We start from the raw sequence: 115,343 nt of genomic DNA, 5'->3' as shown, positions 1-115,343 counted from the left end.
CGGACGTTCCCATGCCACATTAAATGCACAGATTGCACCGGAACTTGAACCCGCGATGCAGCGATCATCAGGGTTATCGCTGAACGTCCACTTTTGGCGAACCTCGGGAAGCAGCTCTTCAATCAGGAAACGGGCGTATCGGTCGCCGAGACCATCGTACTCAAAACTACGATTAAATCGGGGTTGAGCGTTCTTGTTTGGTGCCGGCACCTGTCCGTGCCCCACAAAAACTCCCAGCTGTACGGGAACTTCCCCTTTGCTGATCAGGTTGTCCAGAATGGTTGGAATCTTCCAGTTCTTCGCGGGTCCTATTCCATCCTGAATGACGAACAACGCCGGTGGTTTCGATGCATCGTATTGAGCGGGCACATAGACCCAATAGTCTCGCACTGTCCCGGGAAAGATCTTGCTGTAGAACTTGAACGGTCCTTCAATCCTGCCCTGTGGTACGCCGTCCTGGACCATTGCGTCCGGTGGGACGGGGTATGTGTCATCCTGAGCGACACTCGAAGCCGAAGACACTCCAGCCACAAGAATTGATGTCAGAAGCAGAGCCTGATAGAGCCTCATCTGTGAAAACATAACACTCCCCAGTCAGCGCAATGGCGCTTTGCTTGTTGTGGTATCTGTATTCGTTGCCGCACTTTGTTGGTTGCGATCTACTGCCAGAATTTCCGGAAGATCGCGGATGATATCAGGCATCGAACCGGATTTGCAGAGCCACCGAAGCAATCACCATCGACAGCGCTCCTGGCCCGGCATATTTGTGATTCGGACGAATTCTGTGGCCGGAATACTGCTGCCCGGACAGCAACGAGCGTCGTTGCGGAGGGTGTCTGAACCGCCGGGGATTTTCGTGGAGTTCCGACGGATGGCTCGCACTCCAACGTTCAGGAAGGGTATGCTGCGGCTCAGGGTGGATCTCTTTGAGTCTGGTTGGAGGCAGCGTCGATGTCCAGAGAATTCTCACGGCGGCAGTTTCTCTCCAGCGTCAGCACCGGCACATTGATCGCCACGCTGGGGCCGCATATTGCCTCTGAGCTTGGTTTCTTCCCAAAAGCCCTCGGGGATGGTTTCGAAGAGAAACCACTTCACTTCGGGAACATGGAATCACTTGTCTGCCAGATGCAGGAGACGCCCGTTGAGCAGCTTCAGTCGCAGCTCGCCCGGATGATCGCAACAGGAACGAGCCTTCGAACGTTTATCGGCGCCGCCGCCCTGGCGAACGCTCGGACATTTGGAGGCGAAGATTACGTTGGTTTTCATACATTCATGGCCATGGCCCCGGCCCTGGAAATGTCGAAGCGACTACCGACTCACCTGGCCCCGCTTCCGGTTTTTAAAGTTCTCTACCGCAACACTGACAGAATTCAGCAGTTCGGTGGGCGAGATGCAGAAGTCCTGCATCAACTTGATCCACCTGTCGTAACCGTAAACGGCGGAAACCTGCAAGAGGCCATTGTCAACGGAGAAACTTCCCAATCGGAGCACATCCTGAGGCAGCTCATTTCTGATTCTCCCGTAGACGCACTGAATGCTCTTGTTCCCCTTGTCCTGCATAACCCGGAAGTGCACCGTACCGTTTTACCCTTCCGAGCCTGGGACATGCAGCGGATCGTGGGGACCGAGCATGCAATGACACTGCTTCGGCAGTCTCTTCACTACTGTCTCGCTCAACCGCAGATTTATCAGCGTGAGGCCTGGAAGAAAAATGGGGATCTGCTGACTTCGCTGCTGGATGAGTTTCGCCTGCTGCAGAATCCTCCGGGTTCCAGGATGGCCGATGACGCAAAGCTCGAAGAACTGACCGAATACTTTTCGACATGTCAACCGGATGATGCAGCGCGAGCTGCAGCAATGACGCTGTCAGAGGGATTTCACCCTTCCGTCATTGCTGAAGCCGTTTCTCTCGCGGCCACTCGACTGGTGCTTCGCGACGCCGGACGACTTCCTCAATGGGAATCTGTCGGAAAACCGGCCGGTTGCGTCCATGGTGATTCACCCGGAGTACACGCCAGTGACACCGCAAATGCATGGCGACATATGGCCAAAGTGACGACGGGGGCGTCAGCGATGGCCTGCGTAATCTTCAGTGCATGGGAAATTGCACGAGATCGGACCGCATCGCCAAATTTGCTCAACTCGCCTTTACCTACCGAGCGGCATCTTGCTGAGCTAACCAGCGCAGACCCGGATCGATTGCTGATTCAGCTGGAGGAGTCCATTCGCCAGAACCAACAAGCTCATGCCACAGCGATTGCATACCAGTACGGTCAGAAAGGATTGCCCGTCGACCGTATCTTTTCAACACTGTTGAAATTTGCCGTCAGCGAAGATGGCGCTTTGCATGCAGAGAAGTACTTCCAGACAGTTCAGGACGAATTTGCATCGACGCGAGCGGCGTATCGATGGCAACACGTGGCCGCTCTGGCAAGAGTGACTGCCAGCGAATACGGACATCCTGCTCCTGGTCAGGATGAGGCCAGACAACTGCTTGGCGTTCAGGACTGACGGCGGTTCGAACTGAATGCTTGTCATTGTCGGGAGGATGGACAGCAAAACAGCCGGCAGTAAGGGCCTGCCGGCTGTTCAGAACCAGTCCATTGATTGTCAGTCACGGGCGATCTGACAATGCAAACAAACGCTACTTGTTATTGATGGTAACACCCGGCCAGTCGTCCGTTCGGAATGGTGTTAGAGGAAGTCCCGCATTGTCATACATATTGCAGACCGGGTTGTCGGCCCAAGCGTAACGGACGGCTACTGGATCCGCGACCTCTTTACTGCTGACCTCGATACGCCCATCCTGCAGAATGGTTGCATCCGCCCAGACGAATTTCTTGTCGTCACCAGCGATTGCGAATCCCACAGGATTTCGAACATCAAATGGGCGCCATCCGTTGCCATCGACGAATTCGAATGACATTGTGATCTTGCCTCCGTCTTTCTTCATCGACTTGTATTGCGGGCTGCGGTAGGGCACTGAAATCCCGTAATCCCTGGCCAGAGCCCATCGAGCCAGACGATGCCCGACGTCGACCTTGTTCTTTGGATGAATATCCTTGCCTTCGCCGATATCAATAATCACCGCTTCGCCAGTGTTCGGCAGTTTTGCCATCGTCATCGTCTGAGCTTCGCGAAGTTCTGCCCAGTCGCTTTCCACCGGTTCGGCTTTTTCATCACGAAAATCTGCCAACTGTACCCAGTAGAAAGGAAAGTCACCTTGTCCCCATTCATCGCGCCAGTTTGAAATCATGGCTGGAAACAATTCACGATATTGATACGCGCGGGAAGCATTGCTTTCGCCCTGATACCAGATCGCTCCCTTGATACCGTAACCAAGGTGCGATTTCAGCACGCCATTGTAGATATTCCCCGGTCGGGCATTTCCAGCCATCAATCGTTTCAGATTTGCGAGCTGTTTGGTTTCGTTTTCGTTCAGGTCCGTTCGTTCAGACAGTTTTGCGAAGGCATCTTCGTTCTGTGCCCATCGATCGAGCAGCGGCTGGAATTGTGGATCAGCGCTCAGCACATCCCGATTGACCCAGGCTTCACAGGCTGAACCGCCCCACGCGTTATTAATCATTCCAACCGGCACGTCCAGAGTGTCCAGGAGTTGACGACCGAAGAAATACCCAACGGCTGAAAATCCACCAACTGTTTCGGGTGTGCAGACCTGCCATTGTCGGTCGTGCGACCAGATGGGTTCCTGTGTACCAACCTGAGGGAAGTTGATCATGCGCAGATTTGGGTGTTTGGCCGCAAGTCGCTCCAGGTCTGCATCGTTCGCCGCATTCACACTCCACTGCATATTCGACTGGCCGGAACAAATCCAGACTTCGCCGACCAGCACATCCGTAAAAGTTTTCGTTTCGTCAGCCGTCACTGTCAGTGTGAGCGGGCCTCCGCCTGCTTCCAGAGCCGGCAGACTCATGCGGAAGTTGCCTTCGTTGTCAGCTTCGGTCTTGCCGGTGCTGCTACCCACCTCTGCCGTCACAGACTGACCCGGCCTGGTCTTTCCCCAGATCACGATGGGAAGTTTCTGCTGGACAACCATGTGATCGCCAAAGATGTTCGGCAACTTTAATTCAGCATTTGCAATCGACGGTAACAATATCGCTGCGACAAGTAGACACAGTTTCTTCACCAGGAACCTCCAGTACTCTTTTCAGGTGGGAACAATACGGGGAAGGCAAATCTCTCACTTCTATCGCATCGCGTGATGACTTCAGCGATTGGGTTTGCCCAGAGTGGTATTAGAGCAAGCTGATTGACGACTTGCATCTGAATCAGACGCAACGCTGTCCCAAACGGTCGCCCGCAATTGTGCAATACCGGCGTTTGCCTGACAGCGGCCATCACGAAGTCGAAAGCTGACCCGGTGGGTTGGACATAACAATCTGCAGATTATGGCAAAGGATGCTTTTCTGTGTCGCAGGTGGAACCACCACCAGCACAGGCGCCTGCCTGCTAACGAACATCCTTCTGGAGTCAGTCCGTCAAAACGGATCGCTTGTGCATCGCAGCACCATTATTGAGTATTGCGGAGCCGCGGATGAAGCGAACTGATCCGGAGAGCTGACATCAAAGCAAATCCAGGATTGTGCTGATGTCGCTGAAGACGACAAAAGCATCTTCCAGAGGAGCGACATCCCGTTTCGCCGGAATTTCAGATACAGTGACCGTGGACGTGTACGTCAGGGTTAATGATGTGTCTGATTCGATGGACTTGACGAAGTAAAGAAGACCGAAAGCCTGAATCGAATCTCCAACCTGGAGTTCCGTCGTGAACTGCGTGCCGGTTCCGACGAGAATATCACTGTTGGTTGTCAACGCGACGGTGCCTGACAGCGACTGATTTGTCGGATTAAAGCTGGTCAACGGCACCTCCGTCAGGGCAATATCATCGTAAATATCACCAAGGTTGAAGGTTCCAAGTGCATTGATCGCGTCTACGACTGCCATGCCGTCACCGATGACGCGACCAAAGACCGTATGCAGGTCTCCATCCAGTGCTGCGTTGTCTTTGACGTTGATGAACCATTGATTAGTGCCGCTGTCAGCATTCCCGGGAATGAGGGCCATCGACAACGTGCCTCGCAGGTTTGAATTCGCTGCATTGAATTGATTCGTGATCGACGGATTATTGTTCACCAAAGATAGGTCACCACCTCCAGTGGACGTGTATTCGCCTCCCTGAATGATGAAGTTGCTTACGCTTCGATGAACAATCAGATTGTCCCAGGCATTGGCATTGGCGTACGCAAGGAAGTTGTCGACCGTTTCGCCGGCGTCATCATCGAGCAGTTCGATATCAAAGGTGCCCTGCGACGATGTAAACCGGACAACGGTTCCAACAGCCATGTGAGCATTCACCGCGGCTGTCTGGCTCTTGTTACCCAGAGTCGTACGGACGATGATCGAGTTTTCACCGTGGTTGGTTGCATCGTGAGTCAGACTGACATCGATTGAGAAAGTACCGTCAGCGCCGACAGCAGCCGTTCCGTCGTCAAAATTTCCATCACCATTGGTGTCAATATCCACAACCGAGCCAGGAACAGTGATCCCACTGATACCGATCATGTCCTGCCGCGTGATCACTGTTGAATTTGACGCCACAAGGTCTGACGTTGACGAAGAGGAGCTGGCCTGAGCAGCAGCAGTAATCGTCAGATTGTCATCGTCCAGTAATGTTACAATTGTCTGCCGGTTGACCGCATTCGGTGTCGAGCCGGTAATCGTAACCTCGATGTTCCCGTTTGGCGTTGCATTATCAACAGGAGATAAATCGAACTGTGCTGTCGTCTGGCCTGCTGGCACAACGACGGAGCCCGGCCCAGTAAGATCGGAAGTCGAGTAGTTGAGGGAAACCGTCCGATCAATAGCCGATACCTGATTAAACTCCACGGTACCTTTGAGTGACCCTTCCCCAGCGCTCTCGGCGACTTCGCTCAGATCCGTTGTCAGTGTAAAGGCGTTGTTGAGAGTTTCGTCGTCCGCAACACTAATGGCTGTGGATGCCGAAAGGAAATCCGTTGCCGAGACCATTATTCCCACGCTGACATTGCCATCCTGGACATCGTTGTCAATCGGCGTCAGACTCACCTGAACGGACGTGTCACCTGCAGCAATCGTCGCCAATGATGGCGCAGATAGTCTCGTGGTTTCGTTCAGGGTAATCGAAACTTCCAGTGCCTCCGTGGTATCGGTGTTTCGACTAATCGTCAATGTTGCTGGCGCCGGAGACGCTTCGCTGATGGACGCCAGATCAACCACAGCAGATAACCTTGCCACATCGTCATCCGTAACACTGATCGCAGCAGTTGCCGTGGCGAATCCTGAGGCCGACGCTGTCACTGTGACAGACGCATTGCCGTCTACGAACTGATTGTCCAGCGGATTGACAAAGAACACGGCGCTCGTTTCGCCGGCGGCAATTGTCACGCTCGCAGGCGCAATCAATCGGTTGCTGTTATCAGAGTTCAGGTCGACCGTCAGCGGCTGGGATAGATCTGCCATGCTTCGAGTGACTGTCAGTTGAAGCGAATCGGTCGACGCATTCTCGGGAAGTGTGTTGGATGCCGGGGCCAGAGATAATGTCGCGGTGTCGTCATTGGTAACTGTGAGAGCAGCAGTGGAACTCACGAAACCGGAAGAAGACGCAGTCAGTGTGACTTCAGCATCCGGGTCATCGATGTCGTTGTTCACCGCCGAAACGCCGATTGTGGCCGACACCGAACCAGCCGGAATTGTGACTGTCGCCGGCAAGGTCGCTTTATCCGTGTTCGAGGAGGCCAGCTCCACAACCAGATCCTGTGCCGTACTTCCCGAACGGGTGACCGTCAGTGTGGAGGCATCCAAACCTGCACCCTCAGCAACGGATGACTGTGACAATTCAATGGTCAGCGTTTTCAGAAACGAATTGCGAACGGCTCCGGCAACTGCGTAAACGCCGGTTGTCGAATCGTCCACTCGCACAGTTGCGACTATATCCGGCACAAGCGTTTGATAGGTACTGTGAGTCTTCAGCCTCGCGACCCCCACCGTTGGTTCAATCTCGATAATATCGGCAGATGTTCCGCCGAATACCGTCATTCGATCCCAGAGGATAGATTCACCGCGAACCAGGACATAATCCTCACCGCCTTCCAGAAACAGCCACGATCGACCTGTCAGATCTGATGAATCAATTGTGACGGTATCGGCTCCCGGCCCGCTGATGACGGTTGTATGGTGACCGATGCCGGAACTTCGCAACGCCAGATCGTCGTGTCCTAAGCCGGTCACAGCAACCAGGTCTCGCCCAATATTCGACTCGTCAACCACGATGTTATCCTCACCTGATCCAGTGACCAGGAACAGGTTGTGACTGACCGTCGACTGAAAGAGATCAATCGTCCCCGTGCTGCCTGCAAGCGTGATAGCGGCGTCAAAGCCTATAGATGAGTTTTGAATGCTCAAGGCATCGTTTCCATTTACGTCCGTCACGATGAGACTGCGTCCAATGGTCGATCCCACAATGCCAACCTGATCGCTGCCAGATCCCGGAAGGATCACGGCATCCTTCGCGATCGATACACCTTCGATTCGAACAGTGTCATTCCCGCTGCTCAACGAGGCCACCAGACTGTGCGGCAGTTGAAGACTGCCACTGATCAGCGTCATCGCGTTATCGCTGCCGTTAATGGTCGTCCCGGCCATGCCGCGAACGATGACGTTGCCTTCTTCTGCAACGATCGCAATGGAATTGTCCTGACTGTCGCCATAAACCAGAACATCACTGCCTGCCATCATGACATTGACATTGCCCGTCAGCAGTGCACGGCATTCGAGCGATTCTGAGACTGGCAGTTCCGACCGGCGCGGCGTGCGGCGTTTTCTGGCCGCTCGAGAGAGTGACTGTGCCGCGAAGAATCGATTGAGAGTTCTGCGAATCATGATTTCGAATCACCCTGAGATTGGAACAATTGTTTCTTCAGTAACTAATCAGCAACTTCCATCCGGAAGCAAGCGCATGGACAGACGATTCCGGACCCGATTTCTGACAATCCGGCGAGCCGAAGTATAGGGGGCGAATAACCTGGATATCCACTCTTCGTTGCGGCGATCCCCAATTCTGACCGGTAGAAATTCTTCTCCGACCAGGGACGGAGTTCCCGGTGTGATGTTTGATCAGGTTTCGCCGACGTGTTGCGATTCCGCAATAGTGTTTGGGAGGCCAGTTGCGTGCCTGCAGCCGGTTAGTTTTCTTATCTCTACCATGAACGATACGCTGCGTGGCTATAGTATTTCGGGGACGAATCCAGTCGAACATGAAGCCATGCCACCCCACCACCAGCAGTGCTCAACCAGACCGGGCATGGGCAAACGTCATGCAGTCTGTCTTCCATTTCTCTGCCGACACACCGCCACAGTTCACGAATCTGGTCTTTCGCCGCTTTGCGAAGGAACGAAGCCAGATGACCGTACGCATCGACGTGGACCAGCGGCGCCGGGACAACCAGCCTGGCGTCGCCTCGAAGATTTCGGAATGCGATGGCCTCCGCACCAGATCCAGCGGAATTGAAGTGGTCAGCAAAACTGACGCTATCAATCTTCCTTTGAACAAACTCCGGTGCGTTGATCAGCACAAACTCAAAATTGCAGCTCCTTGATTCAAGGGAAATGGGCGGCGTCTCCCAGCGAAATGCTTCAAATGGCGACTCTTGCAGGGAGCGAACAAACACTTCCACGAACGCGTCGCTGTGCTGCCAGAGTTGTAATACACGAGAATATGGCAAGGGTTGTCCTTCCTTGGTCCATCTGTACCGCGAACTCCGCCCGGTGATAAGCTCCTCCGTTTCGAACTCAAACATGCCCGTTCTCCGGTTCAGCACGAAAAAACCGCCTGCCAGGTGTAGCAGACGGCTTCAGGATTCTGTGAACACGTACCCGCAACAGATTTTATTTCAGTTCTTTAATACGGACGTTGCGCCAGGCCACATCGAACGGTCCAGTCCCTGCACGTATTCCATGGACCTGCAGACCGATGTGCCCCCTGGGGTGGGTCTTGTAGATTCCTTCGTGGACAAGACTGGCGACTTCGTGTCCGTTGATCCACGTTTGAATGTGATTCCCCTTTGCGACAACTCGAAACTTGTTCCACTCACCGTTCTTCATGAAAGAATGAGAGTGATTTGGATCTTTCGGCTCTTCTGAGAGCCAGCCTGTTGCCTTGCCGTCAACCACAGCGGCTTCACCGTAGATATAGCCCGCCTGCCCCGGACTCGCTTCAATTTCAACCTGAGGCCCATGAAAGCGATGCAGGCCGTTGCCACCTTTGGAATGATCCACTGCAACATCGGCTTCCGTCTTTTCACGCGACCGAATCTGCACGCCGGAGTTCAGCTCATCATGCACCTTGACTTCGAATTCCAGTTCGAAGTCACCAAATTCCTTCTCGCTCATCAGGAATGAATTGGGGCTGCCTTCAACAGTCTTACCGTAGATAGTCCCGTCAACAACACTGTACTCGGCTTTTCCCAGAACAGCTGGTTTCCAGCCATCCAGCGTCTTGCCATCAAACAGATTTACCCAGCCGTCGTTTGCGAAGGCACCACAGCTGGTGATCACTGTTGCCACGGCGAACAATCCGGTTTTTACACACTGTCGAAACATCCACGCCTCCCTTGAAGTTCAAAACTGTCAAAAAATCAATTACCACTCCACGACGCCGAGCATACTGCGCGTTTCCGATTCGATGCTGTCCAAATACGCGAACAGACCGGCAAACAGCCGACTCGAATAGTCGTCGGCCTCCATTGCCGACTTCATGCGGTCATGCATTTCCTGATCCGTTACGACTTCGACATCAGACTCCTTTGCAGCATGCCGCAAAGCCGAAAGTCGCGGCAGAAACGTCTGCCTCACGTGCTCACTAAGTTCGCGAGCAAGCATTTGTGAGACCAGAAATCGTTCGGCCAACGGCAGGGTGTCTGGATCTTTGGCGAATTCCACGGGTATCTCCCGGTTCTGGGTGGGCACCTGGTGGCCACAACATTCGACAGCCAGGAACTGCGTTGAGGCCGATGGGGCCGCCCATTGTACGGGCATTGCTACCCTGCGTCAAAACCGCTTTTCCAACGTGCCTGCTGTCTACTCGCCATCACGGCACGACCAAATGCAAACTCCGGCAGCCTGTTGTCAGCAGCCTATTGTCAGCATCTTGTCGAAACAAAGCTCGAATAGTAATCCGATGTGTCAGCGATGTGATCGATGGCGTGTGATCGATCGCCTGAAGAAAAAGTGTCTCACACACCTGTCGGATTCTCTTTTGCAAAGCTTACGACGGGAAGGGTTGGCCGCGGGGTGATTGAGCGGATTGAACCACACTGCGATGATGCAACCAGCGCTGAAGGATCCAACTGAGTTCCTGGTTGTGGCGAGTGGCTTGAGAAATGGAGGGGGCGACGCTGCGGAATGTTTGCGGCCTGTTGTCCGCACTAAGCGCCCCCCTCTTCTGCCTGTAGTTCTGACAGGATGTATTCCACGTAACGGTCAATGGAATGATCGGAGAATTGGTCAATCCTGAATTGTAGGAGTCCTCCCAGGAAACCTCGGATCCTGTCACGGACACGAAGAATACCGTTGATCTTCTGGAGGCGACCGAATCGATTCAGGTAATATTCAACACCGGCGTGTCGATAACCCATCCAGGCGGGGGGCACACGTGTCACAATATCGTTGTTGTTCACCCAGCGGCTGTGATCCAGTTTGACGAAGTTGACAAACTGTTTGTCACCGACGCGCGGGCTGCCGTAAGTGAACAATGCTCGCGGAGTTGACTTGATCTCGGACAAATAGCAGCGTCCCGCGCAGATGGTCGCCATCGCACCTCCCAGTGAATGACCGCAGAACCAGAGTGTTTTCTGGTTGGCAACCAGTGCATCTTCGAGCATCGGCCACAGATCGTTGACCTCGTCGTTGAACCCTTTGTGGACCTTTCCCAGAGTTTCCGTAACGACGGCGACAGCGTTGGCATCAGCCTTGATGTCATTCCATTCGTGTGGTTCTGTGCCGCGGCACGCCACAACGCAATCTGTGTCATTCCACAACAGGTAGGCCTGCGCACCATCGCGGTCAAAAAATCGAACGCTGGTTAGCCCGATCGATTCGGCCACCGGACCGACAATGACTTCATCGTAGTAGGACAGCGAGGCTAATTCGGCGAACAATAACGACCTCCGCAGATGGCTCTTCTGCTCAATTGGCGAAGTCACTCGAGAATGGACGGTTATTTCCGTTTGTTTCGATTTGTTCATCGATCTTCAGGTCGTTGAATGATGACAATTGAAGAAGCAGGAAAACCGATTGACTTTCCGTATGATTCAGGGTTTTCGGGACGCAATGTACTCGTTTTGGGAATGGTTACCATACATTTCGCAACTGGAGGTGAACACCACACATCATTTGCGGTTGACCCGTGGAATTGCTCCAGTCCGACAGCCAGTACCGATCACGGTGGAATCAGAAGATGGGATACCGAAATCTACAGGAATGCGTGACCGACCTGGAACGCACGGGCCATTTGGTCAGAATTCGGCATCCCATTGACGCCAATCTGGAGGCAGCGGAAATTCATCGCCGAGTCTACGCGTCCGGTGGGCCGGCCATTCTTTTTGAGAATGTGCGTGACTGCCGATTTCCGATGGTGAGCAACCTTTTTGGAACGATGGATCGGGCTCGCTTTATCTTTCGAGATGCCCTGAAGGGAGTGGAAACGCTGGTCCGCCTGAAAAAGGATCCCGGCGAATTGTTGCGTCACCCGCTGCGAATTCCATCCGTGCTGCGGACCCTGCTTTCCATGCGCTGCGCGACCCGAAGAAATGGTCCGGTGATGGAGTGCAGAACGACATTAGATCAGTTGCCTCGCATGAAATCGTGGCCAGACGATGGTGGCGCGTTTATCACGCTGCCCGAAGTTTACACCGAACATCCTGATCGACCCGGATACATCCATTCAAATCTTGGGATGTATCGGGTGCAGATCAGCGGCAACCAGTATGCATCAAATCAGGTTGGGCTTCATTATCAGATTCATCGCAGCATCGGCTTCCATCATGCCGCTGCCATTGCAAAGAATGAACCACTGCGCGTGAACATCTTTGTCGGGGGGCCACCCTCAATGGCGGTGGCCGCTGTTATGCCTTTACCCGATGGAATTCCTGAAGTGGCCTTTGCCGGCGCGTTGTCGCGACGCGCAGTTCGAATGATCCCTCAGACCAATGGCCCAATGATCTGCGCAGAAGCCGACTTCTGTCTTTCAGGGACAATCGACGCAGAACATCTGATGCCCGAAGGACCTTTTGGTGACCATCTGGGGTACTACAGCCTTGTACATGACTTCCCTGTTGTGAATGTCGACACTGTGTATCACCGCAAAGACGCTATCTGGCCTTTCACGGTCGTCGGCCGACCACCTCAGGAAGATACGGTGTTTGGCGAGTTGATTCATGAAATCACCGGACCGGCGATTCCGACGGTATTGCCGGGCGTTCATGCTGTCCATGCCGTGGATGCTTCGGGCGTACACCCGTTGCTGCTTGCAATCGGTAGCGAACGGTATGTTCCCTACGCAGCCGATCGGCAGCCTCAGGAATTACTCACCAACGCGAACGCTATCCTTGGACAGGGACAATTGTCGCTGGCCAAATATCTGATGATTATCGCAAAGGAAGACGACCCATCGCTGGATATCAGCGACGTTCGGGCATTTCTGATACACCTGCTGCAAAGAATCGACTGGACTCGCGACCTGCATTTCCAAACATGCACAACAATCGACACGCTCGACTATTCCGGTGCAGGTCTTAACAGTGGTTCAAAACTTGTGATGGCAGCGGCAGGAACGTGCCGTCGACAGTTACCGGAGAAAATTCCCGATGACTTGTCACTTCCCGAAGGATTCCGGAATCCTCGCCTTTGTCTTCCCGGCGTCATTGCCGTTCAGGCTCCCGTATGGAATGCAGCCCCCCATGCTGAAGACGTTTCGCCATCCATTTTTTGCCAGGCCTTTCACGACCGGTCGCCCATCAATCAGTTTCCGCTGATCCTGCTGGTTGACGACAGCGAATTCACCGCCGCCAGTCTCAGTAATATGCTTTGGGTAACATTCACTCGGTCGAACCCAGCTGCAGATATCTACGGAATTGACTCGTTTGTGTTGCGGAAGCACTGGGGTTGCCGGGGTTCACTGGTCATCGATGCGAGATTGAAATCGCACATGGCTCCTGCACTTGAGCCAGACCCGGAAGTCAGCCGTCGTGTGGATGAACTTGGAGCACCAGGCGGGCCGCTTCATGGCCTTGTGTAGCATCCTTGCGAAACACCGTCAGGAGATCGTGTTGGGAGGCGGCGATGAAGCTAACGGCACGCCACGATCAGGTGGCTTCGGCATTTGCCGAAGGATCATCTCTCTGACGTCGCGATCGCCTCACAAAAGCCAACGCAATAAGACTCATCAGGGCGGTAGAGGATGGTTCGGGAACTGCCGAGATGCTCATTCGGTCCCAGCCGATCACGTCCAACGCGATGAAATCCAGTTCTGATGGCACGCCCAGTTCTCCCGGGGCCAGCGTGGGATCCATGATTCCGAATCCCATGTCGTCCTTCCAGTGACTCGCCTGATGACCATCGCCGAAGTAAAAACCGGTTGAAAAGGCATTGTTCTGGAATATGGTCGCCCCTCCATCGATGGAGAAGTACTTGGCACGAGCGTCAGCCGTCCAGTCGATGTCGGCCCCGGCAGTTTCGCTGTCAATTGAGAATCGGGTAAAATCGAGTGGCGAAACAAAGGTGAATTGATTGTCAAGGAATGGCCCATTCACGGGTGGGGAATTGATATCCAGAATGTCCACTCCACTCACAAACCCCAGAGCGTGGCCAATTTCGTGGATGGCAACACCAACAAAGTCGAACGCACCCGCTGTGATGCCATCGGACGGATCGAAATCGAAAGTGAATGCGTCGCTGAACGTAATCGAAGCATCCGATGCAGCAGCATTTGCGGACAACAATCCCAACGCTTTCGCTGTGGCCGTGTTGATTCGAACCTGAGTATTGTTGGCGCCTCCGTCCGCGTCAACATATGGGGTTGCACTTCCGAACCCGTTTGGGTTGTCGGAAGTCCGATTAATGTATGGATCAAAACTGGCACCTCCGGGAAGGCTGCCGGAGAACGTTGCGTCATGGAATGACGTCATATCTGCAGCGATTGCATTGCGGAAATCAGTGTAACTATTCAACTGCTGAGTGGAGCTGGCCGACCCCAGAATATTCGGCCCCAGCGTCGTGAAACCTATATTCAGATTGACGAAAACGTTGTCACTGAATTTGGACGACCAAAAGGCAGCAGCCGCTTCGAATCCGGCACGAGCCTGCGTACCGATTCCTGCCCCACCCGTATCAGTCAAATTGAAGATGACCCCGGCCTGCACCGCCTGAGAACCGACAAAAAGACAAAGCAATGCAATGGTGACGCGCTGCAACCGGGAAGGATTTGCATTCATTCGTTGGGCCCCGAAGTCTCTGGAGTCGGAATCAGTGACAGCATCAAACGTCCGCTCAATTCGAGGAAGATAACGGTCCTGGAATTCAACTTTGCTCATGCGTGTGTGACGCGATGGCACACACTGTCACAAGGCAATGAAGAATCAAATGGAAAACACGGAGTTCAGTGAATGGCGGTGAGTTCTTGACCACCAGTGCACCATTCGGCATCGGTAGTTCAACAAATCTTGAGTTGAGCAACTCTCCCACGTTCATGGGAGGCAAAAAAAGATGCTGTAGTAATTCATCAAGTTTGAGTCGTTTACTGCAAGCTCTGAGTGAGAACTCGCGCAAACGGCCATCGCCCCAAAATTGCAGGCCACATGACCACACGATGACGCTCAACTGCGAGAGGAACCGGGCTCTCTGCAAACACTGTTACAGACATCGGGCTGACGGACTGAAGTCAGCGCGTTGGTCGATCGATTCAGCAAAACACCGAATTGTAGGGAGGCTGCCGAACGGCGGTCTCAAAAAGCAATTGCGGCTCCGTCATCGGGACCAGCCAGTGCATTGAGCACTTGCGGGGAAGTGGATGAAGGGAGAACCGTAACGCTGCCATCACCCATCAGGAACAGGGCAACGGGCAAGCTCGGGTAAGAGAATTGATTTGTGGCCGCTCCGATACCATGGCCGGGATCACGCAGACTGCCGGAGCCTGCCCAGGGTGCAAGGCCTGTAGTGACTGTCCCGAGCAGAATTGTATTCGATAATCCGTCGGAAATGTGATGAAATCGAACCGACCCATTCAGCTTCAGGAGCTGAGCATTCGCTGCGTAGTGTGAGGCACCAAACTTTCCGGACATTATGCTTTCCGGCCGACTCGCCACGAGCCCCGTCAGATGAAACTCCTTCACAGCAGTCATTGACGCTGGCAGGTTGCGTGCGCTATCCCAGGGTTGATCCGGATCAATTTGATTCCAGACATCCAAACGTCCAACGTAGGGCAGCAAGGCAGTCATCCAGCTGCTGTGGTGCTGGTGACTCTCTGTAACGTCCAGCGGAGCTACAGTCTCTGCACCCAAAGAGTTCTCCGTAAACGGCTCAAATGGCTGAACAGCCAGTGAAGGATCGCTGGCGATCGCCGCTTCGGCAAACTCCATAAATGAACCTGCGTCTGAAGGAGCCACGCCGGTGACACGAGGGGGCTGCTGGAACGCTACCGTTTTGACAGGCACCTTTGGTTCCTGGATTGCAGAACCGGAGTTTGATGATAGCAAATCGAACCTGTAGGCGGGCGTAGCAATCGACGCTGGTGGAAGCATCCCGTAGGTATCGTGATAGTTGTGTATCGCCAGACCAAGTGCCTTCATTGTGTTCTTCGATTCGGTCCGTCTCGCGGATTCCCTGGCTTGCTGAATGGCAGGAAGAATCAGAGCGATCGCGACAGGCAACACAATAACGAAGAACGCGGCTGCCAGAATCAGCGATACAACGGTCCGAGCTGAGATACCACCACGACGATGATGCGGGACGACAGCTGACTTCTGTAGAGGGTTTGTCATCGCGAACTCCCTTCTGCGACTTAATCCGATGAGGAAGCGTCTACGATGGGCGTGGACGCAGGTTTCAGGAATGATCCCGCTGAATCTAATGCACCCTTAATAAAACTACAATCCTTTCCCCTGGAGACTGGTCTGGCAGGAAACCAGTGACAACGAAACGACACTGCTTCGCGCGGTGATCAGACCAGGGATCGCAGGAAACTTGCGTTTTTGGACCGCAGTAGACCGTCTGTGCTGAATCGAAAGGGCGGTGGAACAACGTCTCTTAAAACAACACTGTCAGCCAAAGGCGGGCCGACTCTCTGAAAGTACATCGGGGGACTCGCGGAAACCGCAGGGCAGAGTCATCAACGTCGGTCCGAATCCCGCAGAAATGAATCTGTCGGTCGACGCCTGGAATCAGGGGGACTGTCCGACGTCACCGGCCTGATCCATCTTTTTTCGCGGTCCCGGAAAGAAGGTGTTGGTCACAGCGGCGTAGTGTTGATATTCCGGGCGCCGTTGGGAGATGTCCTTTTCCATCAGAGTGACGCCGGAGATACGCAGCAGAAACAGGCTCATCAGAATCGGAGAGGTGATCGCGAGGATGGAAACACCGCAGGCCTGTGTCAGCAGAAAGAATCCCCACCAAACCGTGAATTCGCCAAAGTAGTTTGGATGACGACTGAATCGCCAGAGTCCAGTGTCAAGGACCCTGCCGACGTTCGCGGGATTCCGCCGGAAATGAAACAGCTGCCAGTCTGCCAGACCTTCAAATATCACGCCACCTGCGCTCAACAGCAATCCCGACACCAGCAGTAGATGCCCGGCCAAAGACAGCGGCGCGGATGCTGCAGCTTCATCCGCTGGGTGCTGGCCTGCAAGCATTGCCGCCTGAATCGGTAGACTGACTACCCACATGATGCTGGTCTGAAGCCAGAAGACCGTTATTAAACACGTGTATTTCCACCGTGGAGGATTGCGATTCCGCATCGCTGTGTAGCGGTGATCTTCACGCGATTCGAGCGTCCATCGCCAGAACAATTGGATGCTGAGACGCAGCGCCCAAACGATCAGCATCACAAACAGCAAATCGGCTGCTGTCCTCACACCGGCAGGAAAATTGAAAACAGATGAATCGAGCCAGACTGGATTTCGAACGACTGCGACTGCAGCGATAAATCCGAGGCCCCAGAAAGAGTCAATAATATCGACTCGATGCCTAACCAGCGAAATGACCCACGCGATGGTGAAGACCACAGTTCCGGCTAAGAGAGATGTCGCCAGCAGACCAGATGTCATCGTGCAGCCTTTGCGTCGAGATCGTCAATTCGTCAATCATCTGCCTGCCCGAAGGATGCAGCCCGTCGAGTTTGACCACGGGATTCAACACATGGTTGTGCAGCAAGATATCTGCAAAGGACAAGCACGCTCGCGGGGGCGGCTAACAACCTGTTGAGAAACGGGACCGGCTCGACCAGAAGACCTTAAAACACGATCGTTTCCAGTCGTCCTGCTTGCCTGTCCCGGCTTTTCAACGGATAGCTAAGCTAAGCTAAACCGCGTGCAGCTTTGCGTCCGGCTTCGCCCAGAGAATCTGTGCCACTCCTGTTGCTCGTTCCGTGAACGCAGCCTCGCAATAGGTCAGGTAATACCGCCACATTCGTATAAAACGTTCATCAAACCCAAGCTGCTTTACTTCATGCAGACGCTGGTGAAATCGGTTGTTCCAAACGCGAAGCGTTTCCGCGTAGTGAAAACCCATATCGAAAAGGTCCAGCATTCGGAACTGTGTCTGCTGGCTCACATGTTTTTGCATTTCGGTCACCGAGGGCAGGAAGCCGCCCGGGAAAATATACTTCTGGATGAAGTCCACCGACGAGGCGTAAGCGTCAAAACGCTGCTCCGGCATTACAATCGCCTGCAGCATCATTGCTCCGCCCGGCTTTACGAGTCGCTCGCATGTTTGAAAATAGGACGGCAGGTATTCGCGACCGACGGCCTCAATCATTTCGATGGACACCAGCTTATCGTACTGGCCCTTCAGATCACGATAATCGCTGAGCAGCAGTTCGATACGGTTTTGCAGTCCGAGTTCATGGATTTTCTGACCAGCGTAGCGATGCTGCTCTTTCGAGATGGTGGTCGTGGTGACGCGGCAGCCATATTCTGTGGCGGCATGAATGGCGAATGCTCCCCATCCAGTTCCAATCTCAACAATGTGTTCGTTTGATTTCAGATCCAGCTTGCGGCAAATGCGGTCAATTTTTTCAACGGAAGCTTCTTCAAGCGACATCTCCGGCGACGTGAACAACGCACTGGAATATAACATCGTTGGATCGAGGAACAGCTGAAAAAATTCGTTGCTCAAATCGTAGTGCGCGCTGATGTTTTTCTGACTTCCCTGACGTGAATTTCGATTCAGGAAATGTCCGATTTTTCGAGCTAAGCCGAGCGGCGACCAGCGAGAGACTCGCAGTTGATGCAGCACTGCTTCGTTGCGAAGAAGAATGCGAAACAGACTGGTGAGGTCGTCGCAGTCCCAGTGCCCCTGAAGATAGGATTCAGAAGCACCAACGGCGCCACCCAGTAAAGAGCGAGCAAACAGACGCTCATCGTGAATATGAACAACAGCCTGCAGAGAAGAAGTCGGATCTCCGAATGAGTATCGCGTGTCGGCATGGACAATGGCCAAATGGCCCGTCTTGATACCGGCAAGACGGCTGAGCAGGGTGCGAATCAGTATCGATCGGGAACGACTGGAACGATGCCCGAAGATCCGTTCCGCGCTGCCTGACGGCGAATCTGCAGAGGAGGAAATTGACAAAGTCGATGTTTGCTCCAGAGACATTAGACAATTCCGTTTGAGGAGGGATTAAGTGAAACTCGCGGATGAGGAACGAATGGAACACCTTTCAGCCAAAGACGCAGCGCCTGCCAGTAGATACCTGCAGTGACCGTGGCTGTCATACACGGAAATCGAATCATCTGTCGTGCCAGATTCCATCGAGTCCATGGCACGCGATTCAAAGTGAGCGTCGCATCAAAAATTGCGGACTTCTGATCAGTGTCCAAATGATCGGCGCTGGATGCACCGGAGATCGACTCCGTCGATTTTGTGGCGTCCACGAAGACATGGTCAGGATGGTCTGCGCTGTGGCTGGAAGATGAGATTGCGGGCGAATCCGTGGTGTCGCTTCCCGGGATTGCATGGTTTTCGATGTGAATAGAGAGCCCCTGACCGGGACGGGTTAACTTCCAGACGTACTTCATGTCCATTCCCATGAAAGGAGACACGTGAAGCACTTTCTTTGAGGAAGCGTTGTCTGTCGAAAACGGATTTTGAACGACGTAGCAGTATTTTTCGCCCCAGGGAGTGTTGTTAACCTCAGCAACCAGAGTCTCGACGTTCACTCCGGTTTCGTCGTAGCAGAAGTAAAAACAGACCGGGTTCATCGAGACACCCCAGTACCGAAGGTTTGTCAGCAAGCGAATTGGTCCTTTGGGTCGCAATCCGCATCGTTCTTCGAGCAACTGACGAACCGCTTCGTCGAGCGACAGGGCTGGGTCGCCCAGAAAGTCCTTTCGCCGAAACCAAACTGCTGCAAATGATGTTGAGCAAAACGGGGCACACGACATCAGCCCGTCCAGTTCCCCGAGATCGATGAAGGGCATGAACAGCTTGTAACTGAATTCGTGGGGTCTGGGGCCGAAACGGCGATGACGAACGCGTCCCGAATAGAGGCAACTCTCCATCAGAGTTGTCCCCGGAATTCGTTCTCGGCTGACTCGAAAGCCGGCAAATGCCCTGATCCTTCGGTCGTCGAGTTACGAACGTGGTCGGAAAGCAACGTCGGCTGATCCCAGTCGCGGCCAATTCCAAAACCCTGACAAACCGACAACGCGCTGTTCACGCCGTCTTCGTGGAAACCGTTACCCCAGTAGGCACCGCAAAAAGAGAGCCGATTTGCCCGAATCAATTCATTATGCCGCTGCTGCAGACGATGACGGCTCGTCGTGAAGATTGGATGCGAATAGTTGAATTCGGCCAGCACACATTCGTCTCGAATCGCTTCTGTGTGGTTCAGCGTCACGCAGTAGGTTTTTTCCGTGGCCAGGTGCTGCAGGATATTCATGTCGTACGTCACCGTCGCCAGATCCTGCTGATCCTTTAGGATCCGATAGTTCCAGCTGGACCATGCGGCCTGTCGACGAGGAAGCAGACGGGTATCGGTGTGAAGCACAGCCGTACTCTTTGAGTACGGGAAACCGGTCAGGATCTCCTGCTGTGCGTGGGTTGGAGCATCCAGCATTCTCAGGGCCTGATCGCTGTGGCAGGCAACAATGACCTCGTCGAACTGGAACTCGACGTTTCCTCTTGTGAATACGGAAACCATGCTCTCTCGCGGAATGATTTTCACAACCTTTTCGCCCAGTCGTACGGGACGATCAAGCTGACCAAGAATTCGATCAACATACTGGCGGGATCCACCAGGGATTGTCCGCCAGGTCGGACGATTCCTTACAGCGAGTAGGCCATGGTTTAAGTAGAATTCCAGAATGAATCGAATTGGGAACTGCTCAAAGGCCCCCACTGGACACGACCAGATCGCCGCACCCATGGGAAGAAGGTACTTTTCGGCAAACCAACGCCCCAAATTCCGGAAACGCAGGTATTCGCCGACTGTCATAACATCAGGAACCTGATCGGCGACGGCATCTTCAGAGCCAAGCTTGTTGAACCGAAGTATGTCCCCCAACATCCGGAGGAACGAAGGATTCAGCAGGTTCCGTTTCTGGCAAAACAGCCCGGAGAGGCCGGAGCCGCAATACTCCAGGCCGGACTCTTCACAACTGACACTGAAACTCATCGCGGTAGGCTGCCCCTGAAGACCAAGAGCAGAAAGCAGTCGAATGAAGTTCGGGTAGGTTCGATCGTTGTAAACGATGAATCCCGTGTCCACGTTCAGTGATTTCCCTTCGTCGTCTACTGTGACGGTATTTGTGTGACCGCCAACCCGATCACTCGCCTCAAGCACGGTGACGTCGTGGTGACGGTTCAGGATCCAGGCGGCCGTCAGTCCCGATATTCCTGATCCTATGATTCCGATTTTCACAACCTGTATCCGTTAGAGTTCGCGATCTCAGTCATCCGTCGTACCGTTCCGCAGGCAAGTCGCCTTGTTAACCGCCGCCGTAAATAAATCGAAGAGTTTCTTTGCAAACACACGAATCTTCCATCCGGTGTTCTGAGCGAAATCGCGGCCTCTGCTACCCAGAACAAAGATTTTCGGAATTCACCGAATCCTGAATCGCCAGCCGAGGTTAATTGCGCGGGTGACGGCGATGGCATCACGAAAGTCACCTTCTTTCAGCGTGAGACGCCGAATTTGGAAGCTCATCCCTGAATGCGATTCGACTTCATTTTGATGCCGCACTTAGTAAAGAAGATTGCCATGACAGACTTTACCATGCTCGCTTATCTTGATCCAGGTGCCGGTAGTCTTCTGCTGCAAGCCATTGTTGGCGGCAGTGCTGGCTTGATGGTCTTCTTCCGACATCTCTGGAAGTCGTGGAAATTTCGGGCGGCTTCACCATCAGCACCATCTTCGCCGGAGTGACCATTGCTTCAAACCAATGAGCAATCAACGGCGCGATTTGATGCCGGTTCTTTTCGAGATCGCAGCGCTCGTGTGTTCTTCCATGAAGGGCAAGTGTATCGGTCGCTAAGTGCCGAAGGTCTGAGCGACTGGAACGCAATCTCGGCTCGGCCGTTCTTCCTGTCGGCGATGAATGAAGGCTTAATTGTCAGGACACATCTGCTGGACGGTCAGCAAACGCTCGATCTGCTGCCTGTACTGTCACGCAGCGATCATGCTGATGATTCTCTCCCTCTGCTCTCGGCAGGACGAATGCGAACCCGTCGGATCGACGGGCAGTCTGTTTCGATTGATTCGCCAGCATCGTGGCAGGGTGTGCTTCGGCATGAGCGTATCCCTGTCATCACGTATCCGTTTGAGTGGTCCTTTGAAATGCTCAAATCGGCTGCGCTGTTGACGCTCGATCTGCTTCAGCGGGCTCTGGCGGACGATGTAATTCTGAAGGACGCGACTCCTTACAACGTTCAATTTGCTGGAACGCGGCCCACATTTATCGACACGTCGTCTTTCACTCCGCTGCGTCCCGGGCAGGCGTGGGAGGGTTACCGGCAATTCTGCCAGCTGTTTCTTTACCCGCTGATGCTGCAGGCTTACCGAGGCGTGGATTTTCAGCCGATGCTGCGAGGCCGCGTTGAAGGCATCACTCCTCGGCAAATGTCCGGCCTGCTGTCCTTTCGCGACACCTTTCGCGCCGGCGTCTTCAGCCACGTCAGACTGCATGCGAAACTCGATCATGCCGATACCGCCAGGTCAGCTTCGGCTATGCAAACCGGAGTCGCCGGTTCTCTGGCGGAAGCGGGATTCGGGAAAGATGTCATACTGAATAACCTGAGAGGTCTTCAGCGAATCATCGAGAACCTGAACTGGCAGGAAACACAGTCACGCTGGATTCAGTACGACGCTGCCTCTGCTCCCGTTCAGAACGACGGTGCGGCAAAGGAAATTCACGTCTCCGAAATCGTATCCACCAGGCACTGGAATCAGGTGTGGGACATTGGGTGCAATCGAGGTCGATATTCCAGAATCGCAGCAGCACAATCTCGTTGTGTCCTGGCGATGGACATCGATCACCTGACTGTGAATCAACTGTACAAACATCTGGGATCTGATCGCGTCGGGAATATCATTCCCATGGTGTTCAACCTCGCGGACGCGTCGCCGTCACTGGGATGGAACGGCGCCGAACGCAAACGGCTCGAAGAACGCAGTCACCCCGACCTGATCCTGATGCTTGCGGTGATTCACCATCTGGTCATTGGCGAAAACCTTTTGCTGGATCAGGTCATCGACTGGCTCGTCGCGCGTCAGGCATCCGTCGTTATTGAGTTCGTTGATCGGGATGACCCACAGGTGCAGTCTCTGCTTGCCAATCGAACGGATCAATTTCCGGACTACAGTCGAGAGCGTTTTGAACGACTGCTGACGCATCATTTTGACATTCAGCAACGCTGGGATCTGCCGTCAAAGACACGATCACTGTACTACATCCAGCCGCGATGATCGTTGCCACCGTCGACCACGAGAATAGCCAGAATGAGCTTGCAGGAAACATCAATGGCAGCACCAGCTGCAGATTCGTCGTCGTCGTCGATTGAAGGTGTCAGCGCTGTGAGGCGGTGTTTGCACCTGCTGGCGCTCAGTGGTTTTGCGATTGCACAGCCGGTCATGTTTCGCCTGCAACAGAATCCTGCCTACCTTCGACTCGAGCGAATGGAATTCACCGCGGTCTGCCTTGCGGTAGCGGTTGTGGTGTTTGTTCCGACGGCGGTTTTGTCGCTGCTGGCGATTGTTATGGGCCGGACGTGCGGAACCCGGGCTGGAATCAAAGCACATACAGCGAGTGTCTTCCTGCTGATTCTGCTCTTCCTTCTGACGATGAACTTCTGGCTTGTGCAATCATTTCAGCTCATGCGATTCGGGATTTCGGATCTGCTGATGTCCCTGATTGCCGTGCCACTTGCCGGTGCCATGACGTCCGTGTATCAGCGTCGCGCGGCTGTTCGTCAGTTTCTGGAATACAGCCTCCTGGGAGTGTTCCTGTTTCCGGTCAACCTCTTCACGAATGCAGGCATTCAATCCGTTCTCTGGCCACCTGCTCCCGCCTCGACGGCTCGCGCCCTGTCGGCACAGAAACCACGACCTGTCATTCTTATTGTTTTCGATGGTTTCTGCGGCATGTCGTTGCTCGACCGTGAACACAACATTGATGCCGTTCGTTTTCCGGGCTTCGCTTCGCTCGCAGCCACGAGTTCCTGGTATCGTAATGCAACGACCGTGCATTACCGAACGGGCAGTGCTGTCCCGGCCATTCTGTCCGGCAACGTACCCTACGCCGATGGCGCGCCGGTGGAAGCGACATGGCCGAACAACCTGTTCCGCTTCATCTATGATACAGACCAGTTCGATATGCTGGTACTCGAGCCTGTTACCCGTCTCTGTCCCAAAGAGTTACTCGAACATCTCGAGAAGCGAAGCACCGTGGTACAGACGAAGCTTCTGCTTTCAACACTCTCCCGAGTCTACCTCAAAACCACATTTCCGGATGGAACGCCCGGCGTCGATTCGCCCATACCACACACCTGGTTTGGGATTGCTGAGGTTACGAACCCCCAGTACGCGGCAAAGGCTGAGCGAGGGTGCATCATTTATCCGTGGGACACCTATCGCCCAGACCAGTTTGATCACTTTATTCGTAGTCTGACCCCAGGAGAAAAAACGTTGTTTGCGGCATTGCACATTGTCGCGCCGCATGATCCGTGGAGTCTGTTCCCTGACGGAACTCGCTATCTCGACAATCCCGGATTTAATCTTTTCCCCCAGGGTGCGATGGGGGAAATTGGAGAAATCTGGAGCAATGACGAACGCGACGCGATGCTCGGCTGGCAACGTTATCTGATGCAGTTGCAGTGGGTTGATGCGCAGATTGCACGAACAATCGACCAGCTGAAAGACTCGGGGCTTTGGGAAGACTGCCTTCTGGTGGTAACTGCTGATCACGGGATGTCCTTCGTACCCGGCATGAATCGACGCGAACCATCAGATGAAACGCTGGCGGACATTATGAGTGTGCCATTGTTCGTAAAGCTTCCAGGGCAGAGTCAGGGGGAAACAAGCGATGCGAACGTCGAAACAATAGACGTCCTTCCTACAATTCTGGACGTGCTTCAACTGAATATCGACGTGCCGTTCGACGGTCAGTCAATCGCCGGGGAGTTTCAACCGCGACTCCGAAAGACCATGATCGGCCCGGAGGCAGATATTGTGACGGAGCCGGATTTTCAGAGTCGTTTTGCGTCTGCGGCCAGAATGCATGCACTCTTTGGCGCGGGGGACGAAGTAAAGTTGTCAACGGCAATGCAAGTCAGGCCGGAACTTCTTGGCACTCGCGTTGATCAATTTCCTCAGGTCTCTCCGGATTTGAAGACGGTTCTGCTTTCCGGAGGTGACGGAATTCTGCCCGGCTTGGATTGTGTTCCATGTTTTTTTGAAGCAAAGATGATTGCCTCCACCAGTCGGACGGAGGTTGGCTGGACGCAGCCGATCGACATTGCAATTGCTGTCAACGGCATCATTGAGAGTACGACGCGAACGTCCAGCGACGAACGCATCCACGATGCCTGGTCTGCATTTGTGCCCCCAACCTGCTATTCGTCGACCCCGTTTGTGCTGGAAATTTTCCGGGTCCTCGATACCGCCGGAAGCGTACAGCTGCAGCCGATCCTTATTCATCACGATTAGTGAAATTCAGATCGAACGGCGATCCCGCGCTGCCGGCCTGTGCATTTGCTCTGATGCGACAGTAAGATCAGGGACTTTTATGCGGACAGCAGCCCTTTGGTTGCGTGCATCGATCCCGGACGAGATCATGGGTATCCCGACGGCTCAGCTCTTTCGCCTCTTTGTCTGGCTGAACCGTGCGATCTGACCCGTGCAAATCTGGACAGCGGAATTACTCAACATGCGGACACACACACTTTTCCCTATGCTAACTGCATCACTCCTGCCAGGAATCGGGCGGTTAAGGAAAGTTGCCTGCAGCTCTCACGGGTGGAAAAGTCAGTTGCTACTGGCATTCATTCTTGCACTTGTGTCAGGAGGAATCGGAAAGGCAGACATGCATCGTCTTTACATTGGTACCTATACAGTTGGGGGCAGCAGCAGCGAAGGTATCTACACCTGCTCATTCGACGACGAAACCGGAGCAATTTCGACACCTGTTCTCGCGGCCGAGGCAATCAATCCGTCATTCCTTGCAATTCACGCGTCCGGAAAATTCCTCTACGCAGTCAATGAAGTCAGCGAAGGCGAAGGTCGGGCGAATGGTGGAGTTTCTGCCTATCGAATTCAGGAGGACGGGATGCTGACACTGATTAACCAGCAGCCGTCACTTGGCGGAGCTCCCTGCCACTGCAATATTGACGGCACAGGCAAATTCCTGTTGATCGCAAACTATGTGGGAGGCAACATTGTCGTCTATCCAATCGGAGATGACGGAGCGTTGGGGCCGGCTTCGTGTAATGTGCAGCACGAAGGCAGCAGCGTTGATAAGTCGAGGCAGGAAGCGGCCCATGCCCATTCGATTAATCTGAGCGCCGATAATCGATTCGCCTACGCCGCTGATCTGGGCACGGATCGCATTCAAATCTATCGATTTGACGAAAGCTCCGGCATCCTGGAAGCCGCGTCACCGTCGTCAGTTTCCGTTGAGCCCGGCGGAGGTCCCAGACACTTTTCCATTCACCCGAACGGAAAATTCGCATACTCAAACAACGAACTCACCTGCATGGTTTCTGTATTTCATCGAGACCGGGAACATGGAGGGCTCACTCGCATTCAGGATCTCTCCACGCTGCCGAAAGATACGGAAGCCAGCGTTCGCCGCAGTACCGCAGAGTGCCTGGTGCACCCGACTGGTAAATTTGCCTACGTCAGCAATCGTGGTCATGACAGTATCGCTGTTTACACGGTAAATTCGGACGACGGTACGCTCACCCTTGTGGATGTCGTGAGTACTGGTGGCCAGGAACCTCGTAATTTTGTCATTGCTCCGAACGGGCTGTTTCTGCTGGCCGAAAACCAGAATTCTGACACCGTGATCACCTTCGAAATCAACCAGACGACGGGAAATCTCAAGTCTACAGATCATATGGTTGAAGTGGGCCGCCCCGTTTGCATTCGATTCCTGCCCTGACCATCAGAATCGACGAATCGTTTCCTGTTCACCGGCGCAAGCCAGGTCCGATGGCGTCATTTTGGGTGCCCCCCCGGGCTCGAAATTCGCCTCATGGTCGCCGGTGTGTTAGCCTCTCAATCCATTTTCAGTCTACGAACCCGTGTGCTTCGCCGCGAGACTGATGTGTACTTCCATTCGATAATCCCCTTTTGAAACACTGCAATTCGACCATGTCTCACGACGTCACGGCCAGCATCTATGACTTTCCCAAATACTACGACCTGCTGTTTGGATCAGACTGCAAGGCAGAGTTTGATTTCATGAATGCGTGTTTCAGGAAACATGCCGGCTGTCAGGTCCGGAGACTGTTTGAACCCGCGTGCGGAACAGGCCGCCTGCTCATCCGCATGGCCAAAGCCGGTTACGATGTGGCCGGGAATGATCTGAACGAAAAAGCAGTCAAGTTCTGCAACGACAGACTCAAACGCCATGGCTTCGCCGAAAGTGTCACGGTCGATGATATGTCTGACTTCAAAGTTAAGAAAAAGTTTGATGCCGCGTTTAACACCATCAACACGTTTCGCCATTTGAGCACCGAGGCGGCAGCCGTCAGCCACCTCAAATGCATGGCGGCCGCGATGAAGAAAGGCGGTCTCTATATTCTTGGTATCCATCTGGAACCCACAATTGGTGAGCCAATGGAAGAGGAAAGCTGGTCAGCACGTCGGGGCAATCTGGTCGTAAACTCTTACATGTGGTCGAAGGGAATTGACCGAAAGACCCGTCTTGAACACCTTGGAATGCACATCGATGTCTACACTCCCACGAAACGTTTGCGAATCGTGGATCACATGGAATACCGAACCTACAAGAATGCTCAGTTTCAGTCTTTGATGAAGAAAGTGCCGGAATTCGAAATCGCAGAAACCTACGACTTCGCGTACAACATCGACAAGCCGATAAAGATCAACGGACGCACCGAAGATGTTGTTTTCGTGCTGAAAAAGAAATAAGACCTACCGAAAAAGTGAACATGCTTCCGGATGCCGCGGCGATTCAATTCGACAAGCTTTCACCAGCCAGCCTCAGGGTACCCTTGTTCGAAGCAGGTATTCGCTGATGACAGAATTCTCTCCACAACAACCGATGATGAGTCGCCGAAATCTTCTTGATCGCGCGGCTCTTTACGGACTGGGGGCAAGCCTTGGTTCAGTGGCCCTAACGGGAATGATGGCGGATGAGACTGCTCCTCGTATGCCAGCCGCCGGCGAATCGCCGCTCGCATCCAGATCGCAGCATGTTCCGGCAAAAGCGACTCAATGCATCTTCCTGATGATGGAGGGTGGGCCGAGCCACATCGACACCTTCGATCCCAAGCCCGAACTGGAATCCGTTCATCTCAAACAATTTACTCGACAGGGCAAGAACAAATCCGCAATGGAAAGCGGAACCAGGTATTACGTTCAAAGTCCGTTTCAGTTCCGCAAGGCTGGTCAATGCGGGGCGGATATGGCAACCAACTGGGAATACCTGCAGCACGTTGCGGATGATATTTGCTTTTATCGCGGACTTCAGGCCGAATCAGTCAACCATCCTACTGCTCTGTACCACATGAACACGGGCAATCAGTTTGTCGGTGATCCGGCTGTGGGAGCCTGGGTGACTTATGGTCTGGGCACCGAAAACCAGAATCTGCCGGGGTTTATTGTCCTGCCGGAATTAGCCCACCCACAGGGAGGGCCTTCCAACTGGAGCAGCGGCTATTTGCCCGCACATTTTCAGGGAACGCCACTTCGCCCTCAGGGAACTCCAATCCTGGATCTTCTGCCGCGCAAAGAGATTACCCGCGAACACCAGCGCGAGAACCTGAATCTGCTCCAAAAGCTGAACGCCCGGCATCGTGATCGGCACCAGCAAACGGACGATCTGTCGGCGCGAATGGAGTCCTATGAACTTGCATTCCGGATGCAGATGGAAGTACCCGGAATCCTGGAACTGAATGGAGAAACCGCCGCCACTCATCAGATGTATGGGCTGGATGATCCATCCTGCGAAGCATTTGGCCGAAAATGTCTGCTCGCACGTCGATTGGTTGAACGCGGTGTTCGTTTCGTGCAGCTGTATGCAGGCACCTGGGATTCGCACGACTACATCGCACGCGCACATTCATCGCTGATGAAAGCAGTAGATCGACCGATTGCCGGGTTGATTAGAGACCTGCGAGAACGTGGGTTGCTGGAAAACACGCTCGTCGTCTGGTGTGGCGAATTCGGCCGCAGCCCTGATAACGGCGTGCGCGGAGGTCTGGCTTATGGAAGAGACCACAACGCCAGAGCAATGACGGTTTGGTTTGCCGGCGGTGGCGTGCGTGGTGGCCACACAATCGGTGCCACAGATGAAATTGGAGACAGCGCCGTTGATTGTGTCCACCCGATTCGCGACCTCCACGTGACGCTGCTTCGACTCCTTGGCCTCGATGACAATCGGCTTACATGGTTTCACGGAGGTCGTTTTAAACAGCTTTCGCAGTTCGGTGGACAGGTCATCGAGGAAATCATCGCATAACGAACTCATCGCATGACAAAGTCCTGGCGAAGTAACCAGATTCAAAGCGTGTGCTTTGCATTATGAAACACACCGGGCCCGCTGGCGAACTCAGCAAGGTGTTGTTGATGGTTCCGCAGCGTTTGAGTTGATGATGGGAGTACCCACAAATCTCAGTCTCGTCGCCGTCAATCGTGACTCTCAGGGACTGGCATTGCCCCAATGATGTAATGGTTGCACTTCGCCCTGAGTGTTGCCCCGGGATGATGACGACGCGATCACCGACAGTGAATGGTGCTCCATTTTTTCGAATTTGCCAATCCACGAGGTCGGAGAACAAAAAGTATGCAGCAAACGGTTCAGTAATGATCGCGAGCAGTCCGGCTGCAGGTATCGTGACCAGGAGCAGCAGAATAATCTTTGGGGAACTGAGTACAGCAAGCGAGAATTCCATCGTCGCGAACAGACACCAAAGTGCGAACGCAAGTGATCCAGGCAGCCGAAGACGCATCCAGATCTGGCTCGCAATCAACCGTTCGCGGAGTGAGAATCTGACGTCTTTCAATTCGGCCTCTCGATCCCACCAATGCCTACCGTCACCGGATTGGACCGACTGCGTTTGCACGCAGGTTGAGGCAGGCTCAGCAATTCCAGTGCACAAACTCATTCTCACAAAGTCAGGTCTTAGTCACAATTGAACACAATTATCTTTGGATTGACGCCCTGAAAGCTCCAGGATTCATCAGTCCGGGGACCGGTTGTCGTCATGCCGTACGCCACCCTGCTGCCTGGCTCACTCTGGCTGCAGGCTGATACGCAACCTGTCTGAACCGTTGGATTTGCAATGAGCGTCTATGGCTATGGGATCGGTGCCGGCCAGCGTTCTCGGTGATTCGCGGGCAATTTCTGAACCGCATGGAAACTGGTCCGTTTCCCCCGTTCTGACACTTTCGCTGGAGGACTTCGAACCAAAATCTTTTGCTCGGTGTCCAGGAAGTGGTCGATTTCGAATGAGTTGTGATTGTTCCCTTGGCTATCGAATCCGGGGAGTTCAATCCAGGGCTTTACACAAGCTGAGCAGCACGTTAGATTTCTGCCCGCACGGTTGAATTCGCGGAATTCGGTCGGACATTACCCTGTGGTGTAATCGGTAGCACGACAGATTCTGGCTCTGTTGGTTGGGGTTCGAGTCCCTACAGGGTAAATTTATCAGGCAGTCAGATTCAAACCCGGAAATGCCGTGTGCATTTCTCGGGTTTGTTTCGTTTTTGGCCCGTGGCCTGCGGGGCCAGGTGGCTCTCAAAACATGGAATGCCGGCCGCAGCGGGCGTACGGCTGGTGTCATGGAAAACGATGCCCGTTTGAACTCCGAACGGATCGCCCAAAACGGATCGCTCAAAAATGTCGAAGCCTTCAGACGCGACAGATGTCCAGGAGTCGAATGCCGGTCTGCGTCCGGAGATTGAACAGATTATTGCTTCAGGCCAGCGCCGTGTCTCGAAAGAACGGAGCGGATCAGCTCTTACCGTCCTGATACTGTGTTCCGCTTCTGCCGTTCTGTTGTGGAGTTGCTTCACACCGCTGGATTTCTCACCGATTGCCTGGATCGCGCTGGTGCCATTGATCCAGGTGGTTCGATTGAATTCCATTCCGCGCTGGTCCTGGATGATTCTGTTTATCACGGGTTTCATCTGGTCGGCGGTGACATTGCAATGGATGAGGCTCGGTGACCCGGCCATGATCATTGCATTGCTCGCCTTAAGTTTTTATCTGGCATTCTACTTTCCTGCTTTTGTCTGGATCAGTCGAAGAATCCATAGCCGTGGTTTTCCGTTGTTGATCGCAGTACCGGTCGTCTGGACATCACTGGAATATGTTCGCGCGTATCTGCTGACAGGCTTTTCCTGGTACTATCTTGGGCACTCTCAGTACCAGTGGTCCGCTTTCATCCAGATTGCTGATATTACAGGTGCGTATGGCGTAAGTTTTGTTGTTGCCCTGGCAAACACAGCGGTGGCGATTCAGATCCCTTACAACCTGCTGAAGTCGTGGAATCTGGATTCTGGTGCATCTGCCATTGAAGAACCTCAGGTCCCGCGTCAGTTCGTCGATCGCCCCCGAACGGCCGGTTTGATTGCCGTTTCCGTGGTGACATTATGCTGCGGTTACGGAAGTGTCCGATCAGTCGATCCCGCGTCATTTCGCGCAGGTCCGGTTGTTGCTTTGATTCAGGGTAATTTTTCGCCGGAGGTGAAGCACGATCCCGAGGAATGGGTGACTCGGTATCAGATCCACGATCAATTGACCCGGCGTTGCGTCGACTTGAGGCCTGACCTGATCGTATGGCCGGAGACGATGTGGCCGTGGCCGGATCGTACTGTGGAAGGCGATGTTACGGACGAGCAACTGCTCGAACAGTTACCGCCGCCGATGCGAGAGTCCGGCGACTTTACGCCGGAAATGATCTCACGCATCTGGCGATCCGATGATGTGCGAAAAAGTCTCCACGATCATGCTGCAGCAGTCGGGGCAGCGCTGATGATGGGAATTGAATCACACGTTGTTTCTGCCTCTGACCTGAAAGCCTTCAACTCTGCCGCCTTTGTGCGTCCTGATCTGGGATACATGGGCCGATATGACAAAATTCACCGCGTCATTTTTGGCGAATACATTCCCCTGAAAAGCATTTTTCCATGGCTGACCAACCTGACACCTTTTGGTCCTTACTTCGGTATCGCTGCGGGCGAATCCCCCATGATCTTTGAAACCGCTGGCTTCCGGCTGGCACCGCTGATTTGTTTTGAAGACACGGTTCCGCATCTGGTTCGACGAATTGCGGGAAAACAGGACGAAAGCGGTCAGGCGTGTGATGTCCTTGTAAATCTGACGAACGATGCCTGGTTTCGTGGTTCCAGCGAACTGGATCAGCACCTGATCACAGCTGTGTTTCGATGTGTTGAAACGCGAAAACCACTCGTCCGCGCTGTGAACGGCGGTATTTCGGCATTCATCGACGGAAACGGAACGATTCGGGAACCGGATCAGATTCTGGTCGCAGAAGAATCTACCATGTCGCTGACACCAGCGTTTCGCACAGTTTCCGGAATGCGTGATCCGGAAACGGGCCGGTGGCGACGGCAGATGTCGGCGATTGTTTTTGGACAGGTGCCACTTGATGATCGTCGTTCACTGTATTTGCAAATCGGAGATGTCTTTGCCGCTTCATGCCTTGTGGCTATGCTGGTCGGCTGCTTTAAACGAGTCCATGTGTCAGCAGCGTAATCGTCGAGGATAATTCTCGAAGACGCGACTCAGCTGCGAAATACTCGAAATGGAAAGGGCAGTTCAATGTCCACTGAATTCACGAGTCCGCAAACGCGGGAACAGGTCATCAACACGTACTTCCTCGAACATCGTGCTCGGCTACTTGATGTAGCAGCATTCTTCGACCGGATTGATCGTTCGAAGCCAGAGAGCGACCAGGCCGACTTTCGAGATGCAGCCCTGCGTCAGGCCGTTGAGATTCTGATCGATGGTCAGCCCCATCGTGCAAAGCGAATTCTGGAACTGCTCAGCGATCACACAACGGAACTGCCCCAGTCAGCTGAAGGGATGAAAGGGGCCGCGGGCGCCGTTCGTCTACCGGTTCCAAACTCCAGTGTACTCGAAAAGGGAGACGCATGATGCGATACATCGACCCCCACATTCATATGGTGTCACGGACAACTGACGACTACCAGCGCATGGCTCAGGCAGGCTGCATTGCCGTGACGGAGCCCGCCTTCTGGGCTGGTTTCGATCGATCGTCCGCTCAGGGATTTGCAGACTATTTTCGGCAGCTGACAGAATACGAACCTCGTCGTGCCGGGCTGTTTGGGATCAAGCATTACACCTGGCTTTGCATCAATCCCAAGGAAGCTGACGATCCCGGATTTGCCCGCGAAGTGGTCTCGCTGATCCCGGACTTCCTGAAGTGCGAAAAGGTACTTGGTTTCGGTGAAATTGGACTGAACAAGAACACAAAGAATGAACGTATCATTCTGGAAGAACAAATCGCACTCGCAGAAACACATAACCAGTTGGTGCTTGTTCACACACCTCATCTGGAAGATAAACTCAAAGGCACTCGGTTAATTATGGATGCATTAACGGCGAGCAGCATTGATCCAGGCCGTATCCTTATCGATCACGTCGAAGAGCACACGGTTGCTGAAGTTCTGGATCGTGGCTTCTGGGCCGGAATGACGCTTTACCCGGACACAAAGATGACGCCACAGCGAGCCGCCGACGTCATCGAAATGTACGGATCAGAACGAATCTGGATGAATTCCGCAGGAGACTGGGGGTGCAGCGATCCTCTCGCCGTTCCCAAAGCACGGCTTGAGATGCGTCGACGTGGACATGCGATGTCGCTCATTGACAAGGTGACGTTCGATAACCCTGTCCAATTCCTCAGCCAGTCTCCCAACTTTATTACTCGGGGATAAGAGCCGGAGCGCTGGCCTCCGATTGACCCAGTCCGGTTCTCACGGGTGGTTCAGAGAGGCGATCATTCGCTGAGCGATTGCCATGCGACCAAAGCATCCCGGACGGCGCGGACGTCGTGGACGCGAAGCAGGTCTGCACCAAGTTGTGCCAGCGCGATGGAAACACCAATGGTGCCCGCTGTGCGTTCTTCCACATCGCGTCCAAGAACTTTCGAAAGAAAACGTTTTCTTGAGTGACCAATTAACAGCGGTCGTTCAAGCTCCGTTCGCAGTCGCGGGATCGCCCGCATCAGTGTCATGTTGTGATCTGCCGTTTTGCCAAAGCCGATCCCCGGGTCCAGGCAAAGCCGCTCACGATCGATGCCTGCAGCCTCACATCGTCGCATGCCATCGCAAAGAAACTCCACGACTTCCCGACAGACATCCTCGTATTCAGGATTCTCCTGCATTGTCTTTGGAGTTCCTCTGATGTGCATCAGGCAGATCCCGACATCCGAATGCGAGCAGACTTCGATCATTTCTGCATCGAAGGTCAGCCCGGAAATGTCGTTCACAATGGTGGCGCCGGCTCGAATGGCTTCTTCAGCAACGACCGCTTTGGTCGTATCGATAGAAACAGGAACATCCGTTTCGGAGACAAGTCGCTCAATCACAGGAATCGTGCGATTCAACTCTTCGTCGGCAGATACGAATTCTGAACCCGGCCTCGTAGATTCGCCGCCAACATCCAGAATATCCGCGCCGTCGTTGACCAGTCGCAACCCGAACGCGACGGCATCCTCTATCTGGTTGTGCTGACCGCCGTCTGAAAAACTATCGGGCGTGACATTCAGAATGCCCATTAGCAGCGGCAGATGATCGCGTTCGAGCGTTCTTCCTGCAAAGCGCCATCGAAACGGTGCCAATGAATCGACTTCCTGCATTTCAAAGGCGTTCCGTTATTCGGCGTCTTTTCGACGAAGGACCAGGACGCTGCATTCGGCATATCGGATGACGCGTTCTGCAACGGAACCCAGAACAAGCCGTTTGAACCCCTGGTAACCATGCGATGGTATGACGATCAAATCAGCCTTGATTTTCTTCGCAAACTCAGAAATCTCCTCTCCTGGGTCTCCAGACAGAACACTCATGTTGGCACCAGCCGCCCCTTTTTCGGCGGCCAGCTTTTGCAGGTTCTTTTCGACGGCCGCTTTGCGGGTTTCGTCCGTGATGTCGCCAAGAAGCACTCCCGGCGAAACAGAATCCAGCGGGACCAGAACATGTACCAGATGCAGGCGTTTGGGGTCGCCAGCAATCGACAAAGCAGAATGCACTGCGAAGTCCGACTGGTCGCTAAAGTCGACCGGTACGACAACGGTGACATCGGAAAATGGCATCTCTTATGTTCCTTGATGACTTCCTGGTGCGAGTAAATTCGATCGTTACAGGATGAATCGTTGTTGACTCCTGTTGGGAGCAGGACGGCTTCAAACAGATTCATCATGTCTGTGGACATTACTTCAGCCGATACGCTTCTGCTTCCTGATCCAGTTCCCCGCTGGTGAGTTTGGCCCAGTACTCGTCCAGTTTAACTTTTACCTTGCCGGACAGCAAAAACAGTCCGAGGATATTGGGGATGGCCATCCCGAAGATCATCAGGTCTCCGAATGCCAGAACGTTGCCAGCAGAAATCACGGACCCAAGGAACGAAAAAATCAGGAACGTGATTTTATATGACATCGAGGCGTTGTCACCGAACAGAAATGCCCAGCATCGCTCACCGTAGTAAGACCATGAAATCATGGTGCTGAAAGCAAACAGGGCCGTCGCGGCGACCAGGACATACTTGAAGCCATTGATTTGCCCGTTCATAGCCTCTGACGTCAGGGCGGCACCTTCGATGGATGCCACTGTTCCATCTTCTGCAAACTTAAACTGCTGTTTCATGCTGGCGGGCATGTCAGGGTTTTCATGATTCCAGGCGCCGGTAATCACGATGACCAGAGCGGTCATCGAACAGACAACAACAGTATCGATGAATGGTTCAAGCAGTGAAACAATGCCTTCGCGGACCGCGTAGTCTGTCTTTGCGGCCGAGTGAGCGATGGCCGCAGATCCGACTCCCGCCTCATTCGAGAATGCCGCTCGCTTGAATCCCTGAATCAGCACACCTATGAACCCTCCAAGACCGGCTTTCATTGAAAATGCACTTCCGATGATTGTGGCGGCAGCAGCGGGAATTTCACCGGCATTCTTGAGCAGAATGATGACGCAGGCCAGTACATAAACTCCACACATGAACGGAACGATCTTCTCGGCCGTTGATGCAATGCGTTTGATTCCGCCAATAATTACGACGCCCGCGAGAACGGACATGATTAAACCATAGACCCACGGGTACTGACCGAAGAATGGGATTGTCTGCCCCACAGCGCCAAGGCTCTGGTTGACCTGAAACGCATTTCCGCCGGCAAATGAGCCGCCAATACAAAGCACGGCAAACAGAAGCCCCAAAGCTTTCCCGAGACCACCAAGGCCAATTTCCTGCAACCCGTGAGTCAGGTAGAACATCGCTCCGCCCATAATTCGTCCATCCGGACGCACTTGTCGGTACATTTGCCCCAGGGTGCATTCGACAAACTTCGAAGACATTCCAAGGAAGCCCGCGACAATCATCCAGAACGTCGCACCGGGACCACCAAGCCCAACGGCAACGGCCACACCTGCAATGTTGCCCAACCCCACGGTGGCTGACAATGCGGCGGTGAGCGCCTGGAAGTGGCTCACTTCCCCGGCGTCACTCGGATCGTCATATCTGCCAGCCGTGACCTTGATGGCATGAACAAAGCCACGCAGGTTGATAAAGTTCATCCGAAAAGTCAGAAACAACGCTGCTATTACAAGCCAGGCAACACCAGCAGGAACCGAACGTCCTTCGACGAGTGGTATTGGATAGAAGATGACGGACTCCAGCACACCGTTCACCTTGCCAAAGAAGGCGTCGACAGGCTCAAGGGCCTGATTCACCTGCTGCAGGAAACCGGACGGCCGAGCTTCCGATCCTGAATCTGGGGAAGCGTCCGACGTACCAGCACTGGACGATTCGTCCTGTAGCGCTGATTCGCCAGCGCTATCCGTTGTGATGCTTTCACTTGCGTCTGTCTCTTCTGCCCCCGCGGCATCAGGCGAGGTTGCGTCCTGCTTCGTCGACGATTCATCCGGCGTGTTCGCCGGGATGACAATCGTCGCTGCGAACGATGGTGAAACCAATATCAACGTCAATCCCATCAATGCGATGGTCGACCGAATAACTCTCAACGTCTTCATCAGAGTTTCCTGCGATGGATTTCCGTGTTGACAGGTAATTTGTGCGTGGTCCGGTACTCGCCTCGCGCAGTCCATGTAACCTCGCAGTCACACACGACTCGGGGAAGAATACAGACAGGCTCAACGCACCACAACCTGTCAAAGCGCACGGATTGCAGGGATGTTACACGAGTTTCATTTCCGGCCACGGAAAGGGCGGTTCCAAAACCGCTCAATTCGAGCCGAATGCAGCAAACGATTCAGCGTCGCTGAAATACGCTGGTTCGCCGCTGCGGCAATCTCGTGCGACGTCGAAACAGCTCTTCATGGCTTGTATTCAGTCATCGACAGCTTCGCATGACGTACGACGACTAACCAGTCCTTCTCCCGATCTGCTGGTGGTTGCCCTGGATTCACTTCACCACCGCCCGCAACGGTTCTGACGGAACCATTCTGCAGCGGGCCACCATCGCGAGGGTTGAACCACTGGATGGTGTAGTCCCCAGCTGCATCCGAAAGGTCCATGGTGACCTGTTTCCCTTTTGCGATGTACACGAGATAGGTATGACCTGGTTTTGCAAAACAGTAAGCCGAATTGTCGTCAGCCTCTGTTCGGATCAGTTCATCGCAGGGTTCCATTTGTGGAAATGGGATATTGTTTTCATGAAAGAAATTCACGGCAATCCGACAGTAGTCCCAGCTCCGATCCCGACTGCGCCAGTCTTCGCAGATGAGGTCATTCTGGACGTACTGGTAGCCAAAGTAGTACTCGACACCAGCGCCGCCTCCCATCAGAGTGGCCCACAACGTTTGTTGACGGACTTCATGCTCTGTGTAGGTCATCCTGCCGGTTCGGTCATGGCCGTCGTACCCCTGATATCCAAGATCAGGGCACTGGCCATGAGCCGCTGAACCTGATTCATCAAAGGCAACGACCCATGGCTTGCCGGACTTTTGCGATTGCCTGACCCACTTCACGACTTGCCAGTGTGTATCGCGGATGCCGCTGTTCTGAAGTGATACTCCGGTTAGCTGAGACTTGTCGCCAAGAAGCGGTTCATAAACCTGGTCCTGCTGATCAGGAAACGTGTGGACAACGATGTTGTGGTGGTAGGGGTCCAGTTGAGCAATAAAGTCAATCATCGCCTGTTGCTGCTCGGTCGTTTGCGTGTTCTCTTCACCCAGATTCCAGTTCAGCGCCAGATTGTGAGCGTAACGAGCGATCAGTTCGCGACAGTAAAGGCGACGCTGAATTCCAAGGTCTCCGCCATCCAGAGACTCAGCCACGAATCTGGATTTCCCCTTACCGGCAGTGTTGTCATCGTTTTCTGTTTCCTGCATCTTAAAGTGCAGATACATCCCCATCGCAGTCCCGTGATCGAAGACTATGCCCCACTGATCGAGCTTGCTGCAGTCGTAGTGAAGCTTGTCATCTCGAGACACAAACGGCCAGACATTGTCTCCATCGCCACCAGCGTTGTAAGTTAAGAACGAGAACGCATTGCATCCTTTGCGGGAAAGATAATTCACGGCACCAATCAGACCTTTGCCCCTGCCGTCTTTCCATGTTGGGTCACCTTCATTCCAGTCATCGATGTGCGGAGCGAAGGATTTCAGAGGAACCTTCTCTGGCTTTCCGGCAATTGTTCCGTCGAAATCGATGTAACCGAGCAACGTTTCCGGAGCATCTGCTCCGGCTTTCAGAAAGTATTGTTCGCTTTCGGCGAACCGGAGATATCGTTCGCCCACATATTGAAGACGCCCATGGGCACGCAGATCAGGGGTTGTCTTGTCGGTCGGAGCAACTTCGAAGCTTCCTTCCACTCCATCGCCCGGGACCGCTTCTGAAATCGGTGTGTCTGTCTCCGAAATGAAGGTTCCTTTTCGCATCGACACCCTGTAGTTCCAACGTCCCGGCTTATCAGGTGCCAGGTGGCAACGCCACTTCGTACCACTCGCAGCCGATGTATTTGCAGAGTCGCCATCAGCCGCAAAGTAACCGGGAACGGTATACTTCGGCAGACCGGATTCATGCGTGAACTGCACGTTCAGCTGATAATTCACAAAAGGGTTTGGTGCGTTATCGAGTTCGTGAGCGAAGGGGCCATCCAGTGTCAGAGTCACTTTGTGCCACTGTTTCAGATCGCCGGAAATACTGACTGTGCCAGGGCCGTCCGCCTGACGCGGCTGTTGCAGATCGGCTTTCACCATTGCGGGGGCCATCGGCAGCGTGCTCAAACTGGCAGACCGAGTCACGGCTTCAGGCACAACTTGGCCCCCGGCATCTTCAGCAACCGCGACCGGTGCCACTGGAAAGGCTGCTGGAAGGTTGCCCGATGAGACGACTACGGCTGGCCCTTCGTCCGCGGGGCGTTTGAATTCCCGGTTATTTGTCATCAACCAGCGATCAAATTCGAATCCATCTTCTCGCATGGAAAATTGAATCTCGTGGATACCTGCTGCGGGTACCTCCAGAAATATCTGGTGCGCTTCACCACAGTGTTCTGTTTCTGTTCGCTGCCTGCTTTCCCATCGCCATGAATTTTTGCCGTCACACCACTGCATTCGCTGTCCACTGTCAGGCCAGTTTCCGTTGAGCCCAACGTGCAAGCTGTTGTCCTCTGAACCGCTGCTGTAAGCGCGTACCCAGACGTAGTATTTCCCGGGATTCTGAAAGTGAACTCTGTACGTCAGCACCGCCAGACGGCCTGGTTCATTCGAAAAATTCTGCCCCTTCACCAGCTTGTGCTGATGGTTTCGACGACTGTCGGGCAGCAGTTCGACATACGCACCTCCTGCCGCTCCTGAAAGATGGGTCGGATCGCCGTCTGGTCGAACATTCGGCACCTGATCCTGAGTTGTGATGTGAAAAGCGCGAACGTCGGTGTGTTCCTGTCGCGAGAAATGTTCCGCTTCGACAGCCACCAGTCCGTCCTTCTCCGCGAAGACCAGCGCCTCGGTGACGATCGGCAATGTGGCATCCTCTGCGGAAAGTGTCGTCATGACGGACAACAGCGTCAGAACCATCGCGGGAGCACACCTGCCAAAACGCGTTAGAATGACAAGTAGAACGCAAGTCGCCATGGAGAGTCTCATCGTGAAGCCAGACTAAGAATACGCCAGATGAAATACCGCAACGCTGGTTTCGGGAACGGAGCACGCTTGCGAGATACGAGAAGCCTGATGCGCACGGAACGGACTTTCCGTCGGCCTCCTATGCAGACCGTTTCGCAATTTTTTTGCCAGCGATTAACGCGAATTTGCGGCCCGGATTCCGCCACTCAACTGAACCTTGATCTTACCGGTGCACTTGGCCCCTGCGGGAACGTTGGCACGCAGAAAAAGCAGGCCTGACTTCTTGGGTGTCATTTCCAGACCATTGTTGACAGCGAAAGGCTCGCCCGGTTTTCCGTCACTGACGATCACTCCAATTAACGCTCCGAATGGCGCGACCGAAAGGACATCTTTACTGGGGTCTTCATCCGAAATCCCGTTGACACTCAGGGTTGCTGAGAACAGGACACGAAAATCGCCGGATGCGGCAATCCGAAACGGTCGACCACCCTCCACCTCCGCGACGGCAGCAGTCCATCCTTTTGATGTATCCACGTCGACCGATGCGGGATTATCAGTCAGCATTTCTTCCCGAATAGTCTTCATCTGCTCTTTGAGACCGGGTGTTCGAGGGTTGATCTGACTGATACGTTCCAGGATCGCAATGGATTTTTCTCGATCGCCCTGCTTGTAAAACTCCCCAGCAATTTCATGAAGCTCTTTGACAAGCGTTTCCTCAGCTTTTTCCGCGCGGGACTGCAGTTCCTTCTCGTTGAGCTGTGAGTTGTTCTTACGATCACGTGATGACTGTCCGGAAACGGACGAAGATGTAAGAAAGGCCCCGACCACGACCAGCAGATACAAGCCGGATGTCATTGAACGCGCACGCATAAGTCTTCCTTTCAGCGCAGCAAAGCGAATGAGATCTGATAAACGCGCTGATTCCGGTCGTTGTTTGACTGGTCAGCAGTGCGAATGACCGACAATGCGTGGGCTCTTAGTATTCGCGACGCTGACGACTGCTCGGAATCATCATCTGCTTACGGTACTTGGTAATCGTGCGTCGGGCCAGAGTAATGCCCTGTTTACCCAGCTCATCAACCAGGGCATCATCACTCAGCGGATTTGATTTGTCCTCATTGTCGATCAATTCCTGAAGCTTGATACGGATGGTGTCCCACGCCACGTCTTCGCCTTCCGCTGTCTGCGTCCCGCCCCCAAAGAATCTCTTCAGAGGAAAAAGCCCTCGCGGCGTCTGGATCCATTTTTCATCGACAGCACGGGATACCGTCGTCACGTGGACCCCGACGCGATCAGCAATCTGCTGCATCTTCAGCGGTGCGATAAATTCGGGTCCCTTGTCGAGGAACTCCTGCTGGTGGTCGACAATTTCCTGAGCCACTTTTCTCAGCGTGTTGTACCTCTGCTCGATTGACTCAATCAGCCATCGTGCAGATTCCACTTTTCTTCGAATCCAGTCGCGTGTTTCCTGTGATGGATTGTCCTTCAGCATTCGCTGATATCGCGGGCTGATTCGCAATTCGGGAACGTATTCATCCAGAAGCCGCACGACGTAGCGTCCGGTGTCGTCGCGCTCGACCGCCAGGTCAGGCGTCACACGCTGAACAGGTCGCTGCTCGAATCCCCGTCCCGGGTAAGGATTGAGCGTCTGAATTTGTTCGATGCCAACCTTAATCAGGTCGATCGAGTATCCGGTTGCCTTCTGGATGAGTGGCAGTCGATTGAATGCGATATCCTCAAGGTGGTCGCGTATCAGCACTTCCACGACGTCATGAAACGCAAGATGGTCGTCGACCTGCAGCAACAGCATTTCGCGATGATCTCTCGCTCCGACCCCGGGAGGATCAAGACGCTGTATTATCTTCAGAACACCCTCTGCATCTTCAATTGTCAAACCCTGACCATAAGTGCGATTAAACTGCTGATTGATTTCTGCGAGCGTACTTTGAAGGCGGCCATTGTGGTCCAGATGCTGGATCAGGTACTCACCAAACTGACGGTGGGCATCATCGCATGAGTGAAATGAGAACTGCTCCAACAGGTATTCATGCAACGACTGCGGTCGGGCGACCATATTCGCCATCGCGTCGCTGTGGCGATCCATGTCGTCGCTGACCTGATTCGACGATGGCCGGGATCCGCCAAATCCCACATTGTCTTCCGGCCATTCGGCAGCGATCTCTACCAGGCGTTCAAAATCGGATTCGTTGTTTTTTTCGTTGCCAGCAACCAGCTCTCGCGATTCCACATCTTTACGCAGCTCTCTGGCTTCACGTGGGTCGTCCACCTGCGTGACGGTGTCCGGTTCGGCGGAGGGCAGGTCGCGATCTTTGTTGACGACTTCAAGCGTCACATTTTCTACCAGCTCCTGTTCGATTCGCTCGTTCAGGGCCATCATGTTGAGCTGCAGAATCTCCATTGACTGGATCATCCGCGGAGCCAGCTTCATCTGCTGGCTCATCTTCATCTGCTGCGAGATATTCAGGTGCATAGGGCGTAATCAGCCTTCAACATCGTGTTGATCCTTCGATTGCTGCCGAATGGCCCAAGGGTTCCTGATGCCCCATCCAACAACATCTTTCGTTTCCAGCGCTTTCGCTGCCTACCCTAGATTGTACTACAAGAGTCCCAAAGCGTCTGCATAAAGTGTGCCGAAAGTCTGTTTTTCATCGGAACCTATTTATTGACAACGATTTACGACCATCTGCGGTTCGTCGATCAGCTCCGGGAATTGTAAAACGCACCATCCGCCGTGCAAAAAACAGCCCGATCGGCGTCAGATGACGGACTCTTCTCGATCAACTATCCTTCTGGTGGTTCCTGTCACGGCTCGAATTCAAACTGGACTCGATGAAGCTGCTCAGCTGCTTCCCTTCTAAAATGACTGAATCTCCTGGATCATCGCAAGTCGCCCCGGATACGCCCCGCTGGATTGGAGACATCCACAACGGCGACTGTATCGCCGGTATGCAGTCTCTGCCCGATGGGTCGGTTGACCTGGCGTTCGCAGATCCGCCGTTTAATATCGGCTATGAATACGATGTTTACGAAGATCAGCTGGAATACGAAGCGTATCTGCAGTGGTCCCGTGAGTGGATTCAGCAGGTGTATCGGATTCTGAAAGACGACGGCACCTTCTGGCTCGCAATAGGCGATGAATACGCGGCCGAACTGAAAGTGGAAAGCCAGCGAATCGGGTTCCATTGCCGTAGCTGGGTGATCTGGTACTACACATTTGGAGTGAACTGCAAAAAGAAGTTCACCCGGTCTCACGCTCACTTGTTCTACTTCGTCAAAGACAGGGCTCGTTTTACGTTTCGTATGGACGACCCGGCGAATCGCGTCCCTTCGGCCAGGCAACTTGTGTACAACGACTCGCGGGCCAACAGTAAAGGTCGGCTGCCAGACGACACTTGGATCATTCCACCGAATATTCAAACCCAGGCAAACGCCACGTTTACGTTGAGACCACAAGACCTTTCCGAGGGGTTTCAGCCAGAAGAAGACACGTGGTATTTCCCGAGAGTTGCCGGTACGTTCAAAGAACGTGCCGGGTTCCACGGGTGCCAAATGCCCGAACAATTGCTTGGACGTATTATCCGGACTTGTTCAAATGAAGACGATATTGTTCTTGATCCATTTTCCGGCAGCGCATCGACACTGGTCGTGGCTCGAAAGCTGAACCGCCGAGTGGTTGGCTTCGAACTGTCGCCCGAGTACACAGACGCGGGGCGGGAACGGCTGAATCAGACCAGCCCGGGAGATCCGCTTGTTGGGGCTGCAGAACCGACAATGTCAGCTCCAGCAACTCAAAAAAAACAGTCAGCCACCAGAACTTCTGCCGCAAAAAGAAAGCCAAAGTCCGGAAGGATCGGCACTCGTGAAAGTCAGATTCCGCTTTTCAGCGATCAATCTGACCAGCAACGTGAGGACCAACAGCATTCGTCGTCGGATTGATGTCTCGATCCAACCGCGGAAGACTTCATTCCCAAATTCATTGACCAACCTGCGAACAACATCATTAAGGACCTGTAAACATGTCTTTGCCCGTCGTAACGGATTCACCGGTCCCTTTCGAGGACCCACTCGATCTGATGGACGAAATCGACGCCCTGAAGAAAGAAAAAGACGCCACTGTACTCGCACATTTCTATGTCGATGGAGAAATTCAGGATATCGCTGACTTTACCGGTGACAGCCTGAAACTGGCCAGAGACGCCACCAGAGTCAATACATCGACCATCGTCTTTGCGGGGGTTCATTTCATGGGTGAATCGGCAAAGATCATGAATCCTGAAAAGCGTATCCTGATTCCCGACATGCTGGCCGGCTGCTCGCTGGCGGACAGTTGCCAGCCAGACAACCTTGCAGCATTTCAGGAGCAGCTGCGAGCTCAGGGGCGAGACTTTCAGACTGTGGCATACATCAATACTTCAGCGGCCGTCAAAAGTCTTTGCGACTGGATTGTCACCAGTGGCAATGCTCGAGAGATCATTGAACGGGTCCCTGACGATAAGGAAATTCTGTTTGTCCCCGATCAGCATCTCGGCCGATATCTGAGCGAAGTCACCGGCAGGAAGATGATTCTCTGGCCGGGATCGTGCATGGTTCATGAGATCTTCAGCATTCAGGATCTTATCCGAGCCAAGCGAAATAATCCGGCAGCGCAAGTTCTCGCTCATCCGGAGTGCCCTCAGAATATTCTGGAGATTACGGATTTCATTGGTGGCACGGAAAAAATTCGCCAGTACGTAATGTCTCTCGAAGAACCAATGACATTCCTGATTGCGACAGAAGCGGCCATGATTCATCCGTTGCAGAAATCTGCGCCGCAACACACCTATATTCCTGTTCCGGGAATCATGGCGTCATCCGGTGAGACCTGCGCTTGTAATCGATGCCCCCACATGGCTCGGAACACACTGCAGAAAGTCAGAGACTGCCTCCGGGATGGAAATCCCGAGATCATCTGGCAGGATTACTTTGCGAAGGCACGCGATGTTCTCGATCGCAGTCTGCTTCAGTAGCTAAATGAGGTCTGCGTGCGTGTGAAGCGATAATGGTTCCTGCGGATCGTCCTGCCGATGTTTCGGCTATCGTGTAGGGCGTGGGGACTGGGACTGCATCGCTTCACGCAGCCGGCTCAACATTGGGCCGATAGAATTCAACGGTTTCTTCAGCAACGTGGCAATTTCCCTGTAGGATCGATGTTGCAGAAAATGCAGACTCAGCAGCGTCTGTTGTTCCTGAGGAAGTGAGGACATCAGAGATTCCACTTCGTCTCTCGCTTCCAGTTGCCGCACATCAGAGGAATCTCCCGCAAGATCGATTGCAGCCCGATGAGCATTTACGTGTCCCATTGCCTGCCGGTATCGGTAGTGAGTCATCTGTCGCACCACGATCCGCCGTACAATGACGGCCAGATAGGTCGCGAATGAACACCGTCCACGAAAACTTCTCAATGACGCCATGTCTCGGGAGAGCAATTCGGCATAGGTGTCCGCACAGAGGTCTTCAACATCATGCTCACTCAGCTTTATGCTGTGGGATTGTGCGGTCTGCTGGATGACCTGAAGCACCAACCCCGTGAAACGATCAACGAACACCTTCCACGCATTGCTGCGGCCAGCCAGCAGTTCGCTCAGAAGTTTGCGATCGGTATCAGTGAGTGGCACAGTAGACCTCGCTCGGGTCAGGAGGCAGCAAATTGCTCAGGCTGAAAACAGACGTGTATGAAAGAACAACACAACACGCAGCAACTTGTAGAAATACGCACGGAACGCGACTGATATTGACTGTAAACGGAGAAAAATTGCAGTGGGAGCATCAATTGTGCACAAATTATTCCACTTTGTGCGCCGTAACCCCGAACGGGAATCCAGATTCTGAAACCCCGGACGATTCAAAATCGGGTTGGTAAAAATCGGCAGGATGGCTGGTTTCCTTGCAAAACCCGCGCAGATCTGGCGAGGACCAGCAGATAATTTGCGAGATTCTGTCTCAATTTCCTGAGACGCATTTTTGCACCGCTGCGTGTCTGGAAATTGCCGAAAAGCGTTTCGTACAACTCACTCTGGAAGAAGCAACCGGGCTTCCCAACTGCAGAAACGGTCCATTTTACTGGGGCCAATCTGCACGTTGCAGACGACAATGAGACAGACTACTCTTCACAATGAAGAGTGTATCCACCTAATAATGACCCAACTCGGGTCCCGATTCTCTGGCCAGCATTCTGGTTTGAAAGGGCAACAAATGGCTCACGTTGTGGCAGAACCTTGCTTCAACTGCAAGTACACCGACTGCGTAGTTGTGTGTCCGGTCGAGTGTTTCTACGAAGGCGAAGCAATCCTTTTCATTCATCCAGATGAATGCATCGATTGTGAAGCATGTGTTCCAGAGTGCCCCGTGGAAGCAATTTTCCACGAAGATAACCTGCCCGAACAGTGGGCAGACTACAAGGGACTGAATGCCGAAATGGCTCCTCAATGCCCGGGCATCAACGAACAAAAGACATCAATGGCTGAATCTCACGGCCAGTGTGCCCACACTCCAAAGAAGTAATTGGCGTCGCATCCTCGACCCGGCCAATGAAATCCGAAAGCTTCATCAGTCCTCAGACTGGTGAAGCTTTTTTCTTTGGTAGTGCGCTAATGGTTCGTACCCAGTTCCCGCATAACCAGCACAGTCGAATCCTCCGCTAGGGCATGCTCATCCCCATCGGCGCGGAACCGCCTCCGGCAATGTCTGCCGATTCACATAAAACAGGCAAACTGTGCCTGAGTCTGACGGCGATAAAAGTTAGCAAACCGCGGTTGTTCTTTTCGTTCAGGTGAACTTTACCGACAACGAACGCAATGTGGTTGGCATGTCTTTCAATCATCAAACGAAACCGAGTCGTGTGAAAACACTCAACCGATTTCGAAACGCCGTCTAAGCTCCGGAGGAAGAACCTTGAACGGTACATCGACAACTATCCGACGATCATCGAATAACGAAATGCGGGGCTTCCGCAACTTCATTGGCATGTCCATGCTCATGTCGCTTGCAGTCGTCTTCTTTGGAATGCAACTGATGATGGTGGGTCCGCTCAAGGGCCGACTGGATGGGTTGCAGACAAAACTGGATTTGACCGACAGCAGCATGAAAAAGCTGGTTGCGTCGAAAGACTCTGTCTGGAAGACCAACGATCTGCTCGCCGGAATTGAGGAGCAGGCCAGTCGGCTGGAGCAGGTCAAAGCGGCGATCGCTGACATTCAGACGCTCCGGAACAGGATCCAGAACGAGGCAGAAGGAGCGACCATCGCTCTGTCCGCTGTCGATCGTATTGTCAGCCTGCAGAATCGAATTATCAATGAACAACAACTCACGCAACAGGCCTCTCAGCAGTTGTCCGCCTTCCAGCAGCTTCAGAACGCGATCATTCGAGGTTCAGATCAGACAGAGATTGCCGCGAATTCACTGGATGGCATGGTGGCTTTGCAGAATCGGATGATCGCCGCGTCAAATGGTTACGAGAACGCAAGTGAAAGCGTCGCACAGCTGGCAGAGCTGACGCAGCAGATGGTGGCCCATTCCGACGACCTGAAAGTCGCTGCAGAGCGATTCGATCAGTTTGTTGCCTTTAAGGATTCCGTCAACCGAGGTGCCGGCGATCTTGCGGTTGCTCAGCAGTCCGTCGATCAGCTGATCTCAATGAAGGATGACGTTCTCACCGCCTCAGAGACGGTTGAGACCGCTCGCGATCATGCCAAAACCCTGATTGCCATGAACACCCAATTGACAAGCGATTCACTTCGGCTGGACGTGGCTCGCAACAATCTGGATTCATTGGTGCAGTTGCAGACGTCGCTGAATGATCACACCGGAGACGTGGCCGACGCAATCCAGAATCTGGAAATCCTGGACGACTTCCAGACTGAGGTCGCAGCACATGTCCGATCTCTGGATTCGATTCGCCACACTCTACTCGAAGTTGCCATGATGGAGTCGACGCTGGGGCGGGTTGCCCGAATCATTGAGCCGCTGTCCGAAATCGGCAACCTGCGACGCCTGAGCGAAGGAGAAGTTCGCGAAGCAGCCCGTGTGATCCTCGACCGCCGCACAACGCGGTTCTCAAAGACAGACGGAGATCTGGAAACTGGTTCAACCGCTGTTGTGGAACACAACGCCGGCGAAGAACTTGTTCCTCTGCCGCCCGAAGCTCGATAGTTGGAAAGTACAGATCAGGAGGAACCCAGTTCGTCGATTCGCTTCAGAATTTCGTCGACCTTGCCGACTCCACCTGCGAATTGATTCTCTGAGAACACCCTGTCGGTTAGATTCCGGCAGGGTGTTTTTATTCGTACATGATTCAGGCTCGATGCCATGACGATCCCCGCTGATAGATCGGACGAGATGTCTTCAACCAATCGTAACGCCGAACCATCCCGGATGGGATCCGCAAACGCAGGATCGACACGCCCAAGTGTTGCGCCGATTTTTCAATCGGCTGCGTTTGATGTTGAAGACCTGAATCAGCTGGAGGATATCGCGGTCGGCAGAACTCCGGGGTATATTTACACTCGGGACAATAATCCAAATCATGTGGCTCTGGCGGATGCGATGGCCTGCCTGGAGAACGCCGAGGCCGGGGCCGTTTTTTCATCAGGCATGGCCGCCATTGCCAGTGTCTTTCAGACACTGGGTAATAATCGTGGCCACGTCATCATGTCCCGGGCTCTGTATGGTCGAACGATTCAGCTGGCTGAACGGATGCAGCAGCAGTTTGGATTGAACTTTACACTGGTGGACCAGACGGTGCCCTCCGAATTCGCGGCGGCCCGAACCGACCAAACGTGTTTCGCGCTGGTTGAAACGATTTCAAATCCCCTGCTGGAAATCTGTGATCTGGATGCTGTCACGGCAGCACTTGGCGATGTTCCACTGGTGGTGGATGCCACCTTCACCACGCCAATACTCATCAAGTGCCATGACCATGGTGCGGCCATTGTTGTACACAGCGCATCAAAATATCTGAATGGGCACGGGGATGTGATGCTGGGTGTTGCTTCCGGTTCCGCAGAAATGATGAATCAGCTTCGGGTGACAGCCAGCATTTTTGGCGCGAATGCTAACCCATTTGAATCATGGCTTTGCCAGCGAGGACTGCGAACGCTGCCTTTGCGAATGAAGCAGGTTTGCGCCACGACCCGGGCGATTGCAGAGCGGCTTGTTGGCCATCCTGCAGTTGGTCGTGTGCATTATCCTTTGCTGAACGACCATAAGTCTTACGAACTGGCCACCAGCCTTTACCCCAACGGTACCGGGGGCATCATTTCGTTTGAGCTCAATGGAAACGGTGCTGAAATTGTCAACCGATTCATGCTGGCCAGTGATTCGATCCCATTCTCTCCGTCGCTGGCCGATGCACGCACCACGATTTCTTACCCGGCCGGAACATCACATCGTTTCCTCAGTGAAAATGCTCGCAGGGAACTTGGCATCACTAACGAATTGGTGCGACTTTCTGTCGGTCTGGAGCCCGCTGAGTTGCTGATTGGTGAACTTTGCCAGACGCTGGACACACTGCTGTGATGTGCCGCCAGCTTTGCGTGGATCCTTGTCATCGCCTCGCCTGCGATAAGTGTTCAGCTAATGAATGAAACAAACCTTCCGTCGCGGCATGTGGTGCTCATTGGCGCAGGACACACCCATCTGCACGTCATCAGGATGTGGGCAGAACGATCCATCTTCGACACGCGTCTGACCCTGGTTTCTACAACTCCCTGTGCAACTTACAGCGGGATGTTTCCGGGAGTCCTCGCTGGGCTGTATGAGCCCGATGAAATGCTGATCGATCTTCACCAGTTGACCTACAATTCTGGAATTCATCTAATCGTCGACGAATGTACAAGGATCGACAGTGTTTCCCGCAGAATTCACTTCGGGTCAGACCGGCCGTCCATTGGATTCGACGTAGCATCCATTGGAATTGGAAGCAGGCCGTCCAGAGTGGACGTGGCGGCAGATCATCCCGGCTTTGTGCCTGTCAAGCCGATGTTCAAAGCTGTCCGGCGGCTTCAGCAACAGGTTGAGAAGTGTGTCCATCATCGTCGAGAGAGAAATGATTCTCGCGGCTTGCAGGTTGCAGTCGTAGGAGGTGGCGCTGCGGGAGTTGAAATTGCATTTTGTATTCAGCCGTTTCTTCATCGAATACTTGCAGAAAGTAACTGCGGGACGAACCCGGCTCAGGTCACGCTCATTGATTCTGCATCTCGAATCATGCGAGGGTATCGTGAACAGACGGCCCATCGCGCTGCTGGACTGCTGCAAGCTCGGGGGATTCAGCTCGCCTGTCAGCGACGGGTCGTCGCGTCACGTGAAAACGCATTGGTATTCGACGACGGGAGTGAGCACACCTTCGATATTGTCGTCTGGTGTACCAGTGCGAGCCCTCTACCACTGAACGAGAACACGGATCTGGCTCGAGCCGAAAACGGGTTCATCCTGGTGGATGAAACGCTGCGATCAGTTGATGAGAAGCCCATCTTTGCTGTCGGAGACTGCGCAGAAATCCGCGGTAATCCCGTTCCTCGAGCCGGCGTTTACGCGGTACGAGAAGGAGCGGTGCTCTGGCAGAATTTGCAAAATTTGCTGCACAAAGAACCATTGGTTCGTTACCGACCGCAGACAGATTTTCTATCGCTGTTGGCGGTGGGCGATGGCACAGCGATTGGTCAGTATCGCTGCGTCACATCTCACGGGGCGTGGCTCTGGAAGCTAAAGAATCGTATTGATACACGATTCATGAACATGCATCGTCCCATGAAAAATGCCCCTGCCAACTCACGGTCAAACACAGACATGCGTCGGAACTCGCGCTTGGTGTTCACGGCTGATCGCGGTGTTCAGGATTTCCAAATGGCACCGATGCGTTGTCGGGGGTGTGGTGGAAAAACAAGTGCGGACGTACTGAGCGAAGTGCTTCGTCAATTGCGTGAAGAGTATGGCGATGGTGATCGAGATTTTCTGCAACCAGAAGATGCCGCCGCGCTTTCTGACAGTCGATCGACAGTTCATGCTCTGACTGTCGACATGATCACTGCCGTTGTAAGAGATGAGTGGCTGGCAGGCAGGATTGCTGCTGTGCATGCGATGAGCGATCTGTGGGCTAGATCTGTGATACCAACAGTGGCGATGGCAACGGTGTGCCTGCCTCCGGGACCTCACCACGCGCAGGCAGCAACGCTGCATGCCGTTTTGTCCGGGGCTGTTCGCGAATTTCGGGCAGCCAACGTCGTACTTGCCGGTGGCCATACGATGGATGCAGGTGAACTTGCCATTGGTTTCACGATTCTTGGAAGGACTGCTGATGGCGCGTCGCCCCCTCAGCTTTCTGGTAAGTCCGGATTGACTCCGGGCCAGAACCTGATCCTCACAAAGCCACTTGGGTCGGGTGTCATCCTCGCCGGCAGGGAAATGCATCCCCATCGTCGCGGGGATGCAGCAAACAGATCGCGTCGTCTGGAGAAGTATCTCGTTCGTTCATCGGCAGCTGCCGTCGAAAATGCCATCACCACCATGCTGCAGAGCAATGCAGAAGCTGCAAGAATTGCACGCAACTATGGTGCCACGTCTGTCACCGACATCACCGGATTTGGACTTGCCGGCCATTTGATTGAGATGATCGATGCCTCGAACGTCTCGGCCCGACTAAAGCTGGATGCGATCCCTTTGATCGATGGTGCCGCAGAATTATTCGACGCCGGTATCTGCAGTACGCTTGATCCGAAAAACCGCTCCGTTGCCGGTCGAATGCAAGTTCCGGATCATCCATGTGATCCGTTGAGCGTTGAAATCGTGTTCGGGCCGCAACGGAATGAACGATCTCATGCAGTTCTTGTGACGGAATGTCCACAATGGCACGCGATGTTTGATCCGCAAACCTCAGGTGGCCTATTGATCGCTGTCGATATGGATTGCACCAAACCGCTGATCAACATGCTGCGCTCGGCTGGATACCTGCAGGCAGCTGTCATCGGTGTGGTCGATTCATCCACTCAGTGACATCCTGTTCGTGCAAGAGTTTGGGAATCCTGATGTTCTCAGGTGAATCACAAATCAGGGACAGTTCAGGCGATGAAGAAGGTCGTCATTTTGCGCAAAGCAGGCGTGTCGGGAGAAACAGGAGGAGCTCACTTTTCCGGCGTTGGGGTCTCCGGGAACAGGATTCCGTCTTTGGTTTGGCACTCTCAAAACGTTCTGCCGGCATCCATCTCTTGCTTGTTTGTGCTGCAGGGAACAAAGATTTGATCTGCGAAATCGCGAGCCAGTAAGGTTCACACCGCGATCGCCGGAGTTCATTCCGCCATTCTGTCTGGATGTCCGCAGCTCCAGGGGGATTCGAGAAGTTTCCCAACCAAGGCTTCCAGACAGACGCCCCGCGTGTGTAGACTTGTTGGAATGCTCGTAGTCCATTCGCCGCAATAATAATTGCGAGGTATGTAAATTAACAATTGTATGCACCGAAACGGAGCTCGGTGCCGCAATGACAGGATCACGTCACCGGTTCCAGTCCGGTGCCGCTGGACGATTGGGGTGACATGATGGCAACTGCTTTTATCAGTGTGATGTTAGTGGTACAGGTCTCCTTGATGGCAATTCTGGTCTTCTTTGGGCTCTTTGGCGGCGTTGGCTTCGATCATCCAGGCTCCTATGGACTTGATGTTGATCAGATGATTCTGGTCTGCATCTTCTACGGCCTATCCGTCGTTATTGGCGTCGCGATGGCCATCAAAACAAAATCCTACAAATTCCTGATGTTCCAGGTGTCAATTCCGCCATTCCTGTTTGTGGCAGCGATCGTTACTTCAATGTTCAGTTCAGCACCGCTGGCATCCAGTTCAGGCCTTCCACCCAGAGCCGAATACTTTCAACATCTCGTGGGAGAGTCAGAAGTTGAAGTCATGGCTGAGCTTCAGCATTTTGGAATCGGTTTATCAGGCGCCGGCGGCTCATCCGAATGGGATAGCTTCGAACAATACGGTCCAATCGAAGTACGCTATTCCAAAGAAGGAAAAGTTGTCAGCATTGTAGATATTGAATGAAATGCTGAGCAATGCCGTCGACCGGAGTTGCCGTTCACCGAATCCCGCGAAACAATTCAAACGCAGATACCTCAGTTACCGAACCTTTCGTCGCGAAAACGTACTTGCAACACAACGGTTCCTCCAATGATTCGACCTCATTTATGCCGACTCCTGCTTGCTTTGGGTGCGTTGGCAGGTTTAGCTGGCTGTAACAATCAAACATCCCCGGCTTCTGATAAAGCGGCCTCCAGCCCGGCACCGTGGCTGGGAATCCCATCAGCCGTCAATCAAATCATTGCGATGATGCACGAAGGAACGGGCTGGATCTTAAACAAGAGCGAAGTGATTGTTAAAAAGTCCGGTGATGTTCGCTCTTCTGAATCGACATCGAATGAATGGATGGCTGATTTTTTGATCTCCGTTCATTTTGGGGGTGAAACCTTTGAAACAACGGCGAAAGACGTACCGTGTGACATCGATGGAATCCCAACCGAGGCAGCAGTCGATCGCCTTCGCGCTTCGGTAGAAGATATCAAGACGAAAATGAAACGGCTGCAGAACTAGTCCAACATCGTTAGCAACAAAGCCATGAACCGAATCGCGCGATCCGCCGGTTGAATAGGAAGCCGTGCCGGCGCATATTCGATTACGAAAGTCGCTATTCATTTCCACGTCAAACAGGGCTCACTCGCGATCGAAACATGTCCATGTACCATTTCGCAACACAGCCCAATTCGCGATTGCTGTCTGCTGTCGCAACACTTCATTGTGAACCCATCTCGCTTGAGTTGGTGATGGCAGACGCTGGACAGACATGGAAGATCTGCTGCACAAATCCTCGACCATTGCGTTCGCTTTGTTCACTATCGGAAGGGGTTGATCGAATACATGTCCTGGATCGCAACAGTGCTGGTGTCTCTTTGGAGTTTGGACGTTTCGACGTACAGCTTTTCGTTGGTGTGGAAATGACAGACCGCTTCGACTGCGATCATTGTGATGTCGATGTCGTCTGACAAACATGTGGCGGAATTCTGAGGTGACCAGCAAAAACCTGGTTGGGCAAACGATACTCCAGAGACATCTGTGCCATCGCGTGAAGTTGATCGAATCGGGTTTTCTAAGTAAGTCAGTCGGCGGAGAACAAACGAGCATTTTCAGGGTGTGCTGTATTGCCATGAGTCATCAACACCGTTCGGCACTGAATCTGCCGCGTGGCGCCCGGATCTGTTGTTGCCCGTTGCTCATAGCGATAGCTGTCCGTTGAAGAACCGTGACAGTCACGCAGGACGACGTTAGATTATCGTTCTTGAAAGGTCTCCTGCTCGAGTCCGTCCCGTTTTTGAATACGCTGGTAGTCTGGCTCGAGGCTTGGGCCCTGCGGTCTGTGCGTGGCTATTCGCTGTGGTGCGACGGTTTCCTTGATTCACGGTTTCTTTGCTTCAATGTCATTCGCCCCAAACGGGTTGCAATGCTTGTTCCCTGAAGGATGCATGCCTGTGTCGAATCAACAAATCACGAGCGGCTCCTGTGAGATCGATGTCAATATTGCCGTGGAGCCTGGACGCGTTTGGAAGGCATTGACGAGCGAGTCGTCTGCCTGGTGGCCCATGGACTTTGTTACGTCCGAACGGACAAAGCGTTTCGTGATCGAGCCTGAGCTCGGGGGTCGCGCGTTCGAAGATTTTGGTGGCGGCGATGGTCTTGTCTGGTACTCAGTGATCGGCGTTGATGCAGACCGGGAATTGGTTCTCGCTGGGCACTTGCTGCCCCCATTCGGCGGTCCGGCAATGACGTCGCTGCGGCTTACCCTTTCGGCAGCAGGACGTGGTACTATCCTGAAAATCCGGGATGACAGGTTTGGTGTTCTCGGAGGCGAGCCTCCCATCGAGGGGTGGCGACATGTTTTCGATAATGGTTTGCGTCAATACCTCGAATCGAGCGTGCCAATGCGGTAATCCGTTGAATATGGCGGTCAGGCCGAGGAACGCATTAAGTGGATTCGGAATTCGAAGGTTTCTACATGGCTTAAGTCCAGACATACGTCTTCAATAATCCTGAAACCGAATCTCAGCTCAGAGTCAATTCAGCTAACACCACTTTTGGGTGGGCGAGACTTACGTCCAGGATTTGCCTGCAACCGTAACACGACGCCCGTACGTTCCGGCCCACAGGCGACACAATCGTCGTCCATCGCGCAGAATCTGTTGAATAACAAAAGATGCACCTGAGTTGCGAGCTCGGGAGGCTTCAGCATTGGAGGGTTTTCTCCGCTAAGGGGTAATGTTACACTTTCCCCGTGCTGTGTATGTTGCATAATCCCCTGGGACAACACATTCGGAATTTGAAGGAAATCAACCATGCGTACTTCAGTTGCGATCCTTTGCCTGGGGATTGCCCTGGGATTTCTGTCATTGTCCGATCGGTTGGCCGCAGAGAATAATCCTCAGTCTGGTGCAACCGAGGTCGCCAGATTGGAAGAGAACCGGAAGCAGTTGGTGGATAAACTGGGAGCAAGACATCCGGCAGTCACGGCACTTGACAAGAAGACTGCCGCTCTCAGGCCCAATGTCGTTGAAATGAATGACAACGACTTGCGGAGAACCGTTCAACAGCTACTTGTTCGAGTAGAGCAACTCGAATAAGAGGTTGCTCTACTCAAGGCCAATGGCCCGGAGCTCGAACCTCAGAAGCAATAGCTGCAGGCGGACCACGTGTTGAACAAGAGTCGTCGGGCCTTTCGTCGGAAAAAACAGCGACCGTGGTCATCACCATCCTTCGCGACGCAGGCTCAGATCGATTCACTGGTGATGAATTGGAATGATGCTGTGTGGCTTGCATCACTGGCAACAAGATCGACGAATCTTGCTGCGGCAATGGGAGCCGTCGTTCCGGTCGTTGATTCTGTCCTGTCCAGGTGGAATTGCTGGCAGGAACGTGAGAGCCAGTTTGCATCGAGGGCAGAACTGTCAAATTGTGACTGCGAATTTTTGCCTCCCGGCCAGGGCGATCCCCAACCGGGACTTGCATAACATCAACGGCTACGGCTGTGGGTATCCGTATTGCGGAGCGGTATAGGCGGCACGATATCTTCTGATCGGAGATTGAATCACAGGCTCCGTCAATTGCTGTGGGTATTCCGTCCGAATCCTCACGTCTGTGATGATCCATTCCCAACTGAGGCCAAGGATGCTGTTGAGTTCTCCGGATTCCATTGCAATTTCGAACAATGTCAGGACAAGCTCGGCTTCGTCTGGATCTGTCGTCGTATATTGCGTGGACCAGCCGCCGGACCCTATCCGCCAGTGTTCGATTCGGACCTCGACATGGTAGGTATTGGAAAGCGTAGCAAATTCCTGAGCCTGCAATGGTGCGGAACAGGCAACGATTGTAAGAGCTGCTAATCGTAGGATCCACATGATGATGTCCCTTTCGATGGTAGAGGGGCCGTTCAAACGCGACGTTTGAACGCGGGGATGAGTGACCCGAGTACACGTTTGCATTCGGGCTCTACCACGTTAAAGCGAATTTCTGTCGGCGGTGTTACCAAAGAAATCTGATTTGCTTGCCCTTAACGTTAAGCTCAAAAGGGCATCGCCGTTGAAGTCGGCTGAACATCTTTCTGAATGGATACACTTCAGCACGACAGCAGTCGCTGCGCAAGGTCGTTACACACATGAAGTGCAGGCAGGGATGCGATGGAGGGGACCGTGCATAATCCGGCTCTCTCCGAGCAGGAGACTACTCGGAGCTTTTCTGGGCTTTTGCGATTTCAACACGCAGATTTCGGAAGTACTTCTCTATGTTCTTTTTCAGGTTGGAGGGCAACACTCCGGAGAACAGGGCCTGATCGCTGATACCGCCAACTTCTTCGGTTTGTTCCCAAATCATCACCAGTTGCTCCTGCCCTGCCACACGTTGCTCCACCAGCAGTTGTGACTTGAGAATCAAACGACTTCCGGTGCCTGCCGATTGTTGGTTGACCATAATCAGAAGCATCGCATTTGCGGCGACGGATTCTCTGAGTCCGGCTTTCGACAGCGCATCGCGAGCTTCTGAGTTCACGTGTGTCAGCACTGTTCCCAACACATCGTAAGATTTCGCAACCCGCAGCACCCGAAACGTCTTCAGCGACTTCATGAGCTGAAGGGCACGTTCGGTACCAACAGCGTCGACGAGTTCTCCATTTTCAGATGGTTCGGCCACATGTCCCCGAACTGGTGCACTCGTGGGTGAGACCGGCATCGGTGAGCTCAGCATTTGAAACATTCCCTGCCGGATATCTTCAGCGGAGATGCCAAAATTCAGGTTCTGCCCAACGACCATTGTGATGGTATTGATTGCCACGACATCGCCGAATCGATCAACCAGCGGGCCGCCGCTGTTTCCGGGTGAAATCGGGGACGTCGTTTGAATCCACGTCCCTTCGTGATCATCAAAACCGATGGATTCTTTCAGTTCTGCCGCAAGGCGAACAGCGCTGATGATCCCTTCACTGACAGTGAAGTCCAGTCCATAAGGTGCTCCAAGCGCTGCGACACTGGTACCTTGTCGAGGTGCAGACGGAGACAACTGAATTGCCTGAAGTGGATGATTCCCGGCATTCGGGTTGATCTTCAGAATGGCGATGTCTTTCTGCGCGCTGAGGTACAGGAATCCGTCAACAGGAATCTTGTCGCCGTTTTTGAAACACACGATCGCTTTGGTCGCGCCTTCAACGACGTGGTAGTTCGTCACAATAATCCCCGCGGCATCGATTACAAAGCCGCTGCCATGTCCGGAACCCTGGACGGAATCGACATCCACGCGCACCACAGACGGCTGGACTTTCTCGATCAGGTCGGCAAGGTTCAGCTCTCGGCGTTCTGTTTGCGGCTGATTTTCGATCGAGGGCTGGTCAGGAGCCGATGGTTGGCCATCGGTGAATGCGGGAACAGCAGGCATCACAGTCCGGTCTTGTGATTCGAAATCCACGGATGGATTGATCGGTGGAGTGCCTGGGTTTCCGGGTGACGCCGCGATGGCTGTCGAATTGCCTGCAAACGCCGCCCCATCATAGCCGGGATTTGCGACAACTGGCTGATCTGCTGCGGTGACTGCCGGGCCAGGGGCCGGAAACGCCTCCTCGATAGTCCCGTTTCCAGCCACGGTTGATGGCTCTCGATCGTTTGGTTCCTGATGTGCCGTGTTTGCTTCCGCCATTGCCGGGTTGTCATGCAGGCCGTCGTCTACGCTCGGATTTCCGTCTGCAATCGGATCGTCAGAAGCATTGCCACTTTGCCCCAGCATGTAGCCCGCAATCAGGACCAGGCCCAGCAGTACCACACCTGCCGCAGTCAACATGATCGTTCGCTGGTTGCTCATCTGGCGGTATCGGGATGGATCCGGCCTGACGCGATCCGGCGGACGCTGAACGGACCTCACAGGCGCTGACGCCGAACGCATTGGCTGGCTCAGTCGAACTGACGGAACTTCCTGCGACGTCCGTTCCTCGGATTTGACGCCGCGGGCAGGGGAGCCAATTTTGGGCACGGCGACAGCGATGCGACATTCCGGGCACCGAATAAGTTTGCCCGCATATTCATCGTTGACGTGAAATCTGTAGTGGCAACTTCGGCAGTTAACTTCAACGGTCATATGGAAGATCCGAGTTCATCGTGCAAAGTCAGCTTCATGGTCGATCGGCTGGTTGTATGGTCATTTCCGAAGCGTTTGGGGGAACTCAGTCGTTTGGTTGCGGTTTCGAGACTCACCAGGGTTCAGCTCTGGCCTGACAGTTTTCCTGCTGGTTTGCAGGGATACACTTTCTGAAGACGCATCCACCGGCAAGTCAGGGAAGTCCTGCTGAAATACATGGTTCCCGCGTTCGCATTTTAGCCATGAGGGACATTATTATCCATATTACGAGCGTTGCAATTGCTTTAAGGCAAATCGGCAAATCCCCCTGGTTTTGTGACGGTTTGTCTCGGAAGCCCCTCGAAGCAGGGATTTGGCCGGCCGATTTGGCAGAAAGCTCGGATTTCATCGTTGAGGCCTCCTGCGAGGGATTCTTCAACTTTGAAAATTGCGCCGACCGGGATGCGAAATCATGAATGACCTGACACACTCCATTCCGGGTGAACCACGCAGACTCCATAGAATCCAAAGCCTCCCATGACATCTGAAATCACAATTGCACTGGATGCTGCTCGACAGGGTGGCCAGATCCTCGCCGACTATTTCTACAATGGCGTCACGATGCGTAACAAAGGCGTTGCGGATCTTGTTTCTGATGCGGACGTCAATGCCGAGCGGAAGATAGTCGAAGTCATTCGCAGTCACTTTCCAACACACAGCCTGTTAGGTGAAGAGGAAACCAGCGGTGATACGACTGCCGAACATTTGTGGATCATCGACCCGCTCGATGGAACCACAAATTTCGCCCATCATATCCCGCACTTTGCTGTTTCCATTGCCTACTATCGCCAACAAAAACCTGTTTGCGGCGTCATCTGGAATCCAATTCGCGAAGATCTCTTTCTTGCCGAATCAGGCAACGGCGCAACATGGAATGGCAAGGCTATTCATGTTGGATTGCAACAATCGATGTCTGATTCATTGATTGGAATTGGTTTCTACTATGATCGGGGAGCGATGATGGAGGCGACGCTTGCAGCAGTTGAGGATTGCTTCCGGCAGCAGATTCACGGAGTCCGTCGGTTCGGGACAGCGTCTCTGGATTTGGCGCAGGTTGCGATGGGCTGCTACGGCGCTTATTTCGAATATCAGCTGTCTCCATGGGACTTCGCTGCTGGTCGGCTTCTGGTCGAAGAAGCGGGCGGCAAAGTGACGACGTGCCGCGGTGAGGAGTTGCCGTTCAGGAAAACCAGCGTTCTTGCATCCAACGGCCTGTTGCATGCCCCCGTTCTGGCGATCGCGGCAAAACACCTGCCGGAAGCTACCACTACGACAGATAACCTGCAGCTCCAGATCGGATCTGCTTCTGGCTGTACCTTCCATCAGCTTCCTGCATTTCACCATAACGGACATCACAATGGGATAGAACTCCTGCGCCAGCATCGATAGAGTAGGCTCGAAGGTCCCGCCCGTGTTTCCGCCAGATTCAAGTATTCCCACCTGATCGACCAGAGTCGTGCAATTGCATTCAGAGGAGTGAAACCATGCCACATCTGTTTTCCCGTCGCAGAATGCTGCGTGGCCTGGGCGTCACCATGGCATTACCCTGGTTTGAGTCGATGAGTGTATGGGGGGATCAGTCTGCCCAATCCAGGAATCCCGGTAGTTCTGCTCCGGTCCGAACAGCCATTCTATTCGCCGGCAATGGATTCCATGGACGTGAATGGTGGGCTGAACCGGATGGCGAATCGCTGAAACTGGGGAAGGTTCTGGAACCACTGCAACCGTTCCGAGAACGGATGCTTTTCATTAAAGGGCTCTATAACGCGGAGGCCCTGAAAGGGAACATTCACAGTTCTCAAACGGGTAACCTGTTGTCGGGGGCTCCTCTGGCCGCTGGCGGAGAAATCAGATCGGGTACAAGTGTTGATCAGGTAATTGCGCAGAATTTTGGTCATACGACGAAGGTGCCAAGTCTTGTGCTGGGATGCGAGAAAGCCAATCCCTCCGTTCACAAGAACTATTCCATGCTTTACAGCTCGCACATTTCCTGGTCGTCGCCGACTTCTCCAACTCCGCTGGAGGTTTATCCTGCTCTGGCCTTCGATCGATTGTTTAAAGACGACGTGCGTCGGGGGGATAAAAGCGTTTTGGATGCTGTCCTTGCAGACGCACAGGATCTACGGCGTACGATCAGCGCGTCCGACCAGCGCAAACTGGATGAGTATCTCGAATCGGTTCGGGAGGTCGAAGTACGAATTGAACAATCGGGAAAACGCGGTGAGCTGCAGGGATGGCGGCCGACTCTTAGTGGCCCCAACATGCCGCGGCCTGCAGATGGGATTCCTCAGGACATCGCAGAACACATGAAGCTTATGTGCGACATCCTTGTCCTTGCGTTTCAAACCGACGCGACTCGCGTGTGCACATTGAAGCTGAATAATGACCATTCGTCACTGCGTTTTCCAAATCTGGGTGTGGACTACATGATCCACCATCTGCTTTCGCACTCCGATACCGACGACTGGCTGAAAGTGAATCAGTTCTTCCTGCAGCAGCTGTCGTATATTGCCGGCAAGCTCGATCGGATTCAGGAAGGCGAACGATCGGCTTTGGATAATTCGATGCTGCTGATGTGCTCCAGCATGATGAATGGTGGGCACGACGCGACGCAGCTTCCCGTTGTCCTGGTTGGGGGTGGAGGCGGCCAGATTCAGGGAGGTCGGGTTCTGAATTATCGGGAGCAGGAGAACCGACAAATGTGCCGGCTTTACCTGTCAATGCTACAGAAAACGGGGTTAAAGCTTTCATCGTTTGGTGACGCTTCAGAACCACTGGCGGAGGTTTGATGTGCGAGGTCCGGTTCCGTGACTCATCGTGCGATCGCTCTTTCCGGACTGGTCTCTTATGGCTCTGTCAATTCCGGGGCACAGCGTGTCAGCCTCCCCATGATTCATCCGCACCTGTCGCGAGATTCAGGAAATTGTTATCCGGAGCAGAAACGCACTGCATTTGAACGATTGCGTTTTACACCTGCCGCACGAAAAGTCGAGGATACATCGCAGGACGATTTCGATGCAGACACAACAAGACCATCGCGAAAACGCTGAATCTAGGCGGGCCATTCCCTTGTTGATGCCTGCCAGGGTGCCCGTTCAGATCGTCATCTACTACCTTCTTTTTGGATTTATGTGGATTCTGTTTTCTGATCTGACACTTGTGCTTTCCGATCTCGCGAGTATTCAAACCTTCCTTTACAGCTCAACAAAGGGTTTCCTGTACGTCACTTTGTCCGGCGGACTCATTTACTGGCTTCTTGTGAGGCACGTCAGTCAGACGGAGAAGGTGAACTCGCTTCTGCGAGCAGTGATTAACAATACGACCGACGTTATTTTTGCCAAGGACCTGAACGGACGCTACATATTATTTAACTCCGCCGCTTTGGAGGTTGTTGGCAGGACGGCAGAAGATGCGTTTGGCCAGAAGGACGTGGACTTTTTTGGGCAGGCTACCGCAGCCAAAATGGAGGCGGTTGACTTGAAGGTCATAGAAACGGGTGAAGCCCAGACCTCTGAAGTTGTGCTCAATACTGCCTACGGTGTGCGCACTTTTCACGCGATCAAATCTGCGTACCGGACGGTTGATGGAAGAATCGCGGGTGTTGTTGGGGTGTCTCGCGACATCACTGAGTCCACCCGGATTCTGCAGCAACTGCAGTGCAGCGAACGCAGACTTCGACTGGCGACGAATGCTGCCATCGGCGGTACCTGGGACTGGGATTTAACAAGTGGCATTGCCTGGTGGTCGCCCGAAATGTACGAACTCTGGAATGTGGATCCCGAGACTGTCATGGTCTATGAGAATTCAATTGCCATCGTTCACCCGGATGATCGGGAAATGCTTGAGAACGCGTTTACGCAGTCCATTGAATCGCACCAGGAGTTTGAAGCCGAATTTCGAATCAACCACGCAATTCACGGTGTCCGCTGGATGATGTCGCGTGGGCAAAACATTGTGGATGATGACGGAAAGGCAAGGCTGATTGGAATCACGATCGACATTACCAACCGCAAATGCACGGAGCTTGAGCTTGCAAGGCGTGAGGAGTACTCGAAGGCGATTCTGTCTTCTTCTCCCAATGGCCTCTACGTCTACGACGTTCCTTCCAAATCGATGACTTACGTCAATCCCGTCTTCGCGCAGATTACCGGATTTGATGTTGATGCCCCCTCAGGTCTGGCACTGAAAAGATTTCGACAACAGGTGCATCCGGATGACGTCGCTCAACTGAAAGCATACTGGCAACGTCGAATTGAATCATCAGACAGCGAAGTTTACGAGTACGAGTATCGTCTGCAGACAGGGGATGGCCGGTGGATTTGGTGTCTTTCCAGAGAGACCATTCTCTACAGGGAGGCAGACGGCAGGCCACGTCAGATCATTGGCTGGTTGCTGGATATGACGGCTCGAAAGCAACTGGAAGCGGATCTGGTGCAATCGCAGAAGATGGAGGCCATCGGACGTCTGGCCGGAGGAGTAGCACACGATTTCAACAATCTGCTGACTGTTATTAACGGATTCAGTGAACTATTGCTGTCAACGCTGGAAGAAGACAATGCTGCAATCGAACACAATGCTGCAATCGAACACAATGCTGCAATCGAACACGTCCATGCCATCAATGAAGCTGGAACCCGAGCGGCCGCTTTAGTCTCTCAGTTGCTTGTCTTCAGCAGAAAAGCGGTCGTCGAACCTCAGACGATCGACCTGGTCGAATGGGTCTCACGGATCGAAGCGATCATCGTCCGAATCGCCGGTCCTGACATTCATGTCCAATTCGATACTCCTGAGGAATCCTGCTATGTGGATATTGATCCTGTGCAAATGGATCAGGTATTGCTGAATCTTTGCGTCAATGCCCGCGATGCCATGTCGGCCGGCGGAATCCTGAGAGTCCACATTCAAACCTGCGAACTTCCCTCGTCGCTCTTACTGACAACGGGGGAACTTTCCGAAGGTCGATTTGCGACGATAACGGTAGCAGATTCCGGTGTGGGCCTTGATGAAACAAGCAGAGTCCGCCTCTTTGAACCGTTCTATTCTACAAAACCCAGGGGAAAAGGAACGGGGCTTGGACTTTCCGTCGTTCATGGAATCGTCACGCAGGCTGGCGGACAAATCGACGTCCAGAGTGGAACCGCCGGCGCTACGTTTGTTGTCTATTTACCCATATCGACCGGAACTCCCACGTCGTCAACGAAGCCGGAAATGGCTCCACCAACGGCTGGGACGGGCACTATACTGCTGGTTGAAGACGAACCGGCAGTCCAGGACTACTGCCATTATGTGCTTCGACGGCATGGCTATGATGTGCTGACGGCTGCGAATAGTGCGGAGGCCATTTCCCTGATGTCCGAAGGCAAGCAGGATATTTGTCTTCTCGTCACCGACTTAAGTATGCCGGATATTGATGGCCGCGAACTCGCCAGGCAACTTCGGAAACGACAGCCTGAACTACCAGTACTTTTTGTGAGCGGATACGCCGAAAACCAACCCGAGAGTAGTGATATGAAGGGAAAAAAAGAAGCGTTCCTCTCCAAGCCATTCCCGGCCAATGCGTTGACCACCAAAATTCGCCACCTCATGGAGCAACCAACCAACTGATGATTGCTCGCACTGGAGCGTCCGCCTCAGATCTTGTCATTCCGGGTCTCGCTGATCCGCCGCCGGAGAGCTGCAACCATGATAATGAGGCGAACTGCACCAGGATCAAAACACCACACGATCCAACACGTGGATGAACGTTCGAGGCTGCTCTTTGAGAAAGTCCTTAGATGGTTGGATCCAGGATCACCTTCATCGCGCCGGCTTCGCCTGCATAGAGCCGTTCAAACCATTTGGGACCGTCATTCAGTGATGCTTTGGCAGTGATCAGTGGTTCGACCTGAATCGCTCCGCTTTCCAGCAACGCGATACAGGCCGGGTATTCGCCATTGGAAGCACAGGAGCCATAGACCGTGATTTCCCGAGTCACGATCGATTGCAGAGGCAATTCAACCTTCGGCGACAGATTACCAACCAGCGTGACGGAGCCGCCTTTTCGGACGGAGTCAACGGCCGTCCGGATTGGTGCTGTTGCCCCAACAACTTCAATCGCCACATCGGCCCCGCGGCCTCCAGTCAGCTTGCGCACTTCCTCTGCCACATCACAGGCATCGGCCTTCAGTCCCGCATTCGCACCAAGTTTTCTGGCAACATCCAGCCGACTTTGTTCGAGGTCGACAGCAATGATTTGCGAACAGCCGGCCAGTCGCATTGTCTGGACGACCAGCAATCCGATCATCCCGCTTCCAACAATGACCGCTGTATCGCCCAGCTTTACCGGAGTCCGATTCGCCGCGTGGACGGCCACGGAGACCGCTTCGATCATTGCCGCGTGTTCGAACGGAAGCGATTGGGGAATCGCAAAGCAAATGTGCTGCGGAACCGCCACGTATTCAGCAAACGCTCCGTGACGCCGGTAATCCCCACAGGAAACACCGAGCACCATTCGATTGTCACACAGGTTTGCAAATCCATCGCGACAGAATCGGCAACTGCCGCACGACACCATTGAATCAAACGTGATATGGTCACCAGGCTGAAATTTATGGACCGCGCTGCCAACCTCGGCCACGACGCCGGCGGCTTCATGGCCCATGACAAGCGGCGGAATCCGTCGACCTGTGCTTCCATCGTAACCATGAATATCACTTCCACAAATGCCACAGGCTCGCACCTGAACGAGCACGTCGTTGGGTCCGATTTCCGGTTTATCAAATTCAACGACCTGAAGCTTCTTATATTCAGACAGCAACATTGCTTTCATGGGATTCTCCGAGGAGGGCGACGGGGACTTTGATGAGTTTCCCCAGCAGGAATTCTTATGACAATCTGCAGAAAACCGTACGACAGGATGCCGGGGAATTACTCCCACGCATGACCTTCCGTCAGGCGGACATTCCCAGCGCTGACAGTATTGCGTGTTCGTTGTTATCAACAACAACGGGCGAATTTGCAAATGGCATCGACGTGACACCGGCAGGTATCAGTTTTTTTGCGTGGAGTTCTGAGTTGCCGGAGTGATAGGCGACCGTCAGATCCGGGTCCTTCAACTGATGGCCCGTCAACACGCAGGCCACCCGATCGCTGGCAGAAATGAGACCTTCTTCACGCAGAAGCTTCAGTCCCGCGATTGTTGCTCCACTGGCGGGTTCACATCCAAATCCCGTGGCGGCAATCATCGCCCTCGCGTCGACGATTGCCTGATCAGGTACGCTGCGAACAACACCGTTACAAACATCGATGGCACGCAGAGCTTTTTCCAGATTCACAGGACGGTTGATTTCAATCGCACTGGCGAGGGTATTGGCACGGTGACCGCTGGCGTCCATTTCGGCATAGAAACCACCAATGTCCTTCTGGTCTGTGCGCCCGTTATTCCATGTCAGTGAATGCTGATTCACAAGTTCATCCAGAGTACTTGCTCCCTGAGCATTGATGATTGCGAGACGCGGAATGCGATCAATCAGACCAAGTTGTTTGAGCTCTGCGAACGCTTTTCCAAAGGCACTGCTGTTGCCCAGGTTGCCTCCGGGGACAACGATCCAGTCGGGCGTCTGCCATCCGAGACCTTCCAGAATTCGATACATGATCGACTTCTGGCCTTCCAGTCGAAATGGATTCACACTGTTGCAGAGGTAGATGGGATGCTTCGCGCAGATTTCCCGAACACGCGCCAGGGCGTCATCAAAATCGCCACGAATCTGAATCGTCCTCGCTCCGTAGTCCAGTGCCTGCGAAAGCTTTCCATAGGCAATTTTTCCACTGCCGACGAAGACGACGCATTCGAAATGCCCGGTGACTCCCGCGTAGATGGCAAGCGAAGCGCTGGTATTCCCCGTTGATGCGCAGGCCGTCATTCGAGCCCCAACCATGCGAGCATGGGTGGAAGCGGCCGTCATTCCATTGTCTTTAAAACTGCCGGACGGATTCAGGCCCTCGTATTGCAGATACAGGCAACCGGCGTCCATGCGACATTGCTTTGCCAGACGGTCATTGCGTTGCAGAAGTGTTTGCCCCTCACCAATGGTCACAATCTGGTCATCAGGGGCGAACGGCAGCAAATCACGGAAACGCCAGACGCCGCTGAAATCAAGCGGATTCAGACGATTGCTCCATCGTTGCTGAAAGACATCCATACTCTTCGGAACCGGCAGCTGGTTCCAGTCGTAATTAATGTCCAGCAGAGAACCGCATTTGGGACAAGCCGTCAGAATCTGCCCAACGTCAAACGTGGACAGGCAATCGGGATGAATACATTGCTGAAAGGCGAAGCTCATGGTTCAGGAATTCGGGCTATGGGTCGTGTCCGCAAATACCTCGCCCATCGTAACGGACGGGGAAGGAGTTCGAAGCTCAGTCGTTTGAAATCGCGGTCGTTTTCGACTGCGCCCCGTATTCAAGAACCGGCAGCAAAGAGACTCCGGCCGACTGTTGTTCAATCGCCTGCGCGGCCCACCCCACGATTCTGGCCATTCCAACCACCAGAGCCTGTCGATCAGCCGGAATATTCAGCAGCGTCATCAGACGTGCAGCAGCCCAGTCTGTGGTTGGAAATAATTCTCGTTTTTCCAGCAACCTTTCCAGCCGGCATGCGGATGCTTCAAGGACAATCCGCCGATGGCTGCCAAGCATGCTCCGGCAGTGTTCGCGCAGGATCTCAGGGCGAGGATCTGAGGTGCGGGCGCCAAACCCAAAAGGCATGGGCTGCCCTTCCCGTTTCCGGAGCCATTCCTCCGCCCCCGCAGGGCCGTCCAGCCCGAGCAAGACATCTGATGCCCAGGCAAAAGGATCATTGCGCAACTGCGAAACAAACATGACTGAAGCCGACTGCATGGCAGCCGTAATATTGCTGACGGTACTTCCTGCAAATCGAGCTGCGAAACATGCGGGCCGCATTTCCGTCAGGCACTCGCAAGCCATCAGTGCATTCATGGCCGCGTCTTCTGTCGGTCCCGGTGGATTCGACTGATCGCGAAGGCAATGCAGCAGTCGACCTGCCCAGGAGAGAGTGACTGCGGAATCGCTGTCAGGCAGACTGCCATCGACCAGTGGTTTCCCGAGACCTGCAGCCAGAGCCACCGGGAGTTGCGCCAGCAGGCGCCAGACTCTTGACCGCGTTGCTTCCTGGCACTGATCGTGGGGCGTGGGATCGAAGAACGAAAGGATCGAGACACACAAAGGAAGCAGGTCCAGTGGGCGAGTGCTCAGAGGAATTCGCTCCAGCATTTCGGCCGCCGTGCAATCAATCACGGCTGCGTCTGCCACGATCGCCTGCAGGTCTGCCAGCTGATCCTCCGACGGGAGTTCGCCTGACAGAAGAAGCCATGCGATCGATTCGAAACCGTGCTGTTCAACAAGCAACGGTATGTCTTCGCCGCAATACTGAGCGGATTCGCGGTGAAATGAAATCAAATCCGTTGTACCGCAGATAATTCCACTGAGCCCATGGCCGGGCAGTGGTTCGCGGGAGTGCAGATCATGCACCAGTCTGCGTAATCCGTGCACCAGATGCTGCGATGGCAGGCGACTGTTTTCCATACCGACAGATTCCTTTCCCGGGTATCCATACCCTGCGAGTCGTTGGCATAACGGAACCAGCAAAGCCTTCGCATCTGACAGGAATCCTTCGCGAAGGAAGAAAGGGGCTGGTTGCCACTCAGCCATCTTGATCGATGCAATGTGAAATTTCCAGCAACCAGTTGATGTCAATCTTCAGAACCAATCAGTCCACAATCCAGTTCCCCCGGGACCCATTGCCGAATGAATGGTCATCCATCAATTTCACTTCGCCGCAGATCTGTTCGTCAATGCGGAATAGGGTGATGGTGACGGATAGGGGCTATGGTGTTGTTTGGCAATTTGAGATAAGTTCAGTCAAAATCTGTCAAAATGCAATCATATACTTGCATTTGGATGATTGTTGATGGATGATTGTGCGTACTTATTGAGCATATCTGAAAGTGATTGAATGCTTCTGGAAGAACGACGATCCAAAATACTCCGAATTACCGAGGAGCTCGGGTTTGTCTCATTGCAGCATCTGGTTGCTGAGATCGGGGCGAGTGAATCCACAATTCGGCGGGATCTGGAGTACCTGGAGGCCCAGGACCAGATTCAGCGGACCCGGGGAGGGGCTTCTTACGCGGGGGAGTCGATCGCGGATTTCGATTCGCGGCGAGTCCGTGCGTCCCGGCAGAAAAAACGAATTGCTCAGCACACGGTGGACATGATTAGTCCGGGGGAAACCATTCTTCTGGACGGTGGGACAACAACGCTTGAAGTGGCTCGTTATCTGACCGGCAAGCCGCTGCAGGTGCTCACGAATTCGATGCCTATCGCGTCGCTGCTGATGAATCGCCCTGAGATCGAGTTGATTTTTATTGGCGGATATTTGTACCCGAAAACAGGTGTGGCCCTGGGAGAACTTGCTGTGGCCGCGCTGAAGACTGTTCATGCCGGTCGACTGGTGATGGGGACCGGAGGGATTACGGCGGAAGGACTCTTCAACAGTAACGCTCTGCTTGTCGAAACCGAACGTCAAATGATAAAGGCTGCGGATCGGGTAACTCTTGTGGCTGACAGCAGTAAGTTCGGTCAGCGAGCTTTATCACACCTCTGCCCATTGGATGCGGTTCACGACGTCGTGACTGACGATGGTATCTCTGACGAATGGAGACAGACACTGGGGGCGCGGGGTATACGCCTGGAGTTTGTGGAAGCTGGTGCATCACCGCTGGTCGCTGGGCTGCCGTCGGATGACTGATGGCGTCGAGCTGCAGTCGCCAGCGGAATCAACTTTTCGAAAATCTTCGGAAAGACAACGCCGGTCGGAAGTGCGTCTGAATTTGAATCCCGAAGCAGCTGAAAGTCATCAGGAAGAACCGCGAGGATTGCGGTTCATTTATCTCACGGACGATGGTCTGAACATAGCGATTGCCGACGTTTGTCTCGTCGCCGGAGTGAGAGTCTTCTGTGAGTACAGCAACACTCGATCGATCTGAAATTGAACGTATTGTTCGTGGAGTTCTCGGTCGCCAGCTGAACAGCGCTTTGGCACCTGCCAGCGGTATTCCCGTGATGCGATCTGAGACCGTATCGGCATCGGCTGAGCCCGTGCCGGTTGCGGGACGCAGTCCTCTGGTTGTTAACATCTCCGCGCGACACGTGCACCTGACTCAGGAGCATGTCGAAATTCTGTTTGGTCGCGGCGCGACTCTGACCCCGGAAAAGGATCTCTACCAGGACGGTTATTACGCTGCTGCGGAAACCGTGGCGGTGGTGGGTCCCAGACGGCGCATGCTTCCGAATGTTCGCGTGCTCGGCCCCTGTCGCGGTGATTCACAGGTGGAGCTTGCCTTTACGGATGGCATTTCGCTGGGCATTGACCTTCCCGTTCGGATCAGCGGTAACGTTCAGGGGACACCGGGGTGTGTTCTTGTTGGGCCGAAAGGCGTCGTGGAACTGGCTCAGGGCGTGATTCGAGCAGCCCGCCACGTTCACATGAACCCGGATGATCTGACATATTACGGCGTGGCAGACGGCGAAAAGATGAATCTTCGCATTGAATCACCCGGGTGCACGACCGTTCTTGAAGATCTGGTCGTTCGAGCAGGCAAAGGTATCAAGCTGGAAGTTCATCTGGATACAGATGAAGGAAATGCGGTCGACCTGGATCACGCGACCAAAGTGGAATTGCTGAAGGCAGAGCCTTGCAAGTGTAAACATTGAGAGAGTCTTTGATGTTCAGCTTCCGGCATACCGAAGACAACGTTTCTGTCAACGACTGCTGAAAGCTGCACGTGGGATTCTGAGAGCTGAAACTTCACTTTTTTGAAAGACGAATCGAATGGCAAAATCTACGGAAGCACTAGGAATGATTGAAACGAAAGGCTTCGTCTGCATGCTCGAAGCAATCGATTCAATGCTAAAGGCCGCCAACGTTGAATTGGTATCCTGGGACAAGATCGGAAGCGGTTTCGTCAGTGCGTTTATTGTGGGTGACGTGGCTGCAGTAAAGGCTGCGATCGATGCCGGAGCGGCAGCAGCGTCTCGCCTCGGTCAGGTCGTCAGCGTTGAAGTAATTCCTCGCCCACACGAAGAACTCACTGCCATTTTGCCGAAGGCCAAAGCGCCTGCGAAGAAATAGAACCTGTTTGTTTTCCGAGCGTGGTGGACTGGAAGCTCGGAGTCAGCATGAACTCGATTCAACTTAGTCTCTTTTCGGATTCAACGAACATGAACGAAGCTATTGGAATGATTGAAACCAAAGGGTTGGTTGCCGCTGTGCAGGCGTCAGACGCAATGCTCAAAGCAGCCAACGTCACTCTGGTCAAACAACTGAATATTGGCGCTGCCTTTGTGACCACAATTATCAAGGGTGATGTGGGATCCGTCCGCGCCGCCGTTGATGCCGGTGCCGCTGCAGCATCGCAGTCCGGTGAGCTGATCGCAGCCCATCTGATTCCGCGTCCGGAACAATCTCTGCTCGATTCGGTGCTGTAGCAGGGCCAGCCGTTTCGGGATTCGGAATGAATTTCGACCAGAGCGGGTTCTGACGAACGCGTGTACTGAGCAGTGAGACAGGATTTTGGACGCATGAAGGTATTGGTCGCTAACCTGGGTTCTACCAGCTTCAAATATCGTCTTTTCGATTTGTCGAATGAGACGCAGCTTGCGCGGGGCGGCATTGACCGAATTGGTCAGCCGGAAAGTGCGTGTTCGGTGGAGATTGGTGACCACAAGGCGCAGACTCAGCAGTGTATTCCGGATCATGCAGCAGCCGTTGGCATTTGTCTGCAGCAGCTGACCGATTCGGAAAACGGATGTTTGAAGTCTGTTGATGAAGTTGCTGGTATCGGTTTCAAAGCCGTATTTGCCGGCAGTCTGAGCGGCGTAAGGATCGTAAACGAAGAGTTGTTGCAGAAGATGGAAGCACTGTCTGACATTGCTCCTGCACACAACCCTCCTTATGTGAAAGCGATGCGACAACTTCAGAAAGCCTTCCCTGGTATACCACTGGTGGCTGCTCTGGAGACGGGATTTCACGAAACGATTCCATTCGAACATCGCGCTTATGCGGTGCCTTATGAATGGTACACGGATTTTGAGATTCGCCGATGGGGATTTCACGGTGCCAGTCATCGTTTCATCGCCGGCCGCATTGCAGAGCTTTTGAATCGAGATGATTTGAAAGTGATTAGCTGTCACCTGGGGGGCAGCGCTTCGGTTTGTGCGATTCGGAATGGCGAGAGTATTGCCGCGTCGATGGGGATGAGTCCACAGGGAGGGCTGCCGAACAATAATCGGGTGGGTGATTTTGACGCCTACGCGATTCCGGTGGTGATGAAGGCAACCGGGCTGACATTCGAACAGGTCCTGGCGGAAATGTCATCGAAGGGCGGGTTGCTTGGGATCAGTGGCCTGAGCGGAGATTGTCGCGATCTGGAAGAGGCTGCCTCAAACGGGCACGAGCGTGCTGAGAAAGCTCTCAGACTTTTTGAAGCTTCGATCAGATTTTACGTCGGCGGTTACATGGCATTGCTTGGTGGTGCAGACGTGATCGTCTTTACCGGAGGCATTGGTGAGAACAGCCAGCGAATTCGAACGAATGTCTGCCGGGAGATGGAGTGGGCAGGTCTTTCGCTCTGTGAGCAAAAGAATTTCGGACGACTGAAGGGTGATGTCTGTATTTCGGTAGAGAACAGTCGCGTTCAGGCGTGGGTGGTTCCAACCAATGAAGAACTGGTGGTTGCTCGTCAAACGGCTGCCGCAATTTGTAATTAGCGTTCGGTGTACAGAATTTGTTTTCGTGGTGAAGTGTTCAGAAAGGACTTTTCAGCCAGACGATCGCCGGATTCGAATCACTGAATTCTGTTTGAAAACGGCACATTGCGAACTGAAAACGCCAAAGGCCACTTATGTTTCTTGCGAAGATCACAGGCAGTCTTGTTTCGACTCAGAAGGTCGAAGCGTTGGTTGGACAGAAATTGTTTCTGGTCGAGCCGCTGCGTGTGGACGAAAAAGATCAGAAGAGCCTGAAGCCTACCGGCCGTTCGTTCGTTGTCGTTGATACCGTCGGGGCCGGCGAGGGTGAGGTCGTTTTGTGCGTTCAGGGATCCAGTGCTCGGTTTACTCCGGGTACGAAGGAGCTGCCAATTGATGCTGCCATCATCGGGATCGTGGATACGGTTCAGGTGAAGGCCCAGACGATCTTCAGGGCGGGAGACTAATGGACAATCCATACGCTGCCACCGACCAGGCTCGCTCGATCAATCTCAAACCGGAGTCTGCCGCTGCCATCGCGACCGCAACGCGGACCATGCAGATCATCGCGGGAGCCTTGATGTGCGGCACGCTGACTTTTTCAGGAGTGGTTCTGCTGAGTTCCGGCGGCAATCTGCCGGGCAAGGTGGACGTCTTGACCATGTTAGGCGTTGGCATCGGCGTGGCTGCAGTGTTCGCTCACTTCATCGTTCCGATGGTGGTCAGCAACGCTCAGATGGGAGTACTTACTCGAAATTCAGATGTGCCGGATTCAGAGACGGATCGCGTTACGGCCTGCTGTTCAGTCATGCAGACGAAGACGATTATTGGCTTTGCGCTTCTTGAAGGAGCAACGTTCTTCAACCTCGTGGCCATCCTGATCGAAAAGAGCGTCTGGTCAGTCGTGGTTGCAGGTGTGCTCTTTTTACTGATGGCATTTCGGTTTCCAACCCGAAATCAGATTGAGGCCTGGGTGGAAGATAAGTTGCGAGCCTTTCAGCGAACGGGGTGACGTTTGAATGACGTCAGGCAGTGGGCATGTGCGGAAGCAGCTCGCGACAAGTGAACAGATTCTAATTCGGGATGATGTGCGCAAGGTGCGAGCATCTTTTTCAGAGCGACAACGGAGCGATTCCGATCGTCAGCTCGCTTTGGATCAAGGGCTGTGGCCTTCTTAGGAAACGATGATGCAGGCAACTACAGAACAAGCAATTCGTCAGGTCGTACAGGAAGTGTTGAGCCAACTATCGACACACGGTGTCAGCTCGCGTCCTGCCAACACCTGGGGCGTTTTTGACACTGTGGATGAAGCCGTGAAGGCGGCACAATCAGGATTCGAACAGTTGTCGCGTGCTTCCCTGGAAGATCGCAGGAAGGCCATCGACATTGTGAAGCACATCTGTGAATCACAGGCCGAAGAACTTGGCCGGCTGGAGTTTGAGGAAACAAAGATCGGTCGACTCGAACACAAGATTGGCAAGCTTCAGGCCATCAGGACTGTTCCGGGTGTTGAAGCCCTGCGGACAGAAGCAGTCAGCGGCACGAATGGCCTGACCGTTACGGAATACGCACCGTTCGGTGTCATCGGCGCGATCACTCCTGTTACGCATTCGCTTCCGACGTTGGCTGGTAACTTTGTTAATATGGTTGCTGCCGGAAATACAATCGTCTGCAATCCTCACCCAAGTGGGGCAAAGATAGCCTGTGAAGGCGTTCGCCGCTTCAATAAAGCCATCTTCGAAGCGACGGGACTGCAAAACCTGGTAAACATCATCGGCAAGCCGTCGATCGAATCTGCTCAGGCTGTGTTTGACCATCGTGGTATTAAAATGCTGGTGGTCACTGGCGGCCCGGCGGTCGCGCGGGCTGCTTTGCAGAGCCCGAAGCGAGCCATCGTGGCAGGGCCGGGGAATCCACCTGTTGTTGTGGACGAAACGGCAGATATCGACAACGCAGCAAAGTCAATCGTTGCAGGAGCTGCGTTTGACAACAATCTGCTGTGCATCGGAGAGAAGGAAGTTTTTGCCGTCAAAGAGATTTTCGACCAGCTGATGAATGCCGTCGGAAACCACGGCGGCTACCGATTAAATGCTTCACAGGTGGCAGCGTTCACTGCCCGAGCGTTTGGTCCGCCAAAGGAACCGGGTGGACATCACGTCCTGAATCGGGATTTCATCGGAAAAGATGCATCGTGGCTTGCGGCTCAGATCGGCGTGACGGTGCCCGCCAATACTCAGATTCTGTACGGCGAAACAGACGAGAACAACCCGTTTGTTCCGGAAGAACAAATGATGCCCTTTGTGCCATTCGTTCGTGCCAACTGCCGCGACCATGCCATCGCACTCGCGAAAAAGTACGAACACGGTTTCGGACACACGGCCATCATTCATTCTCGAGACGTACACACCATCACAAAAATGGCCCGGGTGATGAATACAACGTTGTTTGTCAAGAATGGCCCATGCATGGCTGGTCTGGGACTTGGAGGTGAAGGCTTCCTGAGCTTCAGCATTGCTACCCCAACTGGCGAGGGTGTGACCAGTCCAATGACTTTCACTCGCCAGCGCCGCTGTGTCATGGTGGAAGATCTGAGAATTATTTAAGAAGACATTCATGCAAACGGCGATGGTTATCGGGAGTGCAACATCGACAGTGAAGCACGCTTCACTGAATGGATGGAGGCTGCTTATCCTTCAGCCTCTGGACATCCGGGACAATCCGGATGAGTTTCCCGTCATCGCGATTGATCGGCTTGGTGCCGGAAAAGGTGACAAGGTCTTTTTCACGAGCGATGCAAAATACATTCAGCAATTGACTGGTCGAAAAGACAGTCCGATTCGATTTTCGGTACAGGGCGTTATTGACCCCAATTGCGATGAATAAATAGTTTGTGGCCATCTGGCCGGGTTTTCATTCATGAATATTTCGACTGCCCTGATCGACCAGATTGTCCGTGACGTCATGCGAGAGCTTGGTTCTCGCTCGCCGTCGTCGTCTGGCGCTTCGGCAACCGTCGCGGAGAAGACAGTATCGACCAGTTTGGTTTCGGGTGGTTCTGAAGCAATCGAAGTCACGGAGAAAGTGGTTTCGGAAGATGTACTCGCCGCACTGGGCGCGGCTGGCAGAGTCATCACCCTGCCAGCATCGTCGGTACTGACGCCGTCCGGCCGAGACTACATTCGTCGGAATCAGGTACGGCTGACAAGCGGAGTCCGGGTTGAAAAGTCAGTGGAATCGGCCGAAGGTGTGCTTATCGCGATTGGGGATCACAATTCGGGGCAAACGGCTGCGACAACAGCAGGATGGTCCGTGCGACCGGCCGCCGATGAATTTGAAGCGGCGGACATTGCGATGGGAGCAGCACTGAAACATTTAGTGGTTTGCTGCGGAGGTGAACCTTCGATTGTTTGCTGTGTGCTCAATCGAAACTCTTCACTGCGAGCAGCGGTCGTGACACGAAACACCAATCTGACGGCTCTGGGGATCTCCATGAATCCACACATCATCTGTATGGAATCAGTTGGCTGGTCCGTTGTGGATATTCTTCGCGTCATTCGCTCTCTGAACCGAAGCCAGCAAACTCCGAAAGGCTGGAAGGAACTTTCAGGGACACCTGAAGGGAGCGGCCGATGAGAATCATGGAATGTATCGGACGCGTCACACTGTCCCGATGGGATGCTTCCTTAACAGGGGCTTCGTGGAAACTTGCGGTGCCTTTGACCCACGCTGGTCTGAGAGGTGATGCAGACGGGCGTACTGAACCGATCGTAATTTATGACGAACTTGGCGCAGGAAATGGAAGCCTGATGGCGGTAAGCGAAAGTGCCGAAGCTTCGGCTCCGTTTCATCCTCACGCCAAACCAATCGATGCTTACAACACTGCCATTCTGGACCAGGTCAACGTTTAGTTGTCGTTTGGTCACTGGTGGCCGTTCAAAATAATAACCACCGTGAAATCTGACATTTCCGGAAGACTGAGACACTGCGAACTGCAAACTTTTTCGAACGATAGAGAGCAACAATCATGGCAAACAAATGGAACAGTGGAATTAATGATCGAGGATTGAAGGAAGAGATCTGCGAGATTGGTCGTCGTGTGTATAACAAGGGATTTGCGGCCGCGAACGACGGCAATATCAGCATTCGTGTTGGTGAAAACGAAGTCCTTTGTACCCCGACAATGATCTGCAAAGGCTTTATGAAGCCAGAAGACATTTGCGCAGTGGATATGGAAGGAAATCAGATTGCAGGCGTCCGAAAGCGAACCAGCGAAGTTCTGCTACATCTGGCAATCATGAAGAATCGTCCTGACGTCAAGTCTGTGGTTCACTGTCATCCACCTCATGCAACGGCGTTTGCTGTTGCAGGCGAACCTATTCCACAGTGCATTCTGCCGGAAGTGGAAGTGTTCATGGGAGAGGTCCCCATTGCCCCTTACGAAACGCCGGGTGATCAGCGATTTGCAAACACTGTCGTGCCATTCCTGAAGGCAACGAACACCATCATTCTGAAGAATCATGGAACGGTTTCGTTTGGCAAGAGCCTGGAGGATGCCTACTGGAAGACAGAGATTCTGGATGCGTACTGCCGTATCCTGCTGCTGTCGAAGCAGCTGGGGCAGCCGGAATATCTTTCTGAAGGGAAATCTCGCGAACTGCTGGACCTGAAGAAGAAGTGGGGATTTGATGATCCTCGCTTTCACAACGAAGACTGCGACCCGTGTGGTAACAGTGCGCTCCGGAAGGCTACAAAGAGAACATTCCATAGCGTTGCTGAGCCTCCGCTGCTGCTCCGACATACCCAGGCATCCTTCAGCAGCCCTGTGGAACGGCATGCGAAATGCCAGCCGGTTCTAATCCCAGCGAAGATCTCGTCAGGATGATCACCGATCAGGTACTCGCAGCCCTGGGCAAAGCAGGCTGATGCGATCTCATCCAGGCCAGGAAAGCACCCGCCGTTTGCTGTATTCGCTGACGAGAAGGGTGCAACGGGCAGACTGGTCCTGGCAACGCATTCGAAAAGTATTCACAACCTTTCGCCGCTGACATCAACTTCGAGCGACGACAACTGAAAGCTTTAGACTGAGGCGACACATGAAAGTCAGCATCATTGGTGGTGGTGGATTGGTGGGGTCCTGTGCCGGGTTTGCATTACAGGCGGGTGGTATTGTCAAAGAGATCGCTCTGGTCGATGTCAACATGGACCTATGCGAGGGCCAGGCACTGGACCTGCTGCACGGTTCTTCCATCATGGCCCCACAACGAATCTATGCGGCGGGCACAGAAACCTGCAGAGATGCGGACGTCGTGGTCATCACCGCCGGTCTTCGACGTAAGCCGGACGAAAGTCGTCTGGATTTGATCAATCGCAATGTCGCCCTTTTTCGAACGATCCTTGCGGACGTAAAAAGCCATGGATTAAGAAAGGATGCGATCGTTTTTGTCGTTTCCAATCCGGTCGATGTTCTGACCTATCTGGCAGTCAAGGAGCTGAATCTGCCTGCGTCTCAGGTCATCGGTCTCGGTACCGTTCTGGATACGACACGACTGCGAAGCATGCTGGCCGCACGACTGAATGTGCCTCCGACGCAGGTGAACGTTACGATCTTTGGCGAACACGGGGACAGTATGGTTCCGATCTGGTCGATGGCTCAAATTGCCAATTTGCCGATTGAAAAGTTTCCCGGTGCCTCACCCACCTTGATTGCCGAAGTGGAGAAAAAGACACGGGGCAGCGGTGCCGAAGTGATCAAGAAGAAAGGCGGTGCCGGTTTCGCAGTGGGCGTTTCAATCGCTGATGTTGTTCACAGCATCGCATTGGATGATGATCGCATTTTGCCGGTCAGCAGCCTGATGAGTGGTGCCTATGGCGTGCATGATGTGTGCTTCAGCATTCCCACCGTGCTTGGACGAACCGGAGTCAAGAGTCACATTGAAGTGGACCTCTGGAGCAAGGAAAAGACGGCATTGCTGCAGAGTGCTGGTGTGCTGAAAGACACGATCGCTCAGGTGATGAAGGGCTGAGTGTTGCAACAGGTTCGGCCCTCGCGTTAACCTTCAAGCCCCCGGTTTTCTGCCGGGACGTCATACTTAGCGCCGCGCCTGAAAGACTGTTCGATGCCAGAAGAGAATTCCGCCGATAATGCCCCAGCCGTGAATCGTGAAACGGCCGAAGAAGTCGCGCACCGACTGGATGTCAGCAAGAAGGATCTGGCCCGGCAGTTATGGGAGCGACTCGCGAAAAGCCGCCCCGGACCGGATAATAAAGACCTGATGTACCTGGCACGGTTTGTTCCCTTGCTGGCGAATGGCGCGATCAAGACCCTGCTGACGCGCAAACCCGGTCTGGAGGAACTTAAGGAGCTCATTCAGCATGTGCCGAAGGCTCGCGAAGGTGCCGTTCAGTTGGCAATTCAGAACTTTGGTGAATCGTTGTCCGAAGACGACCTTCGATTCCTTCTCGTCAATACCCGCTCACCTGAGGTCGCGAAGTTTCTGCTTCAGAAGTACCCGTCAGATCTCAACCTCATTCAAGTCGAGAATAACGTAGACGGTATGACCGAATACGTTGAACAGATCCGGCATCAGGAACTGACCCGCGACGTCATGCGTGAAATTGACCGACGTCTTTAAAAGTACTGTAGAATCAACCCGCAGATCTGTTGAGTCGAAACAGCCCGTCGGTGCCAGGCCGACGGGCTATTGTTTTTGTAGTGCAACAGGAATGACGCTGCTGAGTGGCCGCTTCAATGTACGTCGGCAATCTCTGCCGCTCGCACGCATTCGAGGCCGCACTCGATATGCGGGGTTCCACTACCATTGCCCGACGTCTATTGCATTGGATCTTGTTTGTGATGTGTTCCGGGTAGGCGCTTGTTTGGCGACTGGGCTATTGTTCAAGGGGCAGATCGTTATTCCATCGCATTTCGTCGGTGGAATGCAGGCTTGCATTGCTCTGGTCGGACGAATGATCGGTCTGAGCTGGTGAAAGAGCAACTCCGTCAGTGTCGGGTTCTTCGCATCTGCACCGTCGGTTCATGGATGGCACCGTCGTTGGAATACTGCCTTGTCAGACAGGAATCTTATCAGACTTCAGCATCTCAGCGGTGAGGCGAATCGTATATCGATTCGTCTGACGTGTGCTGATTCAAGTGGTTCTGACGTTGAAGAATCGATCGTGCTGGAATTCCTGTGGCCAGCGACTGACCGTCTTCACGGAAACACCACGTCTTCTTCCACAGGCAAGACACCCGACGACGAATTAATCCAGCCAACACGGCACCTTCCACGGGCGAATTACTGTTTCTATGTGTTTGGCATGCCAGCGCAGAAACCAGAGAAGTCTGGAATTCTGTCCGACATCGATTAACAGAAGTCCATTTCGTTATTGTGGATGATGATGAATCGGCAGCGGCAATACCGTGGGAGTTGATGCAGGCCCCGCAGACATCTCTTCCTGTTTCATACGCAGTTGCATCGTTTGTGCGTAGGCCCTTCAGATCGACGGCGCCAGCATCAAATCCGAGTGTATCCAGCGGGTCTTGTGACGAGGTTGAACCGTTGAAGCTGCTTTACGCTTCATTACCTCGTGAACCAGACGAGATCAATCGAAATCCACTCGGAAGTCGTTTGCTTCAACTTGCGAATGGTGTTTCCGAATTGATTCAGACAACTTCTCTCCGGCCGGCGAAGGTACTTCAGTTAAGCCGGCAGCTGGAATTGTCATCGAAAGACGATGGCCACTTTCAGATTCTTCACCTTGAATTGACGTTTACGCCCGACAGCAATCTCAATTCGCAGCGTATTGATGAAACGACGTATGAGGAATTGGCACGCATCGTCTCCGCTCGCCGTGTGCCGCTGGTCCTGCTGCAGGTGGCATTCGATTCCGATGGGACTCCGATCGAAGCAGTTCAGGTATATCAACAGCTTATCTGCGCATCACGCCTGTTGTTTCAGTTGGGTGTAGATCGGGTCATTGGATTCTGCGCTGACGACATGCCGGATTCGGTGTTAGAAACCCTGTCGAGGATTTACGGGGCGATTGCAGAGGGAGTGTGCGCTGGTGTCGCGACTGGTTTGGCGCGAACCGCGTTGGGCGATGAACTCACGCAGAGTTCCGTCAGGTATTTGGCTAGCAGAATTCCTGCGGTCGTGGTCTACGAATCCCCTGATGCGGGTGGCTTCAGCGCGCGTAGCCGCGGTGTGATTCCTCAGAGATCCAGGAACGCGGAGTCGGTTGTCAATTTCTGTCCGAACGGGGCTGCGCAGATCATTGGCCGATGCGTTTTCCCAATGATCGGTCGGCAGCAAACGCTGATTGCAATTGATCGTGCACTGGATTCAGGAAACGTCGCCCTGCTTCACGGGGCAACGGGCCTCGGCAAAACGCATCTTTCGGTGGAGTTCGCCCGCTGGTATGGCTTAACAAACGGCACAGACAATCACCCCGTTGTCCTGTTCACGTCGTTTGAACGTAAAACGACGCTCCCGGACCTACTGGACGTAATCGGACAGGATGCGATTGTCGATTGGTATCAGATTGCACCGATGCGGGAGAAACAGGCTCGAATTCTTTCCGTCCTGCGGTTGGTTCCGTTGTTGTGGGTTTGGGACGCCTTTGAGTGCGTGACGCGAGATCCATCTTCGTTTGACCTGAGCGAACACCATTACTCAGAGATCGAACAGAATGAATTGATCGAGTTTCTGAATGCAATCAACCTTGACGGACACAGCAAAGCCAGAATCCTGATCAATTCTCGGGACGACCATCGAAATTCGCTGCCCGAAGTTCGGCAACGAATCCAACTTCCGAAGATGTCTCAACACGAAGCCGCAGAGTTCGCGTGTTGGATCAGCAGGGGCAGTGGTGCGGCAATTCAGAAGAGGGATCAGCCGGAAAATACACCGGCACTTGCGCAGCAACGAATTCTGGAGGTGGGTGCCGGAAACCCACAACTCCTTCGAATACTGATGGCCTTTGCAGCTCGACCGGAACACACGGAGACGGCATCGATAGACACACTTGTTTCGTCATTAATGAACAGACGGGAACTCATCGAAGCCAGGGGAGTTGCATCGGGGCCAGAGGCGACTTTACTGGGAACCATTCAGGCCGTTCTGCATTTGTCGTTTAATTCTGCCGAGCTGCAGTTGCTCGGGCTGGTCGCAATTTTTCGTCGCGTCATTCATGCCCGCACCTTGTTCATGATGACAAAATATCTTGCATCGACTTCGAATCCGGAATTCGGTGACTGGACTGCAGCAAAACTGTCATTCATTCTTGAACGTTGCCGGAACCTGGCATTGATGGATCGCGTGACGGGGTCCTGGTCCGCTATGCCTTCCATCGTCAGCCTTGCGATTCAAGACATGGCAGGGCATAAGACGACCGTGAATCCGGAGTTCGACGCGCATGTGGCGTGGTGTCGGTCGATGGGTATACTGGGGCACTATTATTACGACCAATTCGCTGCGGGAAACAGGAGTGTCCTGATTCCACTTTCGGTTGAGTGTTCAAACCTGCAGACTGCATGCAGGATGAGCGTCCGGCTGCAGTTGTGGTCCAGCCTCATCGGCTCAATGCAGGGTCTGAAGGTACTCTATTGTGACAGCAGACGCTGGTCCGAATGGTCGCGACTGGTCACGGAATTTCAGCCATTTTTCTGCGACGACTTTGATCGACCAAAGTCTGAAACACGACGGTATTATGGGCTTTACATCGATGAACGAATTGCGTTGTCATCAGAGGTGGAGAAGGATCCGGCACGGACCATTTCACTGCAGCAGGAGCGTGTGGAATGGGACCGCAGAAACGTCGTTGATGCCAAAGATTGTGTGGCGTCGATCGATGTGGAATTCCATTCATCCCCGCCAGAGCCATCAGAGTATGCTCACCGAATACAGGATCTGGCTTCGAGCCTGTTGACTCTTGCTCGTTTCCAGAAGCAGCAGTTGCTCGGAGAATGCGAAGTTGCTTTTGAAGAAGCTGCGCTGCTGTTTGAACAAATCGGTCAAACGGATCCGTGTGCTACTGCATGGTTTGAGCTGGCCGAAGCTTACATCGTTGTTCCCTCCATCCGCGATCTGCACATGGCAGAGTCCCTTTTTCTGAGAGTCGAAGATTTAAGGAACTTAAAGTACCCTGAGAGTGTGTGTCGAGAACGAATTGATGCGCTTCGGAAACAACGTCTTCATGAACTTCCGGAGAACGGCCACTCGGATTCAATCTTGAGCCGCATCTCCTTCGAAGTTCATTCTGAAGACGTCGAGGTCGACGACGAAGCTATGGGAGAGACCCAGACTGAGGAGGAACGTGCATACCACGAACATCAGGTTGGCGAAGACACCGATTCTGAAATCAGTCAGGCAACGGGGCCTGTCCAGATGCTTTCTAATGCTGATCTGGGACCACTTTATGTTGAGCTTGCTGAGCTGTACGGGGAAGCCGGGCAGACTGAACTCGCGCGGGAGCAGTATCAGAATGCGGTCGTGGCTTTCGAACATTTGCAGGATCGACACAATGCGGGCCGAGTTCGGCTCAATATGGCTCGAATGTACCTGGACTCTGCTTCGCAGGAACGTATGCCGCAGCTGCGGCAGATAATGCTGCAGCAGGCACTGACGTTTGCCGTTGACGCCGAGAATGATCTGACGTGTGGCGACCCGAATAGAGATGACGGCGGTTGTCGCTGCCTTATTCGTGAGATTCAGAGTCGGATCGCATAACCGTCGGGCGGACCACGTTTCGATCCTTCGACATTCGGGGATAGAAAATCCCTGCGCAAATATACACACCGCCCATTGGGTGTTCGCTTGTGTTCCCCTGTTTTCAGTGTTTCAATGCGGCACTTTGACGTATTTCGCGCATTTGATTCCCGTGAATCGGGAAGGGACAACCTGACGTGGGCAACATTATTAAGTGCAGTATTGCGGCTTTGATCGGCGGTGCGGTGCGAGCGGCGATCTGGGCCGGAATCACGTATGCAACGAATCACGAAATCGGATGGATCGCCTGGGGCATTGGACTGCTCGTTGGGATATCGGTCCGTTTTGCAGCCGGGGAATCCGATGGGTTTGTGCCCGGTACGATTGCCGTCCTTGGAGCCATTCTTGCGTTGCTCGCCGGGAAATATGCCGCAGTTCACCTGTTGGTCAACCATGAATTATCCAATGCGGACACGATTACGGTGACATCAGAAGACATGTGCGTTGGCATCGCGGATGAAGTGGTTGAAGAATGGGAGACTGCAGGAAAGCCAGTGAACTGGGCTCCTGGCATGACCGTTGACGAAGCAGGATCGGAGGCCGACTACCCGGCAGACATCTGGGCCGAAGCGGAGAAACGTTGGAACGAGATTCCACCGGATGAACAAGAATCACAACTGGAAGAACGCAGGGCTGCCATTGCCATGCTCACGGATATGATGCGAGGGCAAATCACGGATGCTGGGTTCAAAGACAGCTTCAACGCCATGGACTTGTTGTTCTTTGCACTCGCCGTCTACACGGCGTTCAAAGTAGGTTCGGGCATGGCAGCCGGTGCGTAATTCTGCCGTGTTTTCACGTCAGCGGCGGCTGGATACCGTCGCTGTGTCCTGACGACCTTTCACAAACAGAGATACGGCTTCGTCAGCAGAAAGTGCCCTGTTGAACACTGCCACTTCATCCAGCCGACCTTCCCAATTTGATTCGTTATCACTGCGACCTCCGAAGAACCACTGTTCCGTCTCTGGTCCATTACTGTCGATGGTTGCAGTGATTTCCGGTGTGCCGTTGCCATCGAGATAAACCTTTATCTGGCGACCCTCTCGCACATAGACGACGTGGTGAAACTTCCATCGCTGCAGTGGATTCTTCCCCACTTTTGATTCCCCGGTGGACGGCCCATGTTGCAAAATCAGGCAACCAGGTTCCGTGGCCGTCCCCCCGGCGCCAAGATGCAGTCCGTTTCGACTCAGGCCAAAGTCGCGATCATTGGAAAGAAACCACCCGCTGGTCTCGCGAGCATCGGCCGGCATCCCGTTCCAGATCCAAAGCGAGACTGAGTGGCCCGCAGCTGGAGTTGCAAGAACGGCTCGGAGTCGATTGCCAGCCAGATGAAGACATCGATTCGTCTGTGATTTCTCGCAGAACTCTGCGGATTGCGGCCCTTCCAGAAAGTAAGCCACGGCTGGTTCGATTACACCATGATGTCCATTGCCCGTTTCGTCGCTGGCATGCGGCCCGGAGAATTCATCGAGCCGGTACCAGGCGATTGGCTTCAGATCGCGAATTTGCTGAGCCGCAGGGCCTTCGCCCGGGGCATACTTCCTGCGGGGAGCAGAACAGACGGACTCCAGCAATTCAATCGCAGCTGCGGCGATGCGGGGTTCTGCGGTGACTTCCAGACCCGCCGACCGGGCAGCCCAGGTATTGTAACCTCCCAGAAGGTGCTGCTCGGGTGGTGGTATGTAGCCGTCGCCGCCATTCGCGAGCTCAATCACCATTGTGTGTTGCAGGGGCGATTGCAGTTTGATTTTCAAGCCGGTCAGGGCATACGTTTCATTGGGTGTCGAAGCGATTGCCATGTTGCCAATGCGAAGAGCCTGCAGCACGATTTCCGTGGATTGTCTTTCGTGAAGGATAATCTGTTCGCGCGCGTAAACCTGTTCCGTCGTTTTTGGGGGATTGTCACCAAGTTCCGCCACAATTCGCTGAGCCCATTCCAGCCGTTGCTTATCCGGAACCCGGTACTTCATCGGCAGTCGCCGTTCCTCCATTCGAACCGGCCCTTCAGAGGAATACCGGATCGACTGCCACGCTTGAAACGCCAGGTCAATGAGCCCGTTCGTGTATTCCTGGATGGTTGGGCTCACCCATTTGTCCTGGTTTGGCAGCGTGTAATCGCGTCTCCAGATGTCACCACTACATCCATGAGACATGATGGCAACGAATTCGGGGTGCTGCTGGTCCTGTTCCGGTGCAATCTGCTTTTGAAGCCCTTCACAGAACATGCCAAAGTAGTCGGCATTTAGGGCTTCGACACCGGAAAAATAGTGCATTGAAAAATTTGCCAGCATTGCAATCGGGCGACCATCGCGAGCACGAAACGCAATCATCGACAGGTCCGGATCCTCGGGCCCTGATTCGCCCGTAACGTTATCCCAGACTCTGCCGGCGTGCATGTTAGCCCGCAGTGTCGTATTCCCGAATGGATCGACTGCCATGCGATCCGGGCGAATGATCCAGCGGCGAAGCGCGGTGTAATCAGCTGCATCGATGAGTCCCCATCCGGCTTCGGCACGCTCAAGCCGGGATTCTGCCTGGGCGATGGCTTCTGCAATTTTCTCCCGCAGATACGGAACATAATCTTCCTGAACTTCTGTTCCGAGACAGGCCATCGATGATGGTGCTGTGTGGGTATGAGTCGCCGAAATCAGCATATGGTCGGGTTGGATTTTTGTCCGCGTTGCTGCCAGGTGCTTGGCATCGTCGAGCACATCACGGCCGATCATGCAGCTGTCAACAACCACTATCGCGACTCGTTGCTCACCATCATCCACAACAACAGCTCGAGCGTGCAGTGGAGTCACAGCTTTGTCGACGGAGCGACTCGTCATTCCACCATTGACAAATACCGGGAAGTTGACGGGCGTCACGTCGACTTTTGCTGCACCCACACTGAGTTCAGCAGCCGATAACGGCGAGGACTGCGGTAACACCATGATCATTCCGCAGGCCAGAGAAATCGTCACCAGCTGCTGCCGGATCGTCTGCAAATAAGTCATCGTTGAAACTCCATCGCATGGGCGTTGCGTGAAAACGTGAATTCAACAGAAACGTGACGCTCAACAGGCGCCATCGGACATAACGTCCGTCGCTAAAGGCTCATCAGATACTTGAACAGTTCGATGCGTTCCCGGTCATTCAATGGTTTGAGCAAGTCGGTGGGCATGAAGGAGCTCTCCGAAATCTTTATTTCTTCGATCTCTGCTTTTGCAATGGTGACGCTTTCGTTCAGTGTGCGAACGGTAAGCGTTGATTCGTTTTCGTTTTGAATTAACCCCGTGATGACTCGTCCTTCTGTTGTCACAATAATCCGCGCCTGGAAGTCACGGCCGATGACAGCATTGGGGTCGATAACGTTCTCCACAAGATAGTCGATTCCTTTTGAGCCGGAACCTGCCAGTCGAGGTGCAAGGGCTTCGGTTTGAGCATTCGGCAGATGGCATTGAGAGCAGAGTTTCCTGAAGTGGGCTTCGCCATTTCGCTCGTTGTACGCCCACAATGGTGCCTTCCTGTAAGCATCGGAAAGGGACAGAATCTGCGATTTCAGCTCCTTCGAGGACTGCCCGAGACGTCCCCATTCTTGTTCCAGTCGTGTGTTCAGTTCAGCGTCGCCAAGCGCGGCCATTTGTCGAGCATAGAACGCGGTGAGCTGGGACTTTTCGAGTTTTCCCTGAGCAATTCGGTCGAGTATTCTGCTTGCCCAGGCCGGACGGCTGCACAGGGTTTCCATCATGGCAGACGTGATATTGACGGCCTGCCTCCCGTTGACGTCAGGAAGTCGGTCCAGCAATGCATCTGCAATCGTGATATCGTTGAAGCCTGCCAGTTGGGGGATCACGACGACTGAAAGTTCAGGCTGATCCAGCAATTTCAGATAGATCTCCAGATTCGCGGGCGATTTATCGCTGCTCAGTACCTGTATGGCCTGACGTAGTTCCCTGTTGTCCAGCTGACCGCTGGTGATGCGTTCGCGAATTCGATCGAACGCTCTTGCGTCACCCACGGCAGCTCCGATGGCTTCGGCGTCACCGGCGGTCTGTGAATCCGGCGAGGCGTAAAGAGTGTCGGCAACTGGTTGCCATCCAACCGGCGTCTCGAGGCCACGCTGGTCCCGTACAGCCAGTGCCAGCAATGATAGCCATTCGGATCGGTGACCTTCGTTGGCGGTCGACAGTTGCTTCACGATTCTGTTTCGGGCCTCGGCGGAATGCGCCGCTGTGTACCACAAAATCTGATCCGTAATCGTAGGCAGGGCCGTCTTGTCCGCCAGAGCCATCGCTCTGTCGATGTCGTTCAGAACCAGAGGTGCCAGTCCATACCAAATCAGGCGAGGCAGGTCCCGATCCGAACTTGATTCTGCGTGGCTGCATAAGCCTTCGGCTATTTGCCATGCCACATCTGGTGGGACACGTTGCATTGCCGATGCAAGATAGCGCCGCACCAGCAGAGACGATTCGTTGCGAGCATTCTCGATCAGAGCGGCGAAAGGAGACAGTTGCGGATCAGCCTTTTCAGTCAGCAACTGGCTGACCCACGCGCGGATGTATTCACTGTCATCGTTCAGGAGACCGGTTGCCGTTTCGCCATCAAGTCGGCCCGTTGCATGCAAAGCCCAGAGTGCGCGTAGCTCAATGGCAGGCTCTGCTTCTCTCAACGCCATGAGTTTAATTCGCTCAACAGCCCCGGCATCAACTTCTCGGTTGGAAGCTCGCTCCTGAAGGACCAGTCGAGCCATCCTTGCATGCCAGTCATTGGGATGTTGCAATGCTGCCACCAGTTCCATGTCACTGGCGTGGATGAAATCCACCGCTGCTGGTCGGAAGGTAGAAACGTATTTCATTCGGTAAATACGGCCGTTGCCTCGATCCCATTGTTCGGCGTCAGGGTTGTGGCAGTGCCGTGGGTCGTACCAGTCGCTGATGTACACCGCACCATCGGGGCCGTATTTCAGATCAACACCGATGTACTGCGGATCCGCACAGAACAGCGTATCGTAGCCCGCGTGTACCGTATTGTATCCACCGGCTTCTCGCTGGTTGATCTGGTGGTTCATTTGATGTCCATGCAGGTTGTGCGTGAACAGGTGATTCCGATATTCGCTCGGCCAGTTGTCGCCCAGGTAGATCATGGTGCCCACGTGTGAATGCCCACCATAGACAGCCCTTGAACCTGGTTTGCCAGCGCCGCCTTCGCCATGCCCGTATCGAGCGGAAGCGAGCAGATAATTCACCATATGCGGCTTGGCGGGCAGAGCTGTTCGGCTGATGAATGAAGCGTAGCCTGAATTCACCTGATTCCAATAATGGCCGCCCTGCATGACATGTGTGGTCAGACCGCGCCCCCAAAAGCTGCGGCAGTGCGTCATGAAGAATTGACCGTGCTGATCAAAGTCCAGTCCCCATTGATTACTTCCTCCGTGTGCGAAGACCTCGAATTCATGCCGCGTCGGATGGTAGCGCCAGACACCAGCACTCATCGAAAGACGTTCGGCGTCGGGTGTGCCTGGTTTACCGATACGCGAAGAATTGAAAACGCCCTGATTTCCGTACAGCCAGCCATCCGGGCCCCAGACAAAGCTGTTGATTGTCTCATGTGTATCGCCGTATCCGAATCCATCCAGCAGAACCGAGGCTCCGAGTGGAATATCGGTTGGCAGGTCGCTGGTTGTGGCCCCCTCTGTGTCCGGGATGTCATCACCATTTCGATCCGGAATGAATATCAGATGCGGCGCCGCTCCGATCCAGACACCTCCAAAGCCAACCTCCATGCCGCTCACCAAGTTCAGTCCTTCGATGAAGACTTTACGTTCTTCAAAATGGCCATCGTGGTCGTTGTCGGCAAAGATGACGATGCGGTCGAGCCCTTCTCCCGGTGGCCGCTTCTGAGGATAAGAATGTCCTTCCACGACCCAAAGTCGCCCTCGACCGTCAAAGGTAAAGGCCATGGGCTGGTGGAGATCTGGTTCCGCGGCGACCACATCCACGGCAAATCCATCCGGGACAAACATCTGCGATGCCGTTTCACTGCCAGGTTCATGCGAGTCCGTCTGTGGCTTGTTGGGGACCAGGTGATGCAGCAATGGATTGCGAATGGTCCGCCACGCGGACGTCGGCTCAGCGATGACCGGCGGTTCGTCATGAAATCGGAAATCATCAAAGTTGATGTGTCCCCAGGCGCCGGGGTTTTCGTCGACAACCCGAACAGCAATCTGCTCTCCTTTCAGGCGGCGAAGGTCAACTGCAACTCGACGCATTTGTTCACGGTTCTGGCCAGCAGCAGAAAACACCACCTCTTCTTTTCCATCATTCTCGATGTGGACAAGATCAACGCGTGTCGATGTGTTTTCACCTCCGCCAACCAGGAAGCTACCGTAAGCATGCGTCACTTTGAACGGGGATGAAGTTAAGGTACCACGTCCACGATCACCAATGATTTCAAAACCACCCAGGAAGAATTCGCCCTGCTTGTTACTGACCTGGCCTGCCCATCGGGAAGCGATGCCATCCTCGTTCACGGGTTGATTCTGAAACGCATCCCCTGTTGCAGTCCAGTGATTCAGCGTGCCGTCTTCGAAGCCCAGGTTCAGCGGTTTGCCATCGTTTCCAGAGGGCACAACCCCGACGTCGGAATCATCTGCTTCCACCTGATCGGCGACCTTAAAAGGCGGGAGTCGCCCGTCATTCGCGTTCAGGTGTTCCAGCTGGATGTTTCGAAATGAAACCCGTGTTTCGGGGCCGCTGTGCAACTGAAATGCAAGTGATCCTGTGATATCGCGTTCATTCGTTTGCTGGTCGAGGAGCTCACTGAACAGTGTCCCGTTCACGTAAACGGAGACACGTTCGCCAACGGCGACGATGCGATAATCGTTCCAGTCGTTCTCCCGAAACAGAACGGTGTACTGTTGTGCCGGGGCAAAGATCCAGGTACGACGCTTTCCATCTGCTTCGATGTGCACTCGACTTCCACGTTCCACCAGAAGCGCGCGGCCATGCTCGTCGTAAATCCGTCCCAGCCATGTTGTTCCCATGTCCAGGTCTGCCTGATAACCAGAGACGTGATCGTAATTGTCCACCTGGCATCGGAACTGAATTCCTGAATTCGCCCCGGGAAGCCCGGTGAGTTTGACCTGTAGCCGAAGATCAAAATCTGCCAGCTCTCCCCCCTTCCAGACCAGCCAGGTATTCTTTCGAAGCGTTTCGCCCGGAGGGATCTCTCCCAGAATGACTCCGTCCTGAATGCGCCAGTGAGCTGGGTCCCCTTCCCATCCTTTCAGTGAATGTCCATCAAAGAGACGGACCGTTTCACCAGCATGCAGAGAACCCAGAACTGCCGTGATGGCTATGAATACGGGGACCATTTGTCTGGCGGCCGCAGCAAGCCGAACCTGGCGGCAGAGGAAATTCCATTTAAGGTTGATCATGCCAGGGCCTCATCAATTCGATGCCGTGCCTTTTCAGGGATTCAACACGGTATGGTGCAGGTGGGATTAGTGACTTCGCAGGATCCGCAGTGTGGCAGCCAACGGTCCACCTGTGAAGTGTCCAGTCGCAAACAGCAAAGACAATATTCCACAGCATTGCCGCGAATGGACGCGCATGGTCCCCTTGGATGTCGACTTTGGAATGCCACACAGCGCAGCTGCCAGGCATTGCGGGAACGTGAGAGCCACTGATCGCCGCTTCAGAAGTGACGTCAATGGTCTGGCGTCAGACGTTCGGCATTGTCGACGGTGGGTAGGGGTCGGCGAACGATGCGAATGCACCCAGGCCACCATCAACTTCCAGATCGGTCGCCGTGACAAACGAGGCGTCGCTGCTGGAAAGCCAGAGAACTGCGGCGGCCACTTCGCCCGGCTGCCCGATGCGACCCAATGGGTGGCGATTCGCAACGTCCTGTTGACCGCCCTGCTCTTCGAGGGTCGCCCGCACCATCGGCGTATCAATGCAACCGGGGGAGACACTGACAACTCGAATTCCATGGCGAGCGTATTCGACTCCCCATTGACGCGTCTGCATTAGGTTGGCGGCCTTGAGGGGGCCGTATGCAGGAACCTGCCGAGCCGTTCGGTGTCCCTGACCGCTTGCGATGTTTACGACTACACCGCTGTATTGCTTCAGCATCTGAGCGATGGCATGGCGTGCCAGCCAGGTGTATCCCGATAGATTGATATCTACCATTCTCTGCCAGAGTTCAGGCGAAAGCTCATGCAGCGGCGCATAGGATTGCTTCGGCTGAATTGCCGCGTTGTTGACAAGAATGTCCAGACCACCAAACGATTCGACGGTGAACTCGACGGCATTCCGGCAATCCTCGTCACTGGATGTGTCTCCTGCCACAAACAGAATTCCATCCGGCAGATTCGCCGCGCTCTCCGTGTCGCAGTCCATGCATACAACGAGCGCACCTGAGCCGATGAAAGCCTCGCAAACCGCTCGACCAATCCCGGCCGCGCCGCCGCTCACCAGCACAACGCGATTGTCATTCCGATAACAAACGGAACTCTGCGGTCTCATGGGTTACCATCCTGAATCGATTGAAATGTTCTTCGAAAGCGAACTCACTACCTTCTGCCGGCATACGAATCTCGGTGCCAGACGGGTTGATTCAGATGAAGATAATTTACGCGATCGATACAGACGACGGTGGATCTCCCGACGGCTGATGTTTCAGAACGGCCTGCACACAGGAGTTGTGGCCAGGTGTTGAATTCAGGGGCTCGTGACACCCATGTCGCTGCTTACGATTTTCGGGGCGGTCGATATTGATGTGTTGGCTGACCGAAGACGCTTTCCGCGGTTTCCATCAGCGTTTCCGAAAGCGTTGGATGAGCATGAATTGAATCGGCGAGATCGCGTGCGGTAGCTCCCATTTCCACTGCAATGACTGCTTCCGCAATCATCTCTCCCGCACCCGGTCCGACGATCCCGACACCCAGAATGCGCTGCTTCTTTGGTTCGATGATCATCTTTGTGATGCCTTCCGTGCGAGCCAGAGTCTGCGCACGGCCGGAGGCAGCCCATGGGAAACGATGAACCGTGTGCTCGATGCCTTTTGCTTTGGCTTCTGTTTCCGTGATTCCGCACCATGCAAGTTCCGGGTCCGTGAATACGACGGCTGGAATTGCAATGTTGTCGAACTCGACAGGTTCACCTGCAAGAGTTTCGACAGCAATCTTTGCTTCGCGGGTGGCCTTGTGAGCCAGCATTGGTTCTCCGGCAACATCGCCAATTGCCATCAATTTAGGATCAGCGGTTCGCTGATTGCGATCGATGACGATGAATCCACGATCATCCAGTTGTGCTCCGGTGTTTTCCAGCCCGATCCCGCGACCATTCGGACGGCGGCCTACGGCTACCAGAACTCGGTCGAATGTCTGCTGAGGTTCGACACCTTCGCCTTCGAGCGAAGCAACGATTCCCTCCGGTGTTGCTTCGACTTTGGCCACTTTGGTATTCAGATGAATGGCTTTGAAGTGTTCCGTGAGCCGCTTTTGCAATGGCGTAACAAGATCACGATCGGCACCTGGGAGCAATCCCGATGTCATTTCTACGACAGTTACGTCAGAACCGATGGCCGCGTAAACAGACCCCATTTCCAGGCCAATGTAACCGCCACCAATTACAAGCAATCGTTTTGGAATGTCTTTGAGTTCCAGGGCACCGGTGGAATCCATAACCCGGTCGTCGCCGATATTGAAAATGGGCGGCATCGCTGGTGTCGAACCGGTTGCGACGATGCAGTGATCAAACGAAAGAGTTTTCGAGGTCCCGTCGTTGAGCTTGATTTCAAGTGTATTGGAATCGACGAAAGTCCCGCGGGCTTTGATAAGTTCGACTCCGCGGGCTTTGCAGAGCCCTTCTACTCCGCCAGCCAGACTGCCAATGACTTTGTCCTTGAACGCACGCAGTTTATCCAGATCCAGCGTTGGTTCGGAAAACGTGAGTCCACATTCCGCGGCTTCGCGAGTTTCGTTGATCAGCTTCGCGACATGCAGCAGAGCCTTTGACGGAATGCAGCCTCTATTCAGGCATACGCCTCCTGGTTTACTGCCTTCGTCAATCAGGACTACCTTCATTCCGTGATCGGCAGCGGCAAATGCCGCAGGGTAGCCACCAGGGCCTCCGCCAAGGACAACAAGTTGAGCGTGTTGATCTGCCATGGATTCAGAATTTCTGCAGAGTGATGAAGGCAGTGAAGACAGGTGATATGCGACCTTCAGTGTTCGAGCTGGAGCATTGGGAAACCATACCCCACATCGCCATTCGAAAGTCTCCGACGTGTGCTCAGGAGACCCACGGCCGCTGCTTCGGGGGCTGATCTGCTGATCAACCCCTCGATACGGCTGCATAGAGTGTGGGTCTTCGCTTCAGTTTTACGAAATCAGAACAGTTCAAAGAAGTTACTGAGGCTACTGGAGAGTTTGACAATAAATCGGGCGGCATCTGCCCCATTGATCGCACGATGGTCGTAAGACAATGACAATGGCAGCATCAGGCGTTCCGTGACCTGTCCATCTTCGAGGAATAATTGTTTCTGACCGCGTGACATGCCAAGAATTGCGACTTCCGGGTAATTCACGATAGGTGTGAAGTGTGTACCTCCAATGCCACCCAGGTTTGTAATCGTAAACGTTCCTCCCTGCATGTCTTCGGCTTTCAGTTTTCGATCACGGGCCTTGCCCGCAATCTCTGTCAGCTCAGCCGCCACCTGCAGTACGTTTTTCTGATCGCAGTTTCGGATGACCGGGACGACCAGTCCGTTCGGCGTGTCAACTGCCACTCCTATGTGATAGTAGTTCTTGATGATCAGTTCGCCGGATTCCAGATCAACACTGCTGTTCACATGTGGAAACGCTTTTAACGCTCCGACGACCGCTTTGATCATGATGGCAGTCATCGTGATTTTGGGGGACGTTGGATTCGCTTTGACATAGCGTTTTCGCGCTGTTTCCAGTTCCGTAATGTCCGCGAGATCGTGTTGAGTGACGTGTGGTATCGTCACCCATGCTGCGTGAAGATTCGCCGCTGCTGTCCGGAAAATCTTGTTCAGCGGCAACTTCTCCACCGGTCCGAATTTTGAAAAGTCCGGAAGGGGAGCCGCAGCGACAACGCCAACACCCGGTGTTCCTGCAGCCGATGGAACGGGGCGACTTAATCGGTCCCGAACGAACGCTTCTACGTCTTCGATGGTGATTCGGCCACCCGCGGCAGAGCCGTTCACCTGATACAGGTCGACGCCAAGTTTTCGTGCTAATCGTCGAGTGGCTGGACCAGCAGGAGCTGGAGGCCGATTTCCGCCCGTGCTGCCGGACGTCGCAGCGGTATTCGATTTTTCAGGGGCAGCGGCGGGTTTCGAAACCGGCGTGGCAGCAGACGAAGATGCAGAGGCAGTCGACGGTGGTGCTGCAGTCGTCGAAGATTTCGTTGAACTACCGTCGGGCTGTACCGTGATCAAAGGAGTTCCCACGGAAACCGTCTGACCGGCGGCGATGTGGACCGCTGTAACCGTGCCCGCGCCTGGGTAGTTGATTTCAGCAACGGCCTTGTCGGTTTCAACCTCACAAATGACTGCGTCTTCACCGATTACATCGCCAGCCTTGACCATCACGGCTGCGATATCGACCTTGTCAATGCCTTCGCCGACTCCCGGCAGAACGAATTCCACCGGACCAGCCTGCGACACAGCGGCGGGTTCAGTTGCCGCCTGCGTTTCTTCGGTCGGCGGCGGAGTCTCTGAAGGTGTAGATGGTTCCGGAGACGAATGTGTCTCCGCCTCTTCGGATGCTTCGATCTCTATCAGGACGGCCCCGATACTTACCGAATCACCTGGCTTCATCAGCACTTTGGTGACTCGGCCCGCGTGAGGGCATTCGATGTCCGCGACGGCTTTATCTGTTTCGACTTCGCAGATCACTGTGCCTGCCGTGATGGTGTCGCCGACAGAAACCTTGACTTCTGCGATGTCCACAGAGTCGACACCTTCAGACACTTCCGGCAATTTGAATTCAATGGCCATTGGCTGTTGCAATTCAGTTAACGTTAGTCAGGCAGAGCCCGAGGTTGAGTAAATGTTTGCATGGATAACAGTGTATGCTGCAAGTGTTGACTTCATTGTCAGCCGGTCGTGTTATCCAGTCCGCAATCCGGTGCCCCATCAGACATCGGATCTGACGAAGTTATGCATTGAGTGGATCGATTTTTTCGGTGTCGATGCCCAGTTGCTGAAGAACTTCCGGCAGTCTCGACGCATCGAAGGCACCCATCCGGGCCAGCCCGCGAAGTGTGGTATACACAACGCACTCCGCGTCGATCTCGAAATGTCGACGTAATTCTTCTCGGGATTCACTGCGTCCGAACCCATCCGTGCCAAGAACCAGGTATTCGCCCGGAACCCATTCACGAATCTGATCGGCCACCAGGCGAACGTTATCGCTGGTCGAGATAAATGGTCCGGTTGCTCCGTCCAGTACCCGTTCCAGATAGCTTCGGCGAGGTGCTTCACCCGGATGCAGTTCGTTCCAGTGCTGGCATTCCATCGCTTCACGACGCAGTTCGCTGTAGCTGGTGACACTCCAGACATCGACGCCAATCTGGAAACGATCTGCCAGGATCTGCTGAGCTCGCAAAGCTTCACGAAGAATCGGCCCACTGCCAAACAACTGCGGTCGGTGTGCCTGCCCAACTCCCGATTCCGAACTGTGGTACAGGTACATCCCCTTCAGGATTCCATCCTGCACCGTTGGCAGCGATGGCATCGGAGGTTGCTGGTAATCTTCGTTGTAGACGCTCAGGTAATAGAAGATTTCTTCGCCTTCGCCATACATCCTGCGGAGTCCGTCCTGGACGATGACGGCCAGTTCATAGCCCCAGGCGGGATCGTAGGATCGCAGATTCGGAACGGTTGTTGCCATCAGCTGGCTATGGCCGTCTTCGTGCTGTAATCCTTCGCCGTTCAGCGTTGTTCGACCAGAGGTGCCACCACAGAGGAAGCCCTTGGTTCGAGAATCTGCTGCACACCAGATCAAGTCGCCGACACGCTGGAAACCGAACATCGAGTAGTAGACATAGAACGGCACCATGTTCAGCCCGAGATTCGAATAGGCGGTCCCGGCGGCGATGAAAGATCCCATCGCACCGGCTTCATTGATGCCTTCTTCAAGAAGCTGGCCGTTGCGTGCTTCCTTATAGTACATAAGATTGCCGGCATCGGTTGGTTCGTAAAGCTGACCTTTGCTGGAATAGATACCGCACAGGCTGAACAGGCTTTCCATCCCGAACGTGCGTGCCTCATCAGGAATAATGGGGACGATTCGGGGACCGATGCCCTTGTGACGAATGAGGCCGCGGATGATGTTGCCGAGCGATCCGGTTGTCGATCCTTTATCTTCTCCGCTCCCGGGAATCAAACCCTTGCCCTGGAACGCCTTGTCGTCCAGTGTTGGAATCTCAAGGCGTTCTTCCGTAGGTTGCCGAGCCGGGATGTGTCCACCTAACGCAGCTCGTTTCTGCCGCAGGTATTTCATTTCGGGGCTGTCTTCCGGCGGACGATAGAATGGCAACTTGCCGAGATCCTCGTCACTGACGGGAATTGAAAAGCGATCGCGGAAGGCTCGCAAAGCATCCGTCGCGACATTCTTCGTATTGTGGGCGACATTCTGACCTTCGCCAGCATCGCCCAGACCATATCCCTTTACCGTCTTGACCAGGACAACTGTCGGCGCGCCCTTGTGATTCACAGCAGCGTGATAGGCTGCGTAAACCTTTTCCGGATCGTGTCCACCGCGACGAATCTTCTCGAGATATTCGTCGGACAGATGCTGGACCAGCTTTGCGACTTCCGGATCGGCGCCGAAGAAGTGCTTGCGGATGTAATCACCCTTAGAAACCGTGTACTTCTGATACTGGCCGTCGACAACTTCTCCCATGCGTTTGACAAGCTTGCCTTCGGTGTCATCATCGAGAATGGGATCCCAGTCGGATCCCCAGATGACTTTGATGACATTCCAGCCTGCCCCCCGGAAGGCCGCTTCCAGTTCCTGAATGATTTTCCCATTACCCCGGACCGGGCCATCCAGACGCTGCAGGTTGCAGTTGATCACCCAGGTCAGGTTGTCCAGGTTTTCTCGCGACGCCAGTGTCAGCGCGCCAAGAGATTCGGGTTCGTCACACTCGCCGTCGCCCAGGTAAGCCCAGACTCGGGACTTTGAGGTGTCGAGCAGGCCGCGATGTTCCAGGTAACGCAGGAATCGAGCGTGATAGATGGAACAGATCGGGCCAAGCCCCATCGATACCGTTGGGAATTGCCAGAACGATGGCATCAACCAGGGATGGGGATAGCTGCTCAGGCCGCTGCCAGCCGGAAGCTCACGGCGGAAACTTGCCAGATGATCTGCTTCCAGGCGTCCTTCTACAAAGGCCCGTGCGTACATTCCGGGAGCAGCGTGCCCCTGAAAGTAAACCATGTCGCCGGTGTGGTCGGGCGTTCGGGCATGGAAAAAGTGATTCTGGCCGATTTCGTAAAGCGTCGCCGACGAAGCGAACGTCGAAATATGACCTCCTACTCCGCTGCCCGACTGGTACGCACGGACAACCATGGCCATTGCATTCCAGCGAATGATGCTCTTGATCCGGCGTTCCAGTTCCCGGTTGCCCGGAAACTTCACCTGATCCGTATGGTGAATCGTGTTGATGTAAGGAGTGTTCGCGCTGAACGGCATCTTCACGCCGCGTGCGTAAGCGCGTTCCTGTAAATGGATCAGTAACTCACGCAGACGCTCTTCACCATAGCGGTGAAGTACGTCTTCAAGAGACTCGTACCATTCCTGTAATTCGTCCGGATGAATGCCCGACACGGTATCAAGAATAGCCTGATCCACCATACTTCGTCCCCAAATGCTGGTGGCTTTGCTGCGTGAAGCAGTTTCCGCCACAGGATTGTTACTCTCACCAACTCAACCGCTTGTCGACTACCGCCCCGAATCTGCGCGAACCGGCAGCGCAATTTGACGTCGCCGATGTTGTGCTTATTCGAGATTCTGGGACGCCGTTCTCTACCTCAGAACCGGCATTCCCGTGCAATTCCGCAAACTGACCGCAGCTTTCCCAACCGAATCAGCTTCCCTTGCCGTTCTGAAGCCTGTTCAAGGCGATCAGACATCAAACACTGATCCCAAAGTTTCTCCGGTGGGGAATTGTAGAAGTAAGCGGCCTCAACATTCAATCGGCGGCCCCGAATCGACCAAATTCAGGACTTTGCAGCCAGAATCGGGCCGAATTGGACATTTTTTGCACAGAACAGGTTCGTTCAGAAGAAACACCTTGAATTCGGTTCAGTGAAGCCAGGCTGGAAACACTGGCTTTCTGAAGCGCGGCCGACCTCAGTCCTCGAGGCGGGCTTCCACTGAACCCGGCAGGACGGACCGTTTGTCGTAATCCGCCCTGCGCGAGCTTGAACCATTCAGTGTTCAGTCCAGCGTATGAACGAGGAGCCCGCTGCGAAGTTTGGGCTCGAACCAGGTACTTTTTGGCGGCATAATCTGGCCCGCATCCGAAACTGCCATCAACTGAGCAATCGAAGTCGGGTACATGGAAACGGCGATGGCCCATTTTCCACTATCAACGAGCTTTGTAAGCTCATCGGTGCCACGAATGCCGCCGACGAAGTCAATTCGGGAATCTGTCCGGACATCTTCAATGCCAAAAATCGGTTGCAGCACCCGGCTCTCGAGGAGCGCAACGTCCAGTGACTGAATGGCGTCTGACTGGTCGATCGTGTCTGCCGGAACCGTCAGTCGCCACCAGCCTCCATCGAAATAGAAACAGAAGGACCCGGCATTCTGTGGCACCGGATCGGTGACAGCTTCGAACTTGCCGATCGATGTAAGTTGTTCTCTGACCTGAGCCACGGTTAGACCATTCAGGTCCTTCAGAACTCGGTTGTATGCGAGAATTTTGAGTTCGCTGGCGGGAAACAGGACGGTCAGAAACCAGTTGTATTCTTCATCGCCGGTATGATGCGGATTGGCTTCGCGCCGTGCCGCTCCCGCTCGCCAGGCGCTCGCCGCACGGTGGTGTCCATCCGCCACATAAAAGACGGGTACGCTTGTTAATAGGCTGATGTAGTTGTCTGTATCCGTGATTCGCCAAACGGTGTGCCGAATGCCATCCACTGCCGTAAAGTCATAAACTGGCTGCTCCGAACGGACCACTTCACCGATCGCTGAGTTGACTTCTTCCACGTCGCGGTAGGTTAAGAAAACGGGCCCGGCGTTGGCGTTCAAAGACGTGACGTGGCGGGTCCGATCATCTTCTTTCGCCTTCCGCGTCTTTTCGTGCTTCAGAATCAGATTCTTTTCATAATCATCGACATGGCAACAGCAGACGATTCCCACCTGCGCACGGCCATCCATGATCTGTCGGTATGCGTAGATGCAGTCATCGTTGTCTCGCTGCAGCACATCGTCCTGAATCAATCGCTGCAGATTCTCTGCGGCTTTCTGGTAAATCTGGTCACTGTACGGGTCGGTTTCAGGGGGAAAGTCAATATCCGGCCGTACAACGTGTAGAAAACTATCGGCGTTGCCGTCAGCCAAAGCCGCGGCTTCATCACGATTTACGACGTCGTACGGGACCGACGCCACCTGGGCAGCTTTATCAGCGCGTGGGCGGAGTGCCTGAAATGCCTTGATGCGGGGCATGGAACTAGAGTGCCTTCAAAACGAGTACGGGTGAAACGACATTTTCCACTATTGAAGTGGCTTCGGCGGAGCAGGTCGATGCGGCCAGTTTGGGGTACCCGGCGGATCCGGATTTCGCGGGGACCGTCCCAGTGCGTAGTTTTCCGGCTTTAAGCCGAGTGTTTTCCAGTAAGACGGATCATTGATGAAACCAAAAAATGAAGGGTGAAAGTCGTCAACAAAACTGACGTCTGCCATTTCAGGCACCTCAAATCCCGTCAGATACAGTGCGGCATTAATCACCATCCGTCGCAGGTCTTCGTTCAGTAAGTCAACCGACGCGCCGCCGGTCGTGCAGAATGAAGTGCCCTGCTTTGTCCCTTCGGGAGATGTGTATTTGTGCAACCACGCAAAAGGCTGCATGGGGGCGTTCCGTTTGTCGTCCTTCAGAATCTCGGACTTTGGATCCAATGATTTTGTCACTGCACCCCGCATCAGAATCTGATCATCCTGTTTCAGATGGACGACACCATAAACATCGCTGGGGGCAAACACGTCAGTCACCCCGTTCAGAATCGGATGATCTTTGTGCTTCGGCTCGATAACTCCACGAGCTCCTTCCACCTTGTGACGACCATGATGGCTGACCCATTGCTCGCCAAGGATCTTCAGGCCGAATTCGTCGAAACTCAGGGTGGAGCCGAATTTCTGACTGCCTCGAAATGCATGCGTGGCCGTTCGAAGGCCAATGACCGGTTTACCGGCATTCAGGAAGTCCGCAATGTACTTCGCCTGCTGTTCGTCTGGCTGACGAAAGCGTGTTGCAATGATCATCAGGTCGGCCGATTGTAAGGCCGCAAGTCCACGCAAACCTTTTTGATTGTTGGCGTCGATGTAATCTGCTCCATCCGGGCCCAGTGAAAACACGACAGTGCAACGAAAACCAAAACGCTGGCTGAGAATCTTACCCAGCATGGGCATCGACTCTTCCGATCGATATTCCTCGTCTCCAGCGACCAGAACAATGTGCTTGCCGTTACTGCGACCGTCCGGAGCAATCAGCGAAAGAGTGTCTTCTGAACGAGCTGTGTTTACGAACCCTGCGGAGACAGCGAATACGCTGAAAGCCAACAGCATGCGTCCTGTTCGCTTCAGAACATTGTTTGTTCCATCAGAATGTGTCTTCATGACGAATTGTCTCTCGATCTGGAGTTTGCTAACGGACAATCGATTACCGCGGAAAACTGGTCACGCTGAATCGGACGAAAACCAGGTTCATGCGATCAATGCCACCTGAATGCCGGGCCGCTGATTCCACCTCCAGATGGAGATCCACATTCCGGCAGCCGTGTATGATAGCCGTTCAACGGAAAAGAGAAATGAGGCTGCCAGCCAATCGACAGATTCGTACGGAACCGACGTTGGTCGCCTCCGATAAGACGCCCGAAGCAGTTCCCTGGACAGCGGCCGTACGATGCTGCCGATACAAACCGGCTTGCATTTTTGCATTTCGCGAAGGGTAGATGTCAGCGTGTCGACGCGGCTGAATCTGCACTGAACGCGTTGGAGTGGGAGTCTGAATTGAGGCTCTGTGCTTCGAAGGGTTCCCTGAAGGCTCCCCCGAAAGCCCCATGCGTCCGACAACAGAATCCAGCGGAAGCATAGCCGTTCGGTGCACCGGAGTCGGGATTTATAGTAATGATCGTATCCGGCGGAATGAACCGTTCAGTTCCGCCGGATAGGTCACTCTCATTTCCATGGTCAATTTGCCGCAGGTGATCGGCTGCCCGATGATGGAGGCTTCGTTCGTCTACTCTTCGTCGGTGACGCAACCTTCTGAGGCGGATTTGACGAGTCGAATGTATTTGGCCAGAGTCCCCCGTGTGGCTTTGGCTGCCGGCGCGGTCCAGTTGCTCTTTCGCTTCGCCATTTCATCATCTGTCACGTCGACGTTGATTTCATTGCGTTCCGCGTCGATTGTGATTTTGTCACCATTCTGAACCAGAGCGATCGGCCCGCCGACCTGAGCTTCCGGCGTAACGTGACCGACGATGAATCCGTGTGAGCCTCCGCTGAATCGTCCGTCCGTCAGAAGCGCGACGTCGGAACCCAGCCCGGCGCCCATGATGGCAGATGTCGGGGTCAGCATTTCCGGCATTCCGGGGCCGCCTTTCGGGCCTTCGTATCGAATAATGACAACGTCGCCCTTCGCAATTTCGCCATCTTCGAGCCCCTTCAGCATCAATTCTTCCGAATCAAAGCAACGAGCCGTTCCTGTAAAGACCAGCCCTTCTTTCCCGGTGATTTTTGCGACAGCACCTTCCGGACACATGTTTCCCCGCATGATCCGAATGTGCCCCGTGGCCTTAATTGGTTTTTCAACAGGATGAATGATGTCCTGGCCTTCTGACAAACCAGGCAGGTCGGCGAGGTTTTCAGCGAGGGTTTTGCCGGTGACGGTCATACAGTCACCATGAATCAAGCCCTTCTCCAGCAGATACTTCAGGACAGCAGGAGTGCCTCCGACGGTTTGAACATCTTCCATTACGTACTTGCCGCTTGGTTTGAGGTCGGCGATGTAGGGGATACGGTCGCTGACTTTCTGGAAGTCGTCGATTGTGAGCGGCACGTCGACAGACTTAGCCATCGCAATCAAGTGCAGCACGGCATTCGTTGAGCCACCCAGTGCCATCGTAATGACCATGGCATTTTCGAAGGCTTTGCGAGTCATAATGTCGCGTGGCTTGATGTCTTTTTCCAGAAGGACGCGGATCGCAGCACCAGCCCTGAAGCATTCATCCAGCTTTGCCGGGTCTTCAGCAGGAATGGAAGAACTGTAGGGGAGACTCATTCCCATGGCCTCAATTGCCGAAGCCATCGTGTTGGCCGTGTACATTCCTCCGCAGGCTCCTGCCCCGGGACAGCTTTTACGCACAATCTGCTGGCGTTCTTCTTCAGAGATTTTGTGTCCGATGAATTCACCGTAGGACTGAAACGCAGAAACAATATCCAGTTTTTCGCCCTTCAGACCACAGCCAGCCCGGATAGTTCCGCCGTAAACCATAATCGATGGTCGATTCAGCCGCCCCATCGCAATGATACAACCAGGCATGTTCTTGTCGCAGCCGGGAAGCGAGATATTGGCGTCATACCACTGTGCTCCCATAACAGTCTCAATCGAGTCTGCGATCAAATCGCGGGACTGAAGTGAGAACGACATCCCGTCGGTCCCCATGGAAATGCCATCACTAACACCGATGGTGTTAAATCGCATCCCAACCATTCCGGCCGCCTGGACTCCTTCTCGAACTTTCGCCGCCAGGTCCATCAGGTGCATATTGCATGTATTGCCTTCGTACCAGACGCTGGCGATGCCCACCTGAGCTTTGTCCATATCTTCGCGAGTCATGCCTGTACCGTAGAGCATGGCCTGCGATGCGCCCTGAGATGCGGGTTGAGTAATTCGGCTGCTGAATTTGTTTAACTGCGTCATGAGTCTTCAGTCGGTGGTCTGGTTAGATTTTGGGAAGATGACTGGAAAGCAGGAGATCCATGCGAACGGCCCGGTTTCTCAGGACGGCGTGCACCTCATTCTGCCTGCGTCTACTTGAAGTTACGACGTAGCCCGTATTGAATGCCATGAGATCCGGCAGAACTGCGGGCCGGGAAGTTTAACCATAAGTTCTGTAATTCTCGACAGAAACAGCACTGATTGCCAGAATGCGGAGCCCGCAAAGATACCAGAGTCGCATTGATAAAGGCGCCGGCACCCGGAATGCACCGTCGCAGAGTCGTTGATTTTGTCGCTTCGGATAGAGGATTTTTTCGCTGACTGCACCACTTCGACAATCTTCAGCATCTTCGAACGACAAATCGAATGCCAGTACGCCGTCCCACCTGCTGGCTCCGATCGGAGTGCTGGCGGCAATTCTTATGGTCTGGCAGGCGGGGGTGGTGTTGACGGGCGTTTCAGAACTGATTCTGCCGAGCCCCGTGAGTGTGCTGAAAGCCGGCGTCAGGATCCGTGAACCACTGGTGGCAGCCACGGTGCGGACAAGTTTGGCGGCAATTATGGGACTTCTGGTCAGCAGCATTTGCGGCATTCTTGCTGCCTTCGTGTTTTCCATCTCTGTCACCGTCAGACGATCGCTCTATCCCTATGCCGTGCTGTTGCAGACCGTCCCGATTATTGCCATTGCCCCAATCGTCATTCTGACCTTTGGACGGGGATTCTTCAGCATCGCCATCATTGCCAGCATCATCAGTCTGTTTCCTGTTATCACCAACACCACCACAGGGCTGCTTCAAACCGATCAGAACCTGGCAGAGTTCTTCCGTCTGCATCGTGCCACATGGTTACAGACTTTGCTGAAGCTGCGGCTGCCCTCTGCCCTTCCATACATGATCACTGGAATTCGAATTGCCAGTGGAACAGCAATTGTCGGCGCCGTCGTGGGAGAATTCTTTGTCGGTTCGGGACAACCGGGACTTGGTTCGGTCATTCGCGCAAAGACGGAGTCTCTGGAATTGCCCGAACTCTACGCCACTGTTGCAACAACAACAGCGTTGGGCACTCTGGTCTTCATGTCGATCAGCGCCGCCGGGGAATATGTGCTTGATCGATGGTTTGGTATGTCCCTGGAAGCCCAGCACGGCAAGTGAGCAATTGCAGGTTGCCATCGAATTGAGCATGATGTTGGTCTCGACTTACTTCACGTCCGACTTTGCAGGAAACAGAAGCGAAGACCTATGTATCTCACACAGATCGAGAAACTGAAGAGCATCCTGCGGGCGTTTGGATGCGTGGTGGCACTTCTGCTGACGACAGCAACCCGCGCTCAGGATTTAGCGGCGACTCGAACGCCATCGGCCGACAGGAGCGAATGCCTGAAAAGATTTGTTCGCGAATGTGTCCTGATCGAACCCGGTGCTGGCTCATTTCCCGGAGATTTCATTTTCGGCGCATCGCAGGCGGAGCGAGATTCGTTGAGCGGTCAGCTACCCCTGCTGCCGTCCAGAAAGCGACAACTGATGCATCCGTTTCGGGTTTGCCGCTATGAAACCACGCAGGAATTATACGAGGCTGTCATGGGGACCAACCCCAGCCGATGGAAGGGGCCACGGAACTCAGCCGAAATGATGTCATTCACAGAGGCGAATCAGTTTTGCCTGAAGCTGACAGCCCTGCTGCGGTTGGACGGATTGATCGCGGCGAATGAAGTTGTGCGTCTTCCGACGGAACTGGAGTGGGAATATTGTTGTCGGGCAGGCACTGACACCGCCTATTCGTTCGGCAATTCAGCAACCTCTGAAGGCGACTCCGGCAATTCTGCTACCCGGCTGGATGCATATGCGTGGCACACAGGAAATGCGGCGGGAAACGATCCGGCCGTTGGCGTGCTCAAACCCAATAGTTGGGGGCTCTGCGATGTTCACGGATATTTGTGGGAGTTTGTGGCTGACAATGAAGAGACTCTTGTTCGCGGCGACGTAGCCGAGAAGTCTTCATCGACAAACGGCGTGCCCCGCAGTCAAACTGCCGATCCCAAAGACGCAGCAGATCCAAATGCCTCAGACCAGGCTCAGCGGGAAACCTCTGAAAAAGCGAGGGTCGTGATTCGCGGCGGTTCCTGGAAGGATCCGTTTCGTCACCTGACATCAGCCTCTCGTTTGACCGTATCACCGCAACTTCGCAACGACGCCGTTGGATTTCGTTGCGTAATTGCAGAAAAACCTGTGCCATGATGGTGGCTAGTCGGTTGTTGAACAGGATTTCGTTTGGATATCCTTCGGGCTGACACGGACTGGACGGCGAAAAGCGTACGATTGAACGAAGGTGCTTAATGATTGAAGTCAGACGGTCATTGAAGCCATCCATATTACCTAGCGGCTCTGACAGGACATGAAGTGATGACCACGGATCCACAGCAACCGGACGGCACGCAGCACCAGGACGGCACGTTGCCGCAGGAGAGCATGCAGCCACAAGACTCTGTTCAGCCACAGAACGCAGTTCCAACAGAGAACACAGTTCCAACAGAGAACACAGTTCCAACAGAGAGCACTGATCTGACAGAGAATGCAGTTCAGAGTGCGAATGTACCGCCCACAGATCCTCCTCCGTCGCCGGAAACTCCGCAAGCCGAAGTGCCCGTCGTTGTCTCGCAGGGGGACGTTGAATCCGCAGCGACACCGGTCGAATCTGAAACTGTGGCAGCGCAGGCATCAGAATCACCTGTCCCACAAATCCCTTCCGCATCGGCGGATGCCCCAGTGCCCCCGGTGATCCATGCTGACGCCCAGGGCGAGGTTGAAACCTCAGAGCCGCAAGACGCGGCCGGAGGCAGCATCCGTGAAAAAATGATGGCTGCCTCGGAAGCTCAGGCCGCTCAGGTCGCTGCTTCTGCCCCGCAGCAGGGATCGGAAGGCAGTCGTGGCCGTGTTGAAATTCCAACGGTCGACGATCTGGACGAGTCGCTTGAAGCAGAGATCAACGCTGTGATGCAGGTCAGCACCGTTGCAGCCACTCCAGCAGTCGATGGAGAAGGAAAAACGGAGGCTGAAAAACAAGTCGGACAAGGGTCAAAAGTTCGCGGGAAAGTCCAGCAGGTTCACGGCGATGACGTGTTTCTGGACGCCGGACTTCGCACCAATGTCGTTGTGGCTCTCAAGCAGTTCCCGGAAGGCAAAGTCCCCGAGGTCGGGGCTGAGATCGACGTCGTCATTGAAGAGTTGGATTCTGATGGCCTGATTCGTGGTCGACTTCCAAAGGGGCGGCACAAACCCGCTGGAAACTGGGATAACCTTGCTGTCGGTCAGGTTGTTGACTGCCTTGTGACAGCCGTGAACAAGGGCGGACTGCAGGTAACTGTTGGTGGATTGCGTGCATTCATGCCGGCAAGTCAGGTTGAACTCGGCTATGTCGGTGACCTGGAAACTTATGTTAACCAGAAAATCTCAGCCCAGATTACGGAAGTAAATCCAAAGAAACGCAACCTTGTTGTCAGTCGTCGTGTGCTGCTTCAGTCAGAAAGAGAAGAAGTCGAAGGTGAATTCTGGTCGACCGCGGAAGTCGGACAGGATTTCTCCGGCGTCGTCAAGACCATCAAAGACTACGGCGCTTTCATCAATATTGGTGCGGTTGACGGTTTCCTGCACATCGGCGAAATCAGCTGGTCCCGAATCAACCATCCCAGCGATGTGCTGTCTGAAGGGCAAACGGTGGACGTCAAGATTCTTCGGCTCGATCAGGAAAAGAAACGCATCAGCCTTGGGATGAAACAGCTGGCTCAGAATCCATGGATGAATGCAACTGAGAAGTACTCCACCGGTCGAACCGTCGAGGGTAAAGTGACGCGAGTCACGGATTTCGGTGCATTCATCGAACTCGAGCCCGGCCTGGAGGGTATGGTTCACATCAGCGAACTGGCGTGGCGCCGAGTTGGAAGTGTGGGAGAAATCCTGACGGTCGGTGAAACACGCGAATTTCAGGTGCAGGAAGTCGACACAAAACGCAAGCGAGTGTCGCTTTCGCTGAAGGCTCTCGAAAAGAAGCCGGAAGCCGCGAAACCCGAAATGCCCGAAGAAAACGAGGCTCCTCAGCAGCCCCGACGACCACGAAATACAAACCTCCGTGGTGGTACATCCGGCGACAATGCGGGCAAGGGTGGCGGCCTGTTTGGCAACCCATCTGACTTTTCGTAGTCTGACACTCTCCAGGATTTACTCGAAACGTCGAAGCTGCTCGCGCGGCTTCGACTTTTTTTATGAGTGCTACTGGCCAGTGACCTGTCGATGGTCATTTGAATTTGACTGATTTCTGCCTGTCACTTGCTCCGGGATGGTATTGCTGTAGAGTTTCGGGTGTGGCGAGTTCAGGGTTCAAAACTCACGCAGCGGGTACGGAAGTCATGGGAAATGAAGAGTCCGTCGATCGACCAGAAAACGTCGAACAACTGGGAATATGGCTTGAGTCCGTAAAGCCAAAGTTGTTGAGCTACATTGACAAGAACCTTGGTCCCGCATTGCGGAGTCGCCTGGAGCCGGACGACATTTTGCAGGAAGTTGTCGTTTCAGCTTTTTCGAATCCCAGTCAGGTCATCGAGTCCGTCAGAGAACCATTTCGAATGGTCTGTCAGATGGCCGAGCAACGAATCATCGACGCCCATCGGAGACACGTAGGGGCAGAAAAACGCTCCGTTAAGCGCGAAGTAAGCCTCAACCAGCCTGCAGCGAGTGCGAACGACGGCAACGAATTCATGAATATGCTGGTTGCGAGCATGACTTCTCCCAGTGGAGCATTTTCGCGGGAGCAGCGAGAATTTCGACTTGCCGCGGCTCTTAGCGAGCTGACAGAAGAACAACAGACGGCTCTCCGGATGCGATACGTCGAGGGACTGAGTACCAAAGAGGTCGCTGAAGCGATCGGGAAATCCGACGGCGCCGTCCGTGTGATGCTGTCACGTACCGTGACTGAACTACAGAATTACATGAAAGAAGCTGGCTGACTTCGCATGTTCCACGGCCATTCGAGGTGTTCATCGCAATACGTGGTACGCGGCTTGTGCTGCTGATCTCGCCAGGGCTACGGCGGGATGGACGTGCTCACTGATGGTCAGGATGTCGTCGGTCATCATCAACCGCTGGCACCGAGCCATACCGCGAGCTGAAAAAACTCGGGCGAAGTACTGGTGGCGAAGAAGTCGCGATTTTGCGCGACCGGGATTCGAACAGTGCGACATCGCCAGCTTTCTGGGAGCCACGCGGCGTTCCGAACTCCTCCTGTCTGAGCTCTGCCGCATTCGGCAATCCGCGGCTTGCTCCCGTCCTCGATCAACGGACTTTCGCGGCGTTGTTTCTGCAGATTCTGCAAGGACAAACTGCTTTCGGCGGGTCTGCATCGGTCTTGACGGAAGGTTTCTGCCGACGCTTGAACACAGATCCGGTTGAATTTGCCGAACCCCTGAATTGTAAAAAAAAAGGCGCCAGAACCGCTTGCCATCCCTCTGGACATTCGCGAACCGTGTCCGATATCAACCCGCCCGCCAGTCCCTGCGAGGCAGTCGAGTGGCTCCTGAATCTGCACTGCTGATTCTGGTGCCATCTTTGAGTTCAATCGTCTGATCGCATGTTTCCGGCAGAATCTGGCGTCAACCGCTTTGGAGGCGAGTGACCGTCAGTGACCAAACATAGTTATGGTGGTTCAGGAACAACGGCAGTTGTGTTCGTGAAATCCAGTGTGAACGACCTGCGGGTTTCGGCATGAAATGCCGAAGTGGTCGGGATCAATTTACGAAGACATCTGTGCCTGAGACCATCTTTTTACGGAACAATCGAACAACGCTGCTAATGGCAGGTCTGAAAAGGCTGAGTCAATGCGGTGACATTCAGGTGTGTTGAGCGTGACAGTCCTTCAGTTCGTTTTCGAGCTTTGCAGAGGATGTCGCGATTTATTGTCTGAATGTAACCGTCGTATTGATTTTGCTGCACTTCAGCATCTGCAGATGCCGATACTTGACGATACGGCGAGGTACCGGTTTTCTCAGCGCTTGCTGTTCGTCATGGAGGATTGAATGGCTACCAAGGTCAGTGAAGACGTTTCTGAGGTCTGGATCAATTTCAAAAAGGACCAGACTGACCAGGAGCTCAGGAACCGGCTCATGGAGCGGTACCTTCCGCTCGTCAGATACAACGCAGAGCGTGTCTGGGCCAAGCTTCCCGAGGGAGTCGATTTGAATGACCTCATGAGCGCCGGAGTCTTTGGACTCATGGACGCCATTGAGGCTTTCGACATGGAACGCGGCGTGAAGTTCGAAACTTACTGCGTACCCCGAATCCGCGGTGCGATGCTGGACGAACTCCGTACGATGGACTGGGTCCCTCGACTCGTTCGAAGCAAAGCCAGCAAGATGGAGGCAGCCCGTAAAGCTGTTGAAGCTCGCGTCGGTCGGCCCCCCACAGATGTCGAGATTGCAGAACAAATGGGTCTGCCGATCACCGAATTCGAACGACTCAAAAGTGAAGCCAGCGCGGTGAATCTGGTGAGTCTGGACAAGAAGTGGTACGAAACGGACAGCTATAAGGATGTCCGTGAAGTCGACGTTGTTCAGGACGGAAAGAGCGAGGATCCAACGGAAGGCATCCAGAAGCTGGATGTGATGAAGCTGGTCACGAAAGGATTGAATCGCAACGAACGCCTGATCATCATCCTTTATTACTACGAAGAACTTACAATGAAAGAGATTGGCAATACCCTTGGGTTGTCCGAATCTCGCGTCAGCCAGATGCATTCCAGCATCGTCGCTCGGCTCAAAGAACAGTTAGGACGTCGCCGACCTGAATTTGACTAAGTCGACTGATTCTAAGGTGACAGACCTGTTTCCTTTCATACGAAGCTGGTGAAGTCAAAAAGGCCCGGCCTTGAAATCAAGGCCGGGCCTTTCTTATTCGGAGATATCGCCAGGGGGGCCTGAATTTAGAATCCGGCATTCAGCACCATCCGACGGAGACTCAGCCGAAGAGTGCGACCGCACTTTTCTACTTGCAAGAGCTCGGTTGAATGCCCGATTTCCGTTCCCGATGGTCATCGAAGCGGTCATCGAACAACGCGACCACTCCCGCTCCCGGCCACCAGCTCGGCAATCTCGGTTTGTGACGCGAAATTAAAATCCCCGACGACTGAGTGCGCTAGGCAGGATGCTGCAGTGGCAAATTCGACGATGGCCTGAAAATCCGGAAACTGAGCGGAATTCAATCCATACAGGAGTGCAGCCATGTGAGCGTCGCCGCCCCCCACGCGATCGACAATGCTCCGAATTTCGTACGGCTTGAATTCTCCGTCAACATTCGGGGCGTAGTAGAACTTCTGACTTCCGGCATCAAACAGACCACCGCCCCAGTTGTTGTGAGAGGCCGAATGGCTTTGTCTCCAGGTCATCGAAACAACTTCTATGTCCGGCCACGCATCGACAATTCGACTTGCGAGTTCTGTCTGATGTGCCACAGGCTGAGACTCGTATGACGGAAGGCCTGCCGTATTCATGCCGATCAGGCGGCAGTCTTCCTCACCAGCGGAAAACATATTGATGTATGGCATCAGCTGGCGAAGCGTCGTGCCAGCAAGTTCGGCCGGGGCCTTCTGTGCATCCCAACGCCATAACGTGGAACGAAAATTCACATCACAGGAAACTCGCACACCGGCTGCACGAGCCTGACGGACGGCTTCCAGGGTGACACTGGCCGCAGACGACGACAGTGCGGGCGTAATGCCTGTGATGTGCAACCATGCAGCCTTGTCAAAAATGCAGGCCCAGTCAAAATCATCCGGCGTTGCCAGACTGATGGCACTGTACTGCCGATCGTAAGTCACCCGGCTGGGTCTCTGATTAGCACCAGTTTCAACAAAATAGATTCCGAACCTTCCCTGAGGGACCACACGAATCTTTGAAACGTCAATGCCAAAGCCACGTAGGTCTTTCAGACAGGCATCGGTAAGAGGATTGTTGTCGGGCAGAGCCGTGATGAAACGCGTGCTTGCCCCGAGCATTGCAAGCGATGCAGAGACATTCGCTTCTGCACCGGCAAAGGTAACATCCAGTGACCCGGGCAAAGTCTGGCAGAGTCGAAGGACACCGGGTGGCGCCATTCTCGCCATGATTTCGCCAAATGTCACAATGACGTTATTCGCGCCCGGACTTTCATCATCCATTGCACTAGTCTCTTGATCCGGGGGTAATCTTCATTTCGATCCGCTTTCCGTCCCGTTGAACGGCGATCGAGACTTCCTGGCCAATCTTGAGGGCTTCGATTGCGTAGGTGTAGTCGTAGATGTTTTCGATCTTGCGCCCTGCCAGTTCAACGATGACATCGCCGCCTTTGACGCCCGCTTTGTCCGCGGGCGCGCCTTTACTCACACCACTTAACAAAACGCCTTTAATGTCGGATTCTGCGTAATCAGGAATTGACCCCAGGTAGGCTCTGAGGGCAGCCTTTCGCTGACCTTCTTTCGGCCGCTCCTGAGAAACGTAAACAGGAGATTTGTCCATACTGATCAGCTGCCGACAGACAAGGCTCATCAGGTGGGCAATTTTTGAGATGCCTTCGTAGTTCAGTTTTTCCGGTGTGTCGCGTGGTGTGTGATATTCACCATGATTTCCGGTAAAGGCAGAAAGAATGGGGACCCCGTGCATGAAAAACACGCTGGCATCCGTCGGAATATAACTGTCGGCCTGCAGGCTGACTGGAAGGCCAAGAGGCACGTTGGCGGATTCGACCAGTCGCTGCCAGACACTTGATGATCCAGTTCCCTGAAGCACCAGTTTTTCCTGCATCCGACCCACCATATCCATGTTCAGACATGCGGCGATGTAAAGATGCAAACCGCCGGTGTTTGGGCCTGTTGAGTCCGATGTACTTTTTTCGACAGCATCCTCGGGCTTCCCATCGGCCTCGCCTTCTTCGAACGCCGCGGCATGCTTGCTGAACATGGTTTCGAGTTGTTTGACGTAATGGCTGGAGCCCAGCAGCCCAAGTTCTTCTCCCGACCAGGCAGCAAAGACAACGTCCCGGTGCCCTTTCAGCTCGCCAGCATCTCTAGCCTGTGCCATGGCTTCGGCAATCTGCAGCATCGCCGAGACGCCCGATGCGTTATCGTCGGCACCGTAATGGATACCAGACTGTTCTTCATCCCTGGCCAGTGAATTCGTACTGGCTCCGGTGCCGAGATGATCGACATGAGCACCGACAACAACAATCTCGTGGGCTGGCGTGTCGTTGACCTGAAGTCGCCCCAGCACATTGCGGCCTTTTTTCTTCTCCTGCTGCATGTCAACAGTTGCAGAAATCTTCAGATCATTCAGAGGGAAGCCCATGACAAGATCACCCTTGTCCAGTTTCGACTGCAGGGTATTCAGATCTTTGCGTCGTGCCGTCAACCACTCGCCAGCAACATCATCTGTGATACTGATCACCGGCAGGCTGGTACCGGACAGCGAACCGTCAAACTGAAGGGGCACCAGTTGATCCCGGACGCCGGAGGTCGGGCCGCTCATCAAAATCAATCCGCGAGCCCCCAGGTCTCGTGCCTGCATCGCCTTGAACCGCAGGCTGGCGAAGCGAGATAAGTACTGGCGATGTTCGGGGGTAATTTCTTCGGGCATGAATCGAAAACAAAGAATCCATTTGTCCTGGACATCCAGGTGCACGAACGAATCGTATTCTTCAAAACCGTCTCCGGCCGGGGCTCGGATCCCGTATCCTGCAAACACAACATCAGCAGCGTCAAATGTCCCGCTCTGAGCAAATGAAAGCGGACGCCATTCCTGATTCAGTTCATACGATCGGTCACCTGCGACCAGTTTGTTGTTCGGACCTGCAGAAACACCTGCTGTGAATTCAAACGGCTGAAACCACGAACCGTCTTCGCCAGCGGGTTCAAGCCCCAATGTCTCGAAGTGGAGAGCCACATAGTTGGTTGCCAGTATTTCACCTTTTGTGCCGGTCAGTCGACCGCCCAACTGAGGTCGGCAGAGGTATTCAACATGGCGAACCGCATCTGCAGGCGCGAACGCACCCCGCGCTTCCGGAGAGCGACCCATCGGCCCCGTCGCGGCAGGCAATGAGGCGTTGGCAGTCACGGATTCAGACGGTTTCAGGTCAAGCAGGCTTAGAGCTTTCGCATGATTCCAGTGACCGATGAAGATTTGCGATTGCCCGCTGGCCGTACGGTTGGTCGTCCAGGCTAAACCAGTTCCGTCCGGCGTGAACACCGGCAATCCGTCGAACCCGGCTGTGTAGGTGACTCGCACGGGTTCGTGCGCACCGTCTGCATCCACCAGGTACAACTCAAAATTTGCGAAACCGTGTTTGTTGGTTGTGAAGATCAGGTAACGTCCGCTGGGATGATAGTAAGGAGCCCATGACATCGCTTTAATGTTGGTTAATCGACGCTGGTCTGTTCCATCGATGTTCATTGTCATGATTTCGGCGGTGGCGCCGTTTTCCGCAAATCGCCGCCAGCAGATGCGTTTGCCGTCCGGACTGAAGAACGGTCCGCCGTCATACCCCGGGCTTGACGTCAGACGTTTCAGATTGGTCCCGTCTGAACTCATGATGTAGATTTCGTTGGCCCACGCCGGATCCTGCGCGAACAGTTTTTGCTGTTCTTCGCTGAGTTGGTCTTCCCACGCCGATCGATTCGATGCGAACGCGATGAGGCTTCCATCCGGCGACCAGGACCCTTCTGCATCGTAACCTCGAGCTTCAGTCAATTTGCTGTACTGTTTTGTGTCGAGGTCGTACTCGTAGATCTCGTAGAATTCATCATAGTCCCACGAATAACGACGTTCCTTGCCGGACTCGCGGAACTCAAGTTCCTGCTTTTGCTCATTCAAAGCATCCGGGTCTTCGTGGGTGGAAGCAAAGAGAACCCGTTTACCATTCGGATGAACCCATGCGCAGGTTGTCTTGCCTGTGCCTGGTGATACACGCTCTGTCGCACCCGTTTCCATGTCCATCAGATAAATCTGATAGAACGGATTGCCAGGTTCGCGTTCGCTCTGGAAGACAAGCTGACGACCATCCGCGCTGAAATAGCCTTCTCCGGCGCGGCGGCCATCGAACGTCAATTGCCTGGCACCACTCAGCAGTTGAGTTTCCAGCTTCGAAGCTTCTGCCGGTCCGGATTCCGTAATGTCGGCTTCCTGTCCCTCAACCCGTACAGACGCGGGACACAACAAAATGGCAACCAGAAATATCCGAATCATGGTTTGCTTGCGATCGACGCGAACGGTTTCGCGAACAGAATGAAGGTTGAAAACTGGCACGACGAATTCTTTCAGAGAAGGCGAATCATTCGTGATGATGACGTACAAAAGCGAACAGACAACGAGTCTCGCAGACTACCGCCCCAGCTGTTCCACCAGGCTGTCAGCCCCGTAGACGACCTGCAACGCTTCACGCAACGCACTGGAATGCACGGAGACAGAACGGCTTTGTTTTTCGGTGTAGATGAAATTCGAAGTCAGGGACTGGATGTTACCGTCGAAAATCAATCCGATGAG

The 115,343-nt window shown here is 53.9% G+C and carries 87 protein-coding genes and 1 tRNA gene (2 of these 88 only partly in view); 49 read left to right on the top strand and 39 right to left on the bottom strand.

Going from position 1 to position 115,343, the window contains the following annotated elements; genetic code table 11:
• Nucleotides 1–582, bottom strand: partial view of an SMP-30/gluconolactonase/LRE family protein gene (locus tag R3C20_09465; protein MEZ6040724.1) — the beginning only. Its footprint begins 1,176 nt before the window's first position; 582 of the gene's 1,758 nt are visible here — the first part of the coding sequence; it begins with the start codon at nucleotides 580–582; its stop codon lies off the left edge, out of view.
• Between the two features lie 369 nt (nucleotides 583–951).
• On the opposite strand from R3C20_09465, the gene R3C20_09460 reads away from it, so the two are divergent.
• Complete coding sequence (locus R3C20_09460) at nucleotides 952–2,511, top strand: hypothetical protein (protein MEZ6040723.1); 1,560 nt, start codon at nucleotides 952–954, stop codon at nucleotides 2,509–2,511.
• Nucleotides 2,512–2,644: 133 nt separating this feature from the next.
• On the opposite strand, the gene R3C20_09455 is transcribed toward R3C20_09460, so the two are convergent.
• The 6 genes from R3C20_09455 to R3C20_09430 all read right to left on the bottom strand — a co-directional run bounded on the left by R3C20_09455 (nucleotide 2,645) and on the right by R3C20_09430 (nucleotide 11,300).
• The gene (locus tag R3C20_09455) at nucleotides 2,645–4,147 is read right to left on the bottom strand and encodes a sialate O-acetylesterase (GenBank protein ID MEZ6040722.1); all 1,503 of its coding nucleotides are present in this window, start codon (nucleotides 4,145–4,147) and stop codon (nucleotides 2,645–2,647) included.
• A 437-nt stretch (nucleotides 4,148–4,584) separates the two neighbouring features.
• Nucleotides 4,585–7,938, bottom strand: coding sequence for a peptidylprolyl isomerase (locus R3C20_09450; protein ID MEZ6040721.1), 3,354 nt, complete (start codon nucleotides 7,936–7,938; stop codon nucleotides 4,585–4,587).
• A 317-nt stretch (nucleotides 7,939–8,255) separates the two neighbouring features.
• A complete protein-coding gene (locus R3C20_09445; GenBank protein MEZ6040720.1) occupies nucleotides 8,256–8,780 on the bottom strand; it encodes a hypothetical protein in 525 nt (174 codons plus the stop codon).
• Nucleotides 8,781–8,943: 163 nt separating this feature from the next.
• On the bottom strand, nucleotides 8,944–9,657 hold the full coding sequence (locus R3C20_09440) for a DUF1080 domain-containing protein (GenBank protein MEZ6040719.1): 714 nt from the start codon (nucleotides 9,655–9,657) through the stop codon (nucleotides 8,944–8,946).
• A gap of 39 nt (nucleotides 9,658–9,696) precedes the next feature.
• Nucleotides 9,697–9,996 (bottom strand): hypothetical protein, encoded by a 300-nt coding sequence (locus R3C20_09435; protein MEZ6040718.1) that lies wholly within the window; start codon nucleotides 9,994–9,996, stop codon nucleotides 9,697–9,699.
• 485 nt (nucleotides 9,997–10,481) lie between these two features.
• A complete protein-coding gene (locus R3C20_09430) occupies nucleotides 10,482–11,300 on the bottom strand; it encodes a lipase family protein (protein ID MEZ6040717.1) in 819 nt (272 codons plus the stop codon).
• 212 nt (nucleotides 11,301–11,512) lie between these two features.
• Between R3C20_09430 and R3C20_09425 the strand changes: the two genes are divergently transcribed.
• A complete protein-coding gene (locus R3C20_09425) occupies nucleotides 11,513–13,351 on the top strand; it encodes a UbiD family decarboxylase (GenBank protein ID MEZ6040716.1) in 1,839 nt (612 codons plus the stop codon).
• Between the two features lie 67 nt (nucleotides 13,352–13,418).
• On the opposite strand, the gene R3C20_09420 is transcribed toward R3C20_09425, so the two are convergent.
• The 6 genes from R3C20_09420 to R3C20_09395 all read right to left on the bottom strand — a co-directional run bounded on the left by R3C20_09420 (nucleotide 13,419) and on the right by R3C20_09395 (nucleotide 21,187).
• Nucleotides 13,419–14,645: an NF038122 family metalloprotease gene (locus R3C20_09420; protein ID MEZ6040715.1), complete on the bottom strand. Its 1,227-nt coding sequence runs from the start codon at nucleotides 14,643–14,645 to the stop codon at nucleotides 13,419–13,421.
• A gap of 411 nt (nucleotides 14,646–15,056) precedes the next feature.
• A complete protein-coding gene (locus R3C20_09415) occupies nucleotides 15,057–16,091 on the bottom strand; it encodes a DUF1559 domain-containing protein (protein MEZ6040714.1) in 1,035 nt (344 codons plus the stop codon).
• 399 nt (nucleotides 16,092–16,490) lie between these two features.
• On the bottom strand, nucleotides 16,491–17,372 hold the full coding sequence (locus R3C20_09410; GenBank protein ID MEZ6040713.1) for a DUF1295 domain-containing protein: 882 nt from the start codon (nucleotides 17,370–17,372) through the stop codon (nucleotides 16,491–16,493).
• 253 nt (nucleotides 17,373–17,625) lie between these two features.
• A complete protein-coding gene (locus R3C20_09405; GenBank protein ID MEZ6040712.1) occupies nucleotides 17,626–18,921 on the bottom strand; it encodes a cyclopropane-fatty-acyl-phospholipid synthase family protein in 1,296 nt (431 codons plus the stop codon).
• Nucleotides 18,921–19,826: a DUF1365 domain-containing protein gene (locus R3C20_09400; GenBank protein ID MEZ6040711.1), complete on the bottom strand. Its 906-nt coding sequence runs from the start codon at nucleotides 19,824–19,826 to the stop codon at nucleotides 18,921–18,923. The genes R3C20_09405 and R3C20_09400 overlap by 1 nt, the downstream gene beginning before the upstream one ends.
• Complete coding sequence (locus tag R3C20_09395) at nucleotides 19,826–21,187, bottom strand: FAD-dependent oxidoreductase (protein ID MEZ6040710.1); 1,362 nt, start codon at nucleotides 21,185–21,187, stop codon at nucleotides 19,826–19,828. The genes R3C20_09400 and R3C20_09395 overlap by 1 nt, the downstream gene beginning before the upstream one ends.
• Nucleotides 21,188–21,526: 339 nt before the next feature.
• Here R3C20_09395 and R3C20_09390 point away from each other — a divergent pair, with 339 nt between their 5' ends.
• The 6 genes from R3C20_09390 to R3C20_09365 all read left to right on the top strand — a co-directional run bounded on the left by R3C20_09390 (nucleotide 21,527) and on the right by R3C20_09365 (nucleotide 29,468).
• Nucleotides 21,527–21,691, top strand: coding sequence for a hypothetical protein (locus R3C20_09390; protein ID MEZ6040709.1), 165 nt, complete (start codon nucleotides 21,527–21,529; stop codon nucleotides 21,689–21,691).
• Between the two features lie 3 nt (nucleotides 21,692–21,694).
• Nucleotides 21,695–23,230: a hypothetical protein gene (locus R3C20_09385; GenBank protein MEZ6040708.1), complete on the top strand. Its 1,536-nt coding sequence runs from the start codon at nucleotides 21,695–21,697 to the stop codon at nucleotides 23,228–23,230.
• A 54-nt stretch (nucleotides 23,231–23,284) separates the two neighbouring features.
• Complete coding sequence (locus R3C20_09380) at nucleotides 23,285–25,468, top strand: sulfatase-like hydrolase/transferase (protein ID MEZ6040707.1); 2,184 nt, start codon at nucleotides 23,285–23,287, stop codon at nucleotides 25,466–25,468.
• A gap of 376 nt (nucleotides 25,469–25,844) precedes the next feature.
• The gene (locus R3C20_09375) at nucleotides 25,845–26,921 is read left to right on the top strand and encodes a lactonase family protein (protein ID MEZ6040706.1); all 1,077 of its coding nucleotides are present in this window, start codon (nucleotides 25,845–25,847) and stop codon (nucleotides 26,919–26,921) included.
• 212 nt (nucleotides 26,922–27,133) lie between these two features.
• The gene (locus R3C20_09370) at nucleotides 27,134–27,916 is read left to right on the top strand and encodes a class I SAM-dependent methyltransferase (GenBank protein ID MEZ6040705.1); all 783 of its coding nucleotides are present in this window, start codon (nucleotides 27,134–27,136) and stop codon (nucleotides 27,914–27,916) included.
• 106 nt (nucleotides 27,917–28,022) lie between these two features.
• Entirely contained in the window at nucleotides 28,023–29,468 is a 1,446-nt protein-coding gene (locus R3C20_09365; GenBank protein MEZ6040704.1) for a DUF1501 domain-containing protein, read from the top strand.
• Here the strand turns inward: R3C20_09365 and R3C20_09360 are convergent.
• A complete protein-coding gene (locus tag R3C20_09360; GenBank protein MEZ6040703.1) occupies nucleotides 29,458–30,114 on the bottom strand; it encodes a hypothetical protein in 657 nt (218 codons plus the stop codon). The two genes, R3C20_09365 and R3C20_09360, sit on opposite strands and share 11 nt — an antisense overlap.
• A 465-nt stretch (nucleotides 30,115–30,579) precedes the next feature.
• Between R3C20_09360 and R3C20_09355 the strand changes: the two genes are divergently transcribed.
• The 4 genes from R3C20_09355 (at nucleotide 30,580) to R3C20_09340 (ending at nucleotide 33,934) form a co-directional block, all read left to right on the top strand.
• A tRNA-Gln gene (locus tag R3C20_09355) sits at nucleotides 30,580–30,651 on the top strand.
• A gap of 197 nt (nucleotides 30,652–30,848) precedes the next feature.
• Nucleotides 30,849–32,729 carry an apolipoprotein N-acyltransferase gene (gene lnt / locus R3C20_09350; protein ID MEZ6040702.1) on the top strand — a complete coding sequence of 627 codons (1,881 nt, stop codon included), beginning with the start codon at nucleotides 30,849–30,851 and terminating at the stop codon, nucleotides 32,727–32,729.
• A 66-nt stretch (nucleotides 32,730–32,795) separates the two neighbouring features.
• A complete protein-coding gene (locus tag R3C20_09345; GenBank protein MEZ6040701.1) occupies nucleotides 32,796–33,131 on the top strand; it encodes a hypothetical protein in 336 nt (111 codons plus the stop codon).
• Entirely contained in the window at nucleotides 33,128–33,934 is an 807-nt protein-coding gene (locus R3C20_09340; GenBank protein ID MEZ6040700.1) for a TatD family hydrolase, read from the top strand. Before R3C20_09345 ends, R3C20_09340 begins: the two co-directional genes overlap by 4 nt.
• A 62-nt stretch (nucleotides 33,935–33,996) precedes the next feature.
• Here R3C20_09340 and folP read toward each other — a convergent pair whose 3' ends face one another.
• The 6 genes from folP to rpoN form a co-directional block, all read right to left on the bottom strand.
• Complete coding sequence (gene folP, locus R3C20_09335) at nucleotides 33,997–34,857, bottom strand: dihydropteroate synthase (GenBank protein ID MEZ6040699.1); 861 nt, start codon at nucleotides 34,855–34,857, stop codon at nucleotides 33,997–33,999.
• Between the two features lie 15 nt (nucleotides 34,858–34,872).
• Nucleotides 34,873–35,310, bottom strand: coding sequence for a universal stress protein (locus R3C20_09330; GenBank protein MEZ6040698.1), 438 nt, complete (start codon nucleotides 35,308–35,310; stop codon nucleotides 34,873–34,875).
• Nucleotides 35,311–35,428: 118 nt separating this feature from the next.
• A complete protein-coding gene (locus R3C20_09325) occupies nucleotides 35,429–37,240 on the bottom strand; it encodes an alanine/glycine:cation symporter family protein (GenBank protein MEZ6040697.1) in 1,812 nt (603 codons plus the stop codon).
• 303 nt (nucleotides 37,241–37,543) lie between these two features.
• The gene (locus tag R3C20_09320; GenBank protein MEZ6040696.1) at nucleotides 37,544–40,303 is read right to left on the bottom strand and encodes a DUF5060 domain-containing protein; all 2,760 of its coding nucleotides are present in this window, start codon (nucleotides 40,301–40,303) and stop codon (nucleotides 37,544–37,546) included.
• Between the two features lie 165 nt (nucleotides 40,304–40,468).
• The gene (locus R3C20_09315; GenBank protein MEZ6040695.1) at nucleotides 40,469–41,164 is read right to left on the bottom strand and encodes a hypothetical protein; all 696 of its coding nucleotides are present in this window, start codon (nucleotides 41,162–41,164) and stop codon (nucleotides 40,469–40,471) included.
• A 106-nt stretch (nucleotides 41,165–41,270) separates the two neighbouring features.
• Nucleotides 41,271–42,785, bottom strand: a complete 1,515-nt coding sequence (rpoN, locus tag R3C20_09310) for an RNA polymerase factor sigma-54 (protein MEZ6040694.1) — start codon at nucleotides 42,783–42,785, stop codon at nucleotides 41,271–41,273.
• 389 nt (nucleotides 42,786–43,174) lie between these two features.
• Here rpoN and R3C20_09305 point away from each other — a divergent pair, with 389 nt between their 5' ends.
• A complete protein-coding gene (locus R3C20_09305) occupies nucleotides 43,175–44,251 on the top strand; it encodes a site-specific DNA-methyltransferase (protein ID MEZ6040693.1) in 1,077 nt (358 codons plus the stop codon).
• Between the two features lie 80 nt (nucleotides 44,252–44,331).
• Nucleotides 44,332–45,321, top strand: a complete 990-nt coding sequence (gene nadA / locus R3C20_09300; GenBank protein MEZ6040692.1) for a quinolinate synthase NadA — start codon at nucleotides 44,332–44,334, stop codon at nucleotides 45,319–45,321.
• A gap of 66 nt (nucleotides 45,322–45,387) precedes the next feature.
• On the opposite strand, the gene R3C20_09295 is transcribed toward nadA, so the two are convergent.
• Nucleotides 45,388–45,969: a sigma-70 family RNA polymerase sigma factor gene (locus R3C20_09295; GenBank protein ID MEZ6040691.1), complete on the bottom strand. Its 582-nt coding sequence runs from the start codon at nucleotides 45,967–45,969 to the stop codon at nucleotides 45,388–45,390.
• 577 nt (nucleotides 45,970–46,546) lie between these two features.
• On the opposite strand from R3C20_09295, the gene R3C20_09290 reads away from it, so the two are divergent.
• From R3C20_09290 to R3C20_09250, 9 genes are all read left to right on the top strand, one after another.
• Nucleotides 46,547–46,855: a ferredoxin family protein gene (locus R3C20_09290; protein ID MEZ6040690.1), complete on the top strand. Its 309-nt coding sequence runs from the start codon at nucleotides 46,547–46,549 to the stop codon at nucleotides 46,853–46,855.
• A 390-nt stretch (nucleotides 46,856–47,245) separates the two neighbouring features.
• Complete coding sequence (locus R3C20_09285; GenBank protein MEZ6040689.1) at nucleotides 47,246–48,502, top strand: hypothetical protein; 1,257 nt, start codon at nucleotides 47,246–47,248, stop codon at nucleotides 48,500–48,502.
• Between the two features lie 156 nt (nucleotides 48,503–48,658).
• Nucleotides 48,659–49,867, top strand: coding sequence for a PLP-dependent transferase (locus R3C20_09280; GenBank protein ID MEZ6040688.1), 1,209 nt, complete (start codon nucleotides 48,659–48,661; stop codon nucleotides 49,865–49,867).
• Nucleotides 49,868–49,927: 60 nt separating this feature from the next.
• Nucleotides 49,928–52,339, top strand: coding sequence for a selenide, water dikinase SelD (gene selD, locus R3C20_09275; protein ID MEZ6040687.1), 2,412 nt, complete (start codon nucleotides 49,928–49,930; stop codon nucleotides 52,337–52,339).
• Between the two features lie 539 nt (nucleotides 52,340–52,878).
• Nucleotides 52,879–53,379 (top strand): hypothetical protein, encoded by a 501-nt coding sequence (locus tag R3C20_09270; GenBank protein ID MEZ6040686.1) that lies wholly within the window; start codon nucleotides 52,879–52,881, stop codon nucleotides 53,377–53,379.
• A 126-nt stretch (nucleotides 53,380–53,505) separates the two neighbouring features.
• Nucleotides 53,506–53,925 (top strand): hypothetical protein, encoded by a 420-nt coding sequence (locus tag R3C20_09265; GenBank protein ID MEZ6040685.1) that lies wholly within the window; start codon nucleotides 53,506–53,508, stop codon nucleotides 53,923–53,925.
• A gap of 143 nt (nucleotides 53,926–54,068) precedes the next feature.
• Entirely contained in the window at nucleotides 54,069–54,374 is a 306-nt protein-coding gene (locus tag R3C20_09260) for a hypothetical protein (protein MEZ6040684.1), read from the top strand.
• A 483-nt stretch (nucleotides 54,375–54,857) separates the two neighbouring features.
• Nucleotides 54,858–55,316: an SRPBCC domain-containing protein gene (locus R3C20_09255; protein ID MEZ6040683.1), complete on the top strand. Its 459-nt coding sequence runs from the start codon at nucleotides 54,858–54,860 to the stop codon at nucleotides 55,314–55,316.
• 402 nt (nucleotides 55,317–55,718) lie between these two features.
• Nucleotides 55,719–56,003, top strand: coding sequence for a hypothetical protein (locus R3C20_09250; protein ID MEZ6040682.1), 285 nt, complete (start codon nucleotides 55,719–55,721; stop codon nucleotides 56,001–56,003).
• Between the two features lie 396 nt (nucleotides 56,004–56,399).
• Here the strand turns inward: R3C20_09250 and R3C20_09245 are convergent, their stop codons facing one another.
• Together R3C20_09245 and R3C20_09240 are read right to left on the bottom strand one after the other, a co-directional pair.
• Nucleotides 56,400–56,777, bottom strand: a complete 378-nt coding sequence (locus R3C20_09245) for a hypothetical protein (GenBank protein ID MEZ6040681.1) — start codon at nucleotides 56,775–56,777, stop codon at nucleotides 56,400–56,402.
• Between the two features lie 322 nt (nucleotides 56,778–57,099).
• Nucleotides 57,100–58,995, bottom strand: coding sequence for a trypsin-like peptidase domain-containing protein (locus R3C20_09240; GenBank protein MEZ6040680.1), 1,896 nt, complete (start codon nucleotides 58,993–58,995; stop codon nucleotides 57,100–57,102).
• Nucleotides 58,996–59,511: 516 nt separating this feature from the next.
• Between R3C20_09240 and R3C20_09235 the strand changes: the two genes are divergently transcribed.
• The 4 genes from R3C20_09235 to R3C20_09220 all read left to right on the top strand — a co-directional run bounded on the left by R3C20_09235 (nucleotide 59,512) and on the right by R3C20_09220 (nucleotide 64,638).
• Nucleotides 59,512–60,423 carry an inositol monophosphatase family protein gene (locus tag R3C20_09235; protein ID MEZ6040679.1) on the top strand — a complete coding sequence of 304 codons (912 nt, stop codon included), beginning with the start codon at nucleotides 59,512–59,514 and terminating at the stop codon, nucleotides 60,421–60,423.
• Nucleotides 60,424–60,518: 95 nt separating this feature from the next.
• Nucleotides 60,519–61,823, top strand: coding sequence for a DUF1552 domain-containing protein (locus tag R3C20_09230; protein MEZ6040678.1), 1,305 nt, complete (start codon nucleotides 60,519–60,521; stop codon nucleotides 61,821–61,823).
• Between the two features lie 18 nt (nucleotides 61,824–61,841).
• Nucleotides 61,842–62,084: a hypothetical protein gene (locus tag R3C20_09225; GenBank protein ID MEZ6040677.1), complete on the top strand. Its 243-nt coding sequence runs from the start codon at nucleotides 61,842–61,844 to the stop codon at nucleotides 62,082–62,084.
• On the top strand, nucleotides 62,050–64,638 hold the full coding sequence (locus R3C20_09220) for a PAS domain S-box protein (protein ID MEZ6040676.1): 2,589 nt from the start codon (nucleotides 62,050–62,052) through the stop codon (nucleotides 64,636–64,638). The genes R3C20_09225 and R3C20_09220 overlap by 35 nt, the downstream gene beginning before the upstream one ends.
• A gap of 166 nt (nucleotides 64,639–64,804) precedes the next feature.
• Here the strand turns inward: R3C20_09220 and R3C20_09215 are convergent, their stop codons facing one another.
• From R3C20_09215 to R3C20_09205, 3 genes are all read right to left on the bottom strand, one after another.
• Nucleotides 64,805–65,842 carry a galactitol-1-phosphate 5-dehydrogenase gene (locus R3C20_09215; protein MEZ6040675.1) on the bottom strand — a complete coding sequence of 346 codons (1,038 nt, stop codon included), beginning with the start codon at nucleotides 65,840–65,842 and terminating at the stop codon, nucleotides 64,805–64,807.
• A 121-nt stretch (nucleotides 65,843–65,963) separates the two neighbouring features.
• Entirely contained in the window at nucleotides 65,964–67,355 is a 1,392-nt protein-coding gene (gene thrC, locus R3C20_09210) for a threonine synthase (GenBank protein ID MEZ6040674.1), read from the bottom strand.
• A gap of 76 nt (nucleotides 67,356–67,431) precedes the next feature.
• Nucleotides 67,432–68,742 (bottom strand): citrate/2-methylcitrate synthase, encoded by a 1,311-nt coding sequence (locus tag R3C20_09205; GenBank protein ID MEZ6040673.1) that lies wholly within the window; start codon nucleotides 68,740–68,742, stop codon nucleotides 67,432–67,434.
• Between the two features lie 304 nt (nucleotides 68,743–69,046).
• Between R3C20_09205 and R3C20_09200 the strand changes: the two genes are divergently transcribed.
• From R3C20_09200 to R3C20_09120, 17 genes are all read left to right on the top strand, one after another.
• A complete protein-coding gene (locus R3C20_09200) occupies nucleotides 69,047–69,841 on the top strand; it encodes a DeoR/GlpR family DNA-binding transcription regulator (GenBank protein ID MEZ6040672.1) in 795 nt (264 codons plus the stop codon).
• Nucleotides 69,842–70,050: 209 nt separating this feature from the next.
• Nucleotides 70,051–70,806 carry a phosphate propanoyltransferase gene (gene pduL, locus R3C20_09195; GenBank protein ID MEZ6040671.1) on the top strand — a complete coding sequence of 252 codons (756 nt, stop codon included), beginning with the start codon at nucleotides 70,051–70,053 and terminating at the stop codon, nucleotides 70,804–70,806.
• Between the two features lie 145 nt (nucleotides 70,807–70,951).
• A complete protein-coding gene (locus R3C20_09190; protein ID MEZ6040670.1) occupies nucleotides 70,952–71,224 on the top strand; it encodes a BMC domain-containing protein in 273 nt (90 codons plus the stop codon).
• Between the two features lie 89 nt (nucleotides 71,225–71,313).
• Nucleotides 71,314–71,580, top strand: a complete 267-nt coding sequence (locus R3C20_09185; GenBank protein ID MEZ6040669.1) for a BMC domain-containing protein — start codon at nucleotides 71,314–71,316, stop codon at nucleotides 71,578–71,580.
• A 93-nt stretch (nucleotides 71,581–71,673) separates the two neighbouring features.
• Complete coding sequence (locus tag R3C20_09180) at nucleotides 71,674–72,861, top strand: acetate/propionate family kinase (protein ID MEZ6040668.1); 1,188 nt, start codon at nucleotides 71,674–71,676, stop codon at nucleotides 72,859–72,861.
• Between the two features lie 134 nt (nucleotides 72,862–72,995).
• Entirely contained in the window at nucleotides 72,996–73,307 is a 312-nt protein-coding gene (locus tag R3C20_09175; GenBank protein ID MEZ6040667.1) for a EutN/CcmL family microcompartment protein, read from the top strand.
• Nucleotides 73,307–73,852, top strand: a complete 546-nt coding sequence (locus R3C20_09170) for a hypothetical protein (GenBank protein MEZ6040666.1) — start codon at nucleotides 73,307–73,309, stop codon at nucleotides 73,850–73,852. The genes R3C20_09175 and R3C20_09170 overlap by 1 nt, the downstream gene beginning before the upstream one ends.
• Nucleotides 73,853–74,027: 175 nt before the next feature.
• Nucleotides 74,028–75,443, top strand: a complete 1,416-nt coding sequence (locus tag R3C20_09165; protein ID MEZ6040665.1) for an aldehyde dehydrogenase family protein — start codon at nucleotides 74,028–74,030, stop codon at nucleotides 75,441–75,443.
• A 10-nt stretch (nucleotides 75,444–75,453) separates the two neighbouring features.
• A complete protein-coding gene (locus R3C20_09160) occupies nucleotides 75,454–75,723 on the top strand; it encodes a EutN/CcmL family microcompartment protein (GenBank protein MEZ6040664.1) in 270 nt (89 codons plus the stop codon).
• A 33-nt stretch (nucleotides 75,724–75,756) separates the two neighbouring features.
• Nucleotides 75,757–76,473, top strand: coding sequence for a hypothetical protein (locus R3C20_09155; GenBank protein MEZ6040663.1), 717 nt, complete (start codon nucleotides 75,757–75,759; stop codon nucleotides 76,471–76,473).
• Nucleotides 76,470–76,748: a EutN/CcmL family microcompartment protein gene (locus tag R3C20_09150; GenBank protein MEZ6040662.1), complete on the top strand. Its 279-nt coding sequence runs from the start codon at nucleotides 76,470–76,472 to the stop codon at nucleotides 76,746–76,748. Before R3C20_09155 ends, R3C20_09150 begins: the two co-directional genes overlap by 4 nt.
• A 116-nt stretch (nucleotides 76,749–76,864) precedes the next feature.
• Entirely contained in the window at nucleotides 76,865–77,722 is an 858-nt protein-coding gene (locus tag R3C20_09145; GenBank protein MEZ6040661.1) for a class II aldolase/adducin family protein, read from the top strand.
• A gap of 211 nt (nucleotides 77,723–77,933) precedes the next feature.
• Nucleotides 77,934–78,863, top strand: coding sequence for a lactate/malate dehydrogenase family protein (locus R3C20_09140; GenBank protein MEZ6040660.1), 930 nt, complete (start codon nucleotides 77,934–77,936; stop codon nucleotides 78,861–78,863).
• Between the two features lie 93 nt (nucleotides 78,864–78,956).
• Nucleotides 78,957–79,472 (top strand): hypothetical protein, encoded by a 516-nt coding sequence (locus tag R3C20_09135; GenBank protein ID MEZ6040659.1) that lies wholly within the window; start codon nucleotides 78,957–78,959, stop codon nucleotides 79,470–79,472.
• Nucleotides 79,473–79,905: 433 nt separating this feature from the next.
• The gene (locus tag R3C20_09130) at nucleotides 79,906–80,208 is read left to right on the top strand and encodes a hypothetical protein (protein MEZ6040658.1); all 303 of its coding nucleotides are present in this window, start codon (nucleotides 79,906–79,908) and stop codon (nucleotides 80,206–80,208) included.
• 191 nt (nucleotides 80,209–80,399) lie between these two features.
• Entirely contained in the window at nucleotides 80,400–83,567 is a 3,168-nt protein-coding gene (locus R3C20_09125) for a hypothetical protein (GenBank protein ID MEZ6040657.1), read from the top strand.
• A gap of 176 nt (nucleotides 83,568–83,743) precedes the next feature.
• A complete protein-coding gene (locus R3C20_09120) occupies nucleotides 83,744–84,388 on the top strand; it encodes a hypothetical protein (GenBank protein MEZ6040656.1) in 645 nt (214 codons plus the stop codon).
• Nucleotides 84,389–84,406: 18 nt separating this feature from the next.
• On the opposite strand, the gene R3C20_09115 is transcribed toward R3C20_09120, so the two are convergent.
• The 9 genes from R3C20_09115 to ilvD all read right to left on the bottom strand — a co-directional run bounded on the left by R3C20_09115 (nucleotide 84,407) and on the right by ilvD (nucleotide 103,777).
• The gene (locus R3C20_09115) at nucleotides 84,407–86,608 is read right to left on the bottom strand and encodes a LamG-like jellyroll fold domain-containing protein (GenBank protein ID MEZ6040655.1); all 2,202 of its coding nucleotides are present in this window, start codon (nucleotides 86,606–86,608) and stop codon (nucleotides 84,407–84,409) included.
• Between the two features lie 92 nt (nucleotides 86,609–86,700).
• The gene (locus tag R3C20_09110; protein ID MEZ6040654.1) at nucleotides 86,701–91,029 is read right to left on the bottom strand and encodes a family 16 glycoside hydrolase; all 4,329 of its coding nucleotides are present in this window, start codon (nucleotides 91,027–91,029) and stop codon (nucleotides 86,701–86,703) included.
• A gap of 286 nt (nucleotides 91,030–91,315) precedes the next feature.
• The gene (locus R3C20_09105; protein ID MEZ6040653.1) at nucleotides 91,316–92,122 is read right to left on the bottom strand and encodes an SDR family oxidoreductase; all 807 of its coding nucleotides are present in this window, start codon (nucleotides 92,120–92,122) and stop codon (nucleotides 91,316–91,318) included.
• Between the two features lie 224 nt (nucleotides 92,123–92,346).
• On the bottom strand, nucleotides 92,347–93,768 hold the full coding sequence (gene lpdA, locus R3C20_09100; protein ID MEZ6040652.1) for a dihydrolipoyl dehydrogenase: 1,422 nt from the start codon (nucleotides 93,766–93,768) through the stop codon (nucleotides 92,347–92,349).
• Nucleotides 93,769–93,989: 221 nt separating this feature from the next.
• A complete protein-coding gene (locus R3C20_09095; GenBank protein ID MEZ6040651.1) occupies nucleotides 93,990–95,624 on the bottom strand; it encodes a 2-oxo acid dehydrogenase subunit E2 in 1,635 nt (544 codons plus the stop codon).
• A gap of 160 nt (nucleotides 95,625–95,784) precedes the next feature.
• Entirely contained in the window at nucleotides 95,785–98,472 is a 2,688-nt protein-coding gene (gene aceE / locus R3C20_09090; protein ID MEZ6040650.1) for a pyruvate dehydrogenase (acetyl-transferring), homodimeric type, read from the bottom strand.
• Nucleotides 98,473–99,072: 600 nt separating this feature from the next.
• A complete protein-coding gene (locus tag R3C20_09085; GenBank protein MEZ6040649.1) occupies nucleotides 99,073–100,305 on the bottom strand; it encodes a DUF1015 family protein in 1,233 nt (410 codons plus the stop codon).
• A gap of 48 nt (nucleotides 100,306–100,353) precedes the next feature.
• On the bottom strand, nucleotides 100,354–101,472 hold the full coding sequence (locus tag R3C20_09080; protein ID MEZ6040648.1) for a ThuA domain-containing protein: 1,119 nt from the start codon (nucleotides 101,470–101,472) through the stop codon (nucleotides 100,354–100,356).
• A 622-nt stretch (nucleotides 101,473–102,094) separates the two neighbouring features.
• The gene (gene ilvD, locus R3C20_09075; GenBank protein ID MEZ6040647.1) at nucleotides 102,095–103,777 is read right to left on the bottom strand and encodes a dihydroxy-acid dehydratase; all 1,683 of its coding nucleotides are present in this window, start codon (nucleotides 103,775–103,777) and stop codon (nucleotides 102,095–102,097) included.
• Between the two features lie 422 nt (nucleotides 103,778–104,199).
• On the opposite strand from ilvD, the gene R3C20_09070 reads away from it, so the two are divergent.
• The 4 genes from R3C20_09070 to R3C20_09055 all read left to right on the top strand — a co-directional run bounded on the left by R3C20_09070 (nucleotide 104,200) and on the right by R3C20_09055 (nucleotide 108,791).
• A complete protein-coding gene (locus R3C20_09070) occupies nucleotides 104,200–104,946 on the top strand; it encodes an ABC transporter permease subunit (protein ID MEZ6040646.1) in 747 nt (248 codons plus the stop codon).
• Nucleotides 104,947–105,033: 87 nt separating this feature from the next.
• Nucleotides 105,034–106,029, top strand: coding sequence for a formylglycine-generating enzyme family protein (locus tag R3C20_09065; GenBank protein ID MEZ6040645.1), 996 nt, complete (start codon nucleotides 105,034–105,036; stop codon nucleotides 106,027–106,029).
• Nucleotides 106,030–106,194: 165 nt separating this feature from the next.
• On the top strand, nucleotides 106,195–107,988 hold the full coding sequence (locus tag R3C20_09060; GenBank protein MEZ6040644.1) for a S1 RNA-binding domain-containing protein: 1,794 nt from the start codon (nucleotides 106,195–106,197) through the stop codon (nucleotides 107,986–107,988).
• 206 nt (nucleotides 107,989–108,194) lie between these two features.
• Nucleotides 108,195–108,791 (top strand): sigma-70 family RNA polymerase sigma factor, encoded by a 597-nt coding sequence (locus R3C20_09055; protein ID MEZ6040643.1) that lies wholly within the window; start codon nucleotides 108,195–108,197, stop codon nucleotides 108,789–108,791.
• A 30-nt stretch (nucleotides 108,792–108,821) separates the two neighbouring features.
• Here R3C20_09055 and R3C20_09050 read toward each other — a convergent pair whose 3' ends face one another.
• Nucleotides 108,822–109,046 carry a hypothetical protein gene (locus tag R3C20_09050; GenBank protein MEZ6040642.1) on the bottom strand — a complete coding sequence of 75 codons (225 nt, stop codon included), beginning with the start codon at nucleotides 109,044–109,046 and terminating at the stop codon, nucleotides 108,822–108,824.
• A gap of 810 nt (nucleotides 109,047–109,856) precedes the next feature.
• Between R3C20_09050 and R3C20_09045 the strand changes: the two genes are divergently transcribed.
• Nucleotides 109,857–110,633 carry a FliA/WhiG family RNA polymerase sigma factor gene (locus R3C20_09045; GenBank protein ID MEZ6040641.1) on the top strand — a complete coding sequence of 259 codons (777 nt, stop codon included), beginning with the start codon at nucleotides 109,857–109,859 and terminating at the stop codon, nucleotides 110,631–110,633.
• 245 nt (nucleotides 110,634–110,878) lie between these two features.
• On the opposite strand, the gene R3C20_09040 is transcribed toward R3C20_09045, so the two are convergent.
• From R3C20_09040 to R3C20_09030, 3 genes are all read right to left on the bottom strand, one after another.
• Complete coding sequence (locus R3C20_09040) at nucleotides 110,879–111,991, bottom strand: sugar kinase (GenBank protein ID MEZ6040640.1); 1,113 nt, start codon at nucleotides 111,989–111,991, stop codon at nucleotides 110,879–110,881.
• A gap of 4 nt (nucleotides 111,992–111,995) precedes the next feature.
• A complete protein-coding gene (locus tag R3C20_09035; GenBank protein MEZ6040639.1) occupies nucleotides 111,996–115,106 on the bottom strand; it encodes a M20/M25/M40 family metallo-hydrolase in 3,111 nt (1,036 codons plus the stop codon).
• A 75-nt stretch (nucleotides 115,107–115,181) separates the two neighbouring features.
• A protein-coding gene (locus R3C20_09030; protein MEZ6040638.1) for a S46 family peptidase crosses the window boundary here: on the bottom strand, nucleotides 115,182–115,343 show its end. 1,926 nt of this gene lie beyond the right edge of the window; the window shows 162 of its 2,088 coding nt (coding positions 1,927–2,088); the start codon falls outside the window, past its right edge — the gene reads right to left on this strand; it ends in the stop codon at nucleotides 115,182–115,184.

This window comes from Planctomycetaceae bacterium (assembly GCA_041398825.1).
Classification (GTDB): domain Bacteria; phylum Planctomycetota; class Planctomycetia; order Planctomycetales; family Planctomycetaceae; genus F1-80-MAGs062.
Note: the sequence above shows the minus strand (reverse complement) of the source record. Positions and strands in the feature narration are given on the sequence as shown.

What these genes read in the sequence shown, in the direction of transcription:
- R3C20_09460 (MEZ6040723.1), top strand. Translation starts at nt 952, where the DNA reads ATGTCCAGAGAATTCTCACGGCGGCAGTTTCTCTCCAGCGTCAGCACC.
- R3C20_09450 (MEZ6040721.1), bottom strand. Translation starts at nt 7,938, where the DNA reads ATGATTCGCAGAACTCTCAATCGATTCTTCGCGGCACAGTCACTCTCT.
- R3C20_09440 (MEZ6040719.1), bottom strand. Translation starts at nt 9,657, where the DNA reads ATGTTTCGACAGTGTGTAAAAACCGGATTGTTCGCCGTGGCAACAGTG.
- R3C20_09430 (MEZ6040717.1), bottom strand. Translation starts at nt 11,300, where the DNA reads ATGAACAAATCGAAACAAACGGAAATAACCGTCCATTCTCGAGTGACT.
- R3C20_09425 (MEZ6040716.1), top strand. Translation starts at nt 11,513, where the DNA reads ATGGGATACCGAAATCTACAGGAATGCGTGACCGACCTGGAACGCACG.
- R3C20_09420 (MEZ6040715.1), bottom strand. Translation starts at nt 14,645, where the DNA reads ATGAGCAAAGTTGAATTCCAGGACCGTTATCTTCCTCGAATTGAGCGG.
- R3C20_09415 (MEZ6040714.1), bottom strand. Translation starts at nt 16,091, where the DNA reads ATGACAAACCCTCTACAGAAGTCAGCTGTCGTCCCGCATCATCGTCGT.
- R3C20_09410 (MEZ6040713.1), bottom strand. Translation starts at nt 17,372, where the DNA reads ATGACATCTGGTCTGCTGGCGACATCTCTCTTAGCCGGAACTGTGGTC.
- R3C20_09405 (MEZ6040712.1), bottom strand. Translation starts at nt 18,921, where the DNA reads ATGTCTCTGGAGCAAACATCGACTTTGTCAATTTCCTCCTCTGCAGAT.
- R3C20_09400 (MEZ6040711.1), bottom strand. Translation starts at nt 19,826, where the DNA reads ATGGAGAGTTGCCTCTATTCGGGACGCGTTCGTCATCGCCGTTTCGGC.
- R3C20_09390 (MEZ6040709.1), top strand. Translation starts at nt 21,527, where the DNA reads ATGACAGACTTTACCATGCTCGCTTATCTTGATCCAGGTGCCGGTAGT.
- R3C20_09380 (MEZ6040707.1), top strand. Translation starts at nt 23,285, where the DNA reads ATGGCAGCACCAGCTGCAGATTCGTCGTCGTCGTCGATTGAAGGTGTC.
- R3C20_09375 (MEZ6040706.1), top strand. Translation starts at nt 25,845, where the DNA reads ATGCATCGTCTTTACATTGGTACCTATACAGTTGGGGGCAGCAGCAGC.
- R3C20_09370 (MEZ6040705.1), top strand. Translation starts at nt 27,134, where the DNA reads ATGTCTCACGACGTCACGGCCAGCATCTATGACTTTCCCAAATACTAC.
- R3C20_09365 (MEZ6040704.1), top strand. Translation starts at nt 28,023, where the DNA reads ATGACAGAATTCTCTCCACAACAACCGATGATGAGTCGCCGAAATCTT.
- R3C20_09360 (MEZ6040703.1), bottom strand. Translation starts at nt 30,114, where the DNA reads ATGAGTTTGTGCACTGGAATTGCTGAGCCTGCCTCAACCTGCGTGCAA.
- lnt (MEZ6040702.1), top strand. Translation starts at nt 30,849, where the DNA reads ATGTCGAAGCCTTCAGACGCGACAGATGTCCAGGAGTCGAATGCCGGT.
- R3C20_09345 (MEZ6040701.1), top strand. Translation starts at nt 32,796, where the DNA reads ATGTCCACTGAATTCACGAGTCCGCAAACGCGGGAACAGGTCATCAAC.
- R3C20_09340 (MEZ6040700.1), top strand. Translation starts at nt 33,128, where the DNA reads ATGATGCGATACATCGACCCCCACATTCATATGGTGTCACGGACAACT.
- folP (MEZ6040699.1), bottom strand. Translation starts at nt 34,857, where the DNA reads ATGCAGGAAGTCGATTCATTGGCACCGTTTCGATGGCGCTTTGCAGGA.
- R3C20_09330 (MEZ6040698.1), bottom strand. Translation starts at nt 35,310, where the DNA reads ATGCCATTTTCCGATGTCACCGTTGTCGTACCGGTCGACTTTAGCGAC.
- R3C20_09325 (MEZ6040697.1), bottom strand. Translation starts at nt 37,240, where the DNA reads ATGAAGACGTTGAGAGTTATTCGGTCGACCATCGCATTGATGGGATTG.
- R3C20_09320 (MEZ6040696.1), bottom strand. Translation starts at nt 40,303, where the DNA reads ATGGCGACTTGCGTTCTACTTGTCATTCTAACGCGTTTTGGCAGGTGT.
- R3C20_09315 (MEZ6040695.1), bottom strand. Translation starts at nt 41,164, where the DNA reads ATGCGTGCGCGTTCAATGACATCCGGCTTGTATCTGCTGGTCGTGGTC.
- rpoN (MEZ6040694.1), bottom strand. Translation starts at nt 42,785, where the DNA reads ATGCACCTGAATATCTCGCAGCAGATGAAGATGAGCCAGCAGATGAAG.
- R3C20_09305 (MEZ6040693.1), top strand. Translation starts at nt 43,175, where the DNA reads ATGACTGAATCTCCTGGATCATCGCAAGTCGCCCCGGATACGCCCCGC.
- nadA (MEZ6040692.1), top strand. Translation starts at nt 44,332, where the DNA reads ATGTCTTTGCCCGTCGTAACGGATTCACCGGTCCCTTTCGAGGACCCA.
- R3C20_09290 (MEZ6040690.1), top strand. Translation starts at nt 46,547, where the DNA reads ATGGCTCACGTTGTGGCAGAACCTTGCTTCAACTGCAAGTACACCGAC.
- R3C20_09280 (MEZ6040688.1), top strand. Translation starts at nt 48,659, where the DNA reads ATGACGATCCCCGCTGATAGATCGGACGAGATGTCTTCAACCAATCGT.
- selD (MEZ6040687.1), top strand. Translation starts at nt 49,928, where the DNA reads ATGAATGAAACAAACCTTCCGTCGCGGCATGTGGTGCTCATTGGCGCA.
- R3C20_09270 (MEZ6040686.1), top strand. Translation starts at nt 52,879, where the DNA reads ATGGCAACTGCTTTTATCAGTGTGATGTTAGTGGTACAGGTCTCCTTG.
- R3C20_09265 (MEZ6040685.1), top strand. Translation starts at nt 53,506, where the DNA reads ATGATTCGACCTCATTTATGCCGACTCCTGCTTGCTTTGGGTGCGTTG.
- R3C20_09260 (MEZ6040684.1), top strand. Translation starts at nt 54,069, where the DNA reads ATGTACCATTTCGCAACACAGCCCAATTCGCGATTGCTGTCTGCTGTC.
- R3C20_09250 (MEZ6040682.1), top strand. Translation starts at nt 55,719, where the DNA reads ATGCGTACTTCAGTTGCGATCCTTTGCCTGGGGATTGCCCTGGGATTT.
- R3C20_09245 (MEZ6040681.1), bottom strand. Translation starts at nt 56,777, where the DNA reads ATGTGGATCCTACGATTAGCAGCTCTTACAATCGTTGCCTGTTCCGCA.
- R3C20_09240 (MEZ6040680.1), bottom strand. Translation starts at nt 58,995, where the DNA reads ATGACCGTTGAAGTTAACTGCCGAAGTTGCCACTACAGATTTCACGTC.
- R3C20_09235 (MEZ6040679.1), top strand. Translation starts at nt 59,512, where the DNA reads ATGACATCTGAAATCACAATTGCACTGGATGCTGCTCGACAGGGTGGC.
- R3C20_09230 (MEZ6040678.1), top strand. Translation starts at nt 60,519, where the DNA reads ATGCCACATCTGTTTTCCCGTCGCAGAATGCTGCGTGGCCTGGGCGTC.
- R3C20_09220 (MEZ6040676.1), top strand. Translation starts at nt 62,050, where the DNA reads ATGCAGACACAACAAGACCATCGCGAAAACGCTGAATCTAGGCGGGCC.
- R3C20_09215 (MEZ6040675.1), bottom strand. Translation starts at nt 65,842, where the DNA reads ATGAAAGCAATGTTGCTGTCTGAATATAAGAAGCTTCAGGTCGTTGAA.
- thrC (MEZ6040674.1), bottom strand. Translation starts at nt 67,355, where the DNA reads ATGAGCTTCGCCTTTCAGCAATGTATTCATCCCGATTGCCTGTCCACG.
- R3C20_09205 (MEZ6040673.1), bottom strand. Translation starts at nt 68,742, where the DNA reads ATGGCTGAGTGGCAACCAGCCCCTTTCTTCCTTCGCGAAGGATTCCTG.
- R3C20_09200 (MEZ6040672.1), top strand. Translation starts at nt 69,047, where the DNA reads ATGCTTCTGGAAGAACGACGATCCAAAATACTCCGAATTACCGAGGAG.
- R3C20_09190 (MEZ6040670.1), top strand. Translation starts at nt 70,952, where the DNA reads ATGATTGAAACGAAAGGCTTCGTCTGCATGCTCGAAGCAATCGATTCA.
- R3C20_09185 (MEZ6040669.1), top strand. Translation starts at nt 71,314, where the DNA reads ATGAACGAAGCTATTGGAATGATTGAAACCAAAGGGTTGGTTGCCGCT.
- R3C20_09180 (MEZ6040668.1), top strand. Translation starts at nt 71,674, where the DNA reads ATGAAGGTATTGGTCGCTAACCTGGGTTCTACCAGCTTCAAATATCGT.
- R3C20_09175 (MEZ6040667.1), top strand. Translation starts at nt 72,996, where the DNA reads ATGTTTCTTGCGAAGATCACAGGCAGTCTTGTTTCGACTCAGAAGGTC.
- R3C20_09170 (MEZ6040666.1), top strand. Translation starts at nt 73,307, where the DNA reads ATGGACAATCCATACGCTGCCACCGACCAGGCTCGCTCGATCAATCTC.
- R3C20_09165 (MEZ6040665.1), top strand. Translation starts at nt 74,028, where the DNA reads ATGCAGGCAACTACAGAACAAGCAATTCGTCAGGTCGTACAGGAAGTG.
- R3C20_09160 (MEZ6040664.1), top strand. Translation starts at nt 75,454, where the DNA reads ATGCAAACGGCGATGGTTATCGGGAGTGCAACATCGACAGTGAAGCAC.
- R3C20_09155 (MEZ6040663.1), top strand. Translation starts at nt 75,757, where the DNA reads ATGAATATTTCGACTGCCCTGATCGACCAGATTGTCCGTGACGTCATG.
- R3C20_09150 (MEZ6040662.1), top strand. Translation starts at nt 76,470, where the DNA reads ATGAGAATCATGGAATGTATCGGACGCGTCACACTGTCCCGATGGGAT.
- R3C20_09145 (MEZ6040661.1), top strand. Translation starts at nt 76,865, where the DNA reads ATGGCAAACAAATGGAACAGTGGAATTAATGATCGAGGATTGAAGGAA.
- R3C20_09140 (MEZ6040660.1), top strand. Translation starts at nt 77,934, where the DNA reads ATGAAAGTCAGCATCATTGGTGGTGGTGGATTGGTGGGGTCCTGTGCC.
- R3C20_09135 (MEZ6040659.1), top strand. Translation starts at nt 78,957, where the DNA reads ATGCCAGAAGAGAATTCCGCCGATAATGCCCCAGCCGTGAATCGTGAA.
- R3C20_09115 (MEZ6040655.1), bottom strand. Translation starts at nt 86,608, where the DNA reads ATGACTTATTTGCAGACGATCCGGCAGCAGCTGGTGACGATTTCTCTG.
- R3C20_09110 (MEZ6040654.1), bottom strand. Translation starts at nt 91,029, where the DNA reads ATGATCAACCTTAAATGGAATTTCCTCTGCCGCCAGGTTCGGCTTGCT.
- R3C20_09105 (MEZ6040653.1), bottom strand. Translation starts at nt 92,122, where the DNA reads ATGAGACCGCAGAGTTCCGTTTGTTATCGGAATGACAATCGCGTTGTG.
- lpdA (MEZ6040652.1), bottom strand. Translation starts at nt 93,768, where the DNA reads ATGGCAGATCAACACGCTCAACTTGTTGTCCTTGGCGGAGGCCCTGGT.
- R3C20_09095 (MEZ6040651.1), bottom strand. Translation starts at nt 95,624, where the DNA reads ATGGCCATTGAATTCAAATTGCCGGAAGTGTCTGAAGGTGTCGACTCT.
- R3C20_09085 (MEZ6040649.1), bottom strand. Translation starts at nt 100,305, where the DNA reads ATGCCCCGCATCAAGGCATTTCAGGCACTCCGCCCACGCGCTGATAAA.
- R3C20_09080 (MEZ6040648.1), bottom strand. Translation starts at nt 101,472, where the DNA reads ATGAAGACACATTCTGATGGAACAAACAATGTTCTGAAGCGAACAGGA.
- ilvD (MEZ6040647.1), bottom strand. Translation starts at nt 103,777, where the DNA reads ATGACGCAGTTAAACAAATTCAGCAGCCGAATTACTCAACCCGCATCT.
- R3C20_09065 (MEZ6040645.1), top strand. Translation starts at nt 105,034, where the DNA reads ATGTATCTCACACAGATCGAGAAACTGAAGAGCATCCTGCGGGCGTTT.
- R3C20_09060 (MEZ6040644.1), top strand. Translation starts at nt 106,195, where the DNA reads ATGACCACGGATCCACAGCAACCGGACGGCACGCAGCACCAGGACGGC.
- R3C20_09055 (MEZ6040643.1), top strand. Translation starts at nt 108,195, where the DNA reads ATGGGAAATGAAGAGTCCGTCGATCGACCAGAAAACGTCGAACAACTG.
- R3C20_09045 (MEZ6040641.1), top strand. Translation starts at nt 109,857, where the DNA reads ATGGCTACCAAGGTCAGTGAAGACGTTTCTGAGGTCTGGATCAATTTC.
- R3C20_09040 (MEZ6040640.1), bottom strand. Translation starts at nt 111,991, where the DNA reads ATGGATGATGAAAGTCCGGGCGCGAATAACGTCATTGTGACATTTGGC.